Source organism: Bradyrhizobium sp. 4, assembly GCF_023100905.1.
GTDB lineage: Bacteria > Pseudomonadota > Alphaproteobacteria > Rhizobiales > Xanthobacteraceae > Bradyrhizobium.
Genome location: NZ_CP064686.1, coordinates 1,367,061 through 1,482,403 on the forward strand (window position 1 = coordinate 1,367,061; position 115,343 = coordinate 1,482,403).

The window sequence follows — 115,343 nt, forward strand, 5'->3', positions numbered from 1 at the left end:
CCGCCTGCAGTTTTTTCGGATCGACACCCGTGACCGCGCTTCCTGCCGTCGCGGCGAGGGCAAACCAATCATTTGACGGGAAGCCGCTCGCGTTCACAAACTTTGGATCGCAGATTAAGACCCTGTCCGGCTTCTTGAAAAAGACACTGCCGCCGGAGGCCGAGAAGTGATCGAAATGCGTATTTCCCGCTCGATGATCCGAGCCGTTATCTCCCTGCATTCCGGCGTCTCGGCGGACCGCTCGCCGGCAATCGCGGCTGTGAGCCGGCATTCCGAGAAAATCATAGCCGTGAAGAGCACCGCATTTATGCCAACGAGAAGCCCGAGGCCCATGCCAAACAGACGGTGCACTTCTAATCTCTTGGGCTCACTAACTTTGTATCCGAAGCCGCGCCGACTATTCGCATCTTCTCTATCGGCGCCTCCGTTGTATCGGCAATCTCATACGTTTTATTGCTGCCGGAATATAGAAATACGACGGCTCCCGTCACGTCGGGCAGGTGCAAGAAGTAAGCGGCTTTTTCGACCGCGCTACGTCGAAGGAAGCGCCTCGGAAGGGACTTCCCTGAGGAGGAAACCTTCAACTCAACGATTACCTTCTCCGTAGAGCTCACTCCCGTTGATCGCTCGACGACGATATCAGCCTCTCTATCAGAGAACAGTTGGCTCTGTTTGACCCTAACACCTGGCACGCCGCGCAGCGCACTGACGAGATAGCCCGCAATAGTGCCCACCGTACGAAGATAATGCGGTCTCAATTGATCGCGAGAAACCAAAGGGTCATCTGTATGTCCTTGAGCAAATCTGAGAAGGGCGCTCGTAACTAAGTCAAGCAGCGGTGTGCCTGCCGGGTCGTCGGGGTGGCGGCAGGCGCTCGTGGGTCCGCCGCAGTGTCAAAAGGAAGTTTCCGTCGATCTGATCGCAAAGAACGATGGCGAAGACCGTGACAGATACGATTGCCATCAGGCCTTCGTCCTCGTCGAAATCGAGAGCGTAGTCGTGCGTGGAATGGGTTGCGCCATTCGGTCCGGTAACGCGTAAATTGATCCAACACTTTCTTTCGAAGTAGATCAGCCTGACCGAGGAACTCCTCGATTTTGTGGGGCGCGATACGCGACGGGTCCTTGCCAGCGAGCACTCGGTAAGCTTCCTTAACCCTCAAAAGCTTGATTGCAGCGAAAGACAACATCGGTGAATAGTGTTTGGTCTGGCTCGGATTGTCCTCGCTTGTAGTGCTTGATGGCGGCATCAATATGCGCCATCACCGCCTTTAGGCCGATTTTATAGGGGCCTGCAGGCAGATCTTTGATTTTCTGATCGAGAATTTCTGAAGGTCCGTCGAGGCACTTCCTCTTACCAAGCGATGGCATCTTCGTTGCAATTCTGGTCGTGCTGGCGTGTCGGCTAACGCTCGGGGAGGAAGGTTTCCGTGCTTGGGGGTGGCGTATCCCGTTCTTGCTGTCCGCACTTCTCGTCGTGTTTTCGATCAATCTTCGTCTCAAGCTGAGCGAGTCGCCGGTTTTCGAGCAGATGCGCCAGGCCGGCAAGGTCTCGCGCGCGCCGGTTCGCGAAAGTTTCGGCACGAGACAAGGATTTGGTTATGCGCTGTATGCTCTCTTCGGCGCGACGGCGGGTCTGGGATGCGTGTGGTACACCGGGCAATTCTACGCGCTGTATTTCCTGCAGAGCGTTCTCAAGGTGGATTTCCTGACGGCGAATGTCTGCGTCGCCATTGCCCTAGCCATCGGTACGCCCCTGGTGGTCGTGAGCGGGGCCTTGTCAGACGGCATCGGACGTCGTCCGCTGATCCTCACCGGACTTCTGCTCGCCGCCGCGCTCTACATTCACATCTACATGGGCGTTGCAAGCGCCACGGCTGCGCACAACTACGTGGCCGTCACCGCGCTATTCCTGGCGCAACTCGTCTTGGTAGTGCTGGTGTATGCGCCGAATGCCGCGTTTCTCGTCGAGCTCTTTCCGGCCCGGCTGCGATATACTTCGCTGTCGCTTCCGTATCCCATCGGCACTGGCATACTCGGCGGCTTCGTTCCGCTGATCAGCCTCTCGCTCGTCAGCTACACCGGCAACCGGCAACATCTACCCCGGCCTGATCTATCCCATCGCGATCGCACCAGCAAAAATGCAGTTACAAGTTGGATAGGCCAGACTCGCCCTAAGTCGACCTCATGAACCCTGCCCGACGAATATGGAAGCTGTCATGAGCAACGAAAGTGCTCACGTGAACACCGAGATCGCGTCCGACGCGCCTCTCTACAAGACCTCGATGTGTGCGTTGTGCGGGCTCATTTACAACGAGCGAGACGGATGGCCTGAAGAGGGCGTTCCGCCCGGCGCCCGCTGGGAGGACGTGCCCGCAGATTGGATCTGCCCCGACCGGCGTGCTGGCAAAAGTGAATTCGAGATGACCGAGGTCTGAACCAAACCGTTGATGCTGCGCGACCCTATGGTGCACGGCGTCCCACAATGCCAAAGGAGTTATCATGTACGTCCCTCCGCACTTCGTTGAGGCTCGCGCCGAGGTACTTCACCATCTCATTGAAAAAAATCCGCTCGGCATCCTCTTTACCAACGGGAAGAGTGGGTTTGACGCGAATCATATTCCGTTCGAACTGCATGCGCACGAAGGTCAGCAGGGCGTGCTTCATTCGCATGTCGCTCGTGCGAACCCTGTTTGGCAGGATCTCGCCACCGGTGATGAGGTTCTGATCGTCTTCCGCGCCGCGGATGCCTACATCGCGCCGAACTGGTATCCGAGCAAGGTCGAGTTCAAGAAGCAGGTCCCGTCGTGGAACTACATGGTTGCGCATGTGTACGGACGTGTCACGATCCGCGATGATGAGCGTTACGTCCGCGGCATAGTCGCGCGCCTGACGCGCATTCATGAGGCGAAACAGGCCAATCCTTGGAAGATGACCGACAGCCCCAAGGACTACATCGACACGATGCGCAAGATGATCGTCGGCATCGAGATCGAGATCACACGCCTGGTCGGCAAGTCGAAGCTCAGCCAGAACAAAGAGGTCCGGGATATCGTCGGCGCCGGCAATGCCCTGAAGGCACAGGGAACAATGTGATGGGCGAGGCGATGCTGGCCGTTGCCGCCGTCAAGGCGGAGCAGGCCTCATAGCCAGTCAATCAGCTGTGCTACCCTCCACTCGTTGGCAGCAGTGGCAATCATCTTCCGCGAGATCACGCTCACCTCGATCGCTTCAATTCGGCGATGCGTCCTGATCCATGAAGATCAGGCGTGCCGGATGTTGCTTTGCCGCGAACAGCTGATCATTGGTGATGAGCCCGGTCTCGAGGAGGGTGTCCAGAACCAGGTTTGCACGCTCACGCGCATTCGGAAGAGCAACATGCGAAGATAGATCTAGTGGCGCATTTATCAGGCCGGCAAGCAAGGCTGCTTCGCCAAGCTCGATATCCTGAACCTGCTTCTGGAAATAACTCTGCGCAGCTTTACTGACGCCGAAGATGCCGCCTCCGATCTGCACACGGTTTAGGTAGATCTTCAGGATTTCATCCTTGCTGAGCCGCCATTCGAGCCAAATTGCGACAAGCGCCTCCTGAATCCTGACCTCCAAATTTGGTTGATCTGAGGGGAATAGAATTCTCGCAACCTGCTGGGTAATGGACGATCGCACGGCCTGTGTGCCCGGGGCGGCATGCAATGAGAGCGCGATCGCGGTAAGGTCAAAGCCGAAATGGCTATAGAAGCGGCGGTCCCCGGTTGCCAATGTCGCCTTGACTAGGACGTCCGGAAGCTCCTTCACTGAAATCGAGCTGTAGGTCGCGCAAGCGCTGGTCAGACCCGTGCGACATTCCGGCAGACAGAGTGTGGGATCGTCGCCCTGGCTCCAATCCTGATCACCTGTTTTCTGAAAAACGGGGTTTGCCACGATCATTAACACTATGAGGCTGATGAGCCCGAATGTTAAGGCCTCCGAAAGCGGATCGATGATCGTACAGCGCAAGGATCGGGGAACAAGCCTTGCACCGCGCATAATCGACGAGCCACGCGTGGCTCCAGCCATCATACGATCTGGGATTGGGGTTCTTCTTCGCGGTATCATCTGACTCACTTGCGTTTCAAATTGTTTTGAACTTAGCGCGTCGAAACGCGTGCTGCCTGCGGCACGCCGCTCCGTTCGGACGTCCCCGCCAGACAAAGCATCTGTCGTAGTTCTGGAGCCGCGACACGCCGCAGCACAACGTAAGAACTCGCGCATCAGCTGCACCTTGCCGAGGGTGCCGGCAGCGAATTCTGCAGGTGAGAGGTGAGCCCGTGTGAATTTGTTTAGCCCTCGCGGGCTATTGTCGAGCGCTTCTGGTCCGCAAGATCTGCTTCTGGTTGCCAGCACGCGGGTTGCTCGAGCGAGTTGCGCGACGGCGGATGACTGCTGCGACTCTCTGCGGAGTGGGCCGTAGCCATATGCAGCCGCGCGCGCTCTCGTCGGATGCGAAAGCGCCGAGTACGGACGCCGTAGCCAGCCCCACCGGCGGCGACAATCGAAAGGACAATAAGAGCTGCCACCATCATCTCAAGCACGCCTCGCAGATCCTCAATGTCCCGCGCCTGCACCTTGAGGCCGGAATGTGTCTCGGGTTCGGAGAATCGAACCGGTAGTTAGTACAACTTGACGCTAGGTAAGATTCAAGTGGTGTTAAGGTCCAGCTCTCGATTCAGTCAGGTATCGGTTTGAACCGCCCGGGTTTGTCGGACGCTCCAACTCCTGAGAGGATGGAGCCATGACGAGCAAGACGACGGACAAATTGTCACCCGAGGTCCGAACCCGAGCGGTTCGGATGGTTCTGGATTTCTCCGGCGAGCATCCTTCGCGCCGGGCGGCGGTGAGATCGGTTGCGGCAAAGATCGGCGGCACACCGCAAACGCTTCGTGACTGGGTCAAGAAGGCGAGATCGACAGCGGGCAGCGGACCGGCGTTCCGACTGAGATGGCCGAGAAGCTGAAGGCCCCGACGGGAGAACCGCGAGCTCCGGCAGGCTAACGAAATCCTACGGAACGCAAGCGCCTATTTTGCGATGGCGGAGCTCGACCGCAGGTCCAAGCCATGATCGCCTCTTGATGATCCATCGTGGGCGCATGGGGGTGAGCCGATCTGCAAGGTCCTGCCGATGCGCCCCCTCGACCTACCACGCCGATGCGGCCAAGCGGCGCGATCCAGCCAAGCGGCTGAAAAAACAACGCCAACGCGCGAGTTCATAACAAGTGCAATTGTCAACCCACATCAAGATCGTCCCGATTTAACCGATTTGGCGAGGAGCCCACATGCAGCGTCTTTTGTCCGACAAGAAAGTCGCCTGGTGCCGAGTCATTCGATCAGTCCTGGTTAATCCGCCTGCAGCCCGCACCCCGCGCGTCTGGCCCAACCTTTGCTGTAGTGATGGACCCACTGTAGATCTGCATGAAGCTGACCACCGACTTTCAGGAGCGCGGTCCGGCACGGTCTCGCTGTGCGGTTGACCGCGCTTTCGGTGCGGGAGGAGAGCTGCTCTAAAATTGGGATATGATGACGAAGAGGGCGTCGATGCAGAGTTCTCGAGTGGTCGCGCCGGAGACGAGTTGCACGTTGTGGGCATTCGCTGCGCATTAAGCGGCGCGATCCCAGATAGGAGAAGTATGGATCGGATCCCTTCGGGTAAAGGCTTGCCAGAGCCCAACACGAAATTGTCTCATCTCGGTCGCGCGCCGGCTGAACACGCCGGGATGGTCAATGTGCCTGTCTATCGAGGTTCCACGATCGTTTCGGAAAGCCTCGAAGAGTGGGATAGGCGCAAGCAGAATCCAGTGACGAACTACGGACGATTCGGCTCACCGCTGTCTCGCGCTCTCGAGGCTGCCATTTGTGAACTGGAAGGCGGGTATCGTTCGATCTTGTTCCCTTCTGGGCTCTCTGCGTGCTCCCACGCGCTTCTCGGGATCCTGAAGGCCGGGGATCATGTTTTGATCTGCGATAACGTCTATGAACCGGTCAGGATATTCGCGAACGAGGTTCTAACTAGATTTAAGGTCAAAGTGGAGTACTTCCATCCCACACAACCTTCGGATCTACTCGCGAAGATTGGAGCAAAAACGCGAGCTGTGTACCTGGAGTCCCCGGGGTCACTGACGTTTGAGGTACAGGATCTTCCCGCGCTGTGCGCGATCGCGCATCATTCGGGTGCGCTCGTGCTCATGGACAACACTTGGGCGACGCCGCTCTATTTCAAACCCTTTCTCCATGGCGTCGACATTTCGATCCATGCCGCGACCAAGTATATCGTTGGTCATTCCGACGCCCTTCTGGGCATTGCTACTGCTAACAAGGAAGCGTGGCCGCTCCTGCAGCCAAGCGCTCATCATTTCGGGGAGATCGCTGGGCCAGATGACATCTATTTAGCTCTTCGTGGACTGCGGACACTAGCCGTTCGCATGAGGCAGCATTGCGAAAATGGCATCAAGCTGGCTCAAAGCCTGGAAGACCACCCGGCAGTGGGCCGGGTTCTACACCCTGCGCTCCCAAACGATCCCGGCCACAATATTTGGAAGCGGGATTTCTTGGGTGCAAGTGGCCTGTTCGGCGTCGTTCTGAAGGCTATGCCCAAGGCCCAGCTTTCGGTTTTCTTCCAGAAACTGCGCCTTTTTGGAATCGGATTGTCGTGGGGTGGGTACGAAAGCCTTGCGCTGCCTGTCGATGATCCTCCACGAACGGAAGCTAAGGTTTCATTTGATGGACCGTTGATTCGTATTCACGCCGGCATCGAGAGGCCGAGTGATCTCATTGCGGACATGCATCAGGCGCTGCAAGCCGCCTGCGAACACTCCGTGAGCGACGCTGCTTACCAGGATGAGAGCAGAGACGGGTGATTTCAAGGGCAGTATTGATGGTGCGAGGAGGCCGATAAGAGCGACGCTTGGGGGGCGCTATCGCAACCATGCGTAAGGCTTCTGTCGGTCAATGTGCGTGAGCACAACGCCCATGTGTGCGGTCGGTTGGATCTCATTTAAGCTGCAGGCCATTGCCGTATTCGGATGATTCGCTTGCCCAAACATGTCCGGGTGCTTTTCAACACGAGCGCTTGGCAATAGGCGACCGCGCAACCGGGAATCTCCGGCTTTCCGTTCGGTTACGGCGCGACCGCAAACGGGTATATCGCAGCGGATGCATGCCATTTCTGCGTCTAATTGCCTCTGTGCCCTATGACGCGGGCGCCGGGTCTACTAGCTCGGCTGGCCCCCGGAGCAGAGGCGCGGAGGCTGACCCAAGGCGTAAACGATCGTTCGCGTACTTGCCGATGCGACATACATTCTTCAGCTAGCACCAACAAGGTTGTCTCTCTTGCGACGAATGTCCGAATTGTAGCAGTGAACGTGGCGCCCAGTTCTCCAACACTCCTGCTTGCGGCAGTGCTCCTGCCGCCTCAGCTGGGACGACATTTGCTGGACGCTTCAGGTCCGCCTCCTCCGGAAGAGGCGCATGCACAATGTTCTCTATCGAGCAGCTACCCGATCTCAGCCAACTCGATTGCAGCTCGTGACGAGAAGTATGACTGTCGCGTTCGGTCGAGCACTTCGAAGCAAGATGAGGCCGAAGTGGGGCAGGGCCCTGCCCAAATCGATCCACTCAAAAGACGCAGCACCGGATTGCCTAAGTCGGTGGCGGGAGGCACCAAATGGACCTATTTTGCTTCATCGAATGCGCAAAACAGAGTCGATCTCCCGAGGTGTTGTTCGATCTGCTTGTGAGCTGCTCGAGCGAACAGGGCTTCAGTCAAGTCGCTTACGGGGCGCTGACGGGCGCGGAGCCGACCCGCCGGCCAGAGTATCTGCCAGCCGTCGTGACGGTGAACTTTCCTTCCGCGTGGCGCGAGCGCTATGCTGAACGCCGATACAATGCCATCGATCCTGTGGTTCGGTACGACGATGCAGTCGGCGCCGTTTCTATGGGATCAACTCGCTCACAAGATCAATTGCAACCCGGCGGAGTGCGTGTGTTGAACGAGGCCAAAGAGGCGGGTCTGAAGCACGGCGTAACCGTACCACTGTTCGGACCATTTGGACGGCTATGCGTCGTATCCTTTGCATCCAGGTTCGACGATGTCGACCCTCAGTATCGCCTCAGTCGTCTCAACGCATTGGCTTGGCAGTTTCATCATGCATTTACAGAAATCGCGCCCTCATCGGAGGGCAAATGCCATATGAAAGTGGCCCTATCCGAACGAGAAAAGGATTGCCTCCGCTGGGTGGAAGAGGGGAAATCATCCTGGGAAATCGGAGTGATCCTGAGAGTCAGCGAGAATACGGTGAACTTTCACCTGAAGAACGCGATGCGAAAGCTAGAGACGAACAGCCGTACCCATTGCCTTGCCAAGGCGATTCGCCCCGGTCTAATCTGACGTTTCGGCGCCGCTGCCCCGTACCGACCTATGTCGAAGTCACGAGCGATCGATCTGACCAGCGTGGCAACATGACAGCGAGGACACGTTCAGCCCAAGGTGCAGAAGATGCTGTCGCCGCGAATAGCTGACACGCCTGTCGTCTCGTCGTCTTCGGGGGCATAGATACGTATCCCGCCGAGGGTTGGTCGAGTTTTCGAGGCGGGAGAGGTTCGTACGATCGCCTAAATCCGACGTGGACTGGCCATGACGGTAGACCATTCGGCGCATCGATGACGCGCGTGCGATCACAGTGATCTTCGCAAGCGTGCTTGGTTGTGGATGCCGATACCCATCAATATGGGAGCGGTTTTTGGGCCTGGATTGCGGCCAGCTAGTCGCCTGGGATAACGGTATTGCTTGATGCAGCAAGCCTGCCCTTGCAAAAACAAGCCCCGGCCATGGGCCGGGGCTTTCGATTCTTCGTTCGTACTGCTGATCAATATTTCAGAAGAAACGGGCCGCCGAACTTATAATTGAGCCGGGCAGTCAGAAGATCGAAATCCTGGTGGACGCGATCGGTTCCGCCTGCGGGCGCGGAGAAGTGCACCGCTCCGGGCTGCATGAATAGGTGGTCGTACTCGAGGCTGACCGACCAGCTCGGCGCGAAACCGTACTCAATCCCAGCTCCCAGCGCACCACCCCAAAGAATGTGGTCGCTCTTCCCAAGCTGCGCGCCCGTGAGGGTCGAGCTAATCTGATAGGTATTGCTCGTCACTGCGGCACCACCTTTGGCGTAAAATAATACGTTGTCTACGGCATAACCGATCTGCCCTGTTATCAGGCCGAACGCATCAATCTTGGTCTGGTTGATATCCGCAAACGCGACGCTGTCATTCGAGCCGGTCAAACCAGCCCAGTTCCCCTGGCCTTCAACACCAAGCACGATCTGGCCCGTCTGCCTTCGATACCCGATCTGGCCACCCACAGTACCGCCGGTCGCATCATGGCAGCCCTCAGGTGTGCCGCCATTGAAGTCCCAGCAATTCGCGCTTGAGCCCAAGCCGCCGTTCAAGCCGACGTAGTAGCCGCTCCAGTCATAGATCATAGCCGCAACAAGCTGCGGAGCTTTGCCATAGAGAGGCTGGACGGGCTGCGCAGCCAGATCCGCGCCGAATGCGGGCGCAATCGCGCCGAGCGCCACAATGCTTGCAGTCGCGAGCAACAAGTTCTTCATTTCTACTCTCATGTCTTGAGTGCCCCGAGCCTCGCGCGTCTTAACAACATCCGCACGGATAGCTGTAGCTGCACCGCAACATTTCGTCGGAAAGGAATGCTTGAACCGAACCCTGCGTCAGGTTGCGGCGTTGCGGATCACGCTTCCCAATGCTCTTTCGCGTGCGAACCAGATTGCGTCGCGTCGGCGAAAAGCGAGCTGCTGATCTCAGCGGATGAAGCGCACCGCAACCCACACGAGGCCCAGCCACACCGCAACCGAAAAGAGCAAAGCGCCTTGCAACGCCCTTGCTCTTATCCTGTGACGCCACCGAAGGAGCTGCGATGAGCAACCGGTGAAGCGCCGACCCCGTATAACAGATATCACGTCATCGTAATCTGCGAACCGGAAGTGAGAGCGATGCTTTCGAATATACGCCAGCCGCTCAGTGGGTGAGAGGCACTGCGCCCACACTTCCGATGCCTCATGATCAAAACACGCGCTATTCTCCAGGACCTCGGCGAGGCGCTCGTCAGGTTTCATGATGCATCCGCTGTAGTGACTATCGCGGATCGAGTTCTAGGAGGAGAGCCTAACCTTGGAAACCTCTCGGTTTAGGTAGGCGAGTTGAGAGATTTCAATTCGGCGGTCAATGCGGCGCTGATCCTGCGCGAGATGAAATTCGAAGTCGTGCGGTGGCTCTGGATCAGCCTTCTGGCCCAGTGCAGATGGACACGGGCATTGAACCGGCGTAGATGCCGCAGGAGAGTGAAAGGTGCTCCTTGTCGATGGTGTGCACTAGCGCTTGTTAGAATTCGGTCCGGCAATGGCTTCCGCGCATGCTAAGATCACACAAACGTGCGTTGCAAGGTCCAGGGCCGGTCGCGAATACACGGCTGCCGATCCGATCATCCGTGAACGGCCGGCTCGCCGTCGTCACCGTCAGTGTCTCGGGTCAAATCGGCCAGCAGTCGTACCTTGCACCGCGCTGTTGGGACTGACTGCACGCGCGTGCCCTCCACGCCGCCTCCCGATTTTGTGCTCGACGAACTGACGGCGCCCGGCGTTCGCCCTCTTGTGGCAGATCGGCAGTTCCTTGCTTGAGCAAGGCCGAATGCCGCATTAGGAACCACGGCGTGCGGGAACTCGGAGCGGCGGCGGAGCAGAACTGCCGGAAGCCCTGGCTTGCGAGAGACCTCAGGCAGGCGGCAAGCGCACGCCGGTCCCTCGTTGAAGCAGGGCACGACGACATCCACGCTGGGCAAAGCACCGGTCTTGACCGGGTCGTACGGCGGCAGTGAGGCGCCGATCGCTGGAGCGGGTCCTGCATCAACGCGTCTTGGGATGAGCGCTGCAGATACCAACTTCGTTAAAGGGATCCTCAGCGCGGCGCGGAGAGCTGGTCCCGGTTGTCTGAACAGAATCTCCGCGTCGATAAGTGGAGGCTCTGCCGGGGTTAGTTAGGCCGCCATGCGGATTGGCAGCGGGTTGAAGTAGGCTTGATCCGGTGTGCCGCCGTCAAGGCTCGAGTGAGGACGTCGGCTATTGTAAAAGTCGAGGTATCGGCCGATCGAGGCGCGGGCATCGGACACGCTGTCGTAGGCCCGCAAGTAAACCTCCTCGTATTTGACGCTGCGCCACAGTCGCTCGACGAACACGTTGTCCCGCCAAGCTCCTTTACCGTCCATGCTGATGGCGATGCCGTTGGTGGCGAGCGCGCCGGTGAAGGCCGAGCCGGTGAACTGCGAGCCCTGATCCGTGTTGAAGATTTCAGGCCTGCCGTGACGCGCCAAAGCGTCCTCCAGTGTCTCGACGCAGAACGCCGCCTCCATCGTGATCGAGAGCCGCCACGACAGAACCCGGCGGGTCGCCCAGTCCAGCACGACAGCGAGATACACGAAGCCGCGCGCCATCGGGATGTAGGTGATATCCATTGCCCAGACCTGGTTCGGGCGCGTGATCTCCACGCCGCGCAGCAGATACGGATAGATCTTGTGCCCGGGCTCAGGTTTGGTGGTGCGCGGACGACGGTACAGCGCCTCTATCCCCATCCGCCGCATGAGCGTTTTGACATGCCGGCGGCCGACCTTGCACCCCTCGGCAGCCAGCAGGCCTCGCAACATTCGCGAACCGGCGAAAGGAAACTCCAGATGTAGCCGATCAAGCTGTCGCATTGTCGCGAGATCGTCGGGCGGCACTGGGCGCGGCAGATAATAGACGCTGCTACGGCTGATCTTCAAAACTTCCGCCTGCCTGGTGATCGACAGATCGTGCTCACGGTCGATCATCGCTTTGCGCTCAGCAATCCCGCCTTGGTGAGCGCTCCTTCTAAAAAATCGTTCTCCAGCGTCAGTTCTCCGATCTTGGCGTGCAGCGACTTCACGTCGATCGCAGGCACGGCGGGCGCGGCGCCGCCAGGTCCAAAAACTCCGGAAGCTCCACCCTCCAGCTGGGCTTTCCATGCCGTAATCTGATTGGGGTGAACGTCAAAGTGCTCGGCCAGTTGAGCTATCGTTCGGTCGCCCTTGACAGCGGCCAGCGCCACCTTCGCCTTGAAAGCCGGTGTGTGGTTCCGGCGTGCGCGTCTCGTCATCGTCTCTCCTGATTCGCGGGCCAATCTTGCCCGCCGTCAGGCAGAAACTCCACTTATCGCCCTGTTCAGATTTCCGGAGCCGGCTCTCGGTTCACTGGTCATGAACATCTTCATTGCAAATTCGAGCGACCGGTATGCTCGATCGCGGGCCGCCTGCGGCAAATCAGGAGTTGCGTCAATCGCAGCGCGCGCGTCGCTCATAATCTTATCTTTTGCGGAAAGAAGCTTTGCATCTAGGATTACATGAAGCGTCTCTCGAACTTCAGGTGAGATCGCGCTATCGCCATCAATCAATTCTCGAAACTTCCAAAATATACGCTCGACTGCTACCGTCGACCCGAGAACTGACATTAGCCTTGGTGACATCATTGGCCATCTCCTTCTCCAGCCTGAATCTCGGACTATCCCAGCGAAATTAGACCTGTCCGCGTCTCGCACCGGCGCGCGAGGCAACCCTGAACAGGCGAATGACTGGGATACATGTCGGCTGCTACACCCCGGCCCGCGTGAGACGGACGTTCAAGATATGCTCAGCGTAACTCGCAAGGTGCGATTTGCGAGCAAGGCACTTCTCTTTCCTGCGCTCCAAGCCGTAACTCGGTAGCGTGCGGTGGCTCACGTGCAAAACGGAGGGTATGCGCCGCTTCCCATTTGCCACAATACATGCAGCGGCATCGGAGTTGGACTTCTGCCACGCGCGCGTATTGTGATTGCCTGGGTGGATCGACATCGAGCCTGCCGATCCCGCGACGGTGTGTTGGTCGTGCGCCACGTTGACCTCGATCATCTCTTGATTCTCCATTGGTCATCGGGTCGAGCGCAGAAAGGGGGCGACTTAAACGCGCAGATCATTTTCACGTGCTGGATTCCGTATCTCGGATTGGTTCGTTTCGGCTACCATAACTGTCCTCGCCACTGCACGGCTATGCTGTGCAAACCGTGCATTTCACCCACCAGCGGCCACCGCGCTTCTCCGCGCGCAGCTTGCCGCGGCGGATCCGAGAGAGCACCCCTTCGGGGCTTATGTGGTTCATCGCTGCGTATCGCTGAACAGTGAGGTAGTCCTCATGCAGAGGCGGAGGGGTGCTAATTCCGTGCGCAGCCAGCAGAATGCGCAGCGAAGCCAACTCCGCCAGCACGATCTCGAGCTTACGCGCGATCTCGTCCATCTGGTCGAAGCGCTGCCGGGGCCGCGTCACGACAGGCCCGCCCGTGCGATAAGCCACATCCTGGATTCGTGTGAAATGCGATCGACGAACTGGCGCGCCAAAGCGGGATGAGCGTGAGCCAACTCACCTGGCCAAGCAAACCACTGCGCGGGCAATATCAACACATGCAAAATGGGAGACGCGGCATTTATTGCCCTCGAGACTACACCTTGGTGATGTAGTCGAAAGAATCTCATGCGCGTAAGAGCCACTTGAGCCATAAGAGCGGCCTGACAAATGCATCCGGCTGCGGTGCTCATGGGCCTCGGTGTTGCCATTTATTGCATGGTCAAGGGCGAACTGCTTGGAATCGGCTCACCATCAGTGCTCCGCCGCCATGAGCTCGGAGTGAATCGCAGTTGCTGTGTTGAGGCAGGCATCCAGTGACAGAGATCCAAAGGCGAGCTGACAAAGGAGATAGTTGGCGCCTGCCTCTTCCACGTGATCGAGAAGAGTTTGGCGCACCGAAGCGCGGGATCCGACAACGCACAGTTCACTCTCAATTGCGGCATCCAAGGTTAGGGGCAGGTTGGATGGAGGCGGGATGTCATTGAGGTCGTACAAGAACTTAAAGCTCTTGAGCCAGGTTTCGTAGGCTGGCGCGGCGAGGGAGCGGGCGGCTGCTTCAGAGCTGGCAATTACGACCATGCGGAGTAATGCGAGAAATGGTGCTGAACCGTTGGTGTCATACTTCGCGTTTCCATGAGCGCGATAGCGATCTGTTACTTTGCGAACGGCAGAAGAGGGTCCCATGCACGCCAGATTAGCGCCATTCGCCGCCGCCCAATGCGCGGACTCTGGCCGATTTGTAGCAATCCATGTCGGGGGACAAGGACGCTGGTGAGGTGAAAGCGTCAAAGGAACGTCGCTCAGCGCAAAATGTTGCCCTTTGTACGAGAGCGGGCCGCCATTCATCGCGTTAACGAAGATTTGGGAAGCTTCCTCGTAACGGCTAGAGGCAACATCGGCTCCAACCCCAAAATAGCTCAGTTCGATCGGGAGGGAGCCGCGACCAAGGCCGACCTCGACTCTGCCGCTGCTCAGGTGATCCAACATGCAGATCTCCTCGAATGCCCGCAACGGGTGGTAGAGGTTGAGCAGCATGACCAACGGACCAACGCGAAGTCGCCGTGTGCGTTGTATGACGCTTGACAGAAACAAGTTCGGCGATGGACCGCGTCCATGGGGGGTGCAATGATGCTCTGCCAGATGATAGGCATAGAAACCGAGCCGGTCGTAGGCCTCCACCAGCGCGAGGCGGTCCGCGTATTGCCTGGCGATATCGGGACCGTCCTCGTCAAGATGATCAAAAATGCCGCAGGTCAGGTTTGAGGGAAGAACGTTTCTCACTCAGTTATCTCCTATAGAGAGGACCGGAGTCCGCTAGGTTTTTGGGATTCAAGAAGGGCTCGCTGGCGTGCATATGCTGCGAAGCCGTTCTCAGCAGCTCGCAATGCGCCGACCGGACAACAACTGACTGAGGCCGGTCGCGAAGCTGCATCATGTGTGGGTCCTGTTCGATGACGAACGGGGATCTGTGACCTGAGTGGAAGGGTTCACTAGCCACGGCATCCCACTTTCTTAAGAATGCTGCCGACAGCCGCAAGAAACGCATCCATCTGGCGCTTTGTACCGATGCTAACCCGAATGCACTCTTCCAGGCCGGGATCCGGAAAGAAGGCAACGAGGACGCTCTGGTCTAGCAACGCCGCCTGCCACCATCTGCCACCCTGGCCTACCGGCACACGGGCGAGGAGGAAGTTCGCGTGGGAAGGCGTTACGGAGAACCCAAATTCCGAGAGGGCGGCCGCTACGCGCTGACGCTCAGACCTGACGTGGCGATGGTTCTCCTCGTAGGCGTCGCGATGCGCAAGGACGCTCATGCCTACGGCATGAGCGACCACATTCATGTTAAAAACATTCTGGATGTTGCGAAGCCGCCCAATCAGCTCGGGATGGCCGAAACCGAAGCCGACGCGAATGCCAGCGGCGGAATGACTCTTGGAAAGCGTGCGCAGGACCAGAAGATTCGAATGGCGCTCAATGAGGCGTAGGCCGTCCTCAGGTGCGAAATCGACATAAGCTTCGTCCAATACGATCAATCGGTCAGACCGTGTAACGAGGCGCTCGATCTCAGCGACCGGAACGAAGGTTCCGGTCGGATTGTTCGGATTGGCCAGCAGAATGAACTTGGCATGTTTAGCCGGACCGAAAAGCAGCTCGTCCATCGGCAAGCAGTCGGGTTCAGACCAGGGAATTTCAATGAACCGGGCCCCTTGCAACATCGCAAGCTTGCGATTGAATGAGAAGCCGGGCGACATCATTGCGACGCCGTCGCCCGGGGCAAGAAAGGCTCTGTAAATGAGACTGAGGAGTTCAGACGATCCATTGCCGGCCATCACGCGATCAGTGGCAATCCCATAGGCCGCTGCGGCCGCTTGTCTCAAGCTGACATTGTCGTCTTCTGGATAGCGGTATTGCACCTCAAGAGCTGCAATCGCGCTTCGCATCACGATGGCTGGCAAGGGAAATGGGTTCTCATTCGTGTTCAGTTTCACGCAAGCATTGTCCGCGGTGGGCCGCCCGGACGGCAGAGCATCCAATTCGCGAGCCACCGGCGAGAGCGAGGAAAGCATAGTTTGCAGTTTTGCATCCAATTTGGTGTTTTTCCTTTTGTCGGCGAGGGCAGTTGATGGCCTTCATCGAGCCTACGTGATGCGCGCGCTGTGTTCGGAGCCGGGAAGCGCAAGGCGTGCTTAAATGTGAGGGGTGGGGTGCATAGGCGGGCTCAGATCTAAGCGCCGCACCGGATCCGAGCCCGTCTCAATGCCCGCGGCGATCAGCACGGATCGGATCAGGCGGGCGCACGGCGTTATCCCGGCGAATACCTGTTTCAAGAGGGGAGGAAACGCCACGTCCACTCGGCCGAACAACGCTGCTAACGTGGCTTGAACTCGCGTAATCCGCAGACAGACTGCGCACGCCTGACATGTTGCCACAAGCTACGTTCCTTCTAAAGAAGTCATGGCAGCTCGCTCCCGAGAGCGAGGTGCGCATCAGTGTCACTAGGTGGAAGAAGCCACCGATGTTCGTTGGCCTTACGATTGTGGAAGTGATGCTCACTCCAGTGGTACCAGACGAATGGGAACGTACTCTTCGGGCGGCCGTTCGGGCGCGTACGACAGCTGTGATAGCATTGCCGCGAGGGCGAGAAATGCCGCGACTGCGGCGACTGCGACGCACGTGACCAGCGCGCAATCGCGAGGCCTAGGATGGTTCATCATTCAACGCTCCGTGCGGTGTTGGTGCGGGCGGCCAGGTCTGCGCGACCCCTTCGACGGATTATCGCGCCAGCGGTAATCGATGGACCCAGGGGCGGCATTGTCTCCCTTGGAGTCGAATCGAACCGTGGCAATGGCCTTTCGATTGAGCCCGAGGTTCGGCCGCAAGCGACCCGCGTGGCGTCGACGGTGCCCGCCCGTCTGACCGAGCCTGCCCATGCTTGAGCTGGGGCATAAGCGTAGCCTGCAACCTGCGGCAGATTGGCTTGAAGCCTTGAGCTTGGCGACATCGGCTGCCCCTGCAGCATTCTTCGTCGAGTGCGGCATGGAGGTAAAGGAGCGTGCCGGAGTCGCCGGCAATGGCCAAAGACGTTCATCCACCGAATTGCCCTCGCCCAGCGCTCTCACCGGGAACTTCCAAAAGTGGTGCAGATCATTGGAGTCTCCATCGGCCTAGCCGGCGCTCTGTCCGTCGCCCCGCCGGTGCGTCGATACTTTTAGAAGGTACAATTTGACGCTACGTCCGGATCAAGTACTTCGAAGCGTGCTCGTCGAGCTTGGCAGAGCGAAGTCCCCAAGAGTGCCGACAACGCACATTCGCCAGGCGAATTGCTACGGGCCAACGATCCTCAGTCAGACAAGGATCAGCATCAGCTCATTCAGTTAGAGACATTTGAGCAACCGAGTCCGGGCAGCCGGGTGCGTCAACTCTTTCCGAGCTGGCTTTCCAGCGCGGCGAGGGCGAGATCCAGGTATCGCATGAGGCTCGCATCCCAGCCGGCGAGATTGTGTGGTTCAGTCAATCGCGTCAGCACCTTCAGTATCATCGAGACAGTCGAATCAACTCCTGCGATCTCAGTCAGCAGCGAACGGGCCTGACGCGCGACCGCATTTGGTCGCTCACCGCATGGCGGCTCGCCCCGATCCATGCAGCTTCGTAGCTCGTCCCGAATCTTGCGCCACCGATCTTCGCGGCTAGCGTTAGAGGCGCATGTGCAGATGGCCGAGGGGGTACGTTCCTGAATCCGCGACATTGCATCTAACGTGGCCGGCAGCTCGTCGACACTAACTTCTGTCTCACCTTGCGTCGTCATATTGCGCAATCGATCCCGTAATAATGTCGCCCGCGCGACTTGAATTTCAATTCGCTCGAGATGGTTGCGCAATAGGTCCGTGAGAGACGACCGTCCCTCGATGGCTTTGCGGATCTCAGGAAGCGAGAAGCCGAGCTCACGCAAGGCCCGTATCTGGCAGACGCGTTGTAGGCTTTCACGATCGTACATGCGGTGACCGCCACCGGTACGTTCCGCGACCGTCAACAACCCCGTATGTTCGTAATGATGCAGAGTGCGTACCGTTACGCCGGTCGCCTCTGCAAGTTCTCCAATGCGCCATCGGCGCCGTCGTGGTGTGGCTTTTGTCATGGTCCTCAATTTGCAAGCCTACAACCTGACGTCACGTGAGAATCAAGTGATTTCAATGATCTAGATGATGGTCTCTCGCTGCGAACCCCAGGAGCACTGAGCGCATGCTGTTAATCAATCAGCCGAGACAAGTGCAAGCATCAAGTTCGCCAGCGACGCCAATTCGTCCCTCGCTGCGCGTTGCATCACAAGTCTGGCGATCGCTACGCGATTCTCGCCGGTTCGCATGCATGTCGGTAAAGACCCGATTGCTCGATCAAAAAGGTTTCCCAAGCTCGCGAGATCCTCCGGGTCGTAGACTCCGCTCGGCTTCTCCAACAGTATGCTCCTTTCATTGCGGCACCTTCGCTGCACGTGGGGAAGCCGTTTGGCTGTGGTAGGGCAAAAAGAAGACGGAGCGGCGACGTGCGCGAAAGAATGTGACAGGTGCGTTCGTGTGGTGCCGTTGTGCAACACGGCGTTTACTTCCCTTTTGTCCAACACTGCCTGACCGAAACTGTGCAATTTCCGCTGGATGCTGGCGCAGCAGCGGCCATTTGCTGTCTGATCGCCACGCGAAGCGAAAGCAGGTACATGCCACCCCGCTTGCTCTTGAGACACAGCTTCACGAACGGCTGCCCAGACAAAGTACTGATCTGATCAGATGGGTGGCGCGGCCGCCCGCTCGGCACCTAGCAGCGTTTTCGACGCGCTGCTAGTCTGTTGATGGCTTTGTGGCCGCGAAGGCGTTGTTCGCGCATGGCAACATCGGGTTTTGGAATGCCACAAGATGATGGCTGCTCTTCAACGGCGAAAGTCTGCGACGCAAAGCGCCAGTATAATGAGAGAAGGCGGGCCGCAAAACCATTTCCGGCATGTATCTCAACGCGAGCGCACCTCGCGCGGTTGGCGAAGCGTTACTCGCGATTGAGGACGGAGCCTCGAAGGATCGCTCCGATATCCGTCGGACGTGGAGGCACACTCAAAACGGGCAACACGCCCCCGGCGCCGCGCGGGCGCGCCGGGAAACAACGACGTGCCATAGCTCCTACAGCAATAACTCGCATATCCAGACGTGAGCCGGATCAGTGTTGCGCAGCACAGTCCCTTGCTCGTCCAGAAGCTCACTCACTTTCATTCACGAACAGTATCGCTTTGGTGTGCGAGCGCTGGACATAGATGCTTTGGGTAAGATTGGCAAATCATGTTACCGCACCGAAGTAGCTCTTCGAGGTCAGCGGTGAGTGGCCGCAACTCGGGACCAACGGCGGCGGCATCCCGCGCGCGACGCGCCACGACACTCTCGAATAACACCACTGTCGCGATCCGAAAGGATGACCTGCACCCACCGATCCGATGTGGTGCTTTGGCATTGCTGCTGCGATCACCGGGAGAGTAGACGGCAAGGAGAATGCCCACCGGCAGGTTAAGAGCGGTGTGGGTGCCTGCCAGTGTCCACGTTTGCAGCCTCGATCGCAGGTCTTAGTCTACAACCTGACGCGGTGTACGATTCGAGGGATTTTAGTGCCAAGGCCTGATTTCGTTCATCTGACTGGCCGGATCATTTCGCGAGCTCTGAGCCTCAGCTCATGTAGAACAGTGCGATGCAGCCGTCGTGTCAGGCAAGTCAGGCGGAGCGCCGCCGAACGAGCTGTATGAAGCGCAAGATCGTCACGCCAGCGCGAGATCAAGAGCGCGGCCGACCCGATCAAACTACGCTCAAACGCGCCAATCCGTACACCAGCGAGGACCGGAGCCTCAAGCCTGGCGTAGATCTGGTTAACCGAGATTAGATCGCAAACGGCCGAACAATGCTAGAACGGGCCGTGACATTGGTTGGTCTCGGACGGAGAGACCATCATGGATGCCTCTTGCAAGAACATGTTGCGCATCCAAATGCTTGCAGGATCAGTATTATGAATGGCCGGCCACTGGACGGCCTCGGTGAATGTGAGAAGTCGCAGCGGAGGTTCGATGACCCGCAGGGGCATCGTGTCTGCGAAATGGCTGACCAGTCTTGAGGGCATACTCGCTATACGGTTGGTGCCCAATAACATAGGCGGAATCATACCAAAACCCTGCACTGCGACCTCGGTGCGTATCTTGAAACCATGCTCGAGCAAGAGCCATTCGTGAAAGGAGGGCCTCAGGGAGCCCCCGAACCGGGCTTCCACGTGCCCGATCGACATGTACTTCTCGAACGTAAGTCGCGGCGCCAGCTGCTTGTTCATGGGGCAGCCCACGCAAACGAACGTGTCCTCAAACAGTGCCGCCTTGGGATGCGCACTCGACATGAACATCTCCGGATACATGAGAAAATCGACTTCACCGCGCCGGAGAAGTTCATCGGGTTCCTCTAAGGGCGGCAGCAACTCGAAATTGATCGTCGGAGCTTCCCGCGCGACGCGGTCCACGATTCTTCGAAGAAACACGACAGTCATGAAGTCGGACAGGATGATCCTGAATCGCCGATTCGATTGAGACGGAGTGAAGCCCTCCGGAGAAATGATGGAGAGCTGAATGTGAGCGAGAGCCTCGCGAATTGGGGCTGCGAGCGCTTGAGCCCGCGGCGTTGGGACAAGCTTCCGACCCCTCATCGTGAATAGCTCATCGCGAAAGTAAGTGCGAAGCCGCGCGACGGCAGCACTCATGGCAGGTTGACTGAGGTTGATGCTTCTTGCCGCCGCCGTGAGATTGCCTTGCGTCACCAGGGCGTCGAACGCGACGAGGAGATTCAGATCGAGGCCCTTGAAACGCATAATCTTGAGTGATCCACCGTGTGAATGTGTTCTATCGATACAATCGATTTTACCATTTGTACCGACTGAGGATAGCAAAGGATAGTTTAGCGAGATGCCAGATCTATCAGAATGGTTACAAATCGTAGCGCGTCTCAGCCCAGCGCCAGGGATCGATCAAGACATCTGGACCGTGCGGTCGCAGTTTCGCGCGTGTTGCGCAAGTCCTATCTCGGCGAGCTAGCACGGTGGGGATCCGCAAATGTGCGTGGGCGTATAGGACGAGCAAACCATCGTATGGCTTCGCCAACCCATTCTATACCGGCCGTGTACCGCTGTAGAATTGAGCGAACGCTTAACCTGACCGTAGATTTCCCTCCAGTTGGACCCCTTCGGTTGCGGGTGCCAAATGTGTTTTGGTCGCATCCGATTGCGTCCTTGCTGCGGAGAAATCGTGCCGAACATGCAAGCGAAGCCGTCCTTCGTGAATCTGATGCGAGTTGCGCACACGCTCGACGTCGTATCCATTGTGAATGCAGATCGGTCAGTGCGTGAAGATCTGACAGATATGGTGTTTTCGGCGGGTTACGTACCCGAACCCTTCGAGAGCGCAGACGAGTTCTTGAAATCGGGCCGCCGTTTGATCACGTCGTGCTTGATCGCGGACATGCAGTCGAGCGTGATGAGTGGCTTTGAGCTTTTCCATCATCTGGCTGCATCCGGACGCGCGATTCCCACCGTTCTGCTCACAGACAGCTTCGAAAACGATATGAGGCGAGTCCTGCAAACTGGACTCCAGTTTTTGAGCAAGCCTTTCGAGCGTAGCGAACTGCTGGCGTGCGTCAGGAGCCAGATAATGAATAGGAATTACTCTCTATGAAAATGATCGCGCCCGGATCCACACGGGGTGCTTCGGCGCGCCCTCCAGTTCGTTGGAGGCTGTGCTGGGAGAATGAGCTTCAACTTGCTGACCATATTGAGTTGTCCGACTTCTTCCGGAAGACCTATGGTCCGACCGGGGCATTCAATGCAAAGCCCTTTGAAGGTCATCGAAGCTGGGCCGGCGCAAGGCCTGAGATTCGCGCAATCGGCTACGATGATCGTGGTGTTGCGATTCACATCGGCGCACTGCGCCGCTTCATAAAAGTGGGTGAGGTCGATCTGCTTGTGGCTGAACTCGGATTGTACGGGGTGCGCCCGGATCTCGAGGGGCTCGGCATCAGCCACTCCATCCGCGTGATGTATCCCGTATTGCGAGATCTTGGGGTGCCGTTCGGTTTTGGCACGGTCCGATCTGCCCTGCAGAAACATATTACCAGGCTGCTCGGGCGACAGGGATTAGCGACTGTTCTGCCAGGGCTCCGTGTCCGGTCCGCTCGTCCGGATATCTATCTCACTGTGCCTCCGACGCGCGTGGAGGACGTGGTCGGCCTCGTTCTGCCGATTGCGAGGCCAATGAGCGAATGGCCGGCCGGTGAGATGATTGAACGGAACGGGCCAGAACTGTGACGTCCGCAGACAACGAGACTGAAGCGCGGAGCGACTGCGCCGACTCGGGCGGAGAGCGCTGTGTCTATCTGACGTTTGATGATGGTCCCAACCCGCATTGCACGCCGGCTATCCTGGATGTGCTGGCGCAGCATCGGGCCCCCGCCACTTTCTGCGTGATTGGTGCATATGCAGCGGGCCAGCCGGAGCTGATCCAGCGCATCATTGCAGAAGGCCACGAACTCGCAAACCACACAATGACGCACCCGGATTTATCCAAATGCATGCCGGATGAGGTGGAATACGAGATCCTAACGACGAACAAGGTCATCGGAATGGCCTGCCCGCGAGCCTCTGTGCGGCACATGCGTGCGCCGTATGGGACTTGGACCAAGGAGGCCCTCGCCGTGTCGGCGAAGGCCGAACTGGCAGCCCTGCACTGGTCAGTGGACCCGCAAGACTGGTCTCGTCCTGGCGGCGAGGCGATTGTTGCCGCGGTGCTGGCCTCGGTCCGGCCGGGAGCAATCGTGCTCCTGCACGACGGGTGCCCTCCCGACGAGTTGAAACGCTGCCCTCACTCTAGTCGGCGCGACCAGACCGTGACGGCGCTCGCCCAGCTCATTCCAGCACTGCATGACCTTGGATTTGCAATCCGGTCGCTTCCTCAAACTCACTGAATAGATCAAATCACATGAGCCTGCTTGCCACCATCAGCACCGCTGCTGTTGCCTCCTACGCGTTGCTCTCCAGCGTCCATAAGAGCGCGCAGGCGCTTTATGCGCTGCGAATCGACGCCTCACTGCCGCCGTACGACTCGGTCGACGCCGGTGCTCTGCCCAGCGTGGATATCATCGTGCCCTGCTTCAACGAGGATCCGCGCACGCTGGCGGCCTGCCTGAAATCTCTCGCAAGCCAGGATTACCCAGGGCGATTGCAGGTGTATGTGGTCGATGACGGCTCTGCAAATGTCGCTGCAGTGGCCCCGGTCCATGGGAGCTACGCGTATGACCCGAGGTTCACCGTCATTCTGCTGCCAAGTAACGTTGGAAAGCGTAAGGCGCAGATCGCAGCGATACGCCGATCGTTCGGCGATCTCGTGCTCAACGTCGATTCCGATACGGAAATCGCCAGCGACGTGGTCAGCAAACTCGTACGCAAGATGCAGGATCCAGCCGTCGGCGCGGCCATGGGGCAATTGATGGCCAGCAACCGGAACGACAGCTGGCTGACCCGATTGATCGACATGGAGTACTGGTTGGCTTGCAACGAGGAGCGCGCGGCTCAGACGCGCTTTGGTGCCGTCATGTGCTGCTGCGGGCCGTGTGCCATGTACCGCCGCTCCGCGCTGCTGTTGCTGCTGGACCAGTACGAGACGCAGTTCTTCCGAGGAAAGCCGAGCGACTTCGGTGAGGACCGCCATCTGACGATCCTCATGCTCAAGGCAGGGTTTCGAACCGAGTACGTTCCGGACGCCATCGCCGCCACGGTGGTCCCGGACAGGCTCTTGCCCTATCTGCGGCAACAGCTCCGCTGGGCGCGGAGCACTTACCGCGATACGCTGCTGGGTTTGCACCTGTTGCCCGGCCTGGACCGGTACCTTACGCTCGACGTGCTCGGACAGAACCTCGGGCCGCTGCTGCTCGCCATCTCATCGATTGCCGCGCTCGCTCAGCTCGCGCTCACCGGCACCGTGCCCTGGTGGACCGGTCTGACCATCGTCGCGATGACCATGGTTCGATGCAGCGTGGCGGCCCTTCGTGCCGGCGAGCTTCGATTTATCGGCTTCTCGCTGCACACGCCTATCAACATCTTCCTCCTGCTCCCGATGAAAGCCTATGCGCTCTGTACCTTGAGCAACAGCGACTGGCTCTCGCGCAAAGTAGCGAAATCATCAGACGTCGATGAGTCGAAGGCCTCGATCGAAGACGCGACAAATGGACCAAGCCTTAACCCGGGATCGGAAGCGCCAGGCTCAATTCGCGGGGCAGGTCTTTCGCGCGCTTCCGCGCAGCTGATCGCGTCTGATGGCATTGCCGCCGCGACTGACTGACAGCTTTGTAGGGGATTTAGTGGTGAGCGTGGACAAGACATATCAATCGTTGCAACGGGAGCTGACCAACGATGACCCGTGGCGGCTTGACGACAATCCGTTCGAACGTGAGCGTCACACCCAATTGCTACGACTATCGCTGTCGAACGGCGCCGTCTCAACCGGCCTCGAGATCGGGTGCGCGGCCGGTGCATTCACAGAGAAGCTTGCTCCTCACTGCAAACGGCTCACGGTCATCGATGTTATGCCGCGAGCGATCGGTCGAGCGGTCCAGCGGACCAAGAGGTGGTCGCATATCAGCTGGGCGGCGACCGATATTCTGCAGTTCTCGACCGAAGAGCTGTTCGATCTGATCGTGGTCGCCGAAGTTCTCTACTATCTCGAAGACATGACACGGATGCGTACCGCAATCGACAAGCTGGTGAAGATGCTTGCTCCAGGTGGGCACCTGGTCTTCGGATCTGCACGTGATGCCACCTGCAGGCGATGGGGGCATGTCGCTGGCGCCGAGACAGTCATCACGATGTTGGCTGAAGCGCTCATTGAGGTCGAACGTGTGCAGTGCCAGGGGCAGTCGGCTGACGAAGACTGCTTGTTGGTCCGCTTTCGCAATCCGGAGCGATCTTCGATTTGTTCTAACGGCCGAGCTTGAAAGGACCTACTATGCGCATCTGCGGTATCAAGTTGACGCACGACGGGGCAGTCGCTCTGATCGAGGACGGCCGGGTGGTGTTTTGTGTCGAACAGGAGAAGCTGAACAACAATCCGCGTTATCAAACCATCGACAACCTGGATGCCGTTGTTGACGCCTTGGCGGAGCACGGGCTGGATCCGAGCGATGTTGATCAGTTCGTCATTGATGGCTGGGATGGAGAGTTCGAGTCACAGTTTGAAGTCCTTAGTGGGACGACGACCATCAAGCTCAAGGGCGCGCCGTATGTCGAACGGCAAGGCGATAGCCCCCTGACGTCCCGCGATCGGATCGGCCTCATGCTTGATGGGAAGCTATATCCCTATCAAAGCTATCCCCATGTTACCGGGCACGTAGCATCCGCATACTGCGCCAGCTCGTTTGCCAAATCCGGACAATCTGCTTTCTGCTTGGTGTGGGACGGCTGCATGTTTCCGCGCCTCTACTATGTAGAGCCCCACGGCATCCGGTTCATCGAGTGCCTGTTTCCGATAATAGGTCACGCCTATGCGACGGCAGGACACCACTTTGGACCTTACAGGCGGGCAGACCGGACCAGCTGGGATCTCGGTATTGCCGGCAAGCTGATGGCCTATATCGCACTGGGATCGCCCGACGAGGATTGTATTAAGACGTTTCATGAACTTTATGAGGCGCACTTTGCCACGGATGCTGAGGGTGCTTGTCCCGAGCTTGAAGAGATCAACAGCTCACAATCGCCACTTGAAGCTCTGCACGACTTCTTCGATGCGTGCGCAATGCGATTGAAGGAAAAACAGGCCCAAGACGTCCTTGCGTCATTTCACGTGTTTCTAGAGCGTCTGCTGGTTCGCACCATTGCTGATGTGGTGGAGCGGCATTCGAATCTTGCGGGGGCGCGTAACCTCTGCATAGCCGGCGGCTGTGGCCTGAATATTAAGTGGAATAGTGCATTTCGTGCGACAGGCCTGTTCGATTTCGTGTGGGTGCCGCCCTTTCCGAACGACAGCGGCTCAGCCATTGGTGCTGCTTGCTCTGCATTGGCGGCACAGCAAGGCTTTAGAGCTCTGGAATGGTCGGTCTACAGCGGACCGGCCGTGCGTCCCAGCGAAGTCCCGCCCGAATGGGAGGGCGCGCCCTGCACTATGGGCCAACTTGCGGCAATCCTCGCTTGCGACAAGCCCGTGGTCTTCCTTGCCGGGCGTGCCGAGCTCGGGCCGCGAGCCTTGGGTGGCAGAAGCATTCTCGCGGCTGCGAGCTGGGAAGGAATGAAAGATCATCTCAACGATGTCAAACTTCGTGAGCATTTCAGGCCGGTAGCGCCGATATGCCTGGAGGATCGTGCCGCGGAGATTTTTAGCCCTGGAATACCCGATCCGTACATGCTGTTCGATCACCAGACGCGACCAGAATGGCGGGACAAAATTCCCGCCGTCGTGCATCTCGATGGATCTGCTCGTCTACAAACCGTTTCTAGAACCTCTCAGCATAAAGTGGCCGAGCTTCTCGTCGAATACGAGAAGCTCACAGCCATTCCGCTGCTTTGCAATACCAGCGCCAATCTGCATGGACGCGGCTTTTTCCCGGATGCTGCCGCCGCGTGCCAGTGGGGACGCGTCGATCACGTATGGTGTGACGGCCTGCTTTGGACAAAAAAGCGCGCAAGCGGGGAAGCGGCGGGAACAACGTCCGTCGCGATGGCGTAAGCAGATGTCAACCGCGGCAGTCGACCTTTTCCAGGTGAGCAAGTTCTACGACGACAGGGTCGTCGTGGACGCTCTTTCGTTTACGGTCTCGCCGGGAGAGTGCTTCGGTCTGCTGGGACCAAACGGCGCGGGTAAAAGCACGCTTGCGCGTTTGATCCTGGGTGTTGCATCGCCCGACGCAGGTAAGATATGCGTGCTCGGCGAGCCAGTGCCGGCGCGGGCGCGCTTGGCGCGCCGGGGGATCGGGGTTGTCCCACAGTTCGATAACCTTGATCTTCAGCTCACGGTGCGCGAAAACTTGCTCGTTTTCGGGCGCTACTTCGCCATGAGCGCGGCTGAGGTGGAAGCGGTCACGCCGTCACTGCTCGAATTCGCACGCCTGGAGAACAAGGCGGACGCGCGAGTCGCCGAACTGTCCGGCGGCATGAAGCGACGCCTGACGTTGGCACGGGCCCTCATTAACGATCCGCAGCTCTTGGTCCTTGATGAGCCGACGACCGGCCTCGATCCGCACGGCCGTCACCTGATTTGGGAACGCTTGCGCTCGTTATTAGGGCGCGGCAAAACGATCCTTCTCACCACCCACTTCATGGAAGAGGCGGAGCGATTGTGCGACCGCCTGTGCGTGCTCGAGCACGGCCGTAAGATCGCCGAAGGTCAGCCTCGAGCGCTGATCGAGCAGCAGATCGGCTGCCAAGTGATCGAGATTTACGGCGGCAACCCGCACGAACTGCTGCCGCTGGTCAGACCCCAAGTGCAGCGCGCTGAGGTGAGCGGGGAGACGCTGTTCTGCTATGTCACGGATCCAGAGCAGGTGCGCCTCCGGCTTGTCAACCGCACGGATCTGCGCTTTCTGCAGCGTCCTCCAAATCTGGAGGATGTGTTCTTGCGGCTAACCGGGCGAGAGATAAAGGACTGAACGATGTGGCAACGTTTTGCGCCGGCGCTCCCTGCTAATCCATGGAACTGGATGGCGGTATGGCGCCGCAATTTTCTGGTTTGGCGGAAAGTTGCTCTGGCATCGGTTCTTGGGAATCTGGCCGAGCCGATGAGCTCTCTGTTCGGTCTCGGTTTTGGCCTTGGAATGATCATAGGTGGTGTTGAGGGCACCTCATACATCTCGTTTCTGGCGGCTGGAATGGTTGCCACAAGCGCGATGGTCTCCGCAACCTTCGAAACGATCTATGCGGCTTACGCTCGCATGCAGACAAATTGCACCTGGGAGGCAGTGCTCTGTACGCCCCTTACGCTCGGCGACATTGTCCTCGGTGAAGTGGCCTGGGCAGCGAGCAAGGCCTTGCTCGCCGGGACCGCGATCACGATTGTGGCCGTCGCGCTGGGTTACGCAGAGTGGTCATCCATTCCCTATGCGTTACCAGCCATCGCCCTCACTGGCGTTACTTTCGCGAGCCTCGCAATGGTCGTTTCAGCACTTGCACCGAGCCACGACTATTTCATCTTCTACCAGTCGCTTATTCTTACGCCCATGATGTATTTAAGCGGGACGATCTTCCCAATGAGCCAGTTGCCCGGTTCATTTCAACGCATCGCAGCCTTATTGCCGCTGAGTCATTCGGTCGATCTCATTCGTCCAACAATGCTTGGTCGACCGGTTGACAGCGTCGGATTGCATGTGGGCGCACTTTGCATCTACGCAGCAGTTCCCTTCCTCGTCTCGGCCGTGCTCCTTCGGCAGCGCCTGATGCGGTGAGAGGAATAAGATCTAAAGCGAAGCATCGCGTGTGCGAGATGAGATATCGGGCTTAGCGAATTTCCAATCGCGTGCGACGCTTATATGCGTCTCGTCAGCTAGCGATGCCTGATCGGCCTCGCGCGGCCTACTCCCAAAGCAAGCGATACGAAATAGGCCAACAGGCCTCTCAGGATTAACGGAGAACAAGATGCTGTGTCTAGGATTGAGTGGCGGCCTCGACAGGGTCTATGAAAACCCCCTTGGGCTGCCGGGCACGTTTCTGCACGACGGCGCCGCGGTACTTGTCAAGGACGGGCGCGTGATCGCTGCCGTGGAAGAGGAGCGCCTTAACCGGATCAAACATTCAAACAAGCTCCCGAGCAGTGCGATCGAATACTGTCTTGCAGCCGCGGGTGTGGAGCTTCGCGACGTCGATCGTATTGCGTTCTACGCTACTGAAGCCTATTGCAATGCAATGCTCGAACGGTTGTTCATCTCACAACCGGAAATCTCAATTCCCCTAGATGCGAATCTGCTGCTACGGCACCTTCTAGCCACGGAGTTCGGTACCCAAGTTGATCCTTCCCGGGTGTCATTCGTAGGCCACCATCAGTCCCACGCCGTGAGCGCTCTGGCGATGTCGGGTTTTGAAGATAGCCTGGTCCTCGCGATCGACGGTTGTGGCGACTTCCTGTCGGGTCTCTTGGCTGTCGGGTCAGGCAGCGAAATGACCGAGCTTATGACATTTCCAGAGAATAACTCTCTCGGACTGTTCTATCTGGAGACGATCCGATATCTCGGCTACGGCCTGTTCGACGAGTATAAGGTTATGGGACTGGCTCCTTACGGAGATCCCGCACGCTATCGCGAGCTCTTTTCCCAATTCTATGAGCTCTGCGCAAACGGTGGCTACCGCGTTCACCTCGAACGTATCGGCCCAGCATTGCTGCACAATATCGAGGTCCGGCGAAAGGGAATGCCGTTCACCCAACAGCATCGAGATGTGAGCGCATCGTTGCAGGAGGCGCTGGAGCGGATCGTGTTTCACATTCTGCGGCATTACCGTGAGTCGACCGGAATGAAACGGTTGTGCCTGGCTGGCGGGGTGGCCCATAACTGCACGCTGAACGGAAAACTCCTGTATTCAGGCCTGTTCGAAGACATCTTCGTGCAGCCGGCTGCGCATGACGCCGGATGCGCATTGGGCGCGGCGCTGATGGTGTCGAACGAGGCCGGGCAGCCTGCGCCCCGTGAGCGGCTACAGGCGGTTTATTGGGGGCCAGATGTCGGCAGCGACGATAGCATCGAAAAGGAACTGAAGGGATGGGCCGGACACCTCGAGTTTGAACGGACCGCTGACGTCGCAACCAGAGCAGCCGAGTGGATGGTTGATGGCGCCGTGATCGGGTGGGTGCAGGGCCGATCGGAGTTCGGCCCTCGTGCGCTCGGCAACCGTAGTATTCTTGCGGACCCGAGGCCCGCGGCGAACAAGGACCGGATCAATGCGATGGTCAAGAAGCGCGAGAGTTATCGACCATTTGCACCATCAGTTCTGGAGGAGGATGCGGGCGCGTTCTTTGAGTTGCCGGATGGTCGCGCAGAATACCCCTTCATGAATTTCGTCGTTCGCGTGCGGGAATCCAAGCGTGCTTTGCTGGGCGCGATCACGCATATCGATGGTACGGCTCGGCTGCAGACGGTTTCCCGCACGAACAATGCCGCCTATTGGGAACTCATCAATGCGTTCAAGAGCCGGACAGGCGTCCCGATTTTGCTTAACACGTCGTTCAACAACAATGCCGAACCGATCGTAAATTCCGTTGCCGATGCGATTACGGCGTTTTTGTCAACCGAGCTGGATGGCCTTGTAATCGGTTCATTCCTCGTCAAAAAGCGGGCGACAACGCTCGAAAGCTGGACTGCACTCGCTGTATCACTGCCGCCCCATGTATCTCTTTACCGGGTTCGCGCTCATGCGGGCCGAGAACGCCAGGAGACAGTCTGCGAGATCCGCATGGGTCACTCCGGCCAGGAGAGCGTGCGCGTCTCGCATGACCTGTTCGACATGCTGATGCAAATTGAGAAGGAAGCTGTTCTTGCCGATCTTCTCGCCAGGGTCACCTCTGACAGGACTAGGCGAGAAGCTCTCGTGAACGAACTGCGTGGGCTCTGGGATCTCCGCCGTATACGGCTGCATCCGTCACCGACTGCGTGATTGCAAAAGGTGAGCAATGCGGAAGAGGGCTCTTTGGAGGCCTCTCGCATGACCTCCCAAACGCGGTGCCGTGGAGGAGGGTTGCGGGTTGATCGCCTTGCGTCCCGGTGACCAGCCGTCCACTGGCGTGGATCGGAATCGCAGATGCTAGGTGCGCCACACAAAGCTGATCTTGCACAACGAGAAGGGTTTGATAACTTGACCAAGGAACGCTTTGTTATTTCTCGGAGGCGTACCGGCTTCGGTGACTGCCTCTGGTCATTGGCGTCGGCCTGGTCGTACGCGCAGCGGACCGGGCGGACGCTCGTCGTTGACTGGCGCGGTTCCTGCTACATCGACCGACCGTTCAGCAACGCCTTTCCGGTGTTCTTCGAGCCGGTTGAGGACATCGCTGGGGTACCGGTGATTTGCGATGACCGGATCAACCAGCTCTCGTTTCCCGGACCGTTCTTCCCGCGGTGGTGGAATAGGCCGTCGATCGACTGCATCAATCGTCCGGATGAGCAGATCTTCCGAGAACGTGACGAACTGACCGAGCTGTTCCAGGCGAGAGAAGATAACGAAGCCAACACCATTGTCTGTGACGCCTGCCTAATGTGGCGTTGTGGCGAGGCAGCCGAACGACTGATCTTTCGGAACATCAAGCTCAGGTCTGAGATTCAAGCGCGGATCGACGCCTTGTATGAGGAACATTTTAGCGGCCATAGCATCATTGGCGTTCATGTTCGGCACGGCAATGGCGAAGATATCATGGAGCATGCGCCGTACTGGGCCGATTCGGAGCTCGCCCTTCGTCAGGTTTGCATGGCAATCCGTAAAGCCAAGGCTTTGCCATATCCAAAGCCTGTAAAGGTCTTCCTGTGCACGGACAGTGCACAGGTGCTCGATCGCCTATCGGGTCTGTTTCCCGATGTCTTCGCCGTACCAAAACGTTTCCAGGCCGATCGGGCAGGGCCGTTGCATAGTGCGGAAATGGGAATTGAAGGTGGAGCTTCCGCTCTCATCGACATGTATCTTCTTGCGCGGTGCGCTACCGTGATCCGCTTTCCCCCCACCAGCGCCTTCACGCGCTATGCCCGTCTGCTCGTGCCACGGATTATTGAATTCGACCAGAGCAATCCGGAGCGCTTGGCCCTGATCGATAATCCATACGAGCATTTCGCGGCTTCCTGAAGCGCCAGAATGTGCGCCTGAACAATGACGGGCTAGATCATCGGTCTGATACTGCTGGCTTCGACACGGTCGAGTTTCGCAACGTGTCGCAGGAACGTTGGATGGCGACTTCCGTCCCGCAAGCGACGGCTGACCGGCGCACTACCATGGATGCGGTGCGGTGGGAGGGCGAACGCCTGAGAAGCGTAAGGCGGATGCCAGCGAGGGCCGGCGGTCTTGCCCGGCAACACTTCGGGCCCTCCGGTGCAAGTCGAGTCGCGCGGAGAGCTTACAGTTCTGTCATCCTCCAGCCAAGTCCGCCGTCGCTGGCCAGACGGTGAAAAGCACGGCAATGGCGGTCCGGGTCGCCGAGGAAATCTGACGTAACAGACAGTCACGACAGAATGTCCCAGCAGCAAGGAGGCGCGTCCGGTAGATGGATCGCCTTTGCTGGGCAGGGCTTTCGTTTTCTGGACGACGGCCTTTGTTCATGCTCCGCTCGCGGAGTCCTTTCGGACGGAGGTGTGATGAACCGCGCGGCCGGCGGCCCATCGGTATTGCTCAAGAGCCGTATGTGCCGCCGCGCGTAACCAGGCCGAGAGCAACTTGGACGAACCGGCCATTAAATCCTGATCTCCGCCCGCAGCTAATCTCTCGTCTAGCGCGCATGACCCACAGACCACTCGTGGAGTGGTGACGCAGTCAGCTCGCCATGGAAACCCCACGTAGCGCACGCAGTGGGCAGCACCCGGGAGCTCGACGACAGCCATTGCTGCGGCGCTGCCGGTGTCGCAAAGCAAACAGGCCAGATGTTCGGAACCAGCCATTTGCGTCGTAAAAGCGCGCCACCTGTGCCCTGCTTCGCTCTGGCCCGGATCCTGCACCAGGTGCACGGGCGAGGGGAGCGGAAGGGAGTCGCGTGTGAATCTAGGTCTACCAGATGACAACGCGGTCGCAGCTAAATCGTCGGAAACGGACCCTCGTGGTCCAATTCACGCCGATGGAGCGGGCCGTCCGCTGCGTGAGCGGAAGACGCTGGTATTGACCGGGGCATCGCGCGGTATCGGTCGCGCCACGGGAAGATTGTTTTCGGAAGCCGGTTGGCGCATCATTTCTTGCGCGCGCCAACCATTCGACGCGGTGCGCTGCCCATGGGACTCAGAGGGGGATAGCTATATCGAAGTCGACCTGAGCGATCATCGGACGCTACCGCGCGTGGTTGCCCAGATAAAGGAGCGCCTTGCCGGCGCACCGCTGCAGGGACTGATAAACAATGCCGGAAACTCGCCAAAAACGCCAAACGGTGCCCGGCTCACGTCGCTGGCGACCTCAGTCGATACCTGGATGAGCGTGTTCCACCTCAATCTGGTGGCGCCGATCCTGCTCGCTCAAGGTCTGTTCGATGAGCTAAAAGCGGCGTCAGGCTCGATCGTCAATGTGACTTCGATCGCCGGAGCGCGGGTGCATCCATTTGCAGGCACGGCATATGCCACGTCGAAAGCTGCGCTCGCTTGTCTCACGCGCGAAATGGCGCACGACTACGCCTCACATGGCATTCGCGTCAATGCGATCGCGCCCGGCGAAATCAAGACGGACATTTTGTCGCCTGATACGGAAGCGCATCTTGTGCCAAAGATCCCACTACGCCGGGTGGGTACACCCGAAGAGGTCGCCAAGGTCATTTTCTTCCTATGTTCAGATGCGGCAAGTTATGTCACGGGTGCCGAAGTGCCGATCAATGGCGGGCAACACTTGTGAGTGAATCCGTTCCTGGCGAACCCGACTAACTCAGCTTCATCGATCGAAGCCATGTTGGCCGGGCGAATCCGCGCAGCGAGTTGGAAAGAATAAGCGCAAAATCTAGTCACTGTAAGTGCTGCCGGCGTGCCATGAAGAGCCGTCATCTCTCGCCCCCGGCCTGAGAATTGGATGTCAGATCGAGGCAGGCATGCAACACGAGTCTAACAAGTCCGATCGAGGTGATGGGGAGGATCAAGAAAGGAACGGAGAAGTCACTATGCTGGACAGCGTTTCCCTGAGCGAAACACCAAACTCAACCTCCGGCGCGGACCCTTCCGCTTCTATTCTGCCGTCGCAAGAGAAATCGCTAAGCACGATCTTTGAAATAGCGCACACGCTCACTGGCCTATCCCGGCTCGAAGCCAAGCTGGCGAGCGTCATCGAGCGGCTGCCATCGCTCGTGCAGATGCGGCGCGGCATCGTATGTCTGTTCGAACATGACGGGCTGCCCGAGATCATCGTAGACGACGGCCGGAGCGAAGGGCGCGACGCGCGTTGCGGGGGGCGCTTGCCGCAAGGAGCAATTGATCAAATTGTGGCGACGGGGCGGCCGCTCATCGTCGAGAACGTAGCGCTGCATTCGATCTTCAGTTTTTCGGAAGTCGAGATGATGCTAGACGCCGCCCGTAATACGTGTGTTGCCTTCATCGGGGTTCCCATAGAGATCGACGAGAAAGTTGTGGGTACGCTGAGCATCGACCGCATCGCAGACAACGGGACGCATGCGCAGCTCGAGGACGACCTCCGCCTGCTGACGATGGTCGCAAGCCTTCTGGGCCAGACGGCAAAGCTGCATTGCACCTTTGTGCGCGACCGCGGGCGGCTTATGGACGAGGAGTTCGGGCTGCAGACGCAGCCTTCGTCCGAGCTCAAGCCTCATGGCCGGGAGCGTAAGAAGGTCCAAGTCGAGGGAATTATCGGCGACAGTCCGGCGCTGCGCGCGATGCTTGAGAAGATCGAGCTGATCGCAAAATCGAATAGCACCGTTCTGTTGCGTGGCGAATCGGGCACCGGCAAAGAGCTGGTAGCGAAGGCTATTCACGAGCGTTCAGCGCGCGCCAAACGCCCCTTTATCAAGCTGAATTGCGCAGCCCTCACCGAGACGGTGCTGGAATCCGAATTGTTCGGTCACGAGAAGGGGGCGTTTACGGGCGCATTCAACGCGCGCAAGGGTCGCTTCGAACTCGCGGACAAGGGAACGTTGTTTCTGGATGAGATTGGCGAGATCTCGGCGTCGTTCCAGGCGAAACTCCTGCGCGTGCTTCAGGAGCAGGAGTTCGAGCGGGTGGGCGGCAATCAGACGATCAAAGTCGACGTCCGCGTGATTGCTGCCACGAACAAGAATCTTGAAGAGGCGGTGGCAAGGAAGGAGTTTCGTGCCGATCTCTATTATCGCATTAGCGTGGTTCCTCTGCTACTGCCGCCGCTGCGCGAAAGACGCACTGATATTCCGCTTCTCGCCGTTCGATTCTTGAAGAACTTCAACAATGAGAACGGCCGTGCTCTGGTCTTCGAGTCAAGTGCGATTGACGTTCTTATGAATTGCGGATTTCCCGGTAATGTCCGTGAGCTGGAGAACTGTGTGCAGCGGACCGCGACCCTGGCGCACGGATCGTCGATCGTAAGAGACGATTTTGCCTGCTGCCACGGGCAATGCCTGTCGGCCACGCTATGGAAGTGCGGGCTGGAGCAAGTGGCACGACAGCCGAGCCCGATAATCTCACTTCCCGCGAGGCTGAGCATGCCGCCGACACAAGCTGTGGCACACGTTCAGCCGGTCGGTAGCGAACTGACGCCGCTAGAGCCACCCGGCCGACACAACATAGGTGCCGCCAAGGTCACAGATCGCGAGCGCGTAGTCGCCGCGATGGAAAGGTCCGGGTGGGTACAGGCCAAGGCGGCGCGCTTGCTTGGACTGACGCCGCGCCAGATTGGCTATGCCTTGAGAAGGCAAGGTATCGAGATCAAGCGCTTCTGAATAAAAAGTCGGCTGGCGTGTCTCTCGATCGCCGGGCGCGGTAGGAGAGCGTGCGCAAGAGGCGGTACTCTGGTCCATGAAGCGGATACGAAACCGATGTGCTCTGCTTGGGAGGCCATGCCGGGAGCGTAAGCCATCTTCGCGTCAGCCGCGTGCTGGTCATCGTCTGCTTGCAATGTATTCGCCCTATGAGAAATGATTAGGTGTCGAACCAGCGCAAGATCGCGGCCGGGCCGTTTATGGCGCGACTCAGATGAGAGAGATCACGTCCCGCTTTACGCAGCTCGTCGCAGTCCCAACGGTCTCACCGTCAATCGCCAGCCGTTGCATTCGTCACTCATCGGCGAAGTGCCTGGGTGGTATGACAGTTGCTATTCGTGGGGAGCCTGCTCAACATCTTAGGAGAAGCATATGCACAGCATCGTCTGCATCAAACAGGTCCCCGACTCCGCACAAATCCGCGTGCATCCTGTCACGAATACGATCATGCGGCAGGGCGTGCCGACGATCATCAACCCATATGATCTGTTCGCACTGGAAGCTGCGCTCGAGCTACGAGACAAGTTCGGCGGTGAAATCACTGTTCTGACAATGGGGCCGCCGTCGGCCGAAGAATCTCTTCGAAAGGCGCTGACATTCGGTGCCGATCGTGCTGTCCTGCTCACCGATCGTAGTTTCGCAGGCTCTGATACGCTGGCGACGAGTTACGCTCTGGCGTGCGCGATTCGCAATATCGGCAAGGAATATGGCCCACCAGACGTCATATTCACTGGCAAGCAGACTATCGACGGCGATACGGCGCAGGTGGGACCTGGCATTGCAAAGAGGCTCGGGGTCCAGCAGCTTACGTATGTTTCAACAATCAAAGCGTTGGACTTCAAAGAACGCACGATCGATGCGGAACGGCGCTGCGAAGGAGGAGTCCAGGTGCTGCGTTCCAAGCTTCCTTGTCTCATCAGCATGTTAGAGGCAAGCAATCAAATTCGCCGCGGTGCAATGATCGACGCCCTGCGTGCGGCCCGTGCCTCCGTCGTAAAATGGAGCGCTCAAACTGCCGGCGTGGATGACATGGCCAAATGCGGTCTGAGGGGGTCGCCGACAGTCGTCAAGCGTGTCTTCGCGCCCTCCGCACGAGCGGAGAAGGCGACGTGGGTGGAAGCGGCCGAGCAGCCGGCGCAAGCGTTGATCGACGCCATGTTCAAGCGCAACCCTACGCTCGAGACGGAGCTCGCACAGCTTGCGCGCGGTACCTCATCCGCCCAAACTAACGGTGCGTGAAGTCGCCGCTGATCGAGCGGAGCCAGCGACGGCCCGGGTCGTGGTCATGCATTGGCCCGACGCTCGGTGCACCAGGCACGATTCAAGCTTTTCGACCGCTAGCTGAGAATTGGCGAGCTGCGATACACCTTCTTCCTATGCAATGTCGAGCCGTATCGGGACGAGCCGTCGCTGATGCTGAGTCGGAATGGCTGAGCACTAACGCAACGCTCGATGCGTTGTGTGGTCGAGCGGCGCGACTCGCACTTTTCGGTTAGGTGAAAAACGAGCAGAGCTCGCGCGAGGGAGATACATCCCTCGCGCGAGCTCCACGTGCGCTGCCATGCAAACTTAACGGGCACGTCTTGAGGCTGCATGAATTCCGCAGTGGCCCGCGGCCCGCCGAGTGGCACGCGGACTACCGAGATCACCGCAAGGACCGCCACGCACCCCGCTCAGTTCAGTCTTGGACGTGAAGGTCCCCCGTGGGCGCGCTGCTAACGTGTGGTAAATTGCGCGCTTACGGCCCCGTTAGACCCCTCGGGTCGCGACAGCTTCGCAACTCTGTTGGTGTTTCCTGGATAAATCCTGAGCGCGGCGATAATGCCGAGCAAAGCTGCAAACATCAACCAGAAACCCGGCGAAGCCTTGTCGTCGGTCCGATCGATCAGCCAAGTCGATGCCAGCGGCGTAAAGGTACCAAAGAGAGCTGCGGCGAGTGCGAAGGCTAAAGAAAAGCAGGTTGTGCGAACGTGCTTCGGCACGATTTCGACCAAAGCGCCCAACATGGCGCCGCTGTAGGTGCCAAAATAGAACGAGAACATCATCTCCACTACCACCATCTTGCCAAAGCTTGGGTCGGTCACAAGCCAAGACAACGCCGGATATACAGTCACCAAGGCAAGGCCAGCAATGGTCAGCAAGACCGGCTTCCGACCGATTCTATCAGAGATCGCGCCGCCGATTGGGTTCCAGATGAAGTTCGTCACGGCGACCAAAAGCGTCACCAAGAGCGTGTTCTGCGAGGACAGCTGCAATACGTGCTTGCCGAACGTAGGCGTGTACACTGTGACGAAATAGAAGGTCGTGGTCGTCAGCATTGCGATCATCATGCCAAGAATGACAATGCGCCAGTTCGCAACTGTGGAGGCAAAGACCTCGCGGGCCGTTGGGTGGGTCTTCATGACCAGAAACTCCGGAGTTTCCTCCAGCGTCCGGCGCAGGACGAAGATAAGCGGAACGATCAGGCAGCCAAGGAAGAATGGGATCCGCCAGCCCCAGGCGGCAACCATTTCGGCCGGAAGTGCTTCGCTCAAAAAATATCCGATAAGAGCCGCGACAAAGATCGCAACCTGCTGGCTCGAGGACTGAAACGATGTGTAAAAGCCGCGGTTACCCGGGGTGGCAATCTCGGAGAGGTAGACGGAAACGCCGCCAACCTCAACGCCCGCAGAAAAGCCCTGCAACAGCCGTCCGAACAGCACGATCGCGGGTGCGGCAATGCCGATCGTTGCATAGCCGGGACAAAAGGCGATGATGACGGTGCCAATAGCCATAATCGAAAGCGTGATGATCAGGCCTTGCCGACGGCCAATCTGGTCAATATAGGCTCCAAGCACAATCGCGCCAACAGGTCGCATCAAAGCCCCCAGCCAGAACACACCGAAGGTGTTAAGCAGTGAAGCGGTTTCGCTTCCTGATGGAAAGAACGCGTTTCCGATGGCACTGGCGTAGAACCCGAACAAGAAGAAGTCGAACTGCTCGAGGAAGTTGCCGCTCGTCGCACGTAAGATGGCGCCAATGCGCGGTTTGGCCTTTGACGCTTGCGCGATGGACGCTGGTGACATGGCGAGTTTCCTCTCGGTTTGAAATGGCCGGTTCCGGAGAAAATCTCACGCCAGCCGAGTGCAGTTTCATGGCCGCGAATCTGCCATAAGGGCACTATCGACCAACCCGTAAGCGCCTGACGTTTCCGGCATATTTTCGGCAATTGCCGCAAACTCGCACAGTTTTTCGGGCGTTATTCCGCTCGCGTCGCAGGAGTGACTCTCAACCTATTGAAACCTCGGGCAATTCTCGGTGGAAAGGTTGTTGTCTGTGGCGTGGCCGAATTCCTCATTGAGCGCACCGACATGCAATGAAAAGCAAGGACGAGATGCATGGCATAGAGCGGCAGGGAAGAGCTGCCGTGAGATGTCTGCTAGAACAGCTCGCGAGCCTGCGATTGGAGCCGAGGTGCGTTAGCATCTCACCCGATGTCCAGCGATTTGGCCTCGAGTTGCTCAACTTAACCTGAGGTTTACGGAAAAGATTTGGTGAGCGTGCTGGTGATCGAGCCCGTCCGATAGCGCCGGTCGCCATGCTCGGGCAAGTGCCACGTTGTCCTTCGAAGGAGCCCTCGCTTACGGAGGGCTATGAACCGCCGCGAAACCATGCGGTGGCATCGGGCCAGCGGCTGGGCGGCACATCGTAATTCGATCTGACCGAGGCTTGTGCGCATTCGGAATCTGACCACGATGTCCAGGTCGCATCAGCTTGCCTTACTCGACAGTTACCGATTTCGCGAGATTTCGGGGTTGGTCGACGTCCGTGCCCATCAGGATGGCCGTGTGGTAGGCCAGAAGCTGCACCGGAATCGCATAAACAATGGACGTGAACGTCGTATCCATCTCCGGCATCACAATCGTCGCGAGTGAATCCATGGATACCTCTGCGGCTCCCCGAGCGTCCGTTATCAAGATAATCTTGCCGCCGCGTGCGGCGACCTCCTGCATGTTCGAGATGGTCTTTTCGAACACCCGGTCGCAGGGAGCAATGACGATTACGGGAACGCTCTCGTCGATCAAGGCGATCGGACCGTGCTTGAGCTCTCCGGCCGCATAGCCCTCGGCGTGAATATAGGAGATCTCCTTCAGCTTCAGCGCCCCCTCCAGGGCCAATGGAAACGACGTGCCGCGACCAAGATATAGCACGTCACGCGATTTGGCGATGTCGCGTGCGAGTTTCTCGATCTGCGGCTCGCCGGCAAGCGCCGCGGTAACAAGCCGTGGGATTTCGATCAGCGCTCGCACGAGATCGACCTCGTCGCTATCCGGCAATTCACCGCGCGCCTTGCCAGCAGCGACCGCAAGCGCCGCAAGGACGACCAGCTGGCATGTGAACGCCTTGGTCGAGGCAACGCCGATTTCAGGTCCGGCGAGCGTCTGCAACACTGTCCCGCTTTCGCGCGCAATGGTCGAACTCAGTACGTTCACGACCGAGAGGGTATGCAGGCCTTGCGATTTGGCATAGCGGAGCGCGGCCAGCGTATCGGCCGTCTCGCCGGACTGCGAGATGAAGATAGCAAGATCTCCCTTGCGCATCGGCGCCTCACGATACCGAAATTCGGAGGCGACATCGAGCTCGACCGGAATACGAGCCAGCCGCTCGAACCAGTACTTGCCGACATGGCCGGCGTAGCCTGCCGTACCGCAAGCCGTGATCGAGATATGTCCGATCTCGTTGAAGTCGAACGGAAGCTCCTGCGGCAGTGCCACGCTCTCGGTGGCGATATCGACGTAACGCGCCAGCGTCTGCCCGATCACCTCTGGCTGTTCGTGGATTTCCTTCGCCATGAAGTGGCGGTAGTTTGCTTTGTCGACGAGAACCGACGACGCGCCAGATTTCATCACCTCGCGGCGGACAACTGTGCCTTGTGCGTCGTAGACCACGCTGAAGTTGCGGTTGAGCACAGCCCAATCGCCGTCCTCAAGGTAGGTGATCAAGCCGGTAAGGGGCGCGAGCGCGATAGCATCCGATCCGAGATACATTTCGCCTTCTCCATGTCCGATCGCGAGTGGTGAGCCCTTGCGCGCACCGATCATGAGGTCGTGTTGACCCTTGAACAGGATTGCAAGCGCAAACGCGCCGACTAGCCGCGGCAGCGACGCTTTTACTGCCTCCTGCGGCGAGCAGCCATCTTTCAGATAAAAGTCGATGAGATGCGTCACCACCTCGGTGTCTGTTTCAGAGGCGAAATAGGCGCCATGCTGTTTTAGCTCCGCTCGCAGTTCGCGGAAGTTCTCAATTATGCCGTTATGGACGACTGCAACATTGTCCGTTGCATGGGGATGAGCATTGTGCTCCGTCGGCTTGCCGTGAGTAGCCCAGCGCGTGTGCCCAATCCCGACATGGCCTGAGAGCGGATGGCAGCGAACGCGTGTCTCAAGGTTCCTCAGCTTGCCCTCGGCGCGTCGAAGCTCGATATGGTTTCCTTTGAGCGTTCCGATGCCCGCTGAGTCATAGCCACGATATTCCAGTCGCTTCAGTGAATCGATCAGACGATCCGCGACCGGACCGCGCCCCAAGATGCCGACAATTCCGCACATTTAGTCAGTTTACCTCAAGTTCAAAACAGAGCGTCCCGCAAGGCGCGCCTGACCAATTCGCTCGCTTTAGTTATCCGCCAATCTAGCCGTGCCTGCCCTCCATCGGGCACGCGGCACCCGGAGGTGCTCGAGCTCCAAGAAAACGTGGAGCCCTGTCGAATTCGCCGGGAGATCCTAAAGCAACTGTCTGGCAATCGCACAATGAGCGCCGTCAGCAGTTAGCAGCTGCATGAGGCTCTCGTTTTGTCCGATGTACCCGATACGGCCAAGAAGGCCCGGTAGGTCTGGCGCATTCCATCTACAAGCCATGTCCTCGCGCGCCAGCCGAGGCTTGCGAGACGGCTGACGTCGAGCAGCTTGCGCGGAGTGCCATCGGGGCGCGACGTGTCGAAGGCAATCTCGCCGCTGTAGCCAACGACCTCGGCGACGACACGGGCGAACTCGGCGATGGTGATGTCCTCGCCTGTGCCGATATTGATCAGCTCCGGTCCCGAATAGCTCTTCATCAGGTGCACGCAGGCATCCGCCATGTCGTCAACATAAAGGAACTCGCGCCGTGGCGTGCCGGTGCCCCACACGGCGACACTCTTTGCGCCCGCGACCTTCGCCTCGTGGAAGCGGCGGATCAGCGCGGCAACGACATGGCTCAATTCGGGATGATAATTGTCGCCGGGGCCGTAGAGATTGGTGGGCATCACGCTGATGAAGTCGCTGCCATACTGGCTGCGATAGGCTTCCGCCATCTTGATGCCGGCGATCTTGGCGATCGCATAGGGCTCGTTGGTCGGCTCCAGCGGGCCTGATAGCACCGAGACCTCGCGCAGCGGCTGTGGGGCTAGCTTCGGATAGATGCAGGACGAGCCCAAAAACATCAGCTTTTCGGCGCCGTTTTGATGCGCGGCCTGGATCACGTTCGCAGCAATCGTGATGTTGTCGTAGATGAACTCGGCCCGCAGCGTGTCGTTGGCGACGATGCCGCCGACTTTTGCGGCGGCGAGGAAGATCACCTGCGGCCGCGTTTTCGCGAACCATTCGAACACGCCCGTCTGGTTGCAGAGATCGACCTCGCGCCGGTCGACCGTGACGAGCTGCACGTCCTCCCGCGCGAGCCGGCGCGCAATCGCGCTGCCGACCATACCGCGATGGCCGGCGACGTAGACGCTTTTGCCCTTCAGCTCAAACGGTGCGCTTGCCATGGGCCGCCTCCCGCTTTGCTTCCGCCAGATCGCTTGCCATCATCTCCTCGACGAGCTGGGCGAACGTGTGCTTCGGCTTCCAGCCGAGCACCTGATGCGCCTTGCTGGCGTCGCCGACGAGGAGATCGACCTCGGTGGGGCGGAAATAGGTCGGATCGATCTTCACCACCGTCTTGCCGCTCGTCTCATCGACGCCGGTCTCCTCGACCCCTGCTCCACGCCATGCAATGCGGCGGCCGAGCTGGGCGAACGATAGCTCGACCATCTCGCGCACCGAGTGCATCTCGCCGGTGGCGAGCACGAAATCGTCGGGCTTGTCGGCTTGCAGGATCTTGTGCATGCCCTCGACGTAATCGCGCGCGTGGCCCCAGTCGCGCTTGGCTTCGAGATTGCCGAGATAGAGCGTCTCCTCCAGCCCGACCTCGATACGGGCGACAGCGCGCGTGATCTTGCGGGTCACAAATGTCTCGCCGCGGATCGGGCTCTCGTGGTTGAACAGGATGCCGTTGCTGGCGAACATGCCATAGGCTTCGCGGTAGTTCACCGTGATCCAGTAGCCGTAGAGTTTTGCCACGCCGTAGGGCGAGCGCGGATAGAACGGCGTGGTCTCCTTCTGCGGGATCTCCCGGACGAGGCCGTAGAGCTCGGAGGTCGAGGCCTGGTAGAACCGCGTCTCCTTCTCCATGCCGAGGATGCGGATCGCTTCCAGCAGCCGCAGCACGCCGATCCCATCGGCATTGGCGGTGTATTCGGGACTCTCGAAGCTGACCGCGACGTGGCTTTGGGCGGCCAGATTGTAGATCTCGGTCGGCCGGATCTGCTGCACCAGCCGGATCAGATTGGTCGAGTCCGTCATGTCGCCGTAGTGCATCAGGAACGGCACGTCCCCGAGATGCGGGTCCTGATAGAGATGGTCGACCCGCGCAGTGTTGAACGAGGACGAGCGCCGCTTGATGCCGTGCACGACATAGCCGAGCGACAGCAGATATTCGGCCAGATAGGCGCCGTCCTGTCCAGTCACGCCGGTGATTAGAGCGACCCGCCGTTTGCTCTCTTGGTTTGACAAATCGTTGCTCTGCGCAGGCTAATGTCGGTCCCCGATCGACGACGTCAATCGCGTCTGGCCTCTTCGAAATGCGCAAGCGTCACGCTCTCGAACGGCCGAGTTCTGGACTCTGTATAGGCATTGCATCAAGCGCTCAACTGTACGGAGGTAACCTTCCACATCGAAAGGGTTTTGAAGGACTATACGAAAGTTTGTAGTCCGGAAGATTCCGTTCGGCCTTCGTCAGGCGTTTCTCGGCGTGGGCGCGACCAATGAAATTGCGGCGCGGATGGGAGGTAAGCAGACCCGTTTGGCCGAGAAGCGTTCCACAGTCCGTTCGTGGTCAACTCGCACGTTGAGCCAGCGAGTTTCCCTCATTTCGTGTCCTTGCCTAAGAGTTTTCCAATCTTGCTGTTCATCCAGTGCAACCGCGAGCAAGCCGGCCAAACAAAGCATTGAAATTCGTTCTCTGTCGCGCAGTACTTATCATCGTCGATCATTTCTGGACAATCAAGTTGGTGATCTGGCAAGCAAAAGTGAAGGCGCGCATACTGCCTCCGTGCTGTTTGAGTTCACAGAAAAACGCTGGATGAATGAGGCCAGTGCTATATGGGACCTCAAGGGGGTTATCGCGACGATTAGTGTGCCCTGCGCCCCCGAAGGGCGAATTCAGTAGCGAAAGGCATCTGGCGGTTCATTGCTCGCGAGTGGCCACGGAATCAACAACAATGGTGCGTTTAGCGGGCGGACGATATGGCTCACAAGGTCAGTGCTCGGTTCGGCGACCATTCCGCCGGGGGTGTTTTCCGCGCTCGCAAGCATGTCTTCGGGCCGGCCGTAGTATGACCAGGCAAAGCCCGCATGTGGGTGAATTAAGCCGCCTCGAGCACGTGCCGCTGCCATTGAAACCGGCGGTTTGCTGGTCCCGAGCGCCCCTTCTCTTGTCGGCAAAGTCCGGTTCTTGAGCAAGCATTCTGCGGATAGCAGCCTGAGCTGACGGATCAACTGCGTTCTACCTTAACTATCACACTTGATTTGCAGCCCCTCGGCAGAAGGAAGTCGGATGAGCTGCTCGTCGAGAGTGGAGAGGTCGAGCCGGGTCATTAAACCAAGTGCCCCCGCTCGAATGCGCCGAAAGCAGCGTAAGCTTTAGAGGCGCGTCTCGAAATAAATCGCCGGATTATCGGGTTCGAACGCGGTGTTTCCCTCAATCATGGTGCCGAGATCAATCTTCAGTCCCTCGCGGGTATAAACTTCCACATCATCTCTTCCAAGGCGCTCACATGAGCTTCTCCATAATCGCTCGTCAGGTCCTGATGGGCCTCATTGCCGGATCGGCGTTCGGCTCTTGGGCAATCGTCAGGCCTGCACCTCGAGCAGATCCAGCTCGCGGATCTATCGGCAGCTCTCTTGCTCCCGCGATGACCGCTGCCCATGCCTAGCACTTGCGCGGACTCGTCTCGCGTTGTTCATCTAGTCTGCTTTCGTTCAACGAGGCTGCGTCCGTCCGACCATGGCATGACGTGCATTCGGGAATAGTGATAAGCGCACCACGATGACAGCTTTTGGCGAGGCGCCGTCACAACGGGGGCGCCGCACATATACGCGGCTCCCGGATCGCCATTCTTGAAACCAACAATGGCCCGGCATTGGCCCTCACAGTGATCGACGAGCAAGACCCTGTTGGATCCATCGGGTCCTCTCACATGACCGCTCCGGGATACCGCATCGATCTCGCGGCGGCTGGTTTGGAACTCAGTGCCCGCAAACGTCTTGCGTAGCCTCCAAGGCTGGATTGGTCCTTCTTACATGTGGGCGATCTTGTCTTCATAGGGCCGGCGATTGCGTGGACAGGACAGAAAGTGCGTTCTTCGGCTGAGCGCGATCCTCAGCCGCCTTGGCAGAAGACCTCTCATCGCAAGCGGTCGGCCTGCTCCGCTGGAAGCGGCCGAACATTGGTGCTCCCTAGCTGTGCACTCTACAATCTGACGCTACGTATGATTCAATCCCCCTCCGAGCTTATCGCGTGAATATGTCGAACCCGTATTCGTTGCCAGGAGCCAGCCGCAGACGAGCAGGGCGGGAGGCGCTTCACCAAGGCAGTTGGCTTTGGGTATCAATCGTCTGCGGAAGGCGCAGCTCAGGTCCGCTCGAGTGTGCGCGCATAGCTACCCCCAGCTGTGAGGCTGCTCGTCGGTGGCCACGAGTGATCAAGCGAATCAATCAAGCTTACTTGAATATGTGGATAGGAGGTGCCTTGGCGACGGAAACGATCGCCCATGGCTGGAATGCTCTGGCGAGTCTGTGCAAATTGGCTTTGTCTATCCAGCCGAGCTCTCCCGCTGTCACCATCGTAATGGGGCTGCTTCCCGGGAGTTGTCGGTGCCGCGGCGGCTGAGAAGATTGGAAACGAGATCAATCGGCAGCCCGTTAACCTGGTCAAAGAGCCAAGCTCCCGTCAGGTAACCCAACAGTGACTTCGCCGTTCTAGATAACCTTGAACTATGGACGACCTCGAAAGGCGTCGTCAGGTGCAGGCCACACCGGGTTGATCATCGCGGGTTCGATATTTGTGGGAAGATTTGCCGAGCGTCACGTTGGAAGTCTAAGCGGAACTCAGCCCTGGTCCCATTGAGAGCATCGCGGCTCGAGTCCAGATTGGCGCGTTTGCTACAAGCGCGTTGGTATTGAAGACTTGCTACGCCGACTACTCCAGGTCGGCCGGGGGAAAGACCGCGGTTTCGGAGGCAAATGGCTGTTGGAACGAGCGGCGCAGTTGGCCATGCTCTCTGATGGATGGGCGGGGCCTTATAGCGGGCGCCGATCGGCGTCCTCCCATTCATCTTGAGGCGCGAGCGATTGTTAGGCCGGCATTCTCCAGCACATCCAAAATCGTTTCAGCTACCGCCCGCGGATCTCGCTCGTCCTCTTTGCTAACGTTACAGGCCAAGGTAACTGCGATGATCGCGTGCGCTGTTTTGCGCTGGAGGCAATCGTATTCGGCATACTCACCGCAAGTATTGCAGTTGATCACTGGTCGGCCGCTCCAGGGATCGTGCATTGCGATCTCGCACCAGTTATCTGTGTGACATTTCGGACAGAGCATAGATCGAGATTTCCTTGTGGTCTGACCTCGCGCGCTCCAAGGCCATCAGTTGAACGGCCGCTTGCTAGCCAAAGCTGTAGAAGTCATTGCTACTCCGAAGGCCGTGTTGCCCGTCTTTGGATACGAAAAACGTCATGGACGCGGCGGCGGAGGCAATCCAGGCACCCGAGGGCGGCTTCGGCATGAGCGACCAGTCGACGCATCTCTGGCGAGAATGCTGGCAACGGTGTATGCCTGGAGCTACCTGTTTTGGCGTAAGCAAGCTATTGCAGGTTCGCCGCGGCCGCATCACGGCTACGTAAGATGAGTATGGCCTCCAACTTCCATTCCACTCTGAGCTGCGAGGCCCCGATCTCCAGACGTCGACCTTCTGCGTGAGCACTCTGTCAAATCGGGCAACCGCAACGCGAGGATGCTGCTGCATCTTAGAATCCGGTTCCCCTCCTGGCTTCGTCGCCACACGTGCAATGATTCGCCGAGGCGACTTCACTGCGGCGCCAGGGACAAGGCGGGCGTTCTGCAATCTGGGCGCCAAATGACACACTCGAAATTGTGTCGCCCGGAAGCTGTTCTACGGCCAACCACGCTCGCCAGCTGTAAGAGACCCTACAATCTGACGCTACGTACGATTCAAGCCCTAATGTCTAGAGTCGCGCATTCGCGCCCTTTGCCGCGCTTGCTGCGAGCGGGTTGTCGCATCTCAGACATCAACAGAGCGGTCGGCAGATAACGGCAAATGAGGTGCTTTTGCGAAAGCCAACCTACGGGATCTTACGTAGGGCATGTGTCGCATTTTCTTGATCTAAAAATTGCATCGTCTTCCGCATGAAGGAAAAAAAGCTGTTCTCAGACGCCAAACATTGGAGAAGCCGTGCTGAAGCGACCCGAAGAAAAGCGGAGTCGCTCGAGGACGACACATCCAGATGCAGGCTCCTCAAGGTCGCTGAAGAATATGATAAGCTGGCTCGCCTCGCGGAGGGGCGGCAAAGAAATGAGCTTGACGGGCAGTTCTGATCGCCACCGGGCGGACGGTTGCACCGATCGTCAACGCCTTGTGACCCCGGCGCGGGTGTCTCTCCGTTGGAGCTCACAGCCCGTTAGCTGAACTGCGAAACTGCGTCATGCCGTAAGGCCAATGAGCTAGGCTGCTGAACGAGTGCGGTCCGCGCGTCCGAGCCTCTGACCATGAATCCATTCTGAGTCGCGGGGCCGGCCACATAGATGACGCATTGACGGTGTCTCAGGCGGCAAGCCGGCTAACCGCTAGACATGAGAAGGATGAGATGAAAGCCCACCGTCAGGTCGTCGAATCAAAAGCCTCTCGCTCGATGAACTGGCGAGGCATTGGCGTCGCGCTTTGCATCATGTGCTGAAGCCAGGACTTTTGTTTGGGTGACAAAGTAGCCGGTTCGCCGGATCATGCCACGCGAATTGGCTTCCGCCGCCATTTTGGCGTGAGGCGTTTCAGTCGAATTCTGGCACCTTGCACCAAGCACTGCTGAGCTCAACGCCATACATTGCGGACATGTTCAGGCGAAGAGGCGAGCAGAAGCTCCTGCTGGAACGGCTTGCCAAGACGGGCCATCATAGATCTCTGCGCAGATTGTCTGCATGAGGCCGGGTTCGCAACGAAGGCGCGAATGACAAGAAAATTGAAGAGACGATCAGATGTCGAAAGACAAACCCAAGAGAACTCCCCGGTGAACGATGCGGATAGAACCGATGTTCTTCATCCAAGTAGGTTCGGTGCAGATGATCAGCGGTAGCTGGGGCTGCCCATGCCGGGGTGCCAGCCGTTCGATGTGCGACTCGGACAAGACGAGTGGTGCCGGATGCAACTCTATCGGCCAAAAGGAGGACGCATGAGGAGGCACAGTGTAGAAAGACTGGAAGCGGGGCGCGTTCGCGAGGGCCAATTCGCCACTGCACCAGGGTCTGGCCCTTCTGGTCTCTTCTTCGTGCAGGGGCCTTGTGGCTGCCAACTCAAGATCATCGGCTTGATCCGTCCGGGATGGGAGCATGTCTCAGTGTCGACGCCACGGCGATCTCCAAACTGGGAGGAGATGTGCCTCGCTAAAGATATGTTTTGGGATGAAGAGGAATGCGTGATGCAGCTGCATCCTCCTCATTCGCAGTATGTGAACAATAGTCGCTATTGCCTGCATCTCTGGAGGCCGACCCGTCAGGTCATTCCGATGCCTCCGGCAGCCTTCGTGGGCATCGTCGGGCTCGGGCCGTCTGAAGCGGCAACTCTGTTTGCGCAGATGAGTGCGACACCTTAGCGGATCTCGCCCCGCCGATGCCAAGTCGCGCGGTGGCGACATAATCGAGAGTCCCGCGGAGTTGCTCACCACAGCGCTCGCAGAGTCGGCTCGTCGAGGCCGCCGTTTATTGTGCGGAATGTGACGCGCATAACAACACCGTTGAGGATTCAGCCAGGTGAGCAGATCCGTCGCTCCGTTATACAAGGCGCGCGGCCAAATACATTTGCATCGGAAGAGGCTCCTACGGGGCGCAACTACCGGACGCACCGCCTAGTTACCTGAGTGAGGCGCGCCTGCGGGGAAATCCGGCATGAGGGGGCGGCGATTAGCCTGATATGAGCGCCATGCCCGCGCAACTCGGCGATATTTCTCGTTCAATACAGGGCAAGAGTGTTGCTTTGCGGAGCTACGCACGACCTTGTCGTCTGTACAGAGCGAAAATCTTGGGGGTGCTGTGGAAGTCGAAGGCAATAGCGGCCGCAACGGCGCGCCGGTCCGTCGCGACTGGGAACGTGCCGAGGCGGAAGGGGTTTACGTGCAGCCAATTGCCGAGCTCCTATTTCAGGCCCAGACCGTTCATCGCGGTAATTTTGACCCAAACCACGTCGAAACCGCAAGCCTAACTCAGCATCAAGACCGGCGGCTGTCCTGAAGACTGCGCCTACTGCGCACAGAGCGTGCATTACGACACTGGCCTGAAGGCGACTCGCTTGATGGATCGCGCTGATGTGGTCGCCACCGCGCAGCGCGCCAAGGCGGCCGGGGCGAGTCGCTTCTGCATGGCCGCGGCGTGGCGCAGTCCAAAGGACCGCGACCTCGATAAGGTCTGCGACATGATTGCCGCCGTTAAACGTGTTGGGATGGAGACGTGCGTAACGCTCGGCATGCTCACGCCAAAGTAAGCCGCACGGCTCGCCGACGCCGGCCTCGACTTCTACAATCATCACGTGGACACTTCACCGGAGTTCTACCGCAGCATCATCACTACCCGGGCCTTGCAAGATCGGATCGACACTCTTACGCGTGTGCGCGAGGTGGGGGTCAAAGTCTGCTGCGGCGGCATTATTGGCATAGGTGAGCACGTCGATGACCGTCTCGGCATGCTGGTACTACTCGCCAATCTTCCCAACCATCCGGAAAGTGTACCGATCAACCTGTGGAACGAGGTGAATGGGGTGCCGGTGAAGGTCACGGCGGAGCGTCCCAATCCGATTGCACTGGTGCGCCTGGTGGCGACCGCGCGGATCATGATGCCCAAGAGCGTCGTACGATTGGCCGCCGGGCGCCAGTACATGAGTGATGAACTCCAAGCCCTATGTTTCTTGGCGGGTGCGAACTCCATCGTTTTCGGCGATGTGTTGCTGACTACCAAAAACCCGCAACTTGACGGTGATGTAAGTTTGTTAGCACGGCTCGGCATTACGTCTGGACTCGCTTAAGCCATCAGAACAACGGCGCGCTGCGCGCAAGCCACTAGCGTAGGTAAGAAATGCAGATTGTCTTGATGAAGGGAAAGATTCATTGCGCCTGGGTAACTGAATCCGACCTGCACTTTGAAGGCTCGATCTCGATTGATCGCGCACTTTTGGACGCGGCCGGCATCCTGATTAACGAACGCGTCGAACTCTACAACCTCGAGACGGGGGCACGCTTTGCAACGTTTGTGACAGAAGCGCCGCAAGGGTCCGGCACGGTAGACGTGAACGGTGCGGCGGTGCGATTGGCGATGCCCGGCGATAGGATAAGCATCGTTGCATGCGCCTCAGTTGACGAGGGGGAGGCAAGAATCTTCAGGCCGCGCATTGTGCTGGTTGACCGACAAAATCGCATCGTGCCGATTTGAATCCAACAAGCTAACCGCCGTAAAGACCCCGTCGTTGGCGGCCAGTTGGGAGTTTTGCGGCGTCGATCCTTGCTCAGCGAGTGAAGAATGAATTCCATCATTGCGGGTAAAGCCGCCAGCTATGCGGCAGGCTTAGATGCGCTCAAACACGAGAACCGCCTGCGGAGTCTCAAGCCGCGCACCGGGATTGACTTTTCATCCAACGATTATCTGGCCCTGGCGAGCGCGCCGCGCATGAAAAAAGCGATCGTCACCGCGCTTGAAGCCGGTACTCCGATCGGAGCCGGCGGATCACGGCTTCTGCGCGGCAACTGCGAGGAGCACGAATGCCTCGAAGCAGCAGCGGCGCGGTTCTTCGGCGCGCAGACCGCGCTCTTCTTCGGCGGTGGTTATGTTGCAAATTTTGCGGTGCTGACAACGTTGCCGCAACGGGATGACCTGCTCGTCCTTGATTCCCTGGTTCACGCCAGCATTCACGAAGGAGCACGAACTGGCCGAGCCGCGTTTCGAATCACCGCCCATAACGACCCGCAGTTTATCGAAAGCGCAATTTGCGACTGGCGTGCCGCGGGCGGAGCGGGGCAGGTCTGGATCGTAGTCGAGAGCCTCTACAGCATGGATGGCGATTTCGCACCGCTTGAGGACCTGCTCGCGATCGCGGACCGGCACGATGCGTTCTTGGTTGTGGATGAAGCTCATGCCACCGGCGTTTACGGCGAGCAGGGGCGAGGGCTCACAGGGCCGTTTGAAGGACGCGAAAATCTCCTGGTTATTCATACCTGCGGTAAGGCGCTGGGAGCTGCCGGCGCGCTTGTCACCGCCTCTGGCGTGCTGCGCGACTTCATAATCAATCGCTGTCGCCCGTTTATCTTCGCGACCGCCCCCTCGCCGTTAATGGCGGTGGCCGTACGGGAGGCTCTGTTGATCCTGCAGGAGGAACCGGAGCGCCGACAGCGGCTGGCGAAGCTTGTCGCGTTCACGCATCAGGAGATGGTTGCGCGAGGCGAGAGAAGTCCTTCGAACTTGCAGATCCTGCCCTACATCGTTGGCGAGAATGCCCGCGCCATGAGGCTAGCGTCCGCGCTACAGGCTCGCGGATTTGACATCCGAGGAATCAGACCGCTAACGGTGCCGGCCGGCACGGCCCGTTTACGAATTTCACTGACGCTCAACGTCGGAGAGGATGAGGTGCGTGCGATGCTCGATGCCCTCGCTGAGGAGACGAGGGGCGGATCTCGATGAGCCAGCGGATCGTGGTGACCGGCACAGATACAGGGATCGGCAAATCTGTCTTTTCGGCAGGCCTTGCCCATCTTCTCGGCGCGAATTATTGGAAACCAATTCAGGCCGGTGTTGAAGGAGAGACCGATAGCGAGCAGGTCGCACGACTGAGCGGTCTTCCGGCCGATCGGATCGTTCCGGAGCGTTACCGCCTTAAAACGTCCGCCTCGCCGCACCATGCCGCCGAAATAGACGGAATTCGCATCGACCCCGATTCGCTCGTCCTGCCGCATACCGGGGAGCGACCGCTCGTCATCGAAGGCGCTGGCGGGCTGATGGTGCCGCTGAATTCTAGTGCACTCTACATCGACATCTTCGAGCGGTGGCGACTTCCTGTTGTGCTTTGCGCGCGCACGCTACTCGGGACCATCAATCACTCCCTGCTCTCGATAGAGGCCTTACGAAAGCGCCAGATCGACATTCTTGGGATCGCATTCATCGGGGAAAGAAATTCGGAGACTGAGAGCGCAATTTGTGACATCGCGCGGGTGCGTTGGTTAGGACGGCTGCCCTGGATTTCTCCTTTGACGGCAGAGAGCCTACAGGCTGTCTTCAAAGGCTCGTTTATTCCCGGCGATTTCACGCCATGAAGCCAAACAAGAGGTGGCCAATTTGGCATCCATTCACGCAGCATGCTCTTCACAACGAGATGACCAAGGTTGTGCGTGGCGATGGTGCTTATCTCTACACTGCGGATGACAATCGAATCATAGATGCAATCTCATCCTGTTGGGTCGTCACTCACGGCCATTGCCATCCGCAGATCGTGAGCGCGATTCAGGAACAGCCCGGCAAGCTGAACCAAATCATTTTCGCCGGCTACACGCATGATCCGGCTGAGGAGGTCGCTCGGCTCCTTTTGAAACTCACACCCCAAGGCTTGGACCACGTGTTCTACTCGGACAGCGGGTCAGCCAGCGTGGAAGTCGCCTTGAAGATGGCACTCGGTTATTGGCATAGGCGAAGAGCGAACACGCATCGTTGTCATGCAGCACTCCTATCACGGGGACACGTTCGGCGCGATGTCAGTTGGTGCCCGCGGTGTCTTCAACGCGGCGTACGGATCTCTCCTGTTCGACGTCACCTCAATCCCGTTCCCTGCGAGCGGTCGTGAGCGGGCGACGCTCGATGCGCTTGAGTCAGCATGTCGGAACGAAAATCCCGCAGCCTTTATTGTCGAGCCTCTGGTGTTAGGGGCAGGCGGAATGCTGATGTACCCAGCTTGGGTGCTAAGAGAGATGAAGCGGATCTGCGAGGCGTCGGACGTTCTGTTCATTGCCGATGAGGTCATGACGGGCTGGGGCCGCACCGGAACAATCTTCGCCTGTGAGCAGGCCAATGTTGTGCCAAATATAGCGTGCTATTCCAAGGGTCTCACGGGAGGGGCGCTACCGCTCGCGGTGACACTCTGCCGGGCAGAGATTTTCGATGCCCATCATTCAAAAGACCGTACCCGCACATTCTTGCACTCGAGTTCGTATACGGCAAATCCGGTGGCCTGTGCCGCCGCCAAAGCTAACCTGGATCTGTGGAAAGGCCAGGAATGTCACCGGCGCATCGCTGCGGTCGCAACCATGCAAGAGCAGGCAATTGAAGGATTCCGCGCCGATCCGCGCTTTGCAAACGTTCGCATAGCGGCACCATCACAGCACTCGACCTGAAGACGAGAGGTACCGGCTATCTGGCAGGCGTCGGCCCGAGGCTTCACGCCTTCTTTAACGACCGCAATCTCTTGCTGCATCGTAAGCGGGGCTGCGAGGCCCACCAGATTGTTTGTGCGTAGACCTGTGAGCGCCGCTAGAAGAGTCATCTTCTGCAAGGGTGCTCACAATGGACGACCATTCGGACGACATAAGACGACCGTTGTCACCGCGCATAGAAGTGTACGCCGGCGGCGGCCGGAAACAGTGGCCAGATGATTTGAAGGCGCAGATTGTCGCGGACAGTCTCGAGCCGGGCGCGATCGTAACAGATGTCGCACGTCGCCATGGCTGCCGGCCCCAGCAGGTGCATGACTGGCGGCGCCGGGCGCGTTTGGGTCAATTGGTGCTGCCAGCTGCGGCGGGTGCACTGTCGTTTGTGCCGTTGGTGTCGGAATCGTCGCCATCGGCGGCTGCAGCTCCCTCCGGATCGCCGGAAGCAGCCGTTGTGACGGTTGAGCTCCAGGGGGCACGAGTTGAGGTGCGAGGGACGCCTGGACTTGCCGTGCTGAGTGATGTGTTTGTTGCGTTGCGCCGGACACGTTCATGCTGACGGCTCCCGCTGGCCTCATGATTTACGTTGCGACCCGACCTGTAGACTTCAGGAAGGGCGCGGATGGTCTGGCGCTGTTGGCGAAGGAGACGCTGGGCCACGATCCGATGAAGGGCGTGGCGGTGGTCTTCCGTGCGAAGCGCGCTGATCGGGTGAAGATCGTGGTCTGGGATGGTAGTGGCCTCGTGCTGTATTGGAAGCGGCTTGAGGGCAGCGCCTTCAAGTGGCCGCCGGTCGTTGACGGCGTCATGCGAATGAACGCCGCGCAGTTGTTCCGCGCTTCTGGCCGGCATGGATTGGACACGCATGCATGCGCCTCGAATCCCGCAGCCGAAAGCGCTTGCGTAGGACATAAAATCTTCGCTGCATCGGGGCGCGAAGCATGGCAGACTCGGGCCAATGAGTGATTTGCCTGATGAACTGCCGAGCGATCCAGCCGAGTTGCGTGCCTTTGCCGCGGCTCTGCTGGATCGCTGCGCCAGGCTCGAGCGGTTGCTCAAGCTTGCAAAAGACGCGCAGTTCGGTCGATCGTCGGAAAAGCTTGACGCTGATCAGCTCCAGCTTATTCTGGAGGATATTGATCAGGCTGTCGCGGCTCTCGAAGCAGCCGAGGACCGCGCCAATCCCAAAACACGCGAGAAGAGAGCTGCCGAGCGCAGGGCCAATCGTGGCAAGCTGCCGGAGCATTTGCCGCGCATCATCGAGACCCTGATGCCCGCTGCAACCTGCTGCCCGTGCTGCGCAGGCGACCTTTTTGAGATCGGTCACGATGAGAGCCAGAGGCTGGACGTCGTACCGGCGCAGTATCGCGTTATCGTCACCCGCCGCCCCAAACTGGCCTGCCGCGCCTGTCACGGCGTCGTCCTCCAGCATGCTGCTCCCGAGCGATTGATCAGGGGAGGACTGCCGACCGAGCGGCTCGTCGCGCATGTGATCGATGCCAAGTATCATTGGCATTTGCCGCTTTACCGCCAGACGCAGATGCTGGCGACGCACGGTATTGCCATCGACCGTTCCACGCTCGCCTTCTGGGTCGGCTATGCGGCCCAGGAATTGAAGCCCTTGTGGCATCGTCTGCGCCAGCTTCTGCTCGCCTCTCCGAAGCTCTGTGTCGATGAGACCCCGGCGCCGGTGCTGGATCCCGGGCGCGGCAGGACCAAAACCGGCTACTTCTGGGCGCTGTCGCGCGATGACAGGCCTTGGGCCGGGCCTGATCCGCCCGGCGTGGTCTATGCCTATGCACCAGGCCGCGGCGCCGTTCATGGCTTGCGACTGCTCGAAGGCTATCGCGGCATCATCCACTGCGACGGCTATCAGGCTTACAAGACCATGATGCGAGAGACGCGTGCGGACGCCTTGTCCGGGACGCTCGCATTCTGCTGGTCGCATCTCCGGCGCCAGTTTGTGAAGATCGAGCGCGAGGCTTCGCCGGCGCCGGCGCCGGTTGCCCGCGAGGCCCTCGAGCGCATCGCCCAGCTCTACGCGGTCGAGAAAGTCCTCCGTGGCCGATCTGACGCCGAGCGCCGCGCGGGCCGGCAGGCGCATGCCCGGCCGTTGGCTGCAGCCTTGAAGCAGTGGTTTGAGGCGAAGCTTGGTCACCTCGCGCAGAAGAGTGAGACGGCGAAAGCTTTACGCTATGCACTGCGTCATTGGGACGGCTTGACGCTCTACCTTGATGACGGGCGCATCGAAATGGACACCAACGCAGTCGAGCGTGCGATGCGGCCGATCAAGCTCAATGCCAAGAACGCCCTGTTCGCCGGGTGTGACGAGGGTGCTGAGAATTGGGCATTGCTGGCGTCGCTCATTGAGACCTGTAAGCTCAACGGCGTCAGCGCCGAGTATTGGCTTGCCGACGTTCTCGCAAAGCTCGTCAATGGCTGGCCGGCGGCACGGCTGGACGAACTGCTTCCCTGGGCATCCACCTATACGATGCATGCACAAGATCCGAGGCTTGCGGCATGAGCCTCAGCACGACCGCGGTCCGGATCAAAGTGACTCTCAAGGACGTGAAACCGGAGGTGATGCGATGCCTTGTCGTGCCGCTCACGCTGCGCCTTGATCGGCTGCATCTGACGCTTCAGGCGGCGTTTGGCTGGACGAATAGCCATCTCTTCGAGTTCTTCGCTGGTGAGGCACATTGGGGGATTCCCGACCCCGACAATGATTACGGCCACCAGCCCATGGATGCCCGTAAAGCGCGGCTTTGCGATATCGTTCGAGAGACTGGCGCCAAGACGATCCACTATCTCTATGACTTCGGCGACAGCTGGGACCATGTGATCAAGCTCGAAAAATGGTTCGACAACACCACGACGGAGGGCATGCCCTTCCTGCTCGAGGCCGCCGGTCGTTGTCCTCCGGAAGACGTCGGCGGTGCGCCAGGCTATGCCGAATACCTCGACGCCATCAGCGACCCTGCTCATCCGGAGCACGAACATATGCGCCGCTGGGGCCCAGAGCGGTTCGATCCCAACGTGATCGACCGGAAGGCCCTCGAGGCCGCCGTCGACGCGTTGTCCGACACATGGAAGCCGCGGCGCCGCGTCACGCGCTCAAAATAGACGTCAAGCGCCATTCAAAAGGGCCGCAGAGCTACGCTTACGCTGCATCCACTCGGTAATACGATTTATGTGATGCCGCCATATTGTGTAACAGTAGGTGACCTGGACGAAATTTATGCAGGCATCTGTGACGCTGCCGATACGCTGGCCTGAAGACGCGCGCGGTAGCGCAAGATGGAGGATCCTGAGCTGTCGTCGGCTTCCCGAACGACTTGAGAGAGCCTTGCCATAGACCTACGAAATGGGCGATTTTGACCTCGCATCTGCAATGTGGGTGCTGCCGGGCGAGCGAGATCGCGGGCTTCGCCGGCCACGGTGTCATCGCGCGTTCGGTTCAGTTCGATCGCGTCATCGCCATTGGTTGCGTGTTCATCTGTAAGCGCTTAGCCGCAACCCTATTGAGGCTGGCTTGACGTTTTGCGGAATCGCCACGGCATGAGGTCTTCGATGCGGCTATGGGGATGGCCGTCGATGATCGTCTCGAGTGTTTCGGCGATGTAGGCGGCCGGGTTGACGTCGTTGAGCTTGCAGGTGGCGACGATCGAGGCGAGCAAGGCCCAGTTTTCGGCTCCGACCTCATGACCGGCGAAGAGCGCATTTTTTCTGGTCAGGCAGACTGGCCGGATGGCGTTCTCGACAGGGTTGGTGTCGAGCTCGAGGCGCCCGTCTTCGAGGAAGCGGGTCAGACCTTGCCAGTGATTGAGCGCGTAGCGGATGTCCTCGGCGAGCGTCGAACCGCTGGAGATCATCGACAGCTGTTTTTCGAACCACGACTTCAACGCGGCTACCATTGGCAGCGAGTGCTCCTTGCGCGCGGCCAACCGTATGTTCGGCGATGCACCGCGCACCATGGCTTCGATGGCGTAAAGCTGTGCGATGTGCCGAATGGCGGCCTCGGCGATCGGCGATTTGCTATTGCGGGCCAATTTGACGAAGCGTCGGCGCAAGTGGCTCCAGCAATGCACGAGCGTCCAAGGCCCTTGCAGTCGAGCGACTTCGGTCAGTCGATCATAACCGTCATAGGCATCGCATTGCAGGAAGCGTCCGCCAAAGCCATCCAGGAACTGCTCAGCGAAGGCACCGCTGCGACTGGGGGCATATCGGAACAGCACGATCGGCGGACTTGGGCCGCTGTGGCCGCGGTCGTCTGAGGCAATCGCCCAGAAGTAGCCTTTCTTCGTTTGGCCGCGCCCCGGATCGAGTACCGGCGCCTTGGTCTCGTCCATGAACAGCCGATCCGCCGTGGCCAGGTGGTGGCGCATGTGTTCCGCGATGGGCTGAAGATGGAAGCAGGCGCGGCCGGACCAGTTGCCCAGTGTCGCCCGATCAAGCCGGATGCCCTGGCGCGCATAGATCTCGGCCTGACGGTAAAATGGCGTATGGTCGCCAAATTTGGAGACGATCACGTGCGCGATGGCCGCTTCGGTCGGCAGCCCGCCGGGCACGACGTGCTCCGGTGCGTGCGCCTGCACGACGGGGCCGGAGCAGCGGCGACAGATGTATTTTGGGCGGCGTGTGATCAGCACGCGCCATTGCGCCGGGATCACGTCGAGGCGCTGGCTGACGTCCTCGCCGATCTTCGTCATGGCGCCGCAACCGCACGGGCAAAGCGTACTCGCAGGCTCGATGATCCGTTCCACCCGCGGCAAATGGGCAGGCAGGCAGCCGCGATTGCGATGAGAACCTTGATCCGGCGCGCTCCGCGATCGGCCCTTGATCACAGCCTCGGCTCTCTCCTGCGCCGCGTCCAGGATGCCTTGCGCGATCTCCACGTCTTCCAGCGGCAAGTGATACTGATCTGGCCGCAGCTTCTCGGACTTCGCGCCGAACTTCTCGCGTCGCAATTCGCCGAGAATGACCTCCAACCGACGCCGCGCCTCTTCCGACGTCGCCAGCGCCGCCTGATGTTCGCTCAAGGCCGCCTGCGTTTGCGCCAAAAGCGCTTTCAATTGTTCATTTTCGTCGCGCAGCGCCGCGATGCTCATGCGCTATTTCGAGCACATCGCCGCCGCGCGTGCCACATTCAAAATAGCTTCCGAGTCATTCTGCCGCAGTTATCCAGCCGCCTGGGGACGCCGCGCTTCTTCCGGGCGGACCAACCTCCAATCCAGCCCCTCGAACAGGGCTGCGAACATCGCCGGCGATATCCGTATCACGCCGTCTGCGATCGTTGGCCAAACGAACTTGCAACCTTCAAGACGCTTGTGCACCAACACCAGACCCGTTCGATCCCAGACCAAAATCTTGATCCGGTCCGCTCGTTTCGATCGGAACACGAAGGCTGCGCCGCTGAACGGGTCGAGACGAAGCATCTCCTGCACCTTCGCCGCAAGCCCATCGTGGCCACAGCGGAAGTCGATCGGCCGCGTCGCGATGTAAATCTTCAGATCGGCACCGGCCGCGATCATCGTGACGCTCGCATCGCGCGGATCACACGGGACAGCTGCTCGCCATCTATGGCTGTGTCCGTCCGCAGCACGACATCGCCGATCGCGATCTCAAGCTTGATCGCCGGAACCTGACGCTCCTCCAACGCACCTTCCACGACTAGCGGCGCGAATGTCGGCTGCGATACCTCGCGCGGCGGCAACATGCCTCGCTGTCGAAACCGCCGCCGCCAATCGTAGATTTGCCAGCGCGTCGCTCCGTGCTTGCGCGCCACCTCGGACACCTGGGCACCGGGTAACAGACTCTCGGCGACGATCCGAGCTCTCTCAGCTTCCGAACGTACGCGGCGCCCCGATGGTCCTTCAAGAACCTCCAGCCGGCTCACCGATCCCCTCGTTGAGCCGTCCAAATGGACGTCCTTTTTGCTGTCCAATCCCATCCGAAACCTCCGTCCAAGCCGGAGGCTTCTTTCGCACGTTCATTCGAATTCTGAAGCAAGGGTATCGGCTTCGCGCTTACGGTTCATCTGTGTGGATGCCTGCGCGAACTTTGGTACAAAGTCATGAAGTTGTGCGTCCATTGGTGACAGTCTGTTGCGGAAGTGCCGCCGTTATCTCGATTAGAAGAGATCGCCTGGGCGGCAGGTCTTATCAAGCGTCTGCGGACGCGAAGATGCTGGACACGTCATCCGCATTCCGGAGTTTGCGGCGGCCGTGCGAGCGCTGGTACATCTTTCCTATCTCTCTCGCCTGGATCGCGGTCGTTTGCGGAGCCTGCAGTCCGCCGAAGCCGCGGCTCTAAGCGCCATAGCCCAACCTTGTCAGCAGCGAGAGGCAATAGACATTCCGCCTTAAGGAGCTGACAGCGGCTTTGACACGTAGATCGGAGCCTCCATAAGCACATCCACTGTCGCCGCTCGCGTGGGTCGCCCGCAGGCCGCCGTTTGACGCGCACATTGTTTGATGGCCGTTCCAAGAACCACCGCGCAGAGGACATCTTGAAAGATCTTGTTTGCTGACCGCGCGATCATTGGAAACTTCGTGCTTTCCAAGTTCTCGGTGACGCGCCTTTTCGGCCGGCAGATGCCTTTTGCTCTTCCAAGGGGAAGGCCATTTCCAGAGACATGCGGAGGCCGGATCAGATCGAACAGAGCCACATTTCGCAGCTGTCAGTTGAACGCGTCACGATTCCAGTTCTGCAATGATGCAAGGAGGAAAGGCACACCATCGTCATGACCACGGGTTATGATGCGGTGACGGCATGTATCGCCGATCCTGTCGTCGACGTCATTCTTGTCGGCGGTAGCGTCGGCAACGTATGCCTTGGGTTTGATGACACTTTACCCGTCAGAATGGGATGATGGATCACCACTTGGAGGCGGTCGCGCGAACAAGGCCTCGCGCCCTGCTTGTAGCTGACATGCCGTTTCTCAGCTTTCATATCAGTCCCGAGGACACGATACGCAACGCTCGAGATTTCCTGCAGCTTGGCACAGACGCAGTCAAGCTTCAGGGAGGGGGTAGGCGTGTCGAGATGATCCGAGCCTTGGTAGATTGCGAAACTCCCGTGATGGGTCATCTTGGTCTCACGCCACAAAGCGTCAACGCAATGGCTGGCTTCAAGGTACAAGGTCGAACCGCGGACGATGCCTTACGTCTGCTTGACGATGCGCACCAGCTGCAGCAGGCCGGATGCTTTGCTCTTGTCCTTGAAGGCATCCCGGGCGAGCTCGCCTGCGTGGGCGACTGAATCTCTGAGCATACCAACGATTGGTATCGGAGCGGGTCCAAGTTGCTCAGGTCAAGTTTTAGTGTTCCACGACGTGTTGGGGCGGCTCGCAGGAAGTCATCATCCCGAATTCGTGCGTGTCTATGTAGAGGACCGTCAGCTGCTGCAGGAGGGCTCTCGCGCTGGGCAGCTGATGTCCTTAACGCAGCATTCCCCGCGTCGCAGGAGTCATATCGTCTTCCGGACGGTTTGCGCGACTCGATCGTAAACTGGTCCAAGTCAAGGTAGTGCATGGGCAACTGCGGGCGGAGACGGAGATTCGAACGACTGGGACGTCTCGGATTCAGTACGGCACTCGAAGAAACATTTCGCCGAGTGTGATTGGATTACGTTCGATCGCTAGATCTGGGTCGAAACCCGGCGGCTAGAGGACTGGTACAGCGAAGCTCATCTCACGACTCTCGATTGAACAGACGGACGCAATGGGCTGAGTTCGCCGGTGCCATACAAACCTGAGCAATACACGCTTCGATGGGGTTGCTCTTATGCCGATCACCGGCTCGACCGGCGGCACGCCGTCGCCGTCGAACGCTGTTCCGGGCGTCACAAGTCGATGCCATCGCAATACCCTGCCGTACTCAAACAATTAAATGCAATACAGCTAGTTTATTGCAGGTTTGGCCTGCGGGAGACCTGAGCGTGGCGGCATTCCAACAACGAGCTGAGATAGATATGGAACGCCGCGAACAATCGAGCGCACCATTAGCGCGATCGCAATAATCGAGGCACCGAGCAGACCCGCGATGATCAACCGGGTCGTGAGATCCCAAAGTTCTCCGAATTGTACGAAATCCATGAGACGGAACACGGTACCCTGGACCAGGTAGAGCAGCAGCGTGGTCTGGCCCAACTCCACAGCGATAAAGCGGGCCATCCGAGTTGAATGGCCAAGGCTCCAGCATTGCAGCAGGAGTTCGATAACGATTGCTGAGGCAGCTGCAGAGCCAACAAACATCAGAAGCACGTCTTTAGCCGACCGAAGATCGTGAAGTACCCCAAGATTATTGTAGATATAGGTGTCCTTGCCCCACGCTAGAAAGCATACGCAAGTCACTATCGAGAGAAATAAGATCAGGAGCGGCTTGTGACGTCGCCATGTACTCGTCCATCGTTCTCTCGATTGAGCAAGCAAGAAGCCGAAGCAGAAGAATGGGTAAGTGAATCTGATCAGGGGTGATATGGAGAATGTCAGAGGCGCGAGTGCGACCAGTATGGCTACGCCAGATATGACCCACGATCGCTGGTCGAGCCTGCTAGAAATCTTGATGAGAAGGTAGGAAACAAACGTGGCCCAGATGAACCAGTAGGTGCCAGCGAAATCGTCTAAAGATCCCAAAAGTCCGCTCGTTATGCTGGTCGCGCGCCACAATGCCGCCAGCTTAACGGTCTCCATGAACGTCCACCAAAACAGCATCGGCAGCAAGAGCTGCTTCGCACGGTCGCTGGCGGCTCGAGTGAACGACTTTTGCAGCAGCGATCGAGAAGAAAGATATCCGCTTATCGCCATAAAGAGTGGCATGTGAAACATATAGATCGATTTGTAGTACGGCGAATACCAAAACCCGTCGTCTCGGTAGATGACATACTGGATCAGGTGCCCAACGATCACCAAAAGAATGAGCGCACCTTTCGCGAAGTCTAAGCTCAGATCTCGATCGTTAGCCTCTGTCGTGCGCGAGCTCGGGGCGATCGTTCCAGTCACGCGTAGCAATGTATGAAACATCTAGATATCTGTTGTTGATGAGCCGGCGGCCCGTTGTTCGGTTCTTCTGCCTCATTTTTGATCCAAACGAAAGGTGATGGCGGGACTTTTTGGAAGGGAGTAAGCTCAGCTTGTTTAGCCTTCAAGAACGAGCTGTGGGCCGAGCCTCTCTGAATGCCTCAAGCTGAATGCCTCAAGGAACTTCGCGGCAGAACAGATATCTAGGTTAAGGTAGTGATGTAGCAGTACGGGCGCGGCATACTATTTGCAGAGGCAGGTTCTGGGAGGAAGACTGTCGCACTCAGTCTCCCACTCAGCCCGACGCATTTCGGACCCGGCAGATGCGTCGGGCTTCTTCCGTCCGCCCAGCATACTTGACATTTGGCCGTCACCTTCGGTTGCCGCGCGCTCACGCCAATAGGAGCTTCTGATGCTGAACTCGGGCACGCCAACATTGGGGTTGCGGCAGTGTGCTACGCGTGCACACGGAGAGCGGTGCTCTGCAGACTGGGGCAAAAGCCGAGGACCGACCCTTTCTGATTGAGATGCTGGCTCGGTTAGCGTAGCTGACGCCGTGAACAGCGCCGGGGATCTCCCGATGGCTGTTCAACCGGGCCGACGCTGCCGGAATGAATGCCACGCGGCCGTCGTGACGTGGGCAACGGGCTTGATCGTCCTGCGATCGTGGCCGCACGCAGAACCGATCATTGCTTATGCGCCTTCAATCGTCCGACGCCCTTGTTGACCTCGAGCGCCAGCCGTGACCCGTCGCAGGGCCATCCCGCCCGCGTTTGATGTTGCGCGTGACACCGCGAATGGTGCGCATCATGTTCTCGGTGATGTTGTACAGGCAAGCGATGAACGAAGCTCGAGCTATCGCCAGATTTTGGTGACGGCGGGGCCGGTCAGGCGGCGGCGGTTTTGGGCTGACGGTCGGTCGGCTTGGCGATGACCTCGATCCCGTCGGCGAATGTCACACCGAGAACGAGTTTTGGCAACTGGTTATGACCGTCGAGACGGCGCCAGCTTTTCTGTGCGCCCTCGACCAATTTGAAGACCATCGCGAGCGCGGTCTTGTTCGACAGGCAGCCCTTCGATCGGATGGTGCGGTGGCGCACGGTGGCGAAGGTGCTTTCGATGGGGTTGGTAGTCCGCAAGTGTTTCCAGTGCTCGGCCGGGAAGTCGTAGAACGCGAGTAGCGTGTCTCGATCCTTGCTCAGGCAGTCGGCCGCCTTCTCGTATTTGGGCGTGTAGCTCTCGATGAAGGCGTCGAACGCCAGCTCGGCTGTGGCCTTGGTTTCGGCCATCCAGATCTCCTGCAACGCGCGTTTGGCTTTCGGGTGCTGGCTCTTCGGCAGTTTGCCGAGCACGTTGGCGGTTTTGTGCACCCAGCAGCGCTGCTCGCGCGTTTTCGGCCAGACCTCACCGGCGGCCTTCCAGAACACGAGCGCACCGTCGGCGATGGCGAGCTGAGGGGCCAGGTCGAGCCCGCGCCGCTTCAGGTCGAGCAGCAGATTGCGCCAATCGTGCGCGCTCTCGCGGGCACCATCGGTGAAGCCGACCAATTCCTTGCGGCCCTCCGGCGTCGCACCGATCAGCACCAGGATACACTGCTTTTCGTCCTCGAGCCGCGCCTCCAGATGGATGCCGTCGGCCCAGATGTAGACGTAGCGCTTCGCCGACAGATCGCGCTGCTGCCACGCATTGTGCTCGTCGAGCCAGCCATCCTTCAGGCGACCGATGGCGGATGCCGACAACCCGGCAGCATCCTTGCCGAGCAGCGCCGCCAGCGCCTCCGAGAAGTCGCCGGTCGAGATACCCTTCAGGTAAAGGATCGGCAGCAGCGTCTCGATCGACTTCGACCGGCGCATGTAGGGCGGCAGGATCGACGGCGAGAACCGGATGCGGTCGGGATCGCTGGCGGCGGCCGCTCGGTCGCGAACACGTGGCTGGCGGACAGCGACCGGACCGATACCGGTCATCACATCGCGCTCCGGCAGGTGACCATGGCGGACGACGCGCTGGTGGCCCTCCTGCGTCCTCAAATCGGCATGCTTGTCGAGAAAGTCTGCGACTTCGGCCTCGACTGCCTTGGCGAGCAGCGCACGGGCTCCGTTGCGCAAGATTTCGGTGAGTTGATCGTCGAAGATTCCTGGCTGAATCAGCTGGATGACGTTATCGTTGGACACGGCATATCGCTCCTTCGGTGGAGAAGTGGAGGCGTCAAGCACCCCCACGATATGCCGCCTTTCCGATTCCCGCCGTCACCAACTTTCGGCGATAGCTCACGAAGCTCCTTCGGCAACTTCAACCGGACGACAGTCAGGATTTCGTCGAGGCCCGCGAGGATGCTCACAGCTACGCCGAGCCATGCCGATCGACTCGACGCGCGACATTGCGGATCAATTTTTCAGCCATTTCGGCGTCATCGAGCTCCCAGGTTGGCGCAGCACCCGACGGGTGGCCGCATGATGCTCTTTCGGCAGGCGTTCCATGATGTTTGCGCACCTTGTAGATCTGGCAGCGCTGGGTCGTGGCGACCGAACCGAAGGTGCGGCAGATCGCCTTCGACAACGCTCAACAGTCTTGGCACCGCCGGGTCGCGCCCGCGCGAAACCAGATCGTCCAGTAGGGCCTGAAACGTTGCGGCAATCCGGTCGCCCCTTCCACCAGCGCCACGGATGCTTTTTGACTTCGCCGTCGACCCCGATCGCGGTGGCCAGCACAAGATCGTCGCCGAGATGCAGCCCGTCGATTTGGACCAGGTCGAGCGCCGACAGATCGGCCGCCATGAAGTCGGCCAGCCGCGCCGTCGGCAGCGCTACGAACCTCCGCGAGGCAGCCGACTTTGACACCCCCCGATCCGGCCGATGCCTGCACGTCACCCTCCGGCAGCCGGACAGCGCGGGCGAACCGGCGCGTCAACACATTGATCAGCATCAAGTCCATCGCCCAGCGAGCGAGCCAGTGCTCCTGCGCCGCCATTGTCCCAGGACGGAATCGTGACCTCGCGGGCGTTCACGCCCTAACCCGTTCGCAGGCCGCCGTCACATCCGCCTCCGTCATCGTGCCGAGCGCCTCGATCCCTGCCGGAAGGCAGAACCGGTCAAAGCTCGCCTGCACTTTCGCAAACGCTTCGTCCACAGCCCGGTCGCCGGCCAACCAGCCGGTGTGATATCTCTCGTCATCACGTCGCTCTCCTTTGTGGAATCAGCGCGCCGAGCCTACCGGCTCAACGGCAACCCCGACCTCTTCAGATATTCAACAGAACCCGGGACATCCCAGCGCGCGTTCCTTGACGGCTTTCGTCGCAAAGCCGGCCGCGGGATGATTGCTGCTGCGCCTATGCTGTAAACGGCTCGGGCTGGATCGCTGCTGCTCAATCTACGGTCCTAACAAAGTCCGCGCTCGTGCGGCTGGCATCTGGCCGCCAAGAAGCCATACACAAATTGGATTCCATTCCGCACAACGAGCTGACCTTCGGCCGACCTCAGACTGGAAAACTTAAATAAGCCACCCCGACCAGAGTCGCTCGCGAGGGCGAGGTTCTATGGTCAAAGGTGCTGCTCGCACTCACGTTGTGGACCGAGGAGGGCAGCAGGCGCTCTCCGCGGATAAGCCGACTCGGCCGATCTCAGATAGCCTTGGCCTTCAGACGTCACCTTCATGATCATCGCTTCAAAACTCCTGACCATTTCGGCGGCAAGCAAGGGCTCACGCCAGTGACTTGTGCGGCGATGCTGTCGCCAGCAACAGTTTCTCTCGTGTGCCTACAAGTTTAGCTTGCTCGGGCTGAATTCAATGTTTCGGTCAATGACTCCTCAAATATATCTAGGCCTTGTCCCAACGTTTCTTGATCGATCGTAAGTGCAGGCAAGAACTTGACAACCTGATCGGTCGGTCCGCATCGCTCGATAATCAATCCCTTTTTAAAAGCTCTATGTGACGTTGCCTCTGCGATTTCGGTCGTTTTGCAATCGAATCCACATACCAAGCCCCGTCCACGAACAGCAAACTTGTTTCCGTGCTGGTGCGCGATAGCATCGAGTCTACGCCGCATAAATGCGCCCAAGCGTCGGACCTGTTGCGAGAGCGTCTGGTTGCGCCAATACAGATTCAAAGCCGCTTTGCCAGAAACGAGTGCAAGGTTGTTTCCTCGAAACGTCCCCGTATGCTCGCCTGGTTCCCATGCGTCAATCGCTTCTTTGATCAGGAGCATCGATAGTGGCAAACCGTACCCACTCAGCGATTTCGACATTACAACAATGTCTGGGGACAACGCGGCGAACTCGAAACTGAAGAACTCGCCTGTACGGCCACAGCCCATTTGGATATCGTCAACTACGAAAATAGCTCCGACCTCTTTTGCCAAAGCCTCAATTGACTGCAACCATTCCTTACCGGCGACGTTAATGCCTCCCTCTCCTTGCACGGTTTCGACGAGAATGGCGGCTGGAAGATCAGTGCCACTGCTCTCATCCATTAATACCTTTCGCACGTAATCCGCCGGACTGTGAGCGGAGCCAAGATACCCATCATAGGGCATGAACGTTGTGCCGGATAAGGGAATGCTGCTGGCTTTGCGGTAAAAGCGGTTACCGCTCGCGGCTATGGCTCCCAAGCTTTGACCGTGATATCCATTCGTGAAAGAAATGACGTTGTGACGTCCTGTGATCTTACGCGAGAGCTTTAGAGCTGCTTCAACAGCGTTAGCTCCCGTAGGCCCTGTAAATTGAAAGCGGTAGGAAAGATTCCGTTCACGAAGAATGACAGAGCTAAAGGTCTCCATAAATTCGACCTTGGCTGGAGTGGCCATGTCCAAGCCGTGGACGACGCCGTCCGAGTCCAGATACTCGCTGATTGCCGCTTTGATCTCCTGATTGTTGTGGCCATAATTTAGCGCTCCAGCGCCGGACAGAAAGTCAATGACCTTTCGGCCATCCTCTGCGAACATAATCGAGCCGCGCGCCCTGCTGAACACAGCAGGAAAGGAACGTGAGTACGAGCGCACGTTAGACTCTAGCATTTCGACTGTCTTCATTCTGTGCGGCTCGTGTCCTCCAACCATGTCGTCGTCTCCTCGACAAGAAAATCTGCCCGACGAACAAGCGCGCGGCCAACATTGTACAGGATTGGCGGATCATGAGCGCACGGTTCCGGCGCCTCTCGTCGTCCTTTGGGCTCTGCGTAGGGCGTCTGAAAATCAGCTCCAACGGCTTACCCGAGGAACCAGGCGGAACAAAGCTACTATGTCTAGTAGTTTCGTCCCCATCCAGCGAGGGCCCAGGCTAAGTCGTCTTTCGCGGGCAGGTTTGCTTAGTCGCGCGCGATCGAAGAATTTGCGCATACAGCGCGGTTAGCTTGGAAGCGGGGAAGTATGTGGGCCGAGAAAGTTCATCGCGACCAGAGGGCCGATGCGCTCCCGGCGACCGCGGAGCCCGCCAGCCGGAGGCGTGTGTTGGATGCTCACGCTCAGGGTCCCGGCGAGTAGAAGGGACAGGGCCGCCGCGGATCTGGCCCGGTGCGCGGGCTTATCGCTCGTCCAGAGCCGCCGCTTTGGGCCTTGCGTTTGGCCGGGATCGGCGCGGAGAGTGGTGGCGTGGATGCGTTCGGCAGCAAAGGCGTGGCTTGAAATTGCTTCGACCAGTGGCATTTGTGTTGCCCTGCAACCCGATTGCGTAGGTTCGGGTGCTTCGGCCCGCCAAAGGGTTGCTGGGAGCGAACGCAAATTGGCGAGTTTGGCGTACACCGCTCGATCCTTCGAAAGCTCAACATCGAAAATGCGGCCTTTGGGTTTCCTGTGAATTCCGAAGCGATCGCCTCGACAGACTGCGGGATTTTGGACGCGATCGTCCCGTCCTGCTCCCGCAAACTCGGTGCCAGATTTGTCTGGAGCGGCGGCACAAGTTTCAGGTGAATTCTTTGTTCTAACGACGTCCTGCCGGCAAGCCGCTGCCGTGGCACTTCGCGCTAAGCTCAGCAAGGATCTTAGGAGTGAAGGTAGGGCGCTCGTTAAACCGATGAGGGCCTCGCCTCCTCTGATTGCGCGATCATACCAAAGGCGCCTTGTCAGGAGCCCGACGTTGCAAGTGCTTCAACCAGATGCCGAAAGTGCAACAACAACGACAGGAATGCGGCAAGAAAGGCGATGGTCCACTGGCACGCGGTAAGCACGGGCAGTCGCGCATTGATCGACATCGTAAGCGCCGCGCGAGTGCGCTTGGTCCAGACTGCTTCCCCATCTTTCACGCGTTCGTTCCACCCTGCTCGCGAAGCGCTGCATCGAGGCAGGCGCTCAACTCCAGGTCAGCAAACGGCTTGGCAAAAAAACCGGCTACGCCCGCGCTCAACGCGCGAGCTCGCGTGCGATCATCTGCGAAGGCAGTCATCAAGATGAACGGTGCAGCGTGGCCCTGGGCTCGCATCTTTTCCAAAAGTTCAAAGCCGCTCATCATGGGCATCTGCACGTCTGCAATGACACAGGACGTGTGGTTCAATTGAGACGACCGCAAGAATTCCTCAGCCGATGCAAACGTATGAACGATGTGGCCCTGCGATTTCAAAAGATTGTTCAGTGCGGCACGAATCGCAGGATCGTCGTCAATAACGGAAACAGTTGAATACCTAGACAAGACGACCTGTTCTTGGTTGGGCGAAGGCGCTGGCCGACGCATGACGGCCAGCAGAAGGGTGCGCGTGTAAGACGAAATTGTAAAATCATACTTAGGTTTGTACCGTGAAACGCTCAGTCCCAATTCCCAGCCTCTCAGCCATCCTGATCAAATCGGCTAGCGATCGAGCTCCCATCTTCTTCATCACGTGGCCGCGATAGATTTTGACTGTAATCTCGGCGAGCCCGAGTTCCGCGGCCACCTGTTTGTTCAATAGCCCGGCGGCGACCAGTTTCAACACATCCTGCTCTCGTGGACTTAGGGCCTCAAACAAGGACTGGAGCCTGCTGACCACCTTGTCTACACCTCGTCTCTTCCGATCCTGTTCGATAGCTGCGACTACGCCATCGAGTAGTTCCTGATCGCGAAACGGCTTGCTGAGAAAATCGATTGCTCCACTCTTCATGGCTTTGACGGTCATCGGAATATCGCCATGAGCGGTGATGAAAATGATGGGAATGTGAATCTTCTGTTTGGCTAACTCATTCTGGAGCTCAAGGCCGCTCAATCCAGGCAGCCTGATGTCAAGCACAAGGCAGCTAGGAACATCAGGGAGCTCGCTCTGGAGCATTTCCCGGGCGGATCCGTAAGCAACGACATCTAGACCGATCGAACGAAATAGGTTGACCAGCGATTCGCGCATTGAGAGGTCATCGTCGACGACGAAGACGCTCGGCCTCACCTCAGGCCCGACGACATTTGGGGCTTCCTTCCGGGGTTCAGAGCGCTTGGTCACGATAAGAGCCTCACTTATACGATTTACAGTAGACTTATTGCCTCACGACCACCTTCGATTGATCGCATAGGCTTTTGAGGACGTTCGCGCAGTGCAAATCTTTGAAATTTTCAAGGTATGTGACCGGTCAGCCATTCGCGCCAGCGTGACGCAGACAGGAAAGTGTAGCAAAAACCGCCCGACTGGTCGAGAACTGCCTTTGGGGTCTGTCCGCCGTCGCGTTGGATTGGCTCCCAAGGCGCCGATCAAACGATCAGCAGCCGATCGAGAAGCACCGAATCCAGAACTTGAGGCGCTCGCTTTAGCGGCGGCGCGTGTCGCCTGGCCTTGGCGAGTGAGACTGCAGCGGACGGCTCATTATGCGGCTGAACGATCAGAATGCCCGTCGCCTTGGTAGTCGCACGCGGGGGCGCGAGCTGAGCGAATCGGCCCGATTGTGCCTGTGCATGCGCCGATCCCGCCGGCGTTGAGATCGGCAAGCGGAGTAGACTATCGCACCCATGCTAAGGAAAATAGACATCAGAGCGAGTAGCAGCGGCATCAGCAACATGAACTCTTCTTTTCCGTCGTCGGAGCGCCTGTGAGTTGCTCTGTGTGAGGAAAGCACCTTGTACCGATTTCGTACAACCTGACGCAAGGTGCGATTCAAGTCCTTTCCGTCATGTTTGTAGGAAAGATGCTCGAATTCGAGCTGCTGCAGGGGCGCTCACGTGCGTTCGTGGCGTTGCTTCCTTCACGAGGCTCGCACCCCAACATGAGGCGGCGTAATCTGAAGGAGAGGCGGGACACACTCCATTCGGTGTCCAGCTGCGGACCGGTTCGCCAAAAGGCAGTTGCATTTGCTCTCCTGCACCAGCCAAACAACCGCTGATCCAGCGAAAGAATCATTCTTCCACCAGAATTTGCGGACATCAGAGTGAAGTGGACCCCGGAAATAGGACCAAACGTTAAGGTGTGAAGCGTCCTGCTCTGTTTGAACCGACGGAGCACGGATATGACGAAATCACGCAAGAAGTTCGATGCCGCATTCAAGGCCAAGATTGCCCTGGAGGCCCTGCGCGAGGTCGCGACGGTGCCTGAACTGGCGAAGCGGCACGGCGTTCACCCGAACCAGATCTACGGCTGGAAGAAGCAAGTCCTCGACAATTTGGCGAGCCTGTTCGCGCGTGGCGCGACGGCTTTGGGAGATGGCGAGGAGGAGCATGAGCGTGAGACGGCGAAGCTATATACCAAGATTGGCCAGTTGACGGTTGAAAGGGATTTCTTGGCCAAGAGGCCCGGGCGATGACTGTCCCCGAGCGCAGGGCGATGGTCGAGCGCCCCGGCGAGAATTTGTCGGTTCGGCGGCAATGTGAGCTGCTGAATCTGGCGCGTTCGGGCGTCTATCGCTCCGAGCCGGTGACCAGCTCCGACGATCTGGCCATGATGCGACGGATCGACGAATTGCATCTGAAGTGGCCGTTCTACGGCTCGCGACGAATGGTGTTCGAACTCAACCAGGCAGGCTACGGCATCAACCGCAAGCGCGTGCAAAGGCTGATGCGCGTGATGGGAATCGAGGCGCTGGTCCCGCGTCCCGGCACCAGCAAGGCAGCGCCCGGCCACAAGATCTATCCATATCTTTTGCGCGGCGTCAGCATCACCGAGCCCAATCACGTCTGGGCCAGCGACATCACCTACATTCCGATGGCGCAGGGATTCCTGTATCTGGTGGCGATCATCGACTGGGCTACCCGGGCGGTACTGGCGTGGCGTCTGTCGAACACGATGGATGCGGGCTTTTGCATCGCCGCGCTCGACGAAGCACTGGCGCGGCACGGCCGGCCTAAAATATTCAACACGGATCAGGGTGCGCAGTTCACCAGCTCAGCCTTCACCGGCAGGCTTGAGGCTGTAGGCATTGCGATTTCGATGGACGGACGCGGTCGTTTCATGGACAATATTTTCATCGAACGGCTGTGGCGCTCGATCAAGTACGAGGAAGTGCATCTGAAAGCCTATGCCGACGGACGCGAAGCGCGAGATGGCATCGGATCATGGATGAGCTTTTATAATCATCGCCGCCCGCACCAGGCTATGAATAACCAGTTTCCGATGGCGGCATGGCGTGCCGGCATCGACAGGATCGAGGCGGCGAGGACTGTGGATATGCCGCTTCGCTTGGACAACGCAAACGCGTTGCCCACATACCCACAGCAGACGCAACAGCAGCAGAAAAAAGCTGCTTGATTTGAACGACAAGGCAGGCCGGATCACACCTTAACTTTGGCGATCCATGGTCCCCGCTCCGGGGTCCACTTCAGAGGTCCGTGCCCGGCACCTTGAAGGTTCGCTCTTGACCTACATAGGAAGGACAAAACGCGCCCCGAGGGGTCAACCTGAAGGTGTTGTTAGACCTGCCAGTAGCTCATCGATCCGCTAAGGGCCCAGGGCCAGGCAGAAGCATTAAAGGCGAGCCGACGCACTCCGTCGAGAAGAAAGTGCGTCGGGTTCGCCCCACATCGCCAGTACATCCGTGGTGATGCTGCCTCCAATGAAGCAACCAGCGTGGCAAAGCTGAGGCTCGCTCAGCAAGGCAGAGTAGGTCGTGACTCCCCGCTACTTCGTGCCGGCCAGGAAGGGGGGCTTGGTCATTCGTAGCGTCAGTTTGTACGATGCCGGCGCAGATCTATCGAATTGGCAAAGAACGCGTTCCGCTGTACTTTATTCTAATTCCAATTCTCTTCACCGGTTTTGGGGTAGCCTACGCCTTGCTTGAACAGCGGTTCAAGCAGCGAGAACTCTCTCGGTCATCGGCTTCGCAACGGCCGGCAATTGCCCTGCGGCGAACGGCAGCGAGCGGCATTCCGATCAGCGAGGGCCTATACGGGCGTTCGGTGAGCATCAGGGGTGCCTTTGTCGCGGGTCAGTTGCTCCATCATTGGGGGAATGAAGAGAATAGTTATGGGCGCGGTTTCGCTCACACTGGCTTTCAGATCTGCCCTTGATGCTGTGGTTCAGAGTCGATGACTGCATGGCGCATTCCAACAATGGAGCCAGGAGTGAACGTCGATCTCGAAAACAGCACCGCTCGTGTCGCCGGGATTTCTAGCCTGAGCGCCCTTGCGGCGTTTATGTTCAGCGACTCGAGCGAGCATCTTGCTTCTCCTCGGGTCTTAGAACGGAAGCAGCGATCCGGGCCCTGCTGCACGTCGGGCAGTGCGCCATGGTCGGGTAACGGGCCACGAGCCCACTCCATCGAATACAATCCTTCGCCGACACACTGCGCTAGCGAGAGCGCCACCGCCGATTCTGTGCAGGCTCGGCCGGCGCGCAGGATTGGGCTGGATCGACACGCTTGGGCCACGTATTCGGTGTGTAAGTCGCATCTCGGCGTGCCGCCGTCCACTCTTTGGCGGCCTTAATCGGTACTCCGGCCCCTTGGCGAAGTCTCTTCACAAGCTCGCCCGATATGTGTCAGCTTCCGGCTCAGTCCTTATTGATCGGGCGGGCAAATGCCGCGGGACCTCAGCCGAACTCTGTTCGGCTCAAGCATCGACAGTGACATCCAGCTCCTGTGGGAGGACGGTGATCGCGCGTTCTGCCGTGGGTGGCACCGGCAAATCCACGGCAGCAGGGCTGTCGTGCTTGTCGTGCGGCCCATCGCGGAACACCCAGCGACGCTCGACCGCCTCGCCCATGAGTACGAGCTGAGGGGGGAGCTAGACGAGGGATGGGCGGTGCGGCCGTTGGAACTCATCCGGGAAGCCGGTCGGACTATGCTGGTCCTGGAGGATCCATGCGGCGAGCCACTGCTAAATTTACTCGGGATCCGTATGGAGCCCAAGCGCTTCCTGCGCCTCGCTGTTGGTATCGCGAGGGCCGTGGGCAAGCTTCACCGGCACGGCTTGGTCCACAAGGAGCTGAAACCCGCTCACATTCTGGTCAATTGTCCTGACGAACAGGTGCGACTCACTGGGTTTGGTCTGGCTTCCCGTCTTTCCCGCGAGCGCGTGCCGCCTGAGCCTGCCGAGTTCATCGCCGGCTCGCTGCCCTACATGGCGCCCGAACAGACCGGACGAATGAATCGCTCGGTCGATTGTCGCAGTGATCTCTATTCACTTGGCGTGACATTCTACCAGATGCTGACGGGCGCGCTGCCGTTCACGGGCTCAGATCCCTCGGAGTGGATCCATTGTCATATTGCAAGAAAAGCAACACCGCCCGTCGAGAAGTCGCAAAACCTCCCGGAGCCGATATCTCAGATTGTGATGAAACTCCTCGCGAAAACCGCCGAGGAACGCTACCAGACTGCCGCTGGCCTTGAGCACGATCTGCAACACTGTCTCGCAGCATGGGCCAACCACGGTCGCATCGACCCGTTTGAGCTAGGCACAGACGACACACCTGATCGGCTGCTCATCCCCGAGAAGCTCTATGGCAGAGCCCTTCAGATCGAGGTTTTGCTTGCCTCTTTCGATCGCGCGGTGAAGAGCGGCGCGCCGAAGTTGGTGCTCGTCGCCGGTTATTCCGGTGTCGGTAAGTCTTCGCTCGTCCAGGAGCTACACAAAGCACTGGTGCCCTCGCGCGGGCAGTTGGTATCAGGCAAATTCGACCAACTGAAGCGCGACGTTCCTTATGTGACGCTAGTGCAGACGTTTCAGAGTCTTGTCCGTCCTCTTCTCAGCAAAAGTGAGGGCGAACTCGCCACCTGGCGGCAAGCGCTCCTGGAGGCGCTCGGCACGAATGGACGACTGATGGTCGAATTGATCCCCGATCTGAGCCTGATCATTGGCGAGCAGCCCGCAGTTGCTCAGCTTCCAGCCCGGCAAGCGCAAATGCGTTTCCAGCTGGTGCTTCGCCGCTTCATTGGCGTGTTCGCGCGGCGAACCCATCCTTTGGTGCTCTTCCTCGACGATTTGCAGTGGCATGATGCCGCAACGCTCGACTTGATCGAGGATCTCCTGACGCAGTCGGATCTGCACCTGCTGCTGATTGGAGCTTACCGCAGCAACGAACTTGATGCAGGCCATCCACTCAAACGCAAGCTCGACTCCTTCAGGAGAGCCGACGTAAATTTCGAGGAGATCACGCTCTCGCCGCTCACTGCGGACGATGTCGCGCAGTTAGTCGCGGATACCCTTCGCTGCGGACTAAAACGCGCTGCCCCGCTTGCAAAGTTGGTGCATCAGAAGACGATGGGTAATCCGTTCTTCGCCATTCAATTCCTTTCTGAACTGGCCGAAGAGCAGCTATTGACGTTCGATCACGAGTCGGCGCGCTGGCGGTGGGATCTCGAGCGTATTCACGCAAAAGCGTACACCAAGAATGTCGTGGATCTGATGCTCGGCAAGCTCATCCGCCTGCCTGAGGCAACGCAGGACGCGCTGCAACAGCTGGCCTGTTTCGGCAACATCGCCGGGACGGCGGAGCTTGCGATCGTGCTCGAAATTTCGCAGGAGAAGGTGCATGCGACCCTGTGGCCGGCGATCCGGCAGGAACTCATCGCGCGCCACGGAACAGCCTACCGCTTCCTCCATGATCGCGTTCAAGAGGCGGCCTACTTCCTGGTGCCGGAATCCTCGCGCGCTCCTGCCCATCTGCGGATCGGTCGGTTGCTGGCGGCACACGTTCCTGCGCACAAACGCGAAGAGGCTATCTTCGACATCGTCAGCCAACTCAATCGAGGCGTCGCGCTAATTGCCTCCGGTCATGAGCGTGAGCAGCTCGCAGAGCTGAATTTCGTCGCAGGGCAGCGTGCCAGGGCGTCGGCTGCCTACGCCTCGGCACTCACATATTTCACCGTCGGTGCTGCGCTGCTCGCGGAGCACTCTTGGGGAAGGCGCCACGAACTCGCGTTTGCACTGGAGACAAGCCGGGCTGAATGCGAATTCTTGGTAGGCCAGCTGGACATTGCAGAGAGCCTCCTGTCGGTACTGTCGAAGCGCGCCTTGAACGCGCCCCAGCGAGCAACGGTCGCATGCTTGCGGGTCGATCTTTACTTGGCGCTCGGCCAGCACGGGCGGGCAGTGCTCACAGGGCTCGAATATCTTCACGACGTCGGGATCGAGTGGTCGCAGCATCCGACGGACCAGGAAACATTAACTGAATATCAGCGGATGTGGTCACAGCTGCCCGAGGCAATCGAGGATCTTTCTAGGTTGCCTGCAATGACAGATCAGACCATGCTTGCCACGCTTGCCGTCTTGACGCGCATTCTTCCGCCCGCAGGTTTCACGGACGCCAATTTATCCGCTCTGGTCATCTGCAGAGCTGTCACCATCAGCCTCGGATACGGCAACACTGATGCTTCTTGCGCCCATTACGCATGGCTGGGCCGAATCTTGGCCGGGCGCTTCGGCGACTACCAAGCAGCTGACAAATTTGGTCGTCTTGCTTGCGACCTGGTTGATCGCGGTGAGTTCTCCCGCTTTCGGGCTCCCGTCTATTTGGCCTTCGGGTGCAACGTGATCCCGTGGACGAAGCCCCTAAGAGGTGGCCGAGTTTTGATTCGGCGAGCGCTCGCAGCTGCGGTCAGCAGCGGCGATGTCATCTATGAGGCGTACAGCTTGCTTCATCTAACCTCAAATATGATGATGGCCGGAGATCCCCTGAAAGAGGTGCAGAACGAGATAGAGAAAAGCTTTGCTACGATACGGGATAGAAAGGTTCAGTTTGCTGCTGATACCGTAGCCGCTCAGCTCGCAATCATTAGAAGCATGCGCGGCCTCACGCGCTCATTCGGTTGCTTGGATGACCAACAGTTTGACGAGCTAGAGGTCGAGCGATCGTTGGCTCGGAGTCTGGAGCTGTCACCTAGTGAAACCGTCTACTGGATCCGCAAACTTCAGGCGCGATTTCTAGCCGGCGATTATGCTGCGGCTGTTGATGCTCGCTCCAAGGCGGAGCCCAAATTATGGACTCTGCCGACAGAGCCCTTGATCGCGGAGTTTCACTTCTTTGGTGCGCTGTCTCACTCATGTTACTGCGACAAGCTAGGCGAAAGCGAACAACAGCAACATTGGCTTATCATTGATGCCCATTACAGACAGCTGCAGATATGGGCGACGAATTGCCCCGAAAATTTTGAGAATCGGGCTACCTTGGTCGGCGCTGAAATTGCAAGGCTCGAATACCGGGATGCACACGCAATGCGACTGTATGAACACGCAATCCAGACCGCAGCACGTAACGGTTTCGCCCACCACGAGGCAATCGCTTGCGAGCTTGCAGCGCGCTTTTATGCTGCGCGTGGTTTTGACAGAATATCCCGGGTTTACCTGCAGGACGCCCGGCGCGGCTACCTTCGTTGGGGGGCGGATGGCAAAGTGCGTCAGCTCGACGAGCTGAATCCCCATCTCAGCCATGAGGAGACCGCTCCTGCCGTGAATGGCCTGCGGATCGGAGCTCCGGTTGAGCATCTTGACCTCGCGACGGTGACAAAAGTGTCGCAGGCGATTTCCGGCGAGATTGTTCTTCAAAAGCTAATCGACACGCTTATGCAGACTGCCATTGAGCAGGCCGGCGCCGAACGAGGTTTGTTGATTCTGCTACATGGAGGCGAGCCACGGATCGAGGCGGAAGCCACAACGGTAGCGGATGCGCTGCTTGTAAAGGTGAATGAACAGCCCGTAACGCCGATGGCCCTTCCCGAGTCCGTGCTGCATTTCGTCCTGCGTGTCCGCGAAAACGTCATTCTCGAAGATGCTGTCGCCGAGCCTTCATTTGCGGAAGATCCGTATATCCGCGAGCGCAAAGCGCGTTCTATTCTTTGCCTGCCACTGATCACGCAGGGCAAGCTGATCGGCGTACTTTATCTGGAGAATAATCTCGCCGCGCGCATATTCTCGGCTGCCCGCAACTCGGTACTTAAAATGCTTGCCTCCCAAGCTGCAACAGCGCTGGAAAACAGCCGGTTGTACAGCGAAGTTCAGCAACGGGAGTCGAAAATCCGGCGCTTACTTGACGCTAACATCATTGGAATATTTATCATTCGCGAAGGAGGCGAGATCATCGAAGCAAATCAAAGCTTTCTCACGATGGTTGGATACGACCGAGAGGATCTCGTCGCGGGGCGAGTGAACGGTCTCGACCTGACACCGCCAGAATGGCACGAGCGTACACTGAATGCGGGAACAGAAGCAAAAAGGACCGGAGCGGTTCAGCAGTTCGAGAAAGAGTATGTCCGCAAGGATGGCAGCCGCGTGCCGGTGCTAGTTGGCCTCGCCGTATTCGATGCGCGAGACGACCAAGGTGTTGGCTTCGTCCTCGACCTGACAGAGCGAAAGAGAGCGGAAGCGGAAGCCCGTGAAAGCGAACGACGGTATCGCGAGACTCTGATGGGGCTGGCACACGCCAATCGGATCACGACAATGGGACAGCTGGCCGCCTCAATCGCCCATGAAGTCAACCAGCCGATTGCCGCGATCAGGAGTAATGCGGGGGCGGGGCTAAATTGGCTCGGTGCTCAACCGCCAAATCTGGAAGAAGTTCGGCAGACCTTCGGGTTGATTGTCCGTGACAGTATGCGAGCGGGGAACGTGATCCGCCGGATCCGCGCTCTTATGAATAAGGCTCCTATGCAAACGGAGCTTCTCGCAATTGACGAATTGATTTTAGAGGTGCTGGGCCTAGTTCGCGCGGAACTTGCGAAAAATGATGTATGGGTGCAAACGCGACGGACTGAGGCGTTGCCGCTCGTCCGGGCAGATCGCGTCCAGGTGCGGCAGGTGATTCTCAATTTGATCACGAACGCCATCGAGGCCATGAGCGAGATCAACGAAAGTGATCGCGAGTTACTGATCAGTGCGCGGACAGATGACTCGAATAACGTAGTGGTCACTTTTCGGGATACGGGTCCAGGACTCGATCCGAACTGCGCTGACCGCGTGTTCGATGCGTTTTACACCACCAAGTCCGAAGGCATGGGCATGGGGCTGGCCATTTGCCATTCTATTATTGAGGCGCACGGAGGCCGGATGTGGGCGGGCGCCAATGATCCTCGCGGGGCCGTCTTTCAGTTCAGCATGCCGGTTGCGCCGGAGGGCGTGGATCGGTCGGAACAGGTCTCTTCAACGTCTTAGGCTCGAATTCGACATCGAGCAGGGCGCTCCGGGAGCCCCGATCATCGTGACAGAAGCAACGGCGAGACCTCGAGGATTTGAGACATTCGCGTTTCTTACTGCCCATCGGGGAGTGTTGGAGCGTGCGCAGATTGTCGCGAATTGTCAGAAGATCTGCAATCTGACCCTAACGTCGGATTCAAGACGCTTTGAGGGCTTCCTGCAAGTCTCAGAGGCTTGCAGGGCGTCAAGCGGAATAAGACGAAAGCTGCACACGCAGTGTTCGAGAGAATGACGGCAATCGCCCTCCAAAGCATCTTTTGTTTGAGTCGGGAGGGCGACATGATTTAACTTAATGCATGCAACCGTCGCCTGTGGCAGTGCAGATCTTCAGTGTGGGTGATCAGTTCGGCCCATGGCAACATTCCGTACTAAACTGGTTTCGAAACCGCTTGCTTTGAGAACCGTGGAGCCGGGGCAGCCCACTTGAATCCGATCTCAATGCAGAGCATTCTGTCATGCGCCCCGAAGCGCACCTCGGATTGCAACCGAGGTACCGCTCTTCTTCTCCGGAGTTGGCCTCGGGGCCGCGCGCCGCTGTTGGCGGTTGCAATAGCTGACGCGCAAGCGATGGCGTCCTGTATGGTTTTCTCTGCTCTGTGAAAAGCACCTGCCGCGAGCAGGAACCGTCCGCTGCCGGCGCATCGCTGTGCAGAAGGAGAGCAGTCGAGGATATGGAGAAATGCAGGTGGTACCGCGTCGTTCACAATACGTCGTTCGGGTTCGTCATCGCAATGAGGTGAGCCACACGACGGTCTTCGTCACGGTCGCTCTTTGATAACCCCTCGATGACGCCGGCGCGATCCGCCGCGTTGCGGTTCTGGCTCATCTTCCGCGTCCCATCCAACCGTGTAATTTGCAATCGCAGGCCGACAATCCCCTTCAGCTCCGTTTTGATGAAATCGGCAGGGGCGTCAGACACCGCCCAGCGGTCTTTGCCCGAGCGCTCATGCACATCGGTCAGCCGCGTGACCACCTTTCGCAGCCGATCGGCATCATCGAAGAATTCGATCGGCCCGTAGGCATGCACAGCGACATAGTTCCACGTCGGTACGGCCTCGCCTCTCTCGTGCTTGGTCACGTACCAGGAGGGGCTGACATAGGCCTCCGGCCCAGCGAAAATGGCCATCGCCTCGCCAGCCGGTGTCAGCTTCCACTGCGGATTCGCACGCGCCACGTGGGCGTAAATCGTGCCCATGGAGCCTTCGCGCTCGTCGAGTACTACGGGCAGCATCGTTCCAACAAGCCCTTCGTGAGTAGCGGTGATCAGTGTCGCCGTGCGTGCCTCGCGCATCGTCCGATGAACGTCGGTGATATCGACAACTTGGAAGGAGCGCGGCGTGTACATCGACGAAGCTCCCCGGCAGCCCGACGGAAAGCCGGGCGACTCATGATTCGGACTAGGGTACGCCTCGTGTCGGATCACAGAAACGATCAGTTTTGGTGGGTATTTTCATTCCTCCGCGCTCTAGGCCCCTGGGCCAGTAAGCCTATGATGAGTCAAAGGTGCAGGTGCAGATCGGAGGGTGCGTTTGCACGCTGGCCAGCCGTTGCCTTCCACGGACCGCCTGCAGACGAATTCGGCTCTTCGTGCCGATGACTGCAGCACATGAGCAGCTTCACCTTAGAGCTATGAGTGGGACGCCAGAGTTGCGGCTGAGCCCTTGCCGCATCAGCTCGCCGCGCCGCGAGTCGCAGGTTGGCGGTGACTGGTTGTGCTAGATCCGCGCCGGCACTGGACGGACATATCAAAAGCAAGGAAATCTTGGCCATTCCGGCGGCGTGATGATCGCCGGTCAAGAAGTCGATAAGAGGCGTCCGTCTGTGAGATGTGTCTGGCACGCGACATACAGGCCCAATCTGGCCCACCTATATCGCAGACAGGGGCCTAACATCCGACGTGCAATCCAGGATGACGAGGATCCCAGCCGCGCCGCCTATCTGTTTCCCGCGGGATGCGAATGCACCACGCGTTCTGGTGCTGGTCGAAAATGGCGAAGAGCTCAAGCGCCTCCCGCCGGTCCAGCACGTCAAGAGCGACGGCCCATCCTCCTAGCCTAGGGTCTGTACCTAATTTGCGCCACGTGATTCTCTTCCGCATATTTTGATTCGGGGACGAGCGATGCGTGGCGGCCTGTTTTGGTTGAATGATAAGCAGTGGGCGCGGATAGAACCTCACCTGCCGACGGGACTGACCGGACCGGATCGGGACGACGATCGGCGCATTATCAGCGGCTTCATTCAGATGCTGCAATCGGGTGCGCGGTGGCGCGATTGTCCCCCTGAATACGGGCCTTACACGACGATCTACAATCGCTTCAATCGTTGGGCAAAGCGCGGACGATGGTGCGCGATCTTTGAAGCGCTGGCCAAGCCCGGCAAAGATGCCGTCGCGCTTTCGCTCGACTCGACCTCGATTAAAGCTCACCGGTGTGCCTCCGGCGGAAAAGGGGGGAGCACAATCAAGCAATCGGCCGCTCGCGAGGCGGCCGCACGACAAAACTCCATGCGCTGAGCGATGCCAGGCGGAACGACGATTACCCGCCCAAGGCGAAAGCGGTCGTCCCTGAGCGTCGACGGGCTGAGGCGGGATCGGGGCAGCAGCACGCCATGGATCGCGACGGCGGCGCCGATCTCGATGTGTGCACCCGGGGCCGCACCGACAGTCTTGATGAGCGGCGCGGCGCCGCCGGCGCACGATCCCTTCCGAAAGGGTCCGCGCTCGAGGCCGAAGATGGAAACCGGCCCAGGCGGCGGGCAGACGAACACGAGATCGCCGACGACGACTTGCCGACCGATTGGCACGCCTACCCGGTCTATTTGACGAACGAGAAGAAGCTGGCGCCACGCTCGGTGCAAGTGACCGTCGCGGCGCTTCGATTTCTCTACCGCGCCACGCTCGGCCTCGATTGGGATTTCGACCAGATCATTCAGTGCGCCAAAGGCGCCAAAGACACTGGCCTTCATTCTCAGCCCTGAGGAGGTGCTGCATCGCCAAGCCGACCGACCGTCAGCCCAAAACCGCCGCCGCATGACCGGCCCGTCCGTCACCAAAATTTGGCGATAGCTCATTTCCGGAGCCGGCTCTGCGATCGGGGTTGAAGTCTACGTAGCGTCAGGTTGTACAGTCCGAATCATACATGCGGTGAAGCTTCATGATCGGAAGGAGAGGCTTCAATGTCCTAAGAGCGCAGGTGCGTTTGAGTATTGATTGTGCAGGCACGGCCGGCTGGTTGTAGCTAATGTGAGGACATTGAACTGAAGACGAAGAGAGTTTGCAAGGGAACTTCTCAAACCCCGGACGCCTTCCAACAGCAATGGGGCGGCCCAGTTTCGATCGCGGTGTGGCCGCATGCCCTTCTTGCCTGGAAGGGGGGAGGCGGCACCATGGCTTTTTGGACCGTGCGAGTATTTGGTTTCGTTGGTTTAAGGTTTGGCGATAGCTCAGCTGTTGCCCAGGAATCCGGGGCGCTCTTCTGCGGCAATGCACGAGCTCGGAGCGCGCGCGATAACGGTCCCTTGTTGTTCAATTGGCGATCTTGACGTCTAGCTTTTCGCGCCGGTGTCGCTGCCAGGCGGCTTGAAGAGTCGTCTCATCTAGTAGGAGAGTGGTGTGGAACCGATCTATAACGATCCGGACTATTGGATGCGCTGGCACGCCGAGCTGCAGGAGCTGCAGAGTGCGCGGCAAGAGGCGGATCAAGCTGGCTTCGAGCAGCAATTGGGCGAGCTGCAACTCCGCTCTCCTGAGGAGAGTTCGGGGGGTAGTTCCCCCGACACTCCAGCCGCACGGTCGCATGAAAACATCCAGCGTACGGACGTTGGTGGTTCGATGCGAATGCCGCCAAGGTCCAATCTGCGGAGCAATGCGTTCAGCAGCGCGCGTCACAGCGTCGATGTTCCGCACGCTCATCTTGGTTCGGCTGCAAATAATTACCGGTCTGACTTGCGGGAGGGGCCATTCAGCAGCATGCGCTACGCAGCGCCCTCGGAGGAACAACCTACGGCGCGGACGAAGGACAACAAGCCCCGTGGACTGTTCTCTCGGGTCAAATCAGGACTAAGCAAAGTCTTTGGAGGAAGCCACCGTGAGAAGTGGTCCGGCGGCCCAGCGTTTGATGTCGTCTCCTCGGAGCTTCGCATGGACTTTGCAAAGCGCAGTCGTCCGTCCGAGGCAGACCTGGAGCTGATTGAAGAGTTCAAGACGGCATTGGGCAGCGCGAACCGTACCGCGAAGACGATCGATAATTATGTGATGGCTCTTCGAAAGTTCAGCGAATTCCTCCAACCCAAAGGCGTCACTCTGAACGACCTGCTTGGCAATGCTGAGCTGCTGACAGCCTATAAAGATGAATTTAATAAGGTGGCGAGCGCCAATAGCAGGCACCATGTGGGGCCAGCCTTGAATGCACTCCAGAATTTCCAGGCTGGAAATCCCATATCCGCCCCAGCCTGGGTGGGTACGCGAGCGCAACCGATGCACCCCGAGGACGAGCGGATGATCGGCCAGTTCGTGGAAAACGTCAAAAGCTACAGAGTTGCTCCCGATGGCACCAGAGGCCGCGGGACTGGAACGGTTCCCCCTGATACGATCAGGAACAATATGATAGCGCTCAACGGGTTTGCTCGTTGGCTCCGAGCGCAGAACAAGGATCCCCTGGCTCCTCGGGCGTTCAACGAGCCAAGGTCGCTCGCCGTCGACATCGACGAGTACGTCGAAGCTGGCGGCGATCATGATGATCGCCTCAGCGTGGCATTGTCTCATCTTCGCAGGATCGGGGCTGACGGGCTCCAAGCTGTCGGCGCCGGGCCCCGCCTGATGGGGCGCCAAACATTGGCGGCTCATCCGGAGGACGTCTCCATTATCGATGACTTTTTGACGGACGCTCTATCCAAGCTTGGATCCGACGCGACTCGCAAGGAGAAACACGACGCTTCGACGAAGGCGTCCAGCCTACGCTCTTTTAGTGATTGGCTTCGAAGAGAGGGCAGGCCGAGCATCATGGACCGCATCGAGGGCAATGCTGAGCAGCAGCGGTCATTGAGCGCAGATCATTCGGCGTACCAGAAAGCCACAAAGCCGGGCGCCCCACTCAATCTCTTTCGACAATACCTGGGTCTCGAGACCAGGCGACACAGACAACGACCTCGTGCTTATGACGACGACGCCAGCCTGATCGCGAGCCTGGCTAACGAAGAGCTGAGAAACCTCGACCCAGCTTCCGAACAGAGAAGAAAAATAATTCAACAGACTGCTTCGATCCGACGCAAGTTCAGTGATTGGCTCCGCACAGAGGGTAGGGAGAGCATCGCGAGTCGAATCAACGGCAATAGTGAGCAGCAGCGCTCGCTGGGCGCAGACCTCCGGGCTTTCAGGGAAGCCACAGGGAGAGTTGATAGCGTGGGTCTCAAGAAGCTCAAGCAGTATCTGCTACTCGTTGAGGCAAACAGAGCGCTGGGTGTGAGCTTCCCTGAGCAGAGGGCTGGGTCGAACTCAACCTCAACCTGGGCGCGAGATTTGCCGACTCCGCCGTCCGAAAGTGAGTGGCCGCCGCTGCTAGGTCCGTTTGGGCAGGCCGGCTTGCAGGAACCGGCTAGGTCGAGCTCGACCTGGTCCCCGCGCGTGCCGTCCGACTTCGATCCAAGTGAGTGGCCGGCGCCGCAAGGCCCGGTTGGACCGACCGGTTGGCAGGACCCGGCCGGCTCGAGCTTCACCTGGTCTCCACGAGTGCCGTCCGGCTTCGAGTGGCCAACTCCGGAGGGCGCGCCAGCTCGGTCCTCAGACATCTACCGCGATTTGACTTCTTTCGCTGATCTGCCGTCCACACCGCAGGAAATGCGTGACGACGCCCAGTCAAGGCCGGTGCTCAGCCCGACCGGCAGACCGCCGTTCTTCATCGGTCCATCAGGCAAGCCGCAAGAGCTCGAGGAGATCGGATATCTCGTCGGCGAGGATTGGCAGCATGGCTCACAGGCGGTGCCGGACTTCCTGCTCGATGTACTGGACAATAGAATGCTGTTGCCGAGTTCGCGAATGGCTCCCCAGCCGGTCTCTATCAACGGTGAGACCTACTCCATCGCATTGGGGCCGCGAGGACGCCGCGACGCCCAACTGATCCATCACCCTGGCCCATCCTCGGTTCCTGATGCCCGGATCGGCGCTTCGACGGCGAGTGCCTCTGCCGGCGACCGCAGCGGACGGGTGCTCGGAGCCAGGGAATGGCTGGGTGACGCGCATATCCAGCGGGACTACGAGCTCCTGTCGCAGGAGTTGCGGCAAAGCAATCCAAACCTCGCCGCCCGGACCCGGTTCGTCGATCCTCTCATCGCCTTTCAGGTGGGCCATGGTACGGAGGGCGACGCCCTGAACGCATTCCATCGCATTGTCAACGATCTGAATGGCAACGATACGGCCGACTTCCTGTTCTTGCCGGTGAGTGATGCGAGCGCTACGGACCTCCTTGACCGCGGCTCCCATTGGTCGTTTCTGCTGGTAGATCGCCGCGATCGCGACAGGCCGGTTGCCTATCACTACGACTCCTTAGAGCCATACAATGCCGGACCTGCAGAAACGCTCGCAGCGCGGGTGGGAGCCGATTTGCGAGATGCCCTCATACGCGAGCAGAGGAACGGCTATGATTGCGGTGTCTTTGTGGTCGATGGTACCCGGGAGCTGGTCAGACGGCTCGCGGGAAGACGGCAGGCAGATCTGAACCTCCTCAACCTCGTCGTCGACCGGCAGGCATTGCAAAACCGACTAAGGGGCTGATGTCGGCTTCAACTGAATAGCGCGCGCAGCTGGTTGAAGGGGTTGAAGTGCAACTTCGCCCCGATTGAAGGTCTGCAATCGGCCCGTTCGCAGAGCATGATGGTGTCTCACAACGAGAGCGGAGCCGGAGCTAGCCCGTCTTATTCGCCGGCGTGCTGAGAGGTTGGCGAGCGTGGCGTAAAGCGCTGATGCGGCGTAGGATGTCGTCCGTGAAGTTTCCCGCAACGCGCTGGTTCAAGCGTAGTGCGGCTGGCGGATGATGCACCGGAGCCTCTGCATCAGGGCCGCAAAAGCCGTTCGAACCAGCGCAGCAAAAGGTGGAAGTTGAAGCCGGCGGCGGCAAGGACGGGGTTGATTCGGTCGCGGGCGCGGCCCTTGAGGTGGTTGCGGCTCATGCGGTGTTCGGCCTTGAGGTGACCGATCACCGGCTCGACCGCGGCGCGGCGCTTCATCTCGCGGCGGATGGATGGTCTTGGTGACGCGGCGGACAGAGCTGACCCCGGTTGTTTGGACAGCGCCCCGCGGGATTTAAGTGGATTCCTGCCGGGTTATGCTGAACGCGGGGCCTTACGATTTTGTCGTTGCGTCGGGAGGGCGTAGCCCGACCAGAGCGACGACAAAATCGTCGGCGACGGTCATGCGACCATCACCATAGCTTGCGTGCCGAAGTAAGCCTCGTCGGGCGTGCGCCCGTCAAGGCTCGAGTGAGGGCCTCCCTGATTGTAGAAGGCCAGATACTTGGCAATTGACGCTCGCGCCTCGGACACGCTGTCGTAGGCGCGGAGATAAACTTCTTCGTATTTGACCGTGCGCCAGAGCCGCTCGACAAACACGTTGTCGCGCCAGGCGCCCTTGCCGTCCATGCTGATGGCGATCTTCGCGTCCAGCAGCACATCGGTGAACTCGAGGCGGGTGAACCTGGCTGCCCTGGTCCGTGTTGAAAATCTCGGGCCTGCCGTGCTTCGCCAACGCCTCCTGGACCGCTTCGACGCAGAAGGCCGCCTCCATTGTCATCGAGGCGCGATGGGCCAGGACCCGTCGGCTGAACACATCGACGACCGCCGCGAGATAGACGAAGCCACGCCGCATCGGAATGTAGGTGATGTCCATTGCCCACGCCTGGTCGGGCCCCTCGATCTTCAATCCGCGCAACAGGTACGGGTAGATCTTGTGACCCGGTGCCGGCTTGCTCGTGTTCGGGCGACGATAGACCGCCTCGATCCCCATGCGCTTCATCAGCGTCGCGATGTGGCGGCGACCGGCGTATACGCCCTCCCGCCGCAGCAACGATCGCAGCATACGCGCTCCCGCGAAGGGATAATCGAGATGCAGCTCATCGAGCCGACGCATCAAGGCAAGGTCCTCGGCCGAAACTGGCCGAGGTTCATAGTAGACCGTGCTGCGAGCCAGCTTCAGGACCTTCGCCTGGCGCACGATAGAAAGATCATGACCGCGGTCGATCATCGCTTTGCGCTCAGCAGGCCCGCCTTGGTGAGCGCGCCGGACAAAAAATCGTTTTCCAACGCCAGCTCGCTGATCTTGGCATGTAACGCCTTCAAATCGACCGGCGTCTCGGCCGATGCCTTGTCATGCCCAAACACGCCGGCGGCGCCTTCCAGGAGCTGGTTTTTCCAGATCGTGATCTGGTTCGGATGAACATCAACCAGTTGCGCCAGCTCCGCCAGCGTCTTGTCGCCTTTGACCGCAGCCAAAGCAACCTTCGCCTTGAATGCCGGAGAATGCGTCCGGCGGCTCTTCTTCGTCATCTTCGCTCCTGATTCGCGGCAAGAATCCTCGCCGCTGTCAGGCAGAAAATCCACTCAAGCTACTGTCCGAATTTGCGGAGCCAGCTCTCTTGCCGTGGGGCCGTCCGCGTAGCGCGGGGGGAAAGTGAACTGGATCCCATTGTCGGTGAGAACCGTGTGGATCTTGTAGGGGACAGCCGCGATCAGAGCTTCGAGGAAGGTCGAGGCCGAGGTCCTTCCCGTCTTCCTGACCAGTTGCACGAAGGCGACTTTGCTGGTGCGATCGATAGCGACATAGAGGTAGAGCTTGCCTTCAGCGGTCTGGAGCTCAGCAATGTCGATGTGGAAATAGCCGATCGGATAAGCCTCTAATTTTTTCTTCGGAGGCTTGCTGCCTCCGACCTCCGGCAATCGGCTGATCCCGTGGCGCTGGAGACAGCGATGCAGGGATGATCGCGTCAGATGCGGGATGGTCGGCTGGAGCGCATAGAGGCAATCGTCGAGCGGCAATAGCGTATGCCGCCGGAAAGCGACGATGATCGCCTCCTCCTCGATGGAAAGCACGGTCGATTTGGCTTCTTTGGGGCCTGTCGGGAGATCGGCGACGGTCTCGCGCTCCCTCCACTTCGCGACAGTCTTCTGGTTGATCCCATAGCGCTTGGCGAGCACTCTCAGGCTCTCTTGACTATTTTGTATTGCTCGACGGACCGCCTCCGTCGTCGTGGCGCAGCCGTGTAAAACTTGTCCCATAGCGCATCCTTCGAATCGTGCGATAAGAATGCACCATCAAAACTTGGGACAAACTCCTAGGCCAGACGTGTTGCACCCCACAGTATTCCTCTGACGGGGCTCTCGAAGGTCGACCGCTGCTCTCATCGGCCGTGATTGGCTCAATGGCTACCCAGATCCATCACAGCTGGTGCGGAGCGTGCGGCTGCACCTGTTGCGTAGCATGGTTCCGATATTCCGATCCTGCCTTATTGAGGACGATCTGATGGCGTTAACGCCGGATGCTGATGGCCTATTCCAGTTCAGCATTTGAGTTCGAGAGTTCAAGTCCTCGTGCGGGTTTTCCGGGTAAAAGAGAGCACATGCCTATGAGGGACACGATGAAGCACATCAAACGGTCGTTGCGCGTGCTCGGTGGACTTGCTGTCGTCGTCGGCGTCTCTTCCGTGCTCGGATCGAACTATGTGCGATCGGAAGCCCTCAATGGCTTTGGCTCTGCAGCGACGGGCGGCCTTGGAGGCGAGGTAGTTCAGGTCAGATCAACCAAAGCTCTGAAGTATGAGTTGTGTCGTTCGTACAGCTTCGGGCGCTGCAATGACAATAGTCCGCGCGAGATTCAGGTAGCCGGAACCATAGACTTTACCGGTACGGAAGGGCAAGGCGAGGGGCAGGGTTGCCAATACCGCCGTGCTTGTTCGGCACCGTATAAAAGTGAGTCCCTTCTCCTTATAGATGGCAACGATGCGCATTGCGACGGCAAGGAGAAGACATTGGTCGGCTTCGACAGGGCCGGCAAGCACCCGCTGGAGATTGGCTCAAACAAGACGGTGATCGGCGTTGGCCCGAGCGCGACAATCAAAGGGAAGGGGCTGCGCCTAAATGGGGTCAGCAACGTCGTTATTCGCAACCTGACCATCAGTGATATCAATCAAGGCATGATATTTGCCGGCGATGCTATTGCAATTGCACGAGCCGACCTGGTTTGGATCGATCACAACCGGTTTCATAATATCGGGCGGCAGATGATTGCCGGCGGCCTTGGCCCTACGACGAATATTACGATTTCCTGGAACGACTTCGATGGCAGCGATACCTATTCCTCCTATTGTAACGGGGAGCACTATTGGAATCTCCTTTTTCTTGGTGTCCCGCAGACGATCACCATCGCAAATAACTATTTCCATGAGATCTCAGGGCGGGCGCCGCACATTGACGGTGCCCAGGCTATTATTCATCTCCTCAACAATTACTTCCACAACACGAATGCGCAACAGAGCGGCGGATTCTTCCATGCAGTGGATGCTGGACCATCTGTGCAAGTGCTGATCGAGGGCAACTACTTTGACAACATTGAAACACCTGTAAAGACTGGTAGTGGACATATCTTTGGCTTGTTGGGCAAATCCAGCCGGACCGTGCAGAACATCTGCCTTACCGTGCTCGGACGTCGGTGCATCGAGAACATCGCGAGCCCAGTGCCGCGGATCAATGGCTTTCGCCTGGATGAAGCCGTAGTTCAATCGTTTGGAGCTCTTCCAGGGTCATCTATTCCTCTTCCATTTCCAGCCGATGCTGTTTCGGCAGTGATCACGGCCAAGGCAGGTCCCGGACACCTTGAGAGCCGGTGATGGTCCGTTCGCAGAGGCGGCTCGAGACTGGCCGATTGCCGCAAACTGTTAAGCGGAGTGCGCATACTGGACGAGAACAGCGCGCAAGGCTGGCTGCCCGACGTTGCACGAGGACCGTATGGCCTTTCTCTTCGAGTGCCGAGCGGTACATTTTCTATCGACTATGCGCCCTATACCTTTCGCGGCCGGCCCGGGTGGGTTGGAAAGAGGGTGGGGGGTGGCATCGAGTTCCTGGCAAACTGTTCGACTCAAACCCGGTCCCGTACCTGAGGGACGTTCACAGCTCCGTTTTCCAACTGGCATGGTGCTTGCTCGAGAGTACCCGTAGCGCGAGGCTCGCCTACGAAACCTAGTCACACGCGCCCTAGTCCGCTTGAAGAATCCGCAAAGCTTGGAAATATTCGCAATGAAACAAACGGCTTCGACCGAGAGGGTCATTCCACTGACCGACGTCGTCAAGCGCGCAGCGCGCATCGGTGTTGAAATCGGAAATATTAAGCTCTCGGGTGATTTACCGAGCCAAACCATCGCTGAGATCACCAGCTTGCTGCTCGAACACAAGGTGATCTTCTTCCGCGATCAGGGGCATCTTGATGACGCGGAGCAGGAGCGATTTGCTGCTTGTTTGGGAAGGCTGGTGCCGCATCCGACACTCGGTACGGTCAATGGAACGGCCTCGATCATCGAGCTTGATTCCGCGCGCGGAGGTAGCCGGGCCGATGTATGGCACGCCGATGGAACCTTTCTCGCGGCGTATCCTAGACTTGCGGTGCTGCGAGCCATTGTGGTCCCATCGTCCGGTGGCGATACGATTTGGTCGAACGCTGTGGCCGCCTATCTGGATCTGCCGCGGCCGCTCCAACGGCTTGCCGACGAACTCTGGACCGTTCACAGCAACGCCTTCGACTACGCTGGGACCTGCCGTGTTCGCGAAATCGACCAGAAGCATTTTGATGAGGTCTTTACCAAAACGATCTATGAGACGGAGCACCCGGTGGTCCGTGTACATCCCGAGACCAGCGAGCGCGCCCTGGTGCTCGGCGATCTGGTGCAAAGGTTTATTGGTATCCCAAAACGCGACGGTCAGAAGCTGTTTGATCTATTCCAGTCTCATATCACGGCACCCGAAAACACCGTACGTTGGAGCTGGAAAGAAGGCGATGTCGCGATCTGGGATAACCGCGCAACGCAGCATTATGCGGTCAACGATTACGGTGACCAGCATCGCGTCGTTCATCGTGCCACAATCGATGGTGACGCGCCCGTCAGCGTCGACGGTCGAAGCAGTGTAACGCGCCTCAAGACGACGAAGCACCCGTCCACGAAGGTTGCCTAGCAAGGCTCGGCAAAATTCACCGATCATGCACTGCTCTTATCGCATGTTCGCGCGAATAGATGTTTGAGAAGAGAAGTGAACCCAGCAGAACGCCACGCACAATTGGATGGGAGGGCTAACGCGCCGCAGACTCGGGAGGCGACCTCCTTGCTGGAGTAAGATGCTAAAGCTCGTCTCGACCGACGAAAATGAGTCAGCATTCGAGTGGCGCAAGTCATCCGGCCGCGTCCGGTCGATTTGCCGCCGAAGGGGGGCACGTGTCCGCCGAGCTCGCGCATTGCCTTTCGGCCAGCGCCACGACCGTCGGACAGATATAGCGATTGCCGTAGTTGGGTAGCTTTGGCATCTGTGTCGCGGTTCCGCTTACCACACCTCTTCGGCGTGAACTAAGCTCCGAGGGCACGATTTCGGCCTGTCATGGCAGAGTACGAGCTCGGGCGCGATTCTGACGAGCTGCACCAGCAATCATCCGAAAGCAATGTCGCTGCCGCAAGCTCTGCACTCGATTGAACAAATGAGCATGGGAGATCATTCCGCGGCCGGAGGGTATAGCTCTTGCGCAAGTACGACGTCGGCCTATCGCTCGTAGACCGAAGCAGCAAAGGCTCTAACCTACCATTCCCAACAGCATGCTACATTGGATATCAAGGCTCAATTTACGCGGTACCCGGCTTCGCGTCAGGAGCAAAGCGGATACCAAAATCGCCGTGATGGGTGGCCCATACCGTTGAAAAGGGCGAGTGGGACATCGACTACATGCCGCTCCGCGCAGTCCTCAGAGCCTAGAAGAATACCGACGTAGATACCAAGATATTCAGGGCGTGTCCTGTTTGCGGCGTGTAGGTAATGCTTGTCGGGTGATTGATGTACGTCAGTCCTACGGTTGTATATATCCCGGGCGCCAGATGCGCCGTATACAGTCCCGAAATTGCTGTGCTGTCCCGGTGCGCCAGCTGCTCTTTCGCCAATGCAGCGTCCACCGCGAAATGGCTCCAGATGGTGTTGTTGACAACAAGACTCATCTGATCAGTGGGCCGGCTGTCAAACAGGCCCTTCGCATACAGGCGAAGCTCGTAGTACTGACTAGCCCTATTTAGGTCAGGCGGAGCGTACATCACAGAGAACCCGCCATAGATTCCGCGAGATGCCGAGCCATGGACGGCAGACTGCCAGAATTGCCTATCCGCAGCTACATAGTAGACGCTGTTCGCCTTGGCCGTCGGTTGCGTCGGATGCTGTAGGTCCGTGTAGCTGCTGTTGTTAAAGCCCACGCCAGCCCGCAGCCAAGTCTCGGGTACGCCGGGAGTAGGCTTGTTCTTATAGCAAACTTCATCAAGCAAAAGAATGCCCGCGTCGCGCGTGCTCCAGTTCAAGCCAGTGGGATTTTCGCTTACATGCGTATATTGACCGGCTGGACTAAGCGAGCGCTGGATTGAGAGCTTGTTATATAAGCGATCGTCAAAATTGTACTTCAGATTAAGAGCCGGCGTTGGCGCCCAATTGTTGCTCATGCCTGCTTGGAACAGCATCTTCGACGACGGTCCAAAAACTTTTTCTCCGGCACCCGCAAACTCATGTTGGTTCCTGAGGTAACCCACTTTGAGTTCGATCTTCCTTTCGAACAACGTTTGATAGTAGGAAACTGCACTGATTCCCAGTCGGTCTGGCCCGGCGCTCTTCCATGTCCAATATTGATGCTCGGATCCCACGACGATCTGACCGTCTGGAATTCCAAACCGAGCGAGGTCATAGGTCACGATCATAGAGTTGACCGTACTAAATGTCGGATTCTGGCCGACATATTGTTGATTGGCGATGGTGCTTCTGGTGGCATTACCGACTTGATTGTTGACAAACGTGTTTAGGGTCCAGCCAGCGAATCCAATCCCGAAATCCGAAAGCTCGGATCTGACAGAAGCTGTATCCTGACCTATCGTGTCCGCAGGACCAGGCCCAGTGAACGCCGCACCTTTTTCGCGGAGCTTCTCGAATTTTGCGAATCGGTCAATCTGCTTTTGACTTCTGCTCTTGGCGGTGTCCACCTCACTGTCGGGCGTTGTACTAGACATAGCTGCTTTTGGCAGCGAGTTCCCAGAAAGGCGCGCCGCTGCTTTGGGCCGGGCGCTTCGGAAGGTTACAGCCGGATTCGCGATTGTTTGGCTTCTTGCCTCAGCGAGCTCATCGGGGCTGTGACTTCTAGGGCCAGAGTTATCACCACCTTCTGCCGCCGCCGAACTGCCGGCAAGACTAGCTATCAGGGAAAGGAGAATACGCCCTCTTGGCTTCGCACTTGGTCGAGAGATGAAAGCAAGACGCCAGCCGAGTATGCCCGCATGGATACTGGCGCTATACCGCAACGATGCATAGTGATTTCCACGTCCGTCGATTTGAATAAAGTGCACTTCCACCTGACGGCCTAGAGCGGTTCGCGATCCTTGTGCTCGGCGGTCTAGGTGACGCTTGAGGCCAGGCGGCATCTCTATGCCAACGAGACCCGCTCAGCCTTCCGCGCTATCACCCTGCTGGCGCAGCTTGACCAACGTGGTGGTACCCAGCGCGACACAACCCAGCCGCTCGATCGCTAATCGAATGCAAGCATCTGCTGCACCATGTCGACACGGAGAGTGGCCTGCTCGATGTGAGCGTTCGCTAGGATTGGCGGCCGGCGCACGGAGCCGAGGGATTCTCACGACAAATCCGCTGCCACGACGAAAAGCAATGTTCTTCAACAGAGAGCCGCCCAGTAGTTGAGCTCGCATAACAACACGCCGGACCCGAGAAACGCCGCCCGCAGCTCGGTCCATGGGATGAAGCACAGGCGAGCAGAAGGGGCTAACATCTTTTGACGCCCGTAAGCTCGCTGAGGCCGGCACAAGGCCTTGATTGGCTCTCATGGGAAGATGGAGAGCGCGATTGGAGGCGTTTTGATAGCTGCGGGACCAGACAGAACATCCATCAGCTCCATTGGATTTGCCGGAACTATATCGCATCGCGACTTCTTCCTTGATGTGGCCCGAGCGAGTTTCACCGGCACTGACTGGCATGTGTCCGTCATCTCCATCAATTGCTAGGTCTGGTAGTTGACCGGGCGCGGGACGTCGGCCGTCGCTGTGCGAATCGTAGGTATCGTGCCGCTCGGCGCGGACCGTCCCGGCGTCAGGGACGAACTCCGGTATGGCAGCATCGAGGGGGCAAGTCGGGAAGGTCGCTTCGATCCCGGTTGCGCGCGTGTCGCGCCGGCGCTGGTCCTTTTGTGCTCTTTGGTCTAGCTCATCGCGTCGACCAGTTGCTGCTCTGGATTGCACGCGGCGGTCCGTAGCGATCCCGGTCGAGCGGCGAGCATGCACATCAATACGATCCGTCGTGCATCCACGAAGCGCTCCTCTTTGCTGGGAGTTCGTATCCAGCGTAGACCGCAGGCTGATTGCGGTATCCCGGGCTGCCAGCGCTTGAGCCAGGTCGAGATATCTTCGTACATCCGGACGAACTCGATCAGGTTTTCGATACCGAAGTCGCTGAACGCCTAGATCTCATCTTCTCCGACGCGGTAGACCCAGATGAAGCCGTCCTCGATCGCCATTTTGTTGGCGACGTCCCGCAGCCAGTCGTCGTCCCGGTCGAGGTCCGCGGCCACACGGGCAATGGTGGTGATGTGATGAACTTTGTCGGTCGCGCCGTTTGAGCGGACAGCGTTGCAGTCGGGAACGTCCAATTCCCGGCAGCCAACTCGCCTAGCTGCTCTTCGCGGCTAGGGCCGGGTCGGCTCTCGTCGCGCAGCTGCACACGGAGTCCTTTATGAATTTGGCGCTGTACGTGAGTGCACCAGGTGAGCGAAATTCGTTACCCGGGCTTCTGGGCGCGTGACGGAACGTAATGCGTTCATACGATTAGCGCTCGTTGGCTGGTCTTAACAGAGCGGCGCGCCAAGATAAGCATCGAATGCGGCCGCCACAGCGCGAGCTAGAAAACGATGCTCCTGCCTCACGCGGATGAATCCCTTTTCCACCTCCACGATCCCATCCTCGACGAGCATTGCCAAGCGGGGTGAACCGAGGAACGGGACCGGGTCAAATCCATGAGTAATGCAAATTGCCGGCACGTCGACCTCGAAATCGCACATCAGCCGCTCGATGATTGCGGCCCGGACGTGGTCTTCGAGGCTGAGAGAGTAACCCTTTGCCGTCGCCAGACGGCCGGCTTTGATTTGGCCGCTGTAAGAACCCGCTGCAACTTCGTTCTGGACGTAACCGTCGCCAAGGCGGCCGATCGCCGACGGGCCGAAGCCGATGACTTTATGGCAGGTGTCGGCCGAGTAACCCAGTGAGTTCCGCCGCAGGCGACCGGCTTTCTGAGTCAGCGCGAGCTCATCGTCCGGCAAGGCGAAATGGTCGAGTCCGATTTGGCGGTAGCCCGCAGCAAGCAGTGTATTGGCCATCGCCGCGGCCTGTTCTGCACGGGCAGGGCTGTCTGGCAGCGTTGCCTCGTCGATCAGGCGCTGATTCTTCTTAAAGGAAGGAACGTGCGCGTAGCCGAATACCGCAAGCCGGTCTGGTCGCATGGCCACCGCCGTAGTCGCGGTCTGAACGCAGGACTGCACCGTCTGATTTGGCAGACCGTAGATGAGGTCGAAGTTGATGCGGATTACTCCATGCTGCCGCAGCATTTCGACAGCGCGCTCCGTTTGTGCCTCACTCTGAACGCGGTTAATGGCCTTTTGAACAATTGGATCGAAGCTCTGGACGCCCAGGCTCGCGCGGTTCACGCCGGCAGCCGCTAACGCTTCGGATGTGGCGAGCGTGAACGTGCGCGGGTCGATCTCAACAGCGATGGCGGCCGTTTTCGAAACCGCAAAGCGGCGGCGCAGAAGTTCCATCAGTACCCCGAACTGCGCGGGCTCGATGAGGGTCGGCGTTCCACCGCCGAAGTGCACGTCGCTCACAGGCAGCCGTTGCGGCACCTGCGCCGCGACCAACTCGATCTCCTTACGAAGAACCGCCAAATATTCTAGGATGGGTGAATCCCGGCGAGTGATGCTTCGAGCGAAGCCGCAATACCAGCAAATCGATCGACAGAACGGAACGTGGAAATAGAGCGACACGGACTCATTAACCGGCAGGCGCTGCAGCCATTTCTCAGAGGCTTCGGCGCCGACCACCGTGGAGAACTGGGCTACAGTTGGATAGATGGTGTACCAAGGAAGGCGAGCATCGCAATACTTTTCCAGGACCGAGGTCTGCAACGATTGTTATCCTATGTTTACGAAGTTTGTGGTCGCAAGCGAAGTCTTTTGCATTCCGTTTTGCCGATAGTAATCCGGAATGTCGCTAGACAATTGGAAGCTTGCGTGACGGCCGATCTGCTGACGAAACGCGGTGTGGGATAGCAAGCCGTTCCTCTCGAAGACAGAGAACAACTGCTGCAGGCGAGATACTCGAATCAACACGGCCACGGCGGAGCCCCAGATTCAACTCCGCTTCGCTAATCTCCGACGTTCGCCAACGAGACATCCACCGGGGCCGTTGACGCTGCTAGAGCTCGAACTGCTCCACGACCTGACTCTTGCGAGGTTCATCGAACAAAATTGATACATCGCCTCGCAATCTTCATCAACTGACCAGGTTTGGTAGTTGACTTCTGCCTGGCGTATTCCCCATCCACCCAGGGATCCTGCGCCGGCTCGGGGACATCCCGGTACGTAGTCGAACTTCACCAATGCGCGGATCGTCGGTGTCGCGCGGCGCCACGGCTGTTGGCGTGAGTGTGTTCTCGAGTTGGTATGGAAAAAGTAATGACCGGGTAGGCGAGCGAGACGTGATCGATGCAATTGAACAGCCGTTTCAGACTTGCCACCGGTTTTGCACAGATCGTCAAGGCATCTATGGTGGGTGGTGGTCGCCTTCGTGTGTCTGGGCACTGCAGGGGTTTATTTTTTTTGACCGACGTCAGACAATATATCGAGAGCTCGGCGGTCCGTGAAGTTGCTCCAAGGCTGAGCTTGTCACCGACGCCGGGGCGGTACCTGTCGGAGGTTCCATCCGGACAGGCTCACGGTCAAGCGGCTTCACCCGAGCTCGTGTACATCGTCGGGCACGGCGTGTGCAGAAACTTCCAAACACCGGCGCAAACCAGGACGTCGGCGCTTCCCCGAAGACGCATAGCCGAAACTGAGGCTCAAGAACCAGAACGCATTCTTCAAATTCAGTGCATCCAGCCTCTTGAGATTGGATGAATCGACCTACGATCGAGCCTCCGCCGCGAACATTCTACTCGACGCCACTGTTCGTCCCATAGCCACAAAGCGCGTAAACCAACAAGCAAATCGTCCGAATGGACCAAGTACGGCGCATAGCCCGGGAGATCGCGGTGCGCCTGATAGTTCTACGCGGGATTCCTGACTGCCTCAGCTAGCATCGCGTAAAGCTGCCGCTTGCTCATTTCCTGAGGCTGGCTATCTAGCGCCTTTTGCGACAGCTTCTTTCCGACGCAATCGCGACCAGCCGCCATCGCCGTCGGCCCTCGCTTCGGGGCGGGTCTAATCTTGGGTTTTGCTGTTGGTGGCTTGTGACCTCGAGTGAGGCCCAACCGAGCTAGCCTGCCGCAAACTGCGTTGCGACTGCACTCGAGATGACGCGCGATCTGCGCGGCACTCTGTCCCGCGGCCCAGAGCTTTTCCAGCTGTGCCAATTCTCTTCTATTCCAGCGCATGGACGATACTTTAGTGCCAGTTGTGACGTCAGGTTAGTTTACTCTTCGTCCGGCTCGCGCACGATCGCCGGTTTGGTCTCCTGTTCATTCATTCTACGAAAGCCCGCATCGCGAGTAAGGAAAAACGAGTGTCCTTGGCACACCGCGCTCTCTTGTTAGTCCCTACCGTGATTAGGGTCCCACCTGCTCGCGCAATATAAGTAGTCGAGTGGCAACCGGGCGTGCCGCTGGGTGCCATCGCGGCGAGTGCTTGCGTCCTGATGTTGACTACCACAAAAGCGAGTTCGCGCGCCTCCCCAATCTTGATAGGGGAGCTTCGCTCGCCTTTCCACTATTCTTTATCGACGGGGGCCGAACCAAGTTCCCAAGTAACTTCGGCCGTAAGATAATTTCAGAGAGCTCTCGCGAAGCCGAGCCATGGACATGCGTCACACATTGTTACTGTACGGCCCAGCTCGTTGTGTTTCGACCGAGCTTCCATGCGAGTGCAAAATAGCGCATGAGCCGATCTTTCAAAATTTCACGCCAATGTCCGCGAGACAATCATGACAGCCTTATCGGCAGAGAACGCTTGCGAGGAGGCTGACATCTCGCTGAGCCACCTTGATGTAAGCGAGCCCAAGCGTTTTTAAGGTGATACCGTTTGGACTTGTTTCGAGCGGCTGCGAAGGGAAGATCCCGTCCATTATTGCGAAGGCAGCCCGTACGGTCCATATTGGTCGATAACAAAATACCGCGACATCGTAGGCGTGGATTCAAATCACACAATTTCCTCGTCAGAGCGAAGCGTCACAATTGTGGACCCGCCGCAGAAGTATTGGACTCCCAGTTTTATTAAGATGAGTCCTCCTGTCCATGCTCAGCAGCGTAAGACTGTCAGTCCGATCGCGGCATCGGAGAACCTGGCGAAGCTTGAAGGCTTGATCCGCTTGCGGGTTCAGAAGATATTGGACGGTTTGCCGCGCAATGATACCTTCAACTGGGTCGATAGAGTCTCCATCGAGTTGACGACCAAATGCTGGCCACGCTGTTCGACTTTCCATTTCAAGATCGACGGCTGCTGACCTACTGGTCGGACGTAGCCGCCTTGAGTCCACAAATGGGCCACCAGATCGACAGCTGGGAAAAGCGAAAGGCGGTGCTGTCCGAGTGCTTGGACTATTTCACACGGCTTTGGAGCGAACGGGAAAAATCCGAGCCGCGCGCTGACCTAATCTCTATGATAGCGCATTCACCGGCGACCCGAAACATGGAGCCATGTGAATTCCTGGGCAACCTCATTCTGCTGATTGCTGGAGGTAACGATACTACGCGCAACTCAATTACCGGGGCGTCTTGTTCATGAGTCAAAATCCGTCCCAACTGCGAAAACTCCGCGATGATGCTTCGCTAGTGCCCGGGGCGGTATCCGAGATTATACGATACCAAACGCCTAGCGCGCATATGCGCCGGACCGCTGTGGACGATTTCACGATAGGGCACAAGAAAATCAGGCGAGGCGATAAAGTTGTGATGTGGTACATCTCTGGCAACCGAGACGACGAGGTTATTGCTAGCCCCAACAGCTTCATCATCGATCGGGAAAATGTACGGCAGCATCTCTCTTTTGGCTTTGGGATTCATCGTTGCGTGGGTAGGCATCTTGCAGAGCTGCAGCTGAAAATCCCTGTGGCAGGAGATGCTGAAGCGATCTCTGGAGGTAACGGTGGTCGGCGAGCGAACCGGAGCGAGTTCAATCCAATTTTGGGCACGGTTATTCCGCACTGCCGGTGCAGATTCCAGGTTAGTCTCGGTTGCGAGCGACATTCAACACTGGTCATATCGTGCAGAACCGGTTAGGACCTCGTGGAGACCTGTTGTCTCGGTAAGTTCACCGGGGTTGCCTTGCGGGCTTCTGGGTGTTTTGACGATTGCCGGCAGGGCCACAGTGCCCGATCCGAGGGCCCCGGCAAGGCCTTTTTGGCGGTAGGCTGATCGCGCTTAAGCGGCGTGAGCGGCGCTCTGAGGCTGGTCGGTTGCCCAGATTGACGACCGGGTGCTGATGGAGGCTTGCCGTGAGGCCGCGTCGTGGAACCGACTCTTGAGGATCGCCGTCAACGTTTCGGCCGCGCAATCCGCAGGGAGAACCTCGATGCGCAAGTCCGCAAGGCGCTGGGCAAAAGCGGGCTGTCGCTGGCCGGCCTCGAGCCCGAGATCACCGAAGGCGTGCTGATCGAGGATGTCTTGCGCGCGAAGAAGACGATGCAATTGCTCAAGAGCCTCGGCATCCTGATCGCGCTGGACGACTTCGGGACCGGGTATTCCTCGTTGTCCTACCATCGAGGCCTTCCCTCTCGACTGGATCAAGATCTATCGGGCATTCGTTGGCTCGCTTGGACAGAACGAGCGATCGTTGGCCATCGTTCGCGCTGTTATCGGCTCGCTCAGGGTCTTGGCGTGCCGGTGCTTGCTGAAGGGATCGAAACGAAGGTCCAAATGTTGCTCCTTGTCCAGGAGGGCTGCGATGAGATGCAAGGCTACTTGATCGGACGCCCGCAGCGTCTTGCGGCGGAAAGTCGGTCCAAGCCGAGGGTCCCATCTCTCGTCCAGTCGGCCTCATGGGGGAGATTGCGGCGGGCTCGACAAAGCTGTCTTCAGGATTCGGCATTGAAGGACCCGGACTGAGATCCAGACCAGCGTCACTGGTGCGAGAGCTGCCAGCAGGCCGGTACCGCGAAAATCAGGATGATCTAGAGGACGTCAACATCCAGCGCCGCATTCGCCTGCGCGCACCGTAACGTCAGGCCGGCTGCTAGGCCACAACCTCATGGGAGAGGTCGAACCGGTTTGGTCGTTTGGGGCTTCAACTCCGCCGCAGCAGTTGGCACACGTTTTGGCAACTCTGATCCTCTTGGCCGGACACGCAGCCCGCGGCTTGATTGCGGCAAGAAAGGCCCGCCGAAATGCGTTCGGCGGGCCAAGTCGGAGAGGAGAAACGCGGCCGGGTGAAAGCGATCAGGCATCGAGATTGTGCAGGCGCTGGCGGTTGTGCAGTACGATCTGGCGGGCGCCGGAGAAGCCGAGTATGCGCTTTGCGTGAAGCTGCGAGAGCGCGCGCGACACGGTCTCGAGCGTGAGGCCGAGATAGTCGCCGATATCGCGCCGACACATCGGCAGTGCCATCATGCCGGCGACGGCGAGGCGGCGATCCATTTCGAGCAGGAAGGTTGCAACACGCTCCATCGCCGTCTTGCGCCCCAGCAGCAACATGTGATCTTCGGCGTGACGCAGCTCGCCCGCCGTCATGACCCAGAGCTTGCGCGCGACCTGTACGTCGGTGCTGGCGGACCTTTCGAGGCTGGCTCGCTCCACGAGGCGTATGCTGGTGGCGATAATCGCTTCGGCCGCAAGGCGATGCGTCTGGCCGGGTTCGAGGCCGAACACGTCACCGGGAAGATGGAACGCGCCGATCTGACGGCGGCCGTCGGAGAGCAGCTTGTAGCTGCGCACCGCGCCGGAGACGACCTGATAGACATATTCGGCGGGCTCGTCCTCGCCATAGATCTCCTCGTCCTTGCGATAGGAGAACTCGGTGGCAACGAGGCCGGCATGTCCGGCGATCGCGCCGAACTGTTCGGACACGGAACGCGCGGGAGCGATCTTACCGCCGATTTGGGTCTTAATCGCCTGGGTCTTGAGCGTCTGGGTCAGCATCTGCGCCATCTCCGTTGTGATGGTGCATTGGTACGCGGGATCGCGCGATCCGGAAATTTCGAGCGATATCTTAAGGAGGTTTACCTACGGAGAATCCCGTAGGTCAGTGGCCGCGCCTGTCCTGGATGGCGTGGCGGATGCATTTCGCCAGGTTTTCATCGAGGAGCGGCTTCAAAATCACGTCCTTGATCCCTGCCGCCGCTGCCTTTACCGAGATATTTCCGTCGGGATAGCCGGTGATCAGGATCACGGGCCTGTCGGCGTCGGATTGGCGCAGCCGCCAGGCCAACTCGATGCCATTGATGTCAGGCATCTTGTAGTCGATCACGTAGCAGTCCGCGCCGGGCGGGGTCGTCGCATTGAGCAGCGCCGGAGCGCTCCTGAAGGTCTGCACGGCAAAGCCCTCGGTTTCCAGCAGGAAGCGCAGGGATCCCAGCACCGCGGCATCGTCGTCGACCACGTAGACGGTGGGCTTTGCCGATGCGCCTGGGGGCCGCTGATGGGGCGAGCCGATCTCGATCATGCCTGCGTGGCTATCACAGGCCCGCACAAGTGCCTTGACCTGCCTCAATCCTTCAGCATGCCGGCGCGCATCGCCAGCCGGACCAGTTCCGAGAGGCTGTTGGCCTGCATCTTGGTCATCACATTGGCCCGGTAGACCTCGATCGTGCGCGGGCTGATGTCGTATTCGCGGGCGATCAGCTTATTGGAGAGACCTGCGATCAGCCCCTCCATGATCTGGTGCTCGCGCGGGCTCAACGAGGCCACACGGGCGGCCATATCCTGCGCGATAGCCTCGTTCTTGGCGACCGGTTCGGCCCGGCGGATCGCGGCCTCGATCATGGTGACGAGGCGGTCGTCCTCGAACGGCTTTTCCAGGAAGTCGACCGCACCAAGCTTCATCGCTTCGACTGCGAGCGGCACGTCGCCGTGACCGGTCATGATCACGATCGGGAACGGACTGTGCTGCGCCTTCATGCACTTGAGAAGCTCGATTCCGTCAACGCCCGGCATGCGGATGTCCGAGACTACGCAGCCGAAGGCGAGGCCGGGCAGGGCGCCGAGGAAGCCTTGCGCATTGTCGAATAGGGTGACGCCGAAGCCGCAGGAATCCAGCAGGAAGTTCAGCGAGTCCCGCATCGCCTCGTCGTCGTCGATGACGTAGACATGTCCCTTGGTTGTCATGAATCAGTTCTCGTCGGCTGCCGGGAGCGTGAAGCGGAATGTTGCGCCACCCGATGCGTTGCTCTCGGCCCACATGCGGCCGCCGTGAGCCTCGATGATGGAGCGGCTGATGGACAGTCCCACGCCCATGCCGGTCTCCTTGGTGGTGAAGAAGGTCTGAAACAGGTTTGAAATGACGTCGCCCTGGAAGCCGGACCCGCTGTCGGACACCTCCACTTCGATCACATCATCGGCGATGCGGCTGTTGGCAATAACGAGCTCGCGCCGCGGCGACTGCGCCATTGCTTCCAGCGCATTGCGAAACAGATTGACCAGGACTTGCTGGATCTGCACCCGGTCGGCGAGGACGAGATCGGCGTCCGGATCGAGCTTGAAGCGGAGCTGCACGTTCTGCTCGCGGGCGCCGGCAAGCCCAAGCGCGCCGGCTTCCTCGATCAGCTTGGACAGGCTCTCGACCCGCTTCTCGGACTCGCCGCGAGACACGAAGTCGCGTAAGCGCCGGATGATCTGGCCGGCGCGCAACGCCTGTTCGGCGGCGCGGTCCAGCGCGCTTTCGATCTTCCGTGTGTTCGGGTCGCTGCTGCCGGCGAGCAGCCGTCGCGAGCCCTTCATATAATTGCTGATCGCCGCCAGCGGCTGGTTGAGCTCGTGGGCGAGCGCAGAGGCCATCTCGCCCATCGCGGTCAGCCGCGAGACATGGACGAGCTCGGACTGCAATTCCTGGAGCCGCGCCTGGGTCTGTTGATGCTCGGTGAGGTCGCGGATGAATCCGGTGAAATAAGGCTCGGCGCCCGACTGCATCTCGCCGATCGCCAAATGCATCGGAAAGGTGGTTCCGTCGCGGCGCTTGCCTGTCACGATACGCCCGATGCCGATGATATGCGGATCTCCGGTGGTGCGGTAGCGCGCGATGTAGCCGTCGTGGCGGGTGCAGTCGGGCTCAGGCATCAGGATGCTGACGTTCTGGCCGATGGCCTCCTGCTCGGGCCAGCCGAACAGGCGCTCGGCCGCCGTGCTGAAGAGCTGGATGATGCCGTGGCCGTCGATGACGATCATTGCATCGGGAATGGTCTGGAGGATCGACTGGAGGTGAGTCTCGCGGGTGCGCAGTGCCTCCTCAACCTGTTTCTCCTCGTTGACGTCGAGAAAGATGCCGCTGAGATGGCGGGCGGCACCGGCGTCGTCCCGGATGAGACCTGCCCGGGCGCGAATCCAGCGCCCCAGGCCTGAGGCATTGGCAACTCTGAAGGATACGTCGAAGCCGCCGCCGTGGTCGACGACATGCTCGATCGCGCTCTCCAGGCGCGCGCGGTCCGCGGGACCGAGGCGCGAGAGAAGGAGTTCATAGCTCGCCGGTTGATTCCGTTCGATGCCGAGCAGCATTCTCGCGGTTTCCGACCACTCCAGCTCGCGCGTCCTGAGATCGAGATCCCAGGTGCCGACGCCAAAGCCTTCGATCCGGACGCCGAAATGCTCGCCGCGAGCGTCCTCTGGCGGATGCGTTACGCGGCTCAGCGACAAGCTACTGCTCCCATTCTCCCGCGGCGGGGTTCCGTGGCGGCAATTTCGCCCAAGGCCGGACCGGAGGCAAGTTCGGATGTCTGATCGGCGGATTTCTCCCAACTGGGCGCCGAAAATTGATCTACCTCATCCTGCCTTGCGTCGGCGCGGCTAGATATCCACAGCAACGTACTGCCCGGAGGCTCCCGATGACATATGCGACCGTGGTGGTCAGCCTGGCGCTCGATCAGCCCAACGAGGCACGTCTTCAGGTCGCGGGCGAACTCGCCGAGCGGTTCGAGGCGACCATTGTCGGCGTTGCCGCGGCGCAGTTCGCTCCGCCGCTCTATTTCGCAGATGGCGCCGAGGCCCTAGGGCTGATCGATCGGGAGCAGGCTTCCGTCAGGAACGCCTTGCCGAGCTGGAGGCGCAATTCCGCGCCGCGACGAAGGCGCGCGGCGGACACTCGGAATGGCGCAGCGCCCTGGATTTTCCCAGGCGGTTTGTCCTGGCGCAGGTGCGGTGCGCCGACATCGTCGTCAGCGGCGGATACAGCCCGCTTTCTCCGATGCCTTTTCGCTTGCAAGCCCGAAGGATCTGGTAATGCAGGCTGGCCGGCCGCTCCTGATGGTAACCGACGGAGTCAACTGGCTCGATCTGCGTAGCGTGCTCATAGTCTGGAAGGACACGCCCGAGGCACGGCGGGCGGTTGTCGATGCATTGCCGAGGCTGCGCAACGCGAAGGACATAACCATCGTCGAGCTTCCGGAAGACGCTGGCGACGGCTCGGCCGCGATGGGGCGCGTCACGGACGTTGCCGCATGGCTCGCTCGCCACGGCCTCGCTGCGATCGCGCGCATCCCGGAAGCCGCGAGAAACCAAACCGCCGCCGCGCAATTAGAGAAGATCGCCTATAACATCGGCGCCGGCTTGATCGTCGCAGGCGCATCATTCGCGCTTCCGCGAGCTGATCCTCGGCGGCGCCACGCATCATCTGATGACGCAATCGGCCCGCTGCGTGTTGCTGTCGCACTGACGGCTGGCGAACCCAGACCAATCGAGGAGGACGCGCGTGTACAAGTCTCTTGAACAGACCGTCGGCGGCTACATGATACGCAACGTACGGACGGCTCAGTGCGATCTCGACCTGCTCGAACTCAGCGAGATGTTCGAGCGCGACGATTTCAACTCCTATCCAGTCGAGGATGACGGGCAGGTGGTCGGCATCGTCACCAAATTCGACATCCTGAAGTGTTTCGCCTTCACGCCGAGCCAGATGCTGCCGCGCTATCCCGACCTGATGAGCCGCAAGATCGGCGACGTCATGACGCCCGAGTTCATCTATGTCAGCCCCGACACGAGGCTGACGCGCGTGCTCCAGATCATGGTCGAGCATCGCATCAGGAGCATCATCGTGCTCGACGGCGCACAGAAGCTGGTCGGCATCATCGCCCGCGAGGACGTCATCGCGGCGCTCAAGGCCACCGCGCGGGACTGATCCCGCGATTTCAAGCTCCGTGATTTTCCGGAGGCAATGCTTCGCGGTGTGCGCCGTGCCGTGCGCAAGCAATTGATACTACTCCCTGATCCGCATCGGTCTCACATCAACGGAAATCCAGCTAGCTTGATTTCAATCAATTCCCCGCGAGGGCGGATGTGGTTTCTGGCGGCGTGTTCTTTCAGAGAGAATCCGCATGAGCCAGCCCGCCCTCTCCAAATCCATGACGTCAGGTGAAAGCGGCCTGGCTGTCGTGTTCGCAGTCACCGCCTTCTTCTGCTTAATCGCCTCGGCCAAGGCGCTCGACGCGCCCTTCGCCTTCCACGCTGCGCTCAGCGCGGCCGCGAGCCTGGCCGCGGTGTTCTGCATCATCAACCGGTACTTCGATCGCGCGGCGGCGCTGCCGCCGGCGGAGATCAACGGCCGCCCCAACTACAACATGGGCCCGATCAAGTTTTCCTCCTTCATGGCGATGTTCTGGGGCATCGCGGGCTTCCTCGTCGGCCTGATCATCGCCTCGCAACTGGCCTGGCCGGCGCTGAACTTCGATCTGCCCTGGACCAGCTTCGGCCGTCTGCGTCCTCTGCACACCTCGGCGGTGATCTTCGCCTTTGGCGGCAACGTGCTGATCGCCACGTCCTTCTACGTCGTCCAGAAGAGCTGCCGCGTACGCCTTGCCGGCGATCTCGCGCCCTGGTTCGTGGTCGTCGGATACAACTTCTTCATCCTGATCGCAGGCACCGGCTATCTGCTCGGCGTCACCCAGTCCAAGGAATATGCGGAGCCGGAATGGTACGCCGATCTCTGGCTGACCATCGTCTGGGTCACCTATCTGCTGGTCTTCCTTGCCACCATCATCAAGCGCAAGGAACCGCACATCTTCGTCGCGAACTGGTTCTATCTCGCCTTCATCGTGACGATCGCGGTCCTGCATCTCGGCAACAATCCGGCCCTCCCGGTCTCGGTGTTCGGCTCAAAATCCTATGTCGCCTGGGGCGGCATCCAGGACGCCATGTTCCAGTGGTGGTACGGCCATAACGCGGTCGGCTTCTTCCTGACCGCCGGTTTCCTCGCCATCATGTACTACTTCATCCCGAAGCGCGCCGAGCGGCCGATCTATTCCTACCGTCTCTCGATCATCCACTTCTGGGCCCTGATCTTCCTCTATATCTGGGCCGGTCCGCATCACCTGCACTACACGGCGCTGCCGGATTGGACGCAGACGCTCGGCATGACCTTCTCGATCATGCTGTGGATGCCCTCCTGGGGCGGCATGATCAACGGCCTGATGACGCTGTCGGGCGCCTGGGACAAGCTGCGCACCGACCCCGTGCTGCGCATACTCGTCGTCTCCGTCGCCTTCTACGGCATGTCGACGTTCGAAGGCCCGATGATGTCGATCAAGGTCGTCAACTCGCTCAGCCATTACACCGACTGGACCATCGGTCACGTGCATTCCGGCGCGCTCGGCTGGGTCGGCTTCGTCTCCTTCGGCGCGCTCTACTGCCTGGTGCCGTGGGTCTGGAATCGCAAGGGACTCTACAGCCTGAAGCTCGTCAACTGGCACTTCTGGATCGCAACCCTCGGCATCGTTCTCTACATCTCGGCGATGTGGGTGTCCGGCATCCTCCAGGGCCTGATGTGGCGCGCCTACACCTCGCTCGGCTTCCTTGAATATTCCTTCATCGAGACCGTCGAGGCGATGCATCCCTTCTACATCATCCGCGCCGCCGGCGGCGCCCTGTTCCTGATCGGCGCGCTGATCATGGCCTATAATCTCTGGATGACGGTTCGCGTCGGCGAAGCGGAAGTCCAGAGGCCCGTCGCTCTTCAGCCGGCGGAATGAGGAGTTTTCCATGTCGTTCTGGACACGCCATCAAGTCTTCGAGAAGAACTCGATCATCCTGATCGTCGGCATCCTGCTGGTGATCGCGATCGGCGGTCTCGTCGAGATCACGCCGCTGTTCTACCTCAAGAGCACGATCGAGGCGGTCGACGGGGTGCGGCCCTATACGCCACTGGAGCTCGCAGGCCGCAACGTCTACGTCCGCGAAGGCTGTTATCTCTGCCACTCGCAGATGATCCGCCCCCTGCGCGACGAGGTCGAGCGCTACGGCCACTTCTCGCTCGCCGCCGAGAGCATGTTCGACCACCCGTTCCAGTGGGGCTCGAAGCGCACCGGTCCCGATCTTGCCCGCGTCGGCGCCAAATATTCCGACGACTGGCACGTCAACCATCTGACCAACCCGCGCGCCATCGTGCCGCAGTCGGTGATGCCGGGCTATCCGTTCCTCAGTCAGACCGAGGTCGATCCCGACACGATCGCCGACCACATGCGCACGCTGAGAACCGTCGGGGTGCCCTACAGCGACGATCAGATCGCGAGCGCCAGCGCCGATGTGAAGGCCCAGGCCGATCCGGATAATTCCGGCAGCGATGCCTTCAGCAAGCGCTACGTCAAGGCCGTCGTGCGCAATTTCGACGGCAAGACCGGCACGCCGACCGAAATGGACGCGCTGATCGCATATTTGCAGATGCTCGGCACGCTGGTCGACTTCAAGATCTACAACGATAAAGCCAATCTTCGCTGAGAAGGCATCAACGATGAAAGCCATCCTGACACTCGACAATCTTGCGTCCGGTCTCGTGACCACGATCTGGACGCCGGTCTTCATCGCGATCTTTCTCGCGATCATCGCCTACGCATTTTGGCCTCGCAACAAGGCCGCTTTCGACGAAGCGGCACACCTGCCGTTGCGGGAGGAGTGAGAGATCATGACCGATCATCATAGCGACATCGATTCCGTCACCGGCACGTCCACGACCGGGCACGAGTGGGACGGCATCAAGGAACTCAACACGCCGCTGCCGCGCTGGTGGGTAATCACCTTCTACCTCACCATCGTCTGGGCGATCGGCTACTGGCTCGTCTATCCGGCCTGGCCGCTGATCTCCAGCAACACCACGGGCATGTTCGGATACTCGTCCCGCGCCGACGTCGCAGTCGAGCTCGCAAACCTCGAGAAGATCCGCGGCGACAAGATGATGGCGCTGGGCGCGGCCTCGCTCGCCGACATCGAAAAGGATCCGGCCTTGCTGGCGCTCGCCCGCGCCAAGGGCAAGACGGTGTTCGGCGACAATTGCGCGCCGTGTCACGGCAGCGGCGGCGCCGGCGCGAAAGGCTATCCGAACCTGAACGACGATGACTGGCTGTGGGGCGGCACGCTCGACCAGATCATGCAGACCATCCAGTTCGGCGCGCGTTCCGGTCACGTCAAGGCGCATGAGGGCCAGATGCTCGCCTTCGGCAAGGACGGCGTGCTGAAGCCGGACGAGATCGTCACGGTCGCCAATTACGTGCGGTCGCTATCGGGCTTGCCAACCCGCAAGGGCTACGACGCGGCGAAGGGCGAAAAGATCTTCGCCGAGAATTGCGTCGCCTGCCATGGCGATGGCGGTAAGGGCAACCCCGAGATGGGCGCGCCGAACCTCACCGACAAGATCTGGCTCTATGGCTCGGACGAGGCGAGCCTGATCGAGACCATCAGCCTAGGCCGCGCCGGCGTTATGCCGGCCTGGGAGGGGCGGCTCGATCCGGCCACCATCAAGGCCATGGCGGTCTACGTCCACTCGCTGGGCGGTGGAAAATAGCCCATTGACGGAAGACGGGCGAACAAAACGCCCCCGTTTGCGCTGGATCAACTGACGCCGCGGCGTCGGGTCTAGGTTTAATCGCACCTTTGCGAGAAGCTTTTGACGATGAACAAGACCGTGAACCCGAACGACCTCACATCGGACGACGATTACGGGCCGCTCTACGCAGCCCGGAAGAAGGTCTATCCCCAGAGCGTCTCCGGCACCTTCCGCCGGATCAAATGGGGCCTGATGGCGTTCTGCCTCGGCATCTACTACTTCCTGCCCTTCGTGCGCTGGAACCGCGGTCTCGGCGCTCCGAGCCAGGCGGTGCTGATCGATCTGCCCAACAGCCGCTTCTACTTCTTTTTCATCGAGCTGTGGCCGCAGGAGGTCTACTACTTCACGGGCCTGTTGATCGTCGCCGCGGTGGCGCTGTTCCTGATGAACTCGGTCGGCGGCCGCATCTGGTGCGGCTATCTCTGTCCCCAGACGGTCTGGACCGACCTGTTCTACGCCGTCGAGCGCCTGATCGAAGGCGACCGGCGCGAGCGGATGAAGAAGGACAAATCGTCCGACCCGACGAGGCTCGAGCGCATCTCGGAGATCGTGCTCAAGCATTCGATCTGGCTCCTGATCGCCTGGTGGACGGGCGGCGCCTGGGTGCTCTATTTCAACGACGCGCCGACGCTGGTGAAGCAGCTCGTCACCTTCGAGGCGCCGATGATCGCCTATGCCTGGATCGGCATTCTCACCGCGATGACCTATGTGCTCGCCGGATTCATGCGCGAGCAGGTCTGCGTCTATATGTGCCCCTGGCCGCGGATCCAGGCGGCGCTCACCGACGAATGGGCGCTCAACGTCACCTACCGCTACGACCGCGGCGAGAAGCGCACCTCGGTCAAGAAGGCGATCGAGCTGCGCGCCATCGGTGAGCACGCTGGCGACTGCGTCGACTGCTATCAATGCGTCGCGGTCTGCCCGACCGGCATCGATATCCGCAACGGGCCGCAGCTCGAATGCATCCAGTGCGGCCTCTGCATCGATGCCTGCGACAACGTGATGACCAAGATCGGCCGTCCGAAGCGGCTGATCGGCTACGACAACGACATCAATATCCATCGCCGCCAGGAAGGCAAGGCGCCGGTCTACCGCATCGTCCGTCCCCGCACCGTCGCCTACAGCGCGATCATCGCGGCCGTCGGCGGCATCATGATCTACACCCTCGCGACCCGCAGCCTGCTCGACGTCAACGTGCTGCACGACCGCAATCCGGTCGCCGTCAGGCTCAGCGACGGCTCGATCCGCAACGCCTATACGGTGCGGCTGCTGAACAAGAGCGGTTATGACCGCGTCATCGCGATCGACGCGAACGGTCCGGCCAACGCGACCATTCACGTCACCGGCGTTGATTCCGTGACGCCGGACCGGCCGATGATCGTGATCCCCCGCGACTCCACCAGCGAGTTGCGGCTGCTCGTCACCGCGCCGGCGGACAGCAATCCAGAGAAGTCTATTCCCGTCCGCTTCCACGTCACCGATATCGGGCTCGGCGAGGCCGCGTCCGCCACCGACAATTTCGTCTCACCGTAAGTCCAGGAGACACCCATGGCATCCAAGCCGCTGACCGGGACCAAGGTGTTCCCGATGCTGGTCGCCTTCTTCGGCGTCGTGATCGGCGTCAACGTGACCATGATGAAGCTTGCGATCGCGACGCTGCCCGGCACCGACGTCGACAGCCCCTATGCCGCAGGCCTCATTTATGACCGCGAGATCTCGGCGGCGCAGGACCAAGCCGCGCGCAAATGGCAGGTTAACGCTCATATCGAGCGGCGCGCCGATGGCAATGCCGTGCTCCAGGTCGAAGCGCGCGACGCTGCCGGGCATCCGGTGAGCGGGTTGAAGTTCGGCGGCCGCCTGGAGCGGCCGACCGACAAGCGAGCTGATCTCGCGGTCGAGCTCTCGGAGGCCGGCATCGGCATCTATCGCGGCAATGCCGCCTCCGTCGCGCCCGGGCAATGGGACATGGTGATCGAGGGCGAATTGCGTGGCGCGCGCGTCTTCCTGTCACGCAACCGCGTCATTCTGAACTGAAGGATTTCGCCATGCAGATCACGCGGGACTTCTCGCACTACGTCCGGACCGCGGGCGAAGGCGTCCAGCACATCGATCTCGCGGTCGAGGGCGTTCACTGCGCCGGATGCATGGCCAAGATCGAGCGCGGACTGTCGGCGATTCCCGACGTCACGCTGGCGCGGGTGAACCTCACCGACCGGCGCGTCGCGCTGGAATGGAAGCAGGGCACGCTCGACCCAAGCCGTTTCATCGATCGGCTGGCAGAGCTTGGCTACAAGGCCTATCCTTACGAGACCGAGAGCGCGGAGGCGACGGAAGTTGCCGGTTCGCGCTTCCTGCTGCGCTGCCTTGGCGTCGCCGCGTTCGCCACCTTGAACGTGATGATGCTGTCGATCCCGGTGTGGTCCGGCAATGTCTCCGACATGTTGCCCGAGCAGCGCGACTTTTTCCACTGGCTGTCGGCGCTGATCGCGCTGCCGGCGGCAGCCTATGCGGGGCAGCCGTTCTTCCGCTCGGCCTGGCGCGCGCTATCGAACAAGACCACCAACATGGACGTGCCGATCTCGATCGGGGTGTGCCTTGCGCTCGGCATGTCCGTGGTCGAGACCATCCACCACGCCGAGCACGCCTATTTCGACGCGGCGATCATGCTGCTCACGTTTCTTTTGGTCGGCCGCTTCCTCGACCAGAACACGCGGCGGCGGACGCGCGCGGTCGCGGGCAATCTCGCCGCACTCAAGGCCGAGACCGCGGCCAAGTTCGTCGGGCCTGACGAGATTTCGCAGGTGCCGGTTGCGGCGATCCATCCCGGCGACATCGTGCTGCTGCGGCCCGGCGAGCGTTGCGCGGTCGACGGCACCGTGATCGAGGGACGCTCCGAGATCGACCAGAGCCTGATCACCGGCGAGACGCTCTATGTCACGGCCGGGCGGGGCACGCCGGTCTATGCGGGCTCGATGAACATCTCCGGCACGCTGCGGGTGCGGGTCTCGGCCGCCTCAGAAGCCACGCTGCTTGCCGAGATCACGCGGCTGCTCGACAACGCGCTCCAGGCGCGCTCGCGCTACATGCGGCTCGCGGATCGCGCCTCGCGGCTCTATGCGCCGGTGGTCCACGCGACCGCGCTTCTCACCGTCCTTGGATGGGTCATCGCCGGCGCGAGCTGGCATGATGCAATCGTGACCGGCGTTGCCGTGCTGATCATCACCTGTCCCTGCGCGCTCGGGCTTGCGATCCCGACGGTGCAGACGGTGGCCTCGGGCGCGATGTTCAAGTCGGGTGTGCTGCTCAATTCGGGCGACGCCATCGAGCGGCTGGCCGAAGCCGACCACATCATCTTCGACAAGACCGGCACGCTGACTCTGCCGGATCTCGCAGTCACGAATGCGGCCGAGATCTCCACTGATATCTTCGAGCTCGCCGGTCGCCTCGCGCTGTCGAGCAATCATGCGGTGGCCGCTGCGGTCGCGCAGGCCGCCGGCGCCAGATCGCCGATCGTCGGCGCGGTCGAGGAGGCCGGGCAGGGCGTGCGCGCTGTGGTCGAGGGCGTCGAGATTCGTCTTGGTCGTCCGTCCTTCTGCGGCGCCGAGGCGTTGGCCGGCGGCGTCAATCTCGACGCTGAAGCCTCCATCGTCGCTTTCAGCAAGGGAACGGAAAAATTCATCCTCTCGGTGCGCCAGGGGCTGCGTCCGGATGCGCAGGCCGTGATCGCGGCGCTGAAGGCGCGCAACATCGGCATCGAGATCCTCTCCGGCGACCGCGAGCCGGCGGTGAGGGCGGCCGCCCACGCGCTCGGCATCGCCGAGTGGCGCGCCGGCGTGACGCCGGCCGACAAGATCGCGCGGATCGAGGAGCTGAAACGGCGAGGCGCAAAAGTGCTGATGGTTGGCGACGGCATGAACGATGCACCCTCGCTCGCGGCGGCCCACGTCTCGATGTCGCCGATCTCGGCCGCGCATCTCAGCCAGGCGACCGCCGATCTCGTCTTCCTCGGCCGGCCGCTGGCGCCAGTCGTTGCCGCCATCGATTCCGCGCGCAAGGCGCTGCATTTGATGCGGCAAAACCTCTGGCTTGCGATCGGCTACAACGTCCTGGCGGTGCCGATCGCGATCAGCGGTGTCGTCACGCCCCTGATCGCGGCTGCCGCTATGAGCGGCTCGTCAATCCTGGTCATGCTGAATTCGCTGCGGGCACGCAGCGCCTCGCGGAAGATCGTGTGATGGAGATCCTGATCATTCTGGTCCCGCTGGCGCTGATGCTCGGTCTTGCCGGCCTCGCCGGCTTCCTCTGGTCGCTCCGGAGCGGCCAGTACGACGATCTCGACGGCGCAGCGTGGCGGGCGATTGCCGACGACGAGCCGCCGCAAGAGGCGCCGGCTAAGCGGTAAAGCGGTAGCTTTCCACACGAGGTGCGGCGGACTTCCAGTGAATGGGAGAGCATCCCTGTCGTCGTTGATGGAGGGTTGACCAGGTTTGTTATGACGGCAGGTTGTGTCACTGCATGGGGGCGTTGTTGCCAATCGAAGGCGGCGCAACTGAACGGACCGGCGGCGTGGCGGGAGTCCGACCTCCATGTCCGGCAAATGCTGGCGATGGCGCAGCACGATCTGGCGCGCTCCGGAGAAGCCGAGAAGGCCTTAGGCGTGAAGCTCTGACAGGGCTCGCGAGACCGTCTCCAGGATGAGGCCGAGATAGTCGCCGATGTCACGGCGGCACTCGGACGGCCATCAGGCCGGCGGCCGCGGTGCGGGATGTCCGTCTCGAGCAGGAAGGTCGCGATCCTCCATGGCGTTCTTGCGGCCGAGCAGCAGCATGTGGTCCTCCGCGTGCTTCAGCTCGCCGGCCGTCAGGGTCCAGAGCTTGCGCGCGACCTGACAGTCTGTATTGGCCGCCTTGTCCGGGCTCGCCCGGTTTACCAGGCGCACCGTGGTCTCGAGGATCGCTTCGGCCGCGATGCGGTGGGCCCTCGCCGAGATCTCCTCGTCCTTGCCGCTTGCGAATTCGCTGGCCACGAGCGCCGTCTGGCCGACCAGCCGCCGACCAGCCGCCGACCAGCCGCCGAACGCAGCGGACGGCGAGGGCGCGGAGCGAGTCGTGGAAGGCTGGGTGGTGTAGAGTGCGGGCGGAAGCATCGGCGATCTCCTTGCTGATGGGCGGAGGATGCGAGGCACCGCCACACGGTCAAATTCGGTGTCATCTCTGGTGGCCCTCCAGGCTGCTGCTGAGCGCTTGCATCGTTGGAGCGTTGAGGCAGTAGTCTTCGTAATCTCTGGTATCCACCCTGATCTCGACATCGTTGTTGCACTCAACCTTCCGGTCGCATTGGGTGCAGACCCGCTCGTCGCGCAGCACTGCCGGCTTCGATCGCGAAGACATCCTCGTGGTCGATGCCGAGAACCTTCAGTAACCCGGGCAATTTCGTCAGCCGCAAGCGTCCTTGACCACGCATCGAGGTCTGCAGGCGTAACGCGCAGATCGGCGCGATTCGTGCCGCAGTAGAGTTGATGCAACTCACGGAGTTCACGACGATGCCTCAGCCAGTTACCGAAAACATCCAGGAGGCCTTCAAGAATGGGATAAGTCTTCTCTGTTTTCTTCATGCCCAATACGCTCCCAATTCTGGTGTGATGCTTTCTTATTGAAGCCGGCCGGGGCCGCCGTTGCGCCAGCGCAATGTCCTTTGCGCGGACGTAGCTGG

The 115,343-nt window shown here is 59.3% G+C and carries 72 protein-coding genes, 14 pseudogenes and 1 other annotated feature (1 of these 87 only partly in view); of the genes and pseudogenes, 48 read left to right on the forward strand and 38 right to left on the reverse strand.

The genetic code is table 11. From position 1 onward, the window contains the following. Both IVB45_RS06385 and IVB45_RS06390 read right to left on the reverse strand, forming a co-directional pair. Positions 1 to 220, reverse strand: partial view of a hypothetical protein gene (locus tag IVB45_RS06385; protein ID WP_247296012.1) — the 5' portion only. 149 nt of this gene lie to the left of the window's left edge; only the first 220 of its 369 coding nucleotides appear in the window; it begins with the start codon at positions 218 to 220; its stop codon lies beyond the left edge, outside the window. Between the two features lie 931 nt (positions 221 to 1,151). Then, positions 1,152 to 1,370, reverse strand: coding sequence for a hypothetical protein (locus IVB45_RS06390; protein ID WP_157642942.1), 219 nt, complete (start codon positions 1,368 to 1,370; stop codon positions 1,152 to 1,154). A 19-nt stretch (positions 1,371 to 1,389) separates the two neighbouring features. Between IVB45_RS06390 and IVB45_RS06395 the strand changes: the two genes are divergently transcribed. The 3 genes from IVB45_RS06395 (at position 1,390) to IVB45_RS06405 (ending at position 3,095) form a co-directional block, all read left to right on the forward strand. Continuing rightward, the gene (locus IVB45_RS06395) at positions 1,390 to 2,190 is read left to right on the forward strand and encodes an MFS transporter (protein WP_346015309.1); all 801 of its coding nucleotides are present in this window, start codon (positions 1,390 to 1,392) and stop codon (positions 2,188 to 2,190) included. 94 nt (positions 2,191 to 2,284) lie between these two features. Beyond that, positions 2,285 to 2,437, forward strand: coding sequence for a rubredoxin (locus tag IVB45_RS06400; RefSeq protein ID WP_247360330.1), 153 nt, complete (start codon positions 2,285 to 2,287; stop codon positions 2,435 to 2,437). Between the two features lie 64 nt (positions 2,438 to 2,501). Further along, positions 2,502 to 3,095 carry an FMN-binding negative transcriptional regulator gene (locus tag IVB45_RS06405; RefSeq protein ID WP_247360308.1) on the forward strand — a complete coding sequence of 198 codons (594 nt, stop codon included), beginning with the start codon at positions 2,502 to 2,504 and terminating at the stop codon, positions 3,093 to 3,095. A 135-nt stretch (positions 3,096 to 3,230) separates the two neighbouring features. Here IVB45_RS06405 and IVB45_RS06410 read toward each other — a convergent pair whose 3' ends face one another. After that, on the reverse strand, positions 3,231 to 4,025 hold the full coding sequence (locus IVB45_RS06410) for a transglycosylase domain-containing protein (RefSeq protein ID WP_247360307.1): 795 nt from the start codon (positions 4,023 to 4,025) through the stop codon (positions 3,231 to 3,233). A 745-nt stretch (positions 4,026 to 4,770) separates the two neighbouring features. On the opposite strand from IVB45_RS06410, the pseudogene IVB45_RS06415 reads away from it, so the two are divergent. From IVB45_RS06415 to IVB45_RS06425, 3 genes and pseudogenes are all read left to right on the forward strand, one after another. Then, a pseudogene (locus IVB45_RS06415) lies at positions 4,771 to 5,179 on the forward strand (transposase); the annotation flags it as partial. Continuing rightward, positions 5,052 to 5,167: a sequence feature (AL1L pseudoknot), on the forward strand. Its footprint overlaps the pseudogene before it by 116 nt. 363 nt (positions 5,180 to 5,542) lie before the next feature. Continuing rightward, positions 5,543 to 6,889, forward strand: a complete 1,347-nt coding sequence (gene metC, locus IVB45_RS06420; RefSeq protein ID WP_247289243.1) for a cystathionine beta-lyase — start codon at positions 5,543 to 5,545, stop codon at positions 6,887 to 6,889. Between the two features lie 806 nt (positions 6,890 to 7,695). Continuing rightward, positions 7,696 to 8,418, forward strand: coding sequence for a LuxR family transcriptional regulator (locus IVB45_RS06425; RefSeq protein WP_247360306.1), 723 nt, complete (start codon positions 7,696 to 7,698; stop codon positions 8,416 to 8,418). 478 nt (positions 8,419 to 8,896) lie between these two features. Here IVB45_RS06425 and IVB45_RS06430 read toward each other — a convergent pair whose 3' ends face one another. From IVB45_RS06430 to IVB45_RS06465, 8 genes are all read right to left on the reverse strand, one after another. Next, positions 8,897 to 9,634, reverse strand: coding sequence for an outer membrane beta-barrel protein (locus IVB45_RS06430; protein ID WP_247360305.1), 738 nt, complete (start codon positions 9,632 to 9,634; stop codon positions 8,897 to 8,899). Positions 9,635 to 11,073: 1,439 nt separating this feature from the next. Then, positions 11,074 to 12,206 (reverse strand): IS3 family transposase gene (locus IVB45_RS06435; RefSeq protein WP_247360333.1). Its coding sequence is split into 2 segments (ribosomal slippage): positions 11,074 to 11,951 and positions 11,951 to 12,206, totalling 1,134 coding nucleotides; the frame shifts between segments, so codons are not numbered across the junction. Between the two features lie 36 nt (positions 12,207 to 12,242). Further along, positions 12,243 to 12,575, reverse strand: a complete 333-nt coding sequence (locus IVB45_RS06440) for a hypothetical protein (protein ID WP_247807604.1) — start codon at positions 12,573 to 12,575, stop codon at positions 12,243 to 12,245. 554 nt (positions 12,576 to 13,129) lie between these two features. Next, positions 13,130 to 13,375, reverse strand: a complete 246-nt coding sequence (locus IVB45_RS06445; protein ID WP_247340011.1) for a hypothetical protein — start codon at positions 13,373 to 13,375, stop codon at positions 13,130 to 13,132. 360 nt (positions 13,376 to 13,735) lie between these two features. Further along, positions 13,736 to 14,764, reverse strand: a complete 1,029-nt coding sequence (locus IVB45_RS06450) for an LLM class flavin-dependent oxidoreductase (RefSeq protein WP_247363269.1) — start codon at positions 14,762 to 14,764, stop codon at positions 13,736 to 13,738. A 209-nt stretch (positions 14,765 to 14,973) separates the two neighbouring features. Then, positions 14,974 to 16,050: a histidinol-phosphate transaminase gene (gene hisC / locus IVB45_RS06455; RefSeq protein WP_247363271.1), complete on the reverse strand. Its 1,077-nt coding sequence runs from the start codon at positions 16,048 to 16,050 to the stop codon at positions 14,974 to 14,976. Between the two features lie 1,349 nt (positions 16,051 to 17,399). Next, positions 17,400 to 18,119 (reverse strand): MerR family transcriptional regulator, encoded by a 720-nt coding sequence (locus IVB45_RS06460; RefSeq protein ID WP_247363268.1) that lies wholly within the window; start codon positions 18,117 to 18,119, stop codon positions 17,400 to 17,402. Positions 18,120 to 19,912: 1,793 nt separating this feature from the next. Continuing rightward, the gene (locus IVB45_RS06465; RefSeq protein ID WP_018455472.1) at positions 19,913 to 20,857 is read right to left on the reverse strand and encodes a LysR family transcriptional regulator; all 945 of its coding nucleotides are present in this window, start codon (positions 20,855 to 20,857) and stop codon (positions 19,913 to 19,915) included. Between the two features lie 442 nt (positions 20,858 to 21,299). On the opposite strand from IVB45_RS06465, the gene IVB45_RS06470 reads away from it, so the two are divergent. The 13 genes from IVB45_RS06470 to IVB45_RS06530 all read left to right on the forward strand — a co-directional run bounded on the left by IVB45_RS06470 (position 21,300) and on the right by IVB45_RS06530 (position 36,866). Continuing rightward, the gene (locus IVB45_RS06470) at positions 21,300 to 21,716 is read left to right on the forward strand and encodes a response regulator (RefSeq protein WP_247289263.1); all 417 of its coding nucleotides are present in this window, start codon (positions 21,300 to 21,302) and stop codon (positions 21,714 to 21,716) included. Beyond that, positions 21,713 to 22,345 carry a NodA family N-acyltransferase gene (locus IVB45_RS06475; protein ID WP_018455474.1) on the forward strand — a complete coding sequence of 211 codons (633 nt, stop codon included), beginning with the start codon at positions 21,713 to 21,715 and terminating at the stop codon, positions 22,343 to 22,345. The genes IVB45_RS06470 and IVB45_RS06475 overlap by 4 nt, the downstream gene beginning before the upstream one ends. Then, positions 22,342 to 23,001 (forward strand): chitooligosaccharide deacetylase NodB, encoded by a 660-nt coding sequence (gene nodB / locus IVB45_RS06480; RefSeq protein ID WP_018455475.1) that lies wholly within the window; start codon positions 22,342 to 22,344, stop codon positions 22,999 to 23,001. Before IVB45_RS06475 ends, nodB begins: the two co-directional genes overlap by 4 nt. Before the next feature lie 14 nt (positions 23,002 to 23,015). Then, positions 23,016 to 24,374: a chitooligosaccharide synthase NodC gene (gene nodC, locus IVB45_RS06485; protein WP_247363267.1), complete on the forward strand. Its 1,359-nt coding sequence runs from the start codon at positions 23,016 to 23,018 to the stop codon at positions 24,372 to 24,374. Positions 24,375 to 24,396: 22 nt separating this feature from the next. Beyond that, entirely contained in the window at positions 24,397 to 25,026 is a 630-nt protein-coding gene (gene nodS, locus IVB45_RS06490) for a nodulation methyltransferase NodS (protein ID WP_018455477.1), read from the forward strand. An 11-nt stretch (positions 25,027 to 25,037) separates the two neighbouring features. Further along, positions 25,038 to 26,750 carry a nodulation protein NodU gene (gene nodU, locus IVB45_RS06495; protein ID WP_018455478.1) on the forward strand — a complete coding sequence of 571 codons (1,713 nt, stop codon included), beginning with the start codon at positions 25,038 to 25,040 and terminating at the stop codon, positions 26,748 to 26,750. 4 nt (positions 26,751 to 26,754) lie between these two features. Then, positions 26,755 to 27,669, forward strand: coding sequence for a nodulation factor ABC transporter ATP-binding protein NodI (gene nodI / locus IVB45_RS06500; RefSeq protein ID WP_018455479.1), 915 nt, complete (start codon positions 26,755 to 26,757; stop codon positions 27,667 to 27,669). 3 nt (positions 27,670 to 27,672) lie between these two features. Continuing rightward, positions 27,673 to 28,461, forward strand: coding sequence for an ABC transporter permease (locus IVB45_RS06505; RefSeq protein WP_026232959.1), 789 nt, complete (start codon positions 27,673 to 27,675; stop codon positions 28,459 to 28,461). 190 nt (positions 28,462 to 28,651) lie between these two features. Continuing rightward, complete coding sequence (locus IVB45_RS06510; RefSeq protein WP_247363266.1) at positions 28,652 to 30,658, forward strand: carbamoyltransferase; 2,007 nt, start codon at positions 28,652 to 28,654, stop codon at positions 30,656 to 30,658. A gap of 198 nt (positions 30,659 to 30,856) precedes the next feature. Further along, positions 30,857 to 31,831, forward strand: a complete 975-nt coding sequence (locus tag IVB45_RS06515; protein ID WP_247363265.1) for a nodulation protein NodZ — start codon at positions 30,857 to 30,859, stop codon at positions 31,829 to 31,831. A gap of 900 nt (positions 31,832 to 32,731) precedes the next feature. After that, complete coding sequence (locus tag IVB45_RS06520; RefSeq protein WP_247363263.1) at positions 32,732 to 33,568, forward strand: SDR family oxidoreductase; 837 nt, start codon at positions 32,732 to 32,734, stop codon at positions 33,566 to 33,568. Positions 33,569 to 33,827: 259 nt separating this feature from the next. Beyond that, complete coding sequence (gene nifA / locus IVB45_RS06525) at positions 33,828 to 35,588, forward strand: nif-specific transcriptional activator NifA (RefSeq protein WP_247363262.1); 1,761 nt, start codon at positions 33,828 to 33,830, stop codon at positions 35,586 to 35,588. Between the two features lie 411 nt (positions 35,589 to 35,999). Next, entirely contained in the window at positions 36,000 to 36,866 is an 867-nt protein-coding gene (locus IVB45_RS06530) for an electron transfer flavoprotein subunit beta/FixA family protein (protein WP_247363260.1), read from the forward strand. Between the two features lie 476 nt (positions 36,867 to 37,342). On the opposite strand, the gene IVB45_RS06535 is transcribed toward IVB45_RS06530, so the two are convergent. From IVB45_RS06535 to gmd, 4 genes are all read right to left on the reverse strand, one after another. Beyond that, complete coding sequence (locus IVB45_RS06535; RefSeq protein ID WP_247363258.1) at positions 37,343 to 38,692, reverse strand: MFS transporter; 1,350 nt, start codon at positions 38,690 to 38,692, stop codon at positions 37,343 to 37,345. 693 nt (positions 38,693 to 39,385) lie between these two features. After that, positions 39,386 to 41,212: a glutamine--fructose-6-phosphate transaminase (isomerizing) gene (gene glmS, locus IVB45_RS06540; RefSeq protein ID WP_247363257.1), complete on the reverse strand. Its 1,827-nt coding sequence runs from the start codon at positions 41,210 to 41,212 to the stop codon at positions 39,386 to 39,388. Between the two features lie 218 nt (positions 41,213 to 41,430). Beyond that, positions 41,431 to 42,408, reverse strand: coding sequence for a GDP-L-fucose synthase (locus IVB45_RS06545; RefSeq protein WP_275992371.1), 978 nt, complete (start codon positions 42,406 to 42,408; stop codon positions 41,431 to 41,433). Further along, positions 42,389 to 43,474 (reverse strand): GDP-mannose 4,6-dehydratase, encoded by a 1,086-nt coding sequence (gene gmd / locus IVB45_RS06550; protein WP_247363256.1) that lies wholly within the window; start codon positions 43,472 to 43,474, stop codon positions 42,389 to 42,391. Before gmd ends, IVB45_RS06545 begins: the two co-directional genes overlap by 20 nt. Before the next feature lie 5,803 nt (positions 43,475 to 49,277). Between gmd and bioB the strand changes: the two are divergent. The 9 genes and pseudogenes from bioB (at position 49,278) to IVB45_RS06595 (ending at position 56,764) form a co-directional block, all read left to right on the forward strand. Further along, positions 49,278 to 50,262, forward strand: a pseudogene (gene bioB / locus IVB45_RS06555) (biotin synthase BioB). Between the two features lie 50 nt (positions 50,263 to 50,312). Continuing rightward, positions 50,313 to 50,666 carry an aspartate 1-decarboxylase gene (gene panD / locus IVB45_RS06560; protein ID WP_247363255.1) on the forward strand — a complete coding sequence of 118 codons (354 nt, stop codon included), beginning with the start codon at positions 50,313 to 50,315 and terminating at the stop codon, positions 50,664 to 50,666. Positions 50,667 to 50,753: 87 nt separating this feature from the next. Continuing rightward, positions 50,754 to 51,908: an 8-amino-7-oxononanoate synthase gene (locus tag IVB45_RS06565; RefSeq protein ID WP_247363254.1), complete on the forward strand. Its 1,155-nt coding sequence runs from the start codon at positions 50,754 to 50,756 to the stop codon at positions 51,906 to 51,908. Beyond that, a complete protein-coding gene (gene bioD, locus IVB45_RS06570; protein WP_247340049.1) occupies positions 51,905 to 52,537 on the forward strand; it encodes a dethiobiotin synthase in 633 nt (210 codons plus the stop codon). The genes IVB45_RS06565 and bioD overlap by 4 nt, the downstream gene beginning before the upstream one ends. Then, positions 52,534 to 53,685 (forward strand): annotated as a pseudogene (locus tag IVB45_RS06575) (adenosylmethionine--8-amino-7-oxononanoate transaminase); the annotation flags it as partial. The gene bioD and the pseudogene IVB45_RS06575, both read left to right, overlap by 4 nt. 92 nt (positions 53,686 to 53,777) lie before the next feature. Further along, positions 53,778 to 54,200 carry a transposase gene (locus tag IVB45_RS06580; RefSeq protein WP_247807605.1) on the forward strand — a complete coding sequence of 141 codons (423 nt, stop codon included), beginning with the start codon at positions 53,778 to 53,780 and terminating at the stop codon, positions 54,198 to 54,200. Then, positions 54,194 to 54,548: pseudogene (tnpB, locus tag IVB45_RS06585) on the forward strand (IS66 family insertion sequence element accessory protein TnpB). Before IVB45_RS06580 ends, tnpB (IVB45_RS06585) begins: the two are co-directional and overlap by 7 nt. Before the next feature lie 51 nt (positions 54,549 to 54,599). Then, positions 54,600 to 56,165 (forward strand): IS66 family transposase, encoded by a 1,566-nt coding sequence (locus tag IVB45_RS06590; protein WP_247478075.1) that lies wholly within the window; start codon positions 54,600 to 54,602, stop codon positions 56,163 to 56,165. Next, positions 56,162 to 56,764: a plasmid pRiA4b ORF-3 family protein gene (locus IVB45_RS06595; RefSeq protein ID WP_247807606.1), complete on the forward strand. Its 603-nt coding sequence runs from the start codon at positions 56,162 to 56,164 to the stop codon at positions 56,762 to 56,764. The genes IVB45_RS06590 and IVB45_RS06595 overlap by 4 nt, the downstream gene beginning before the upstream one ends. A 395-nt stretch (positions 56,765 to 57,159) precedes the next feature. Here the strand turns inward: IVB45_RS06595 and IVB45_RS06600 are convergent, their stop codons facing one another. The 3 genes from IVB45_RS06600 to IVB45_RS06610 all read right to left on the reverse strand — a co-directional run bounded on the left by IVB45_RS06600 (position 57,160) and on the right by IVB45_RS06610 (position 59,591). Then, positions 57,160 to 58,749 carry an IS66 family transposase gene (locus IVB45_RS06600; RefSeq protein ID WP_247807607.1) on the reverse strand — a complete coding sequence of 530 codons (1,590 nt, stop codon included), beginning with the start codon at positions 58,747 to 58,749 and terminating at the stop codon, positions 57,160 to 57,162. Positions 58,750 to 58,818: 69 nt separating this feature from the next. Continuing rightward, complete coding sequence (gene tnpB / locus IVB45_RS06605; RefSeq protein ID WP_007601228.1) at positions 58,819 to 59,172, reverse strand: IS66 family insertion sequence element accessory protein TnpB; 354 nt, start codon at positions 59,170 to 59,172, stop codon at positions 58,819 to 58,821. Then, complete coding sequence (locus IVB45_RS06610) at positions 59,169 to 59,591, reverse strand: transposase (RefSeq protein WP_247290870.1); 423 nt, start codon at positions 59,589 to 59,591, stop codon at positions 59,169 to 59,171. Before IVB45_RS06610 ends, tnpB (IVB45_RS06605) begins: the two co-directional genes overlap by 4 nt. Positions 59,592 to 60,275: 684 nt before the next feature. On the opposite strand from IVB45_RS06610, the pseudogene panB reads away from it, so the two are divergent. Then, positions 60,276 to 61,168, forward strand: a pseudogene (gene panB / locus IVB45_RS06615) (3-methyl-2-oxobutanoate hydroxymethyltransferase). A 373-nt stretch (positions 61,169 to 61,541) separates the two neighbouring features. On the opposite strand, the gene nolL reads toward panB, so the two are convergent. The 6 genes and pseudogenes from nolL to IVB45_RS06645 all read right to left on the reverse strand — a co-directional run bounded on the left by nolL (position 61,542) and on the right by IVB45_RS06645 (position 69,995). Further along, on the reverse strand, positions 61,542 to 62,663 hold the full coding sequence (nolL, locus tag IVB45_RS06620) for a nodulation factor fucose acetyltransferase NolL (protein WP_247358211.1): 1,122 nt from the start codon (positions 62,661 to 62,663) through the stop codon (positions 61,542 to 61,544). A gap of 884 nt (positions 62,664 to 63,547) precedes the next feature. Further along, positions 63,548 to 64,831, reverse strand: a complete 1,284-nt coding sequence (locus IVB45_RS06625) for an IS256 family transposase (protein ID WP_247358212.1) — start codon at positions 64,829 to 64,831, stop codon at positions 63,548 to 63,550. 98 nt (positions 64,832 to 64,929) lie between these two features. After that, positions 64,930 to 65,830, reverse strand: a pseudogene (locus tag IVB45_RS06630) (transposase); the annotation flags it as partial. 590 nt (positions 65,831 to 66,420) lie between these two features. Beyond that, entirely contained in the window at positions 66,421 to 67,683 is a 1,263-nt protein-coding gene (ectB, locus tag IVB45_RS06635; protein ID WP_018455506.1) for a diaminobutyrate--2-oxoglutarate transaminase, read from the reverse strand. A 1,204-nt stretch (positions 67,684 to 68,887) separates the two neighbouring features. Beyond that, positions 68,888 to 69,316, reverse strand: a complete 429-nt coding sequence (locus tag IVB45_RS06640; protein ID WP_051112988.1) for a response regulator — start codon at positions 69,314 to 69,316, stop codon at positions 68,888 to 68,890. Between the two features lie 49 nt (positions 69,317 to 69,365). Beyond that, entirely contained in the window at positions 69,366 to 69,995 is a 630-nt protein-coding gene (locus IVB45_RS06645; protein ID WP_051112989.1) for a response regulator transcription factor, read from the reverse strand. A gap of 1,048 nt (positions 69,996 to 71,043) precedes the next feature. On the opposite strand from IVB45_RS06645, the pseudogene IVB45_RS06650 reads away from it, so the two are divergent. Further along, positions 71,044 to 72,134, forward strand: a pseudogene (locus IVB45_RS06650) (IS3 family transposase); the annotation flags it as partial. A 1,409-nt stretch (positions 72,135 to 73,543) separates the two neighbouring features. Continuing rightward, a complete protein-coding gene (locus IVB45_RS06655) occupies positions 73,544 to 79,111 on the forward strand; it encodes a trifunctional serine/threonine-protein kinase/ATP-binding protein/sensor histidine kinase (protein WP_247358213.1) in 5,568 nt (1,855 codons plus the stop codon). A gap of 742 nt (positions 79,112 to 79,853) precedes the next feature. On the opposite strand, the gene IVB45_RS06660 is transcribed toward IVB45_RS06655, so the two are convergent. Beyond that, positions 79,854 to 80,498, reverse strand: coding sequence for an FMN-binding negative transcriptional regulator (locus tag IVB45_RS06660; protein WP_247342287.1), 645 nt, complete (start codon positions 80,496 to 80,498; stop codon positions 79,854 to 79,856). 753 nt (positions 80,499 to 81,251) lie between these two features. On the opposite strand from IVB45_RS06660, the pseudogene IVB45_RS06665 reads away from it, so the two are divergent. The 3 genes and pseudogenes from IVB45_RS06665 to IVB45_RS06675 form a co-directional block, all read left to right on the forward strand. Continuing rightward, positions 81,252 to 81,670: pseudogene (locus tag IVB45_RS06665) on the forward strand (IS5 family transposase); the annotation flags it as partial. 90 nt (positions 81,671 to 81,760) lie between these two features. Further along, entirely contained in the window at positions 81,761 to 82,129 is a 369-nt protein-coding gene (locus IVB45_RS06670; protein WP_026233973.1) for a hypothetical protein, read from the forward strand. A gap of 1,162 nt (positions 82,130 to 83,291) precedes the next feature. Continuing rightward, positions 83,292 to 85,919, forward strand: coding sequence for a Ulp1 family isopeptidase (locus IVB45_RS06675; protein WP_247282781.1), 2,628 nt, complete (start codon positions 83,292 to 83,294; stop codon positions 85,917 to 85,919). Positions 85,920 to 86,197: 278 nt separating this feature from the next. On the opposite strand, the pseudogene IVB45_RS06680 reads toward IVB45_RS06675, so the two are convergent. From IVB45_RS06680 to IVB45_RS06690, 3 pseudogenes are all read right to left on the reverse strand, one after another. Continuing rightward, positions 86,198 to 86,383, reverse strand: a pseudogene (locus tag IVB45_RS06680) (transposase); the annotation flags it as partial. A gap of 171 nt (positions 86,384 to 86,554) precedes the next feature. Next, positions 86,555 to 87,685, reverse strand: a pseudogene (locus tag IVB45_RS06685) (IS3 family transposase). A gap of 123 nt (positions 87,686 to 87,808) precedes the next feature. After that, a pseudogene (locus tag IVB45_RS06690) lies at positions 87,809 to 88,414 on the reverse strand (DDE-type integrase/transposase/recombinase); the annotation flags it as partial. A 359-nt stretch (positions 88,415 to 88,773) separates the two neighbouring features. Between IVB45_RS06690 and IVB45_RS06695 the strand changes: the two are divergent. Then, the gene (locus tag IVB45_RS06695) at positions 88,774 to 90,021 is read left to right on the forward strand and encodes a right-handed parallel beta-helix repeat-containing protein (RefSeq protein ID WP_247363272.1); all 1,248 of its coding nucleotides are present in this window, start codon (positions 88,774 to 88,776) and stop codon (positions 90,019 to 90,021) included. A gap of 406 nt (positions 90,022 to 90,427) precedes the next feature. After that, positions 90,428 to 91,357: a TauD/TfdA family dioxygenase gene (locus IVB45_RS06700; protein ID WP_247342271.1), complete on the forward strand. Its 930-nt coding sequence runs from the start codon at positions 90,428 to 90,430 to the stop codon at positions 91,355 to 91,357. A gap of 782 nt (positions 91,358 to 92,139) precedes the next feature. Here the strand turns inward: IVB45_RS06700 and IVB45_RS06705 are convergent. From IVB45_RS06705 to IVB45_RS06725, 5 genes are all read right to left on the reverse strand, one after another. Continuing rightward, positions 92,140 to 93,399, reverse strand: coding sequence for a carbohydrate porin (locus IVB45_RS06705; protein ID WP_247342268.1), 1,260 nt, complete (start codon positions 93,397 to 93,399; stop codon positions 92,140 to 92,142). Between the two features lie 1,223 nt (positions 93,400 to 94,622). Beyond that, positions 94,623 to 94,835 (reverse strand): hypothetical protein, encoded by a 213-nt coding sequence (locus IVB45_RS06710; protein WP_247363275.1) that lies wholly within the window; start codon positions 94,833 to 94,835, stop codon positions 94,623 to 94,625. A gap of 45 nt (positions 94,836 to 94,880) precedes the next feature. Beyond that, positions 94,881 to 95,069 carry a hypothetical protein gene (locus IVB45_RS06715; protein ID WP_247342263.1) on the reverse strand — a complete coding sequence of 63 codons (189 nt, stop codon included), beginning with the start codon at positions 95,067 to 95,069 and terminating at the stop codon, positions 94,881 to 94,883. A 195-nt stretch (positions 95,070 to 95,264) separates the two neighbouring features. Continuing rightward, on the reverse strand, positions 95,265 to 96,596 hold the full coding sequence (hemN, locus tag IVB45_RS06720; RefSeq protein WP_247342258.1) for an oxygen-independent coproporphyrinogen III oxidase: 1,332 nt from the start codon (positions 96,594 to 96,596) through the stop codon (positions 95,265 to 95,267). Between the two features lie 1,139 nt (positions 96,597 to 97,735). Continuing rightward, on the reverse strand, positions 97,736 to 98,062 hold the full coding sequence (locus IVB45_RS06725) for a GcrA family cell cycle regulator (protein WP_247342255.1): 327 nt from the start codon (positions 98,060 to 98,062) through the stop codon (positions 97,736 to 97,738). Positions 98,063 to 98,607: 545 nt separating this feature from the next. On the opposite strand from IVB45_RS06725, the pseudogene IVB45_RS06730 reads away from it, so the two are divergent. Both IVB45_RS06730 and IVB45_RS06735 read left to right on the forward strand, forming a co-directional pair. Beyond that, positions 98,608 to 99,849 (forward strand): annotated as a pseudogene (locus IVB45_RS06730) (cytochrome P450). A gap of 280 nt (positions 99,850 to 100,129) precedes the next feature. Then, positions 100,130 to 100,726 (forward strand): EAL domain-containing protein, encoded by a 597-nt coding sequence (locus IVB45_RS06735; RefSeq protein WP_247342251.1) that lies wholly within the window; start codon positions 100,130 to 100,132, stop codon positions 100,724 to 100,726. A 330-nt stretch (positions 100,727 to 101,056) separates the two neighbouring features. Here IVB45_RS06735 and IVB45_RS06740 read toward each other — a convergent pair whose 3' ends face one another. The 4 genes from IVB45_RS06740 to fixL all read right to left on the reverse strand — a co-directional run bounded on the left by IVB45_RS06740 (position 101,057) and on the right by fixL (position 104,461). After that, entirely contained in the window at positions 101,057 to 101,755 is a 699-nt protein-coding gene (locus tag IVB45_RS06740; protein ID WP_247342248.1) for a helix-turn-helix domain-containing protein, read from the reverse strand. A gap of 103 nt (positions 101,756 to 101,858) precedes the next feature. Beyond that, positions 101,859 to 102,278 carry a response regulator gene (locus tag IVB45_RS06745; RefSeq protein WP_247342246.1) on the reverse strand — a complete coding sequence of 140 codons (420 nt, stop codon included), beginning with the start codon at positions 102,276 to 102,278 and terminating at the stop codon, positions 101,859 to 101,861. 44 nt (positions 102,279 to 102,322) lie between these two features. Beyond that, positions 102,323 to 102,940, reverse strand: coding sequence for a response regulator FixJ (fixJ, locus tag IVB45_RS06750; protein ID WP_247342243.1), 618 nt, complete (start codon positions 102,938 to 102,940; stop codon positions 102,323 to 102,325). A 3-nt stretch (positions 102,941 to 102,943) separates the two neighbouring features. Beyond that, the gene (gene fixL / locus IVB45_RS06755; RefSeq protein WP_247342240.1) at positions 102,944 to 104,461 is read right to left on the reverse strand and encodes a sensor protein FixL; all 1,518 of its coding nucleotides are present in this window, start codon (positions 104,459 to 104,461) and stop codon (positions 102,944 to 102,946) included. Between the two features lie 188 nt (positions 104,462 to 104,649). On the opposite strand from fixL, the pseudogene IVB45_RS06760 reads away from it, so the two are divergent. The 10 genes and pseudogenes from IVB45_RS06760 (at position 104,650) to ccoS (ending at position 114,033) form a co-directional block, all read left to right on the forward strand. Beyond that, a pseudogene (locus tag IVB45_RS06760) lies at positions 104,650 to 105,476 on the forward strand (universal stress protein). 36 nt (positions 105,477 to 105,512) lie between these two features. Beyond that, on the forward strand, positions 105,513 to 105,938 hold the full coding sequence (locus IVB45_RS06765) for a CBS domain-containing protein (RefSeq protein WP_247342236.1): 426 nt from the start codon (positions 105,513 to 105,515) through the stop codon (positions 105,936 to 105,938). A 196-nt stretch (positions 105,939 to 106,134) separates the two neighbouring features. Continuing rightward, positions 106,135 to 107,784: a cytochrome-c oxidase, cbb3-type subunit I gene (gene ccoN, locus IVB45_RS06770; RefSeq protein ID WP_247342233.1), complete on the forward strand. Its 1,650-nt coding sequence runs from the start codon at positions 106,135 to 106,137 to the stop codon at positions 107,782 to 107,784. A 10-nt stretch (positions 107,785 to 107,794) separates the two neighbouring features. Next, positions 107,795 to 108,529: a cytochrome-c oxidase, cbb3-type subunit II gene (gene ccoO, locus IVB45_RS06775; RefSeq protein WP_247363280.1), complete on the forward strand. Its 735-nt coding sequence runs from the start codon at positions 107,795 to 107,797 to the stop codon at positions 108,527 to 108,529. Positions 108,530 to 108,542: 13 nt separating this feature from the next. Next, entirely contained in the window at positions 108,543 to 108,707 is a 165-nt protein-coding gene (locus tag IVB45_RS06780) for a cbb3-type cytochrome c oxidase subunit 3 (protein WP_247363281.1), read from the forward strand. A gap of 6 nt (positions 108,708 to 108,713) precedes the next feature. After that, positions 108,714 to 109,589: a cytochrome-c oxidase, cbb3-type subunit III gene (ccoP, locus tag IVB45_RS06785; protein WP_247363282.1), complete on the forward strand. Its 876-nt coding sequence runs from the start codon at positions 108,714 to 108,716 to the stop codon at positions 109,587 to 109,589. Positions 109,590 to 109,697: 108 nt separating this feature from the next. Then, a complete protein-coding gene (gene ccoG / locus IVB45_RS06790; protein WP_247363283.1) occupies positions 109,698 to 111,164 on the forward strand; it encodes a cytochrome c oxidase accessory protein CcoG in 1,467 nt (488 codons plus the stop codon). Positions 111,165 to 111,179: 15 nt separating this feature from the next. Continuing rightward, positions 111,180 to 111,665, forward strand: a complete 486-nt coding sequence (locus IVB45_RS06795; protein ID WP_247363284.1) for a FixH family protein — start codon at positions 111,180 to 111,182, stop codon at positions 111,663 to 111,665. A gap of 11 nt (positions 111,666 to 111,676) precedes the next feature. Continuing rightward, a complete protein-coding gene (locus tag IVB45_RS06800) occupies positions 111,677 to 113,866 on the forward strand; it encodes a cation-translocating P-type ATPase (protein ID WP_247363285.1) in 2,190 nt (729 codons plus the stop codon). Next, entirely contained in the window at positions 113,866 to 114,033 is a 168-nt protein-coding gene (ccoS, locus tag IVB45_RS06805) for a cbb3-type cytochrome oxidase assembly protein CcoS (RefSeq protein ID WP_247342297.1), read from the forward strand. The genes IVB45_RS06800 and ccoS overlap by 1 nt, the downstream gene beginning before the upstream one ends. 180 nt (positions 114,034 to 114,213) lie before the next feature. Here the strand turns inward: ccoS and IVB45_RS06810 are convergent. Next, positions 114,214 to 114,777, reverse strand: a pseudogene (locus IVB45_RS06810) (helix-turn-helix domain-containing protein); the annotation flags it as partial. Positions 114,778 to 115,343: the final 566 nt, after the last annotated feature.

Bases quoted from the DNA above. Each gene is read 5' to 3' on its own strand.
- IVB45_RS06470 (WP_247289263.1), top strand. From the start codon at position 21,300: ATGCAAGCGAAGCCGTCCTTCGTGAATCTGATGCGAGTTGCGCACACG.
- IVB45_RS06595 (WP_247807606.1), top strand. From the start codon at position 56,162: ATGAGCCTCAGCACGACCGCGGTCCGGATCAAAGTGACTCTCAAGGAC.
- ccoO (WP_247363280.1), top strand. From the start codon at position 107,795: ATGTCGTTCTGGACACGCCATCAAGTCTTCGAGAAGAACTCGATCATC.
- IVB45_RS06700 (WP_247342271.1), top strand. From the start codon at position 90,428: ATGAAACAAACGGCTTCGACCGAGAGGGTCATTCCACTGACCGACGTC.
- IVB45_RS06390 (WP_157642942.1), bottom strand. From the start codon at position 1,370: ATGCCATCGCTTGGTAAGAGGAAGTGCCTCGACGGACCTTCAGAAATT.
- bioD (WP_247340049.1), top strand. From the start codon at position 51,905: ATGAGCCAGCGGATCGTGGTGACCGGCACAGATACAGGGATCGGCAAA.
- IVB45_RS06670 (WP_026233973.1), top strand. From the start codon at position 81,761: ATGGATCGCGACGGCGGCGCCGATCTCGATGTGTGCACCCGGGGCCGC.
- hisC (WP_247363271.1), bottom strand. From the start codon at position 16,050: ATGCTTTCCTCGCTCTCGCCGGTGGCTCGCGAATTGGATGCTCTGCCG.
- IVB45_RS06725 (WP_247342255.1), bottom strand. From the start codon at position 98,062: ATGCGCTGGAATAGAAGAGAATTGGCACAGCTGGAAAAGCTCTGGGCC.
- nodI (WP_018455479.1), top strand. From the start codon at position 26,755: ATGTCAACCGCGGCAGTCGACCTTTTCCAGGTGAGCAAGTTCTACGAC.
- ccoN (WP_247342233.1), top strand. From the start codon at position 106,135: ATGAGCCAGCCCGCCCTCTCCAAATCCATGACGTCAGGTGAAAGCGGC.
- ccoP (WP_247363282.1), top strand. From the start codon at position 108,714: ATGACCGATCATCATAGCGACATCGATTCCGTCACCGGCACGTCCACG.
- IVB45_RS06535 (WP_247363258.1), bottom strand. From the start codon at position 38,692: ATGTCACCAGCGTCCATCGCGCAAGCGTCAAAGGCCAAACCGCGCATT.
- IVB45_RS06610 (WP_247290870.1), bottom strand. From the start codon at position 59,591: ATGGGATTGGACAGCAAAAAGGACGTCCATTTGGACGGCTCAACGAGG.
- nodU (WP_018455478.1), top strand. From the start codon at position 25,038: ATGCGCATCTGCGGTATCAAGTTGACGCACGACGGGGCAGTCGCTCTG.
- ccoG (WP_247363283.1), top strand. From the start codon at position 109,698: ATGAACAAGACCGTGAACCCGAACGACCTCACATCGGACGACGATTAC.
- IVB45_RS06745 (WP_247342246.1), bottom strand. From the start codon at position 102,278: ATGATCGAGATCGGCTCGCCCCATCAGCGGCCCCCAGGCGCATCGGCA.
- IVB45_RS06800 (WP_247363285.1), top strand. From the start codon at position 111,677: ATGCAGATCACGCGGGACTTCTCGCACTACGTCCGGACCGCGGGCGAA.
- IVB45_RS06440 (WP_247807604.1), bottom strand. From the start codon at position 12,575: ATGATGTCACCAAGGCTAATGTCAGTTCTCGGGTCGACGGTAGCAGTC.
- IVB45_RS06710 (WP_247363275.1), bottom strand. From the start codon at position 94,835: ATGTACGAAGATATCTCGACCTGGCTCAAGCGCTGGCAGCCCGGGATA.
- IVB45_RS06505 (WP_026232959.1), top strand. From the start codon at position 27,673: ATGTGGCAACGTTTTGCGCCGGCGCTCCCTGCTAATCCATGGAACTGG.
- IVB45_RS06660 (WP_247342287.1), bottom strand. From the start codon at position 80,498: ATGTACACGCCGCGCTCCTTCCAAGTTGTCGATATCACCGACGTTCAT.
- IVB45_RS06545 (WP_275992371.1), bottom strand. From the start codon at position 42,408: ATGGCAAGCGCACCGTTTGAGCTGAAGGGCAAAAGCGTCTACGTCGCC.
- glmS (WP_247363257.1), bottom strand. From the start codon at position 41,212: ATGTGCGGAATTGTCGGCATCTTGGGGCGCGGTCCGGTCGCGGATCGT.
- nifA (WP_247363262.1), top strand. From the start codon at position 33,828: ATGCTGGACAGCGTTTCCCTGAGCGAAACACCAAACTCAACCTCCGGC.
- ectB (WP_018455506.1), bottom strand. From the start codon at position 67,683: ATGAAGACAGTCGAAATGCTAGAGTCTAACGTGCGCTCGTACTCACGT.
- IVB45_RS06405 (WP_247360308.1), top strand. From the start codon at position 2,502: ATGTACGTCCCTCCGCACTTCGTTGAGGCTCGCGCCGAGGTACTTCAC.
- IVB45_RS06675 (WP_247282781.1), top strand. From the start codon at position 83,292: ATGGACTTTGCAAAGCGCAGTCGTCCGTCCGAGGCAGACCTGGAGCTG.
- IVB45_RS06695 (WP_247363272.1), top strand. From the start codon at position 88,774: ATGAAGCACATCAAACGGTCGTTGCGCGTGCTCGGTGGACTTGCTGTC.
- IVB45_RS06795 (WP_247363284.1), top strand. From the start codon at position 111,180: ATGGCATCCAAGCCGCTGACCGGGACCAAGGTGTTCCCGATGCTGGTC.
- IVB45_RS06410 (WP_247360307.1), bottom strand. From the start codon at position 4,025: ATGCGCGGTGCAAGGCTTGTTCCCCGATCCTTGCGCTGTACGATCATC.
- IVB45_RS06780 (WP_247363281.1), top strand. From the start codon at position 108,543: ATGAAAGCCATCCTGACACTCGACAATCTTGCGTCCGGTCTCGTGACC.
- ccoS (WP_247342297.1), top strand. From the start codon at position 113,866: ATGGAGATCCTGATCATTCTGGTCCCGCTGGCGCTGATGCTCGGTCTT.
- IVB45_RS06640 (WP_051112988.1), bottom strand. From the start codon at position 69,316: ATGCGTCGGCCAGCGCCTTCGCCCAACCAAGAACAGGTCGTCTTGTCT.
- IVB45_RS06460 (WP_247363268.1), bottom strand. From the start codon at position 18,119: ATGACAAAAGCCACACCACGACGGCGCCGATGGCGCATTGGAGAACTT.
- IVB45_RS06510 (WP_247363266.1), top strand. From the start codon at position 28,652: ATGCTGTGTCTAGGATTGAGTGGCGGCCTCGACAGGGTCTATGAAAAC.
- IVB45_RS06590 (WP_247478075.1), top strand. From the start codon at position 54,600: ATGAGTGATTTGCCTGATGAACTGCCGAGCGATCCAGCCGAGTTGCGT.
- IVB45_RS06565 (WP_247363254.1), top strand. From the start codon at position 50,754: ATGAATTCCATCATTGCGGGTAAAGCCGCCAGCTATGCGGCAGGCTTA.
- nodC (WP_247363267.1), top strand. From the start codon at position 23,016: ATGAGCCTGCTTGCCACCATCAGCACCGCTGCTGTTGCCTCCTACGCG.
- tnpB (WP_007601228.1), bottom strand. From the start codon at position 59,172: ATGATCGCGGCCGGTGCCGATCTGAAGATTTACATCGCGACGCGGCCG.
- IVB45_RS06430 (WP_247360305.1), bottom strand. From the start codon at position 9,634: ATGAAGAACTTGTTGCTCGCGACTGCAAGCATTGTGGCGCTCGGCGCG.
- panD (WP_247363255.1), top strand. From the start codon at position 50,313: ATGCAGATTGTCTTGATGAAGGGAAAGATTCATTGCGCCTGGGTAACT.
- IVB45_RS06465 (WP_018455472.1), bottom strand. From the start codon at position 20,857: ATGCGTTTCAAGGGCCTCGATCTGAATCTCCTCGTCGCGTTCGACGCC.
- IVB45_RS06425 (WP_247360306.1), top strand. From the start codon at position 7,696: ATGGACCTATTTTGCTTCATCGAATGCGCAAAACAGAGTCGATCTCCC.
- IVB45_RS06655 (WP_247358213.1), top strand. From the start codon at position 73,544: ATGCCGCGGGACCTCAGCCGAACTCTGTTCGGCTCAAGCATCGACAGT.
- IVB45_RS06400 (WP_247360330.1), top strand. From the start codon at position 2,285: ATGTGTGCGTTGTGCGGGCTCATTTACAACGAGCGAGACGGATGGCCT.
- IVB45_RS06580 (WP_247807605.1), top strand. From the start codon at position 53,778: ATGGACGACCATTCGGACGACATAAGACGACCGTTGTCACCGCGCATA.
- nolL (WP_247358211.1), bottom strand. From the start codon at position 62,663: ATGTTTCATACATTGCTACGCGTGACTGGAACGATCGCCCCGAGCTCG.
- fixJ (WP_247342243.1), bottom strand. From the start codon at position 102,940: ATGACAACCAAGGGACATGTCTACGTCATCGACGACGACGAGGCGATG.
- IVB45_RS06475 (WP_018455474.1), top strand. From the start codon at position 21,713: ATGAAAATGATCGCGCCCGGATCCACACGGGGTGCTTCGGCGCGCCCT.
- IVB45_RS06530 (WP_247363260.1), top strand. From the start codon at position 36,000: ATGCACAGCATCGTCTGCATCAAACAGGTCCCCGACTCCGCACAAATC.
- IVB45_RS06445 (WP_247340011.1), bottom strand. From the start codon at position 13,375: ATGGACGAGATCGCGCGTAAGCTCGAGATCGTGCTGGCGGAGTTGGCT.
- IVB45_RS06740 (WP_247342248.1), bottom strand. From the start codon at position 101,755: ATGCTGACCCAGACGCTCAAGACCCAGGCGATTAAGACCCAAATCGGC.
- IVB45_RS06600 (WP_247807607.1), bottom strand. From the start codon at position 58,749: ATGAGCATCGCGGCGCTGCGCGACGAAAATGAACAATTGAAAGCGCTT.